The sequence below is a fragment of the Janthinobacterium leeuwenhoeki genome, from assembly GCF_051380795.1.
Lineage (GTDB): Bacteria > Pseudomonadota > Gammaproteobacteria > Burkholderiales > Burkholderiaceae_D > Janthinobacterium.
On the sequence record NZ_JBNYXT010000019.1, the window covers coordinates 1 to 92,672 of the forward strand.

81 protein-coding genes and 4 tRNA genes are annotated in these 92,672 nt (G+C 60.7%); 52 read left to right on the plus strand and 33 right to left on the minus strand.

Annotated elements, in window-relative coordinates; genetic code table 11:
- The 10 genes from ACQ4WS_RS15625 to ACQ4WS_RS15670 form a co-directional block, all read left to right on the plus strand.
- Window positions 1–184, plus strand: a 184-nt coding sequence (locus ACQ4WS_RS15625) for a hypothetical protein (protein ID WP_436477670.1), incomplete at its 5' end; no start/stop codon positions are given.
- A 30-nt stretch (window positions 185–214) separates the two neighbouring features.
- The gene (locus ACQ4WS_RS15630; RefSeq protein ID WP_436477672.1) at window positions 215–1,735 is read left to right on the plus strand and encodes a B12-binding domain-containing radical SAM protein; all 1,521 of its coding nucleotides are present in this window, start codon (window positions 215–217) and stop codon (window positions 1,733–1,735) included.
- Between the two features lie 57 nt (window positions 1,736–1,792).
- Entirely contained in the window at window positions 1,793–2,926 is a 1,134-nt protein-coding gene (locus ACQ4WS_RS15635) for an MlaE family ABC transporter permease (RefSeq protein ID WP_436477674.1), read from the plus strand.
- Window positions 2,926–3,825, plus strand: a complete 900-nt coding sequence (locus ACQ4WS_RS15640) for an ABC transporter ATP-binding protein (protein WP_436477676.1) — start codon at window positions 2,926–2,928, stop codon at window positions 3,823–3,825. The genes ACQ4WS_RS15635 and ACQ4WS_RS15640 overlap by 1 nt, the downstream gene beginning before the upstream one ends.
- Complete coding sequence (locus ACQ4WS_RS15645) at window positions 3,825–4,784, plus strand: MlaD family protein (RefSeq protein ID WP_436477678.1); 960 nt, start codon at window positions 3,825–3,827, stop codon at window positions 4,782–4,784. The genes ACQ4WS_RS15640 and ACQ4WS_RS15645 overlap by 1 nt, the downstream gene beginning before the upstream one ends.
- A 12-nt stretch (window positions 4,785–4,796) precedes the next feature.
- A complete protein-coding gene (locus ACQ4WS_RS15650; protein ID WP_436477679.1) occupies window positions 4,797–5,411 on the plus strand; it encodes an ABC-type transport auxiliary lipoprotein family protein in 615 nt (204 codons plus the stop codon).
- A gap of 10 nt (window positions 5,412–5,421) precedes the next feature.
- Entirely contained in the window at window positions 5,422–6,621 is a 1,200-nt protein-coding gene (locus ACQ4WS_RS15655; protein WP_436477681.1) for a VanZ family protein, read from the plus strand.
- A gap of 40 nt (window positions 6,622–6,661) precedes the next feature.
- Complete coding sequence (locus ACQ4WS_RS15660) at window positions 6,662–6,979, plus strand: (2Fe-2S) ferredoxin domain-containing protein (RefSeq protein WP_436477683.1); 318 nt, start codon at window positions 6,662–6,664, stop codon at window positions 6,977–6,979.
- Window positions 6,980–7,027: 48 nt separating this feature from the next.
- Window positions 7,028–7,681, plus strand: coding sequence for an alpha/beta hydrolase (locus ACQ4WS_RS15665; protein ID WP_035828394.1), 654 nt, complete (start codon window positions 7,028–7,030; stop codon window positions 7,679–7,681).
- Between the two features lie 113 nt (window positions 7,682–7,794).
- Entirely contained in the window at window positions 7,795–8,940 is a 1,146-nt protein-coding gene (locus ACQ4WS_RS15670) for a D-alanyl-D-alanine carboxypeptidase family protein (protein WP_436477685.1), read from the plus strand.
- Window positions 8,941–9,011: 71 nt separating this feature from the next.
- Here ACQ4WS_RS15670 and ACQ4WS_RS15675 read toward each other — a convergent pair whose 3' ends face one another.
- The 3 genes from ACQ4WS_RS15675 to ACQ4WS_RS15685 all read right to left on the minus strand — a co-directional run bounded on the left by ACQ4WS_RS15675 (window position 9,012) and on the right by ACQ4WS_RS15685 (window position 13,009).
- The gene (locus ACQ4WS_RS15675) at window positions 9,012–10,397 is read right to left on the minus strand and encodes a cytochrome c (protein ID WP_436477687.1); all 1,386 of its coding nucleotides are present in this window, start codon (window positions 10,395–10,397) and stop codon (window positions 9,012–9,014) included.
- Window positions 10,398–10,411: 14 nt separating this feature from the next.
- A complete protein-coding gene (locus ACQ4WS_RS15680; RefSeq protein WP_436477689.1) occupies window positions 10,412–12,199 on the minus strand; it encodes a GMC family oxidoreductase in 1,788 nt (595 codons plus the stop codon).
- Between the two features lie 117 nt (window positions 12,200–12,316).
- Complete coding sequence (locus ACQ4WS_RS15685; RefSeq protein WP_436477691.1) at window positions 12,317–13,009, minus strand: gluconate 2-dehydrogenase subunit 3 family protein; 693 nt, start codon at window positions 13,007–13,009, stop codon at window positions 12,317–12,319.
- Between the two features lie 246 nt (window positions 13,010–13,255).
- On the opposite strand from ACQ4WS_RS15685, the gene ACQ4WS_RS15690 reads away from it, so the two are divergent.
- Together ACQ4WS_RS15690 and ACQ4WS_RS15695 are read left to right on the plus strand one after the other, a co-directional pair.
- Window positions 13,256–13,798, plus strand: coding sequence for a TetR/AcrR family transcriptional regulator (locus ACQ4WS_RS15690; protein WP_436477693.1), 543 nt, complete (start codon window positions 13,256–13,258; stop codon window positions 13,796–13,798).
- A 53-nt stretch (window positions 13,799–13,851) separates the two neighbouring features.
- The gene (locus ACQ4WS_RS15695) at window positions 13,852–14,778 is read left to right on the plus strand and encodes an aldo/keto reductase (RefSeq protein WP_436477695.1); all 927 of its coding nucleotides are present in this window, start codon (window positions 13,852–13,854) and stop codon (window positions 14,776–14,778) included.
- 3 nt (window positions 14,779–14,781) lie between these two features.
- Here the strand turns inward: ACQ4WS_RS15695 and pssA are convergent, their stop codons facing one another.
- Window positions 14,782–15,522 carry a CDP-diacylglycerol--serine O-phosphatidyltransferase gene (gene pssA / locus ACQ4WS_RS15700; RefSeq protein ID WP_436477813.1) on the minus strand — a complete coding sequence of 247 codons (741 nt, stop codon included), beginning with the start codon at window positions 15,520–15,522 and terminating at the stop codon, window positions 14,782–14,784.
- Window positions 15,523–15,791: 269 nt separating this feature from the next.
- Between pssA and ACQ4WS_RS15705 the strand changes: the two genes are divergently transcribed.
- Both ACQ4WS_RS15705 and ACQ4WS_RS15710 read left to right on the plus strand, forming a co-directional pair.
- Complete coding sequence (locus ACQ4WS_RS15705; RefSeq protein WP_436477697.1) at window positions 15,792–16,742, plus strand: CAP domain-containing protein; 951 nt, start codon at window positions 15,792–15,794, stop codon at window positions 16,740–16,742.
- Between the two features lie 105 nt (window positions 16,743–16,847).
- A complete protein-coding gene (locus ACQ4WS_RS15710) occupies window positions 16,848–17,483 on the plus strand; it encodes an Hpt domain-containing protein (protein ID WP_436477699.1) in 636 nt (211 codons plus the stop codon).
- A 9-nt stretch (window positions 17,484–17,492) separates the two neighbouring features.
- Here ACQ4WS_RS15710 and ACQ4WS_RS15715 read toward each other — a convergent pair whose 3' ends face one another.
- The 7 genes from ACQ4WS_RS15715 to rpmH form a co-directional block, all read right to left on the minus strand.
- Window positions 17,493–17,693 (minus strand): hypothetical protein, encoded by a 201-nt coding sequence (locus ACQ4WS_RS15715; RefSeq protein ID WP_436477701.1) that lies wholly within the window; start codon window positions 17,691–17,693, stop codon window positions 17,493–17,495.
- A gap of 92 nt (window positions 17,694–17,785) precedes the next feature.
- On the minus strand, window positions 17,786–18,091 hold the full coding sequence (locus ACQ4WS_RS15720; protein ID WP_436477703.1) for a hypothetical protein: 306 nt from the start codon (window positions 18,089–18,091) through the stop codon (window positions 17,786–17,788).
- A gap of 9 nt (window positions 18,092–18,100) precedes the next feature.
- On the minus strand, window positions 18,101–19,480 hold the full coding sequence (mnmE, locus tag ACQ4WS_RS15725; protein ID WP_436477705.1) for a tRNA uridine-5-carboxymethylaminomethyl(34) synthesis GTPase MnmE: 1,380 nt from the start codon (window positions 19,478–19,480) through the stop codon (window positions 18,101–18,103).
- A 187-nt stretch (window positions 19,481–19,667) separates the two neighbouring features.
- The gene (gene yidC, locus ACQ4WS_RS15730; protein WP_436477707.1) at window positions 19,668–21,404 is read right to left on the minus strand and encodes a membrane protein insertase YidC; all 1,737 of its coding nucleotides are present in this window, start codon (window positions 21,402–21,404) and stop codon (window positions 19,668–19,670) included.
- 11 nt (window positions 21,405–21,415) lie between these two features.
- On the minus strand, window positions 21,416–21,676 hold the full coding sequence (gene yidD / locus ACQ4WS_RS15735) for a membrane protein insertion efficiency factor YidD (RefSeq protein WP_101483122.1): 261 nt from the start codon (window positions 21,674–21,676) through the stop codon (window positions 21,416–21,418).
- A complete protein-coding gene (gene rnpA / locus ACQ4WS_RS15740; protein WP_268994054.1) occupies window positions 21,673–22,125 on the minus strand; it encodes a ribonuclease P protein component in 453 nt (150 codons plus the stop codon). The genes yidD and rnpA overlap by 4 nt, the downstream gene beginning before the upstream one ends.
- 8 nt (window positions 22,126–22,133) lie before the next feature.
- Window positions 22,134–22,268 (minus strand): 50S ribosomal protein L34, encoded by a 135-nt coding sequence (gene rpmH / locus ACQ4WS_RS15745; protein ID WP_010401996.1) that lies wholly within the window; start codon window positions 22,266–22,268, stop codon window positions 22,134–22,136.
- 513 nt (window positions 22,269–22,781) lie between these two features.
- Here rpmH and dnaA point away from each other — a divergent pair.
- The 5 genes from dnaA to ACQ4WS_RS15770 all read left to right on the plus strand — a co-directional run bounded on the left by dnaA (window position 22,782) and on the right by ACQ4WS_RS15770 (window position 30,350).
- Window positions 22,782–24,176 (plus strand): chromosomal replication initiator protein DnaA, encoded by a 1,395-nt coding sequence (gene dnaA, locus ACQ4WS_RS15750; RefSeq protein ID WP_034781304.1) that lies wholly within the window; start codon window positions 22,782–22,784, stop codon window positions 24,174–24,176.
- A gap of 149 nt (window positions 24,177–24,325) precedes the next feature.
- Window positions 24,326–25,432: a DNA polymerase III subunit beta gene (gene dnaN, locus ACQ4WS_RS15755; protein WP_071075104.1), complete on the plus strand. Its 1,107-nt coding sequence runs from the start codon at window positions 24,326–24,328 to the stop codon at window positions 25,430–25,432.
- 153 nt (window positions 25,433–25,585) lie between these two features.
- The gene (gene gyrB, locus ACQ4WS_RS15760) at window positions 25,586–28,084 is read left to right on the plus strand and encodes a DNA topoisomerase (ATP-hydrolyzing) subunit B (RefSeq protein WP_436477711.1); all 2,499 of its coding nucleotides are present in this window, start codon (window positions 25,586–25,588) and stop codon (window positions 28,082–28,084) included.
- A gap of 308 nt (window positions 28,085–28,392) precedes the next feature.
- Window positions 28,393–29,694 (plus strand): AAA family ATPase, encoded by a 1,302-nt coding sequence (locus ACQ4WS_RS15765; protein WP_436477713.1) that lies wholly within the window; start codon window positions 28,393–28,395, stop codon window positions 29,692–29,694.
- A gap of 2 nt (window positions 29,695–29,696) precedes the next feature.
- Entirely contained in the window at window positions 29,697–30,350 is a 654-nt protein-coding gene (locus tag ACQ4WS_RS15770) for a hypothetical protein (RefSeq protein ID WP_436477715.1), read from the plus strand.
- Between the two features lie 270 nt (window positions 30,351–30,620).
- Here the strand turns inward: ACQ4WS_RS15770 and ACQ4WS_RS15775 are convergent, their stop codons facing one another.
- Window positions 30,621–31,781 (minus strand): Fic family protein, encoded by a 1,161-nt coding sequence (locus ACQ4WS_RS15775; protein ID WP_436477717.1) that lies wholly within the window; start codon window positions 31,779–31,781, stop codon window positions 30,621–30,623.
- Between the two features lie 453 nt (window positions 31,782–32,234).
- On the opposite strand from ACQ4WS_RS15775, the gene ACQ4WS_RS15780 reads away from it, so the two are divergent.
- A complete protein-coding gene (locus ACQ4WS_RS15780; protein WP_436477719.1) occupies window positions 32,235–33,296 on the plus strand; it encodes a GGDEF domain-containing protein in 1,062 nt (353 codons plus the stop codon).
- Here ACQ4WS_RS15780 and ACQ4WS_RS15785 read toward each other — a convergent pair.
- Window positions 33,293–33,643 carry a hypothetical protein gene (locus ACQ4WS_RS15785; RefSeq protein WP_436477721.1) on the minus strand — a complete coding sequence of 117 codons (351 nt, stop codon included), beginning with the start codon at window positions 33,641–33,643 and terminating at the stop codon, window positions 33,293–33,295. The two genes, ACQ4WS_RS15780 and ACQ4WS_RS15785, sit on opposite strands and share 4 nt — an antisense overlap.
- A gap of 123 nt (window positions 33,644–33,766) precedes the next feature.
- On the opposite strand from ACQ4WS_RS15785, the gene ACQ4WS_RS15790 reads away from it, so the two are divergent.
- Both ACQ4WS_RS15790 and ACQ4WS_RS15795 read left to right on the plus strand, forming a co-directional pair.
- Window positions 33,767–34,771, plus strand: a complete 1,005-nt coding sequence (locus ACQ4WS_RS15790; RefSeq protein ID WP_436477723.1) for a hypothetical protein — start codon at window positions 33,767–33,769, stop codon at window positions 34,769–34,771.
- A 170-nt stretch (window positions 34,772–34,941) separates the two neighbouring features.
- Window positions 34,942–36,093: an AI-2E family transporter gene (locus ACQ4WS_RS15795; RefSeq protein WP_436477725.1), complete on the plus strand. Its 1,152-nt coding sequence runs from the start codon at window positions 34,942–34,944 to the stop codon at window positions 36,091–36,093.
- A gap of 1 nt (window position 36,094) precedes the next feature.
- Here ACQ4WS_RS15795 and ACQ4WS_RS15800 read toward each other — a convergent pair whose 3' ends face one another.
- The 3 genes from ACQ4WS_RS15800 to ACQ4WS_RS15810 form a co-directional block, all read right to left on the minus strand.
- Window positions 36,095–37,813: a methyl-accepting chemotaxis protein gene (locus tag ACQ4WS_RS15800; RefSeq protein WP_436477727.1), complete on the minus strand. Its 1,719-nt coding sequence runs from the start codon at window positions 37,811–37,813 to the stop codon at window positions 36,095–36,097.
- Between the two features lie 424 nt (window positions 37,814–38,237).
- The gene (locus tag ACQ4WS_RS15805; RefSeq protein WP_436477729.1) at window positions 38,238–39,344 is read right to left on the minus strand and encodes a toxin-antitoxin system YwqK family antitoxin; all 1,107 of its coding nucleotides are present in this window, start codon (window positions 39,342–39,344) and stop codon (window positions 38,238–38,240) included.
- A gap of 41 nt (window positions 39,345–39,385) precedes the next feature.
- Entirely contained in the window at window positions 39,386–40,300 is a 915-nt protein-coding gene (locus ACQ4WS_RS15810; protein ID WP_436477731.1) for a DMT family transporter, read from the minus strand.
- A 101-nt stretch (window positions 40,301–40,401) separates the two neighbouring features.
- Here ACQ4WS_RS15810 and ACQ4WS_RS15815 point away from each other — a divergent pair, with 101 nt between their 5' ends.
- From ACQ4WS_RS15815 to ACQ4WS_RS15825, 3 genes are all read left to right on the plus strand, one after another.
- Window positions 40,402–41,190: an AraC family transcriptional regulator gene (locus ACQ4WS_RS15815; protein WP_436477733.1), complete on the plus strand. Its 789-nt coding sequence runs from the start codon at window positions 40,402–40,404 to the stop codon at window positions 41,188–41,190.
- Between the two features lie 116 nt (window positions 41,191–41,306).
- The gene (locus ACQ4WS_RS15820) at window positions 41,307–41,906 is read left to right on the plus strand and encodes a MarC family protein (protein WP_436477735.1); all 600 of its coding nucleotides are present in this window, start codon (window positions 41,307–41,309) and stop codon (window positions 41,904–41,906) included.
- Window positions 41,907–41,936: 30 nt separating this feature from the next.
- Window positions 41,937–42,482, plus strand: a complete 546-nt coding sequence (locus tag ACQ4WS_RS15825) for a DinB family protein (protein WP_436477737.1) — start codon at window positions 41,937–41,939, stop codon at window positions 42,480–42,482.
- A 32-nt stretch (window positions 42,483–42,514) separates the two neighbouring features.
- Here ACQ4WS_RS15825 and ACQ4WS_RS15830 read toward each other — a convergent pair whose 3' ends face one another.
- Window positions 42,515–42,706: a hypothetical protein gene (locus ACQ4WS_RS15830; protein ID WP_436477739.1), complete on the minus strand. Its 192-nt coding sequence runs from the start codon at window positions 42,704–42,706 to the stop codon at window positions 42,515–42,517.
- Between the two features lie 244 nt (window positions 42,707–42,950).
- Here ACQ4WS_RS15830 and ACQ4WS_RS15835 point away from each other — a divergent pair, with 244 nt between their 5' ends.
- Both ACQ4WS_RS15835 and ACQ4WS_RS15840 read left to right on the plus strand, forming a co-directional pair.
- Entirely contained in the window at window positions 42,951–44,663 is a 1,713-nt protein-coding gene (locus ACQ4WS_RS15835; protein WP_436477741.1) for a methyl-accepting chemotaxis protein, read from the plus strand.
- Window positions 44,664–44,837: 174 nt separating this feature from the next.
- Window positions 44,838–48,176, plus strand: coding sequence for a DEAD/DEAH box helicase (locus tag ACQ4WS_RS15840; protein ID WP_436477743.1), 3,339 nt, complete (start codon window positions 44,838–44,840; stop codon window positions 48,174–48,176).
- Window positions 48,177–48,283: 107 nt separating this feature from the next.
- Here the strand turns inward: ACQ4WS_RS15840 and ACQ4WS_RS15845 are convergent, their stop codons facing one another.
- Both ACQ4WS_RS15845 and ACQ4WS_RS15850 read right to left on the minus strand, forming a co-directional pair.
- Window positions 48,284–49,702 (minus strand): heavy metal sensor histidine kinase, encoded by a 1,419-nt coding sequence (locus ACQ4WS_RS15845; protein WP_436477745.1) that lies wholly within the window; start codon window positions 49,700–49,702, stop codon window positions 48,284–48,286.
- Window positions 49,699–50,409 carry a heavy metal response regulator transcription factor gene (locus ACQ4WS_RS15850; protein WP_436477747.1) on the minus strand — a complete coding sequence of 237 codons (711 nt, stop codon included), beginning with the start codon at window positions 50,407–50,409 and terminating at the stop codon, window positions 49,699–49,701. Before ACQ4WS_RS15850 ends, ACQ4WS_RS15845 begins: the two co-directional genes overlap by 4 nt.
- Window positions 50,410–50,546: 137 nt before the next feature.
- Between ACQ4WS_RS15850 and ACQ4WS_RS15855 the strand changes: the two genes are divergently transcribed.
- Both ACQ4WS_RS15855 and uraH read left to right on the plus strand, forming a co-directional pair.
- Complete coding sequence (locus ACQ4WS_RS15855) at window positions 50,547–51,041, plus strand: GlcG/HbpS family heme-binding protein (protein WP_436477749.1); 495 nt, start codon at window positions 50,547–50,549, stop codon at window positions 51,039–51,041.
- Between the two features lie 11 nt (window positions 51,042–51,052).
- Window positions 51,053–51,463, plus strand: coding sequence for a hydroxyisourate hydrolase (uraH, locus tag ACQ4WS_RS15860; RefSeq protein ID WP_436477751.1), 411 nt, complete (start codon window positions 51,053–51,055; stop codon window positions 51,461–51,463).
- 7 nt (window positions 51,464–51,470) lie between these two features.
- On the opposite strand, the gene ACQ4WS_RS15865 is transcribed toward uraH, so the two are convergent.
- On the minus strand, window positions 51,471–52,169 hold the full coding sequence (locus tag ACQ4WS_RS15865) for a glutathione binding-like protein (RefSeq protein ID WP_436477753.1): 699 nt from the start codon (window positions 52,167–52,169) through the stop codon (window positions 51,471–51,473).
- A 179-nt stretch (window positions 52,170–52,348) separates the two neighbouring features.
- On the opposite strand from ACQ4WS_RS15865, the gene ACQ4WS_RS15870 reads away from it, so the two are divergent.
- Entirely contained in the window at window positions 52,349–52,774 is a 426-nt protein-coding gene (locus tag ACQ4WS_RS15870) for a YdgH/BhsA/McbA family protein (RefSeq protein ID WP_436477755.1), read from the plus strand.
- Window positions 52,775–52,778: 4 nt separating this feature from the next.
- Here the strand turns inward: ACQ4WS_RS15870 and ACQ4WS_RS15875 are convergent, their stop codons facing one another.
- Window positions 52,779–54,425 (minus strand): methyl-accepting chemotaxis protein, encoded by a 1,647-nt coding sequence (locus tag ACQ4WS_RS15875; RefSeq protein ID WP_436477757.1) that lies wholly within the window; start codon window positions 54,423–54,425, stop codon window positions 52,779–52,781.
- A 310-nt stretch (window positions 54,426–54,735) separates the two neighbouring features.
- On the opposite strand from ACQ4WS_RS15875, the gene ACQ4WS_RS15880 reads away from it, so the two are divergent.
- Window positions 54,736–55,101 carry a hypothetical protein gene (locus tag ACQ4WS_RS15880; protein ID WP_219312119.1) on the plus strand — a complete coding sequence of 122 codons (366 nt, stop codon included), beginning with the start codon at window positions 54,736–54,738 and terminating at the stop codon, window positions 55,099–55,101.
- Here ACQ4WS_RS15880 and ACQ4WS_RS15885 read toward each other — a convergent pair.
- Window positions 55,095–55,532 (minus strand): hypothetical protein, encoded by a 438-nt coding sequence (locus tag ACQ4WS_RS15885; RefSeq protein ID WP_436477759.1) that lies wholly within the window; start codon window positions 55,530–55,532, stop codon window positions 55,095–55,097. The two genes, ACQ4WS_RS15880 and ACQ4WS_RS15885, sit on opposite strands and share 7 nt — an antisense overlap.
- 191 nt (window positions 55,533–55,723) lie before the next feature.
- On the opposite strand from ACQ4WS_RS15885, the gene ACQ4WS_RS15890 reads away from it, so the two are divergent.
- The gene (locus tag ACQ4WS_RS15890) at window positions 55,724–56,542 is read left to right on the plus strand and encodes an AraC family transcriptional regulator (RefSeq protein WP_436477815.1); all 819 of its coding nucleotides are present in this window, start codon (window positions 55,724–55,726) and stop codon (window positions 56,540–56,542) included.
- 45 nt (window positions 56,543–56,587) lie between these two features.
- Here ACQ4WS_RS15890 and folE read toward each other — a convergent pair whose 3' ends face one another.
- Together folE and nudC are read right to left on the minus strand one after the other, a co-directional pair.
- Window positions 56,588–57,154, minus strand: coding sequence for a GTP cyclohydrolase I FolE (folE, locus tag ACQ4WS_RS15895; protein ID WP_436477761.1), 567 nt, complete (start codon window positions 57,152–57,154; stop codon window positions 56,588–56,590).
- A 74-nt stretch (window positions 57,155–57,228) separates the two neighbouring features.
- On the minus strand, window positions 57,229–58,068 hold the full coding sequence (gene nudC, locus ACQ4WS_RS15900) for an NAD(+) diphosphatase (protein WP_436477763.1): 840 nt from the start codon (window positions 58,066–58,068) through the stop codon (window positions 57,229–57,231).
- A 291-nt stretch (window positions 58,069–58,359) separates the two neighbouring features.
- Here nudC and ACQ4WS_RS15905 point away from each other — a divergent pair, with 291 nt between their 5' ends.
- From ACQ4WS_RS15905 to ACQ4WS_RS15925, 5 genes are all read left to right on the plus strand, one after another.
- Window positions 58,360–60,690 carry a catecholate siderophore receptor Fiu gene (locus ACQ4WS_RS15905; RefSeq protein ID WP_436477765.1) on the plus strand — a complete coding sequence of 777 codons (2,331 nt, stop codon included), beginning with the start codon at window positions 58,360–58,362 and terminating at the stop codon, window positions 60,688–60,690.
- A gap of 382 nt (window positions 60,691–61,072) precedes the next feature.
- The gene (locus ACQ4WS_RS15910) at window positions 61,073–62,386 is read left to right on the plus strand and encodes a dicarboxylate/amino acid:cation symporter (protein WP_436477767.1); all 1,314 of its coding nucleotides are present in this window, start codon (window positions 61,073–61,075) and stop codon (window positions 62,384–62,386) included.
- 108 nt (window positions 62,387–62,494) lie between these two features.
- Window positions 62,495–63,484: a porin gene (locus ACQ4WS_RS15915; RefSeq protein WP_436477769.1), complete on the plus strand. Its 990-nt coding sequence runs from the start codon at window positions 62,495–62,497 to the stop codon at window positions 63,482–63,484.
- A gap of 259 nt (window positions 63,485–63,743) precedes the next feature.
- Window positions 63,744–65,651: a sensor histidine kinase gene (locus tag ACQ4WS_RS15920; protein ID WP_436477771.1), complete on the plus strand. Its 1,908-nt coding sequence runs from the start codon at window positions 63,744–63,746 to the stop codon at window positions 65,649–65,651.
- On the plus strand, window positions 65,644–66,987 hold the full coding sequence (locus ACQ4WS_RS15925) for a sigma-54-dependent transcriptional regulator (protein ID WP_436477772.1): 1,344 nt from the start codon (window positions 65,644–65,646) through the stop codon (window positions 66,985–66,987). The genes ACQ4WS_RS15920 and ACQ4WS_RS15925 overlap by 8 nt, the downstream gene beginning before the upstream one ends.
- Here the strand turns inward: ACQ4WS_RS15925 and ACQ4WS_RS15930 are convergent, their stop codons facing one another.
- Entirely contained in the window at window positions 66,988–67,725 is a 738-nt protein-coding gene (locus tag ACQ4WS_RS15930; protein WP_436477774.1) for a metallophosphoesterase family protein, read from the minus strand.
- A 228-nt stretch (window positions 67,726–67,953) separates the two neighbouring features.
- Between ACQ4WS_RS15930 and ACQ4WS_RS15935 the strand changes: the two genes are divergently transcribed.
- On the plus strand, window positions 67,954–68,802 hold the full coding sequence (locus ACQ4WS_RS15935; protein WP_436477776.1) for a porin family protein: 849 nt from the start codon (window positions 67,954–67,956) through the stop codon (window positions 68,800–68,802).
- Window positions 68,803–68,808: 6 nt separating this feature from the next.
- Here the strand turns inward: ACQ4WS_RS15935 and ACQ4WS_RS15940 are convergent, their stop codons facing one another.
- A complete protein-coding gene (locus ACQ4WS_RS15940) occupies window positions 68,809–69,315 on the minus strand; it encodes a GNAT family N-acetyltransferase (RefSeq protein ID WP_436477778.1) in 507 nt (168 codons plus the stop codon).
- 361 nt (window positions 69,316–69,676) lie between these two features.
- On the opposite strand from ACQ4WS_RS15940, the gene ACQ4WS_RS15945 reads away from it, so the two are divergent.
- The 12 genes from ACQ4WS_RS15945 (at window position 69,677) to ahpF (ending at window position 83,221) form a co-directional block, all read left to right on the plus strand.
- Window positions 69,677–70,210: a hypothetical protein gene (locus ACQ4WS_RS15945; protein ID WP_436477780.1), complete on the plus strand. Its 534-nt coding sequence runs from the start codon at window positions 69,677–69,679 to the stop codon at window positions 70,208–70,210.
- Window positions 70,147–71,028 carry an EamA family transporter gene (locus ACQ4WS_RS15950; protein ID WP_436477782.1) on the plus strand — a complete coding sequence of 294 codons (882 nt, stop codon included), beginning with the start codon at window positions 70,147–70,149 and terminating at the stop codon, window positions 71,026–71,028. Before ACQ4WS_RS15945 ends, ACQ4WS_RS15950 begins: the two co-directional genes overlap by 64 nt.
- 208 nt (window positions 71,029–71,236) lie before the next feature.
- Window positions 71,237–72,196, plus strand: coding sequence for a sugar ABC transporter substrate-binding protein (locus tag ACQ4WS_RS15955; protein WP_436477784.1), 960 nt, complete (start codon window positions 71,237–71,239; stop codon window positions 72,194–72,196).
- 92 nt (window positions 72,197–72,288) lie between these two features.
- On the plus strand, window positions 72,289–73,839 hold the full coding sequence (locus ACQ4WS_RS15960) for a sugar ABC transporter ATP-binding protein (RefSeq protein WP_436477786.1): 1,551 nt from the start codon (window positions 72,289–72,291) through the stop codon (window positions 73,837–73,839).
- 18 nt (window positions 73,840–73,857) lie between these two features.
- Window positions 73,858–74,829 (plus strand): ABC transporter permease, encoded by a 972-nt coding sequence (locus ACQ4WS_RS15965; protein ID WP_436477788.1) that lies wholly within the window; start codon window positions 73,858–73,860, stop codon window positions 74,827–74,829.
- A 21-nt stretch (window positions 74,830–74,850) separates the two neighbouring features.
- Complete coding sequence (locus ACQ4WS_RS15970) at window positions 74,851–75,909, plus strand: LacI family DNA-binding transcriptional regulator (RefSeq protein ID WP_436477790.1); 1,059 nt, start codon at window positions 74,851–74,853, stop codon at window positions 75,907–75,909.
- Window positions 75,906–76,817 (plus strand): ribokinase, encoded by a 912-nt coding sequence (rbsK, locus tag ACQ4WS_RS15975; protein WP_436477792.1) that lies wholly within the window; start codon window positions 75,906–75,908, stop codon window positions 76,815–76,817. The genes ACQ4WS_RS15970 and rbsK overlap by 4 nt, the downstream gene beginning before the upstream one ends.
- 13 nt (window positions 76,818–76,830) lie before the next feature.
- The gene (rbsD, locus tag ACQ4WS_RS15980) at window positions 76,831–77,223 is read left to right on the plus strand and encodes a D-ribose pyranase (RefSeq protein ID WP_436477794.1); all 393 of its coding nucleotides are present in this window, start codon (window positions 76,831–76,833) and stop codon (window positions 77,221–77,223) included.
- 133 nt (window positions 77,224–77,356) lie between these two features.
- The gene (locus ACQ4WS_RS15985; RefSeq protein WP_436477796.1) at window positions 77,357–80,200 is read left to right on the plus strand and encodes an EAL domain-containing protein; all 2,844 of its coding nucleotides are present in this window, start codon (window positions 77,357–77,359) and stop codon (window positions 80,198–80,200) included.
- A 170-nt stretch (window positions 80,201–80,370) separates the two neighbouring features.
- A complete protein-coding gene (locus tag ACQ4WS_RS15990; RefSeq protein ID WP_436477798.1) occupies window positions 80,371–80,775 on the plus strand; it encodes a DUF3597 domain-containing protein in 405 nt (134 codons plus the stop codon).
- A 188-nt stretch (window positions 80,776–80,963) separates the two neighbouring features.
- Complete coding sequence (ahpC, locus tag ACQ4WS_RS15995) at window positions 80,964–81,527, plus strand: alkyl hydroperoxide reductase subunit C (RefSeq protein WP_436477800.1); 564 nt, start codon at window positions 80,964–80,966, stop codon at window positions 81,525–81,527.
- Between the two features lie 98 nt (window positions 81,528–81,625).
- Entirely contained in the window at window positions 81,626–83,221 is a 1,596-nt protein-coding gene (gene ahpF, locus ACQ4WS_RS16000; RefSeq protein WP_436477802.1) for an alkyl hydroperoxide reductase subunit F, read from the plus strand.
- Window positions 83,222–83,287: 66 nt separating this feature from the next.
- Here ahpF and ACQ4WS_RS16005 read toward each other — a convergent pair whose 3' ends face one another.
- The 6 genes from ACQ4WS_RS16005 to ACQ4WS_RS16030 form a co-directional block, all read right to left on the minus strand.
- A complete protein-coding gene (locus tag ACQ4WS_RS16005; RefSeq protein ID WP_436477804.1) occupies window positions 83,288–83,635 on the minus strand; it encodes a CzcE family metal-binding protein in 348 nt (115 codons plus the stop codon).
- 399 nt (window positions 83,636–84,034) lie between these two features.
- Window positions 84,035–84,111: transfer RNA gene (locus ACQ4WS_RS16010), tRNA-Asp, on the minus strand.
- Window positions 84,112–84,168: 57 nt separating this feature from the next.
- Window positions 84,169–84,244: transfer RNA gene (locus ACQ4WS_RS16015), tRNA-Val, on the minus strand.
- A gap of 218 nt (window positions 84,245–84,462) precedes the next feature.
- Window positions 84,463–84,539: transfer RNA gene (locus ACQ4WS_RS16020), tRNA-Asp, on the minus strand.
- 54 nt (window positions 84,540–84,593) lie between these two features.
- Window positions 84,594–84,669, minus strand: a tRNA-Val gene (locus tag ACQ4WS_RS16025).
- A 98-nt stretch (window positions 84,670–84,767) separates the two neighbouring features.
- Window positions 84,768–86,921, minus strand: a complete 2,154-nt coding sequence (locus tag ACQ4WS_RS16030; protein ID WP_436477806.1) for a S9 family peptidase — start codon at window positions 86,919–86,921, stop codon at window positions 84,768–84,770.
- Between the two features lie 142 nt (window positions 86,922–87,063).
- On the opposite strand from ACQ4WS_RS16030, the gene dinB reads away from it, so the two are divergent.
- Together dinB and ACQ4WS_RS16040 are read left to right on the plus strand one after the other, a co-directional pair.
- Window positions 87,064–88,245 carry a DNA polymerase IV gene (gene dinB / locus ACQ4WS_RS16035; RefSeq protein WP_436477808.1) on the plus strand — a complete coding sequence of 394 codons (1,182 nt, stop codon included), beginning with the start codon at window positions 87,064–87,066 and terminating at the stop codon, window positions 88,243–88,245.
- A gap of 116 nt (window positions 88,246–88,361) precedes the next feature.
- Window positions 88,362–89,258 carry a recombination-associated protein RdgC gene (locus ACQ4WS_RS16040; RefSeq protein WP_102120956.1) on the plus strand — a complete coding sequence of 299 codons (897 nt, stop codon included), beginning with the start codon at window positions 88,362–88,364 and terminating at the stop codon, window positions 89,256–89,258.
- Window positions 89,259–89,393: 135 nt separating this feature from the next.
- On the opposite strand, the gene ACQ4WS_RS16045 is transcribed toward ACQ4WS_RS16040, so the two are convergent.
- Window positions 89,394–92,132: a TonB-dependent receptor gene (locus ACQ4WS_RS16045; protein ID WP_436477811.1), complete on the minus strand. Its 2,739-nt coding sequence runs from the start codon at window positions 92,130–92,132 to the stop codon at window positions 89,394–89,396.
- Window positions 92,133–92,672 lie beyond the last annotated feature (540 nt).

The window sequence follows — 92,672 nt, forward strand, 5'->3', positions numbered from 1 at the left end:
AGCTGCGAAGAAGGAAGAGTATGAAGCATTTCACTACATCCGTCAACTCCTTCTTTACTACTCATCGCCGTTTCCGGTGATCCTCAAAGCCGCATTTGACTGCGTCTCATTGGGGAGCCGAACTATAGCCAACTCCAGGCCAGGAAGCAAGCTTTATCCTGAGAAATCATCGTGTGCAGCGTAAAATAGCGGTTTCGCCGTTTCCATCGCCGCCATGACCATCCTGCTCTCCACCCTGAACGCCCGCTACACCCACGCCTCGCTGGGATTGCGCTATTTGCTGGCCAATATGGGGCCGCTGCAGGCGCAGACGCGGCTGCAGGAATTCGTCATCGGCACGAAAACCACGGAACTGGTCGAGCGCATCCTCGTCAACAAGCCGCGCATCATCGGTTTTGGCGTATATATATGGAACGTCGAAGAAACCACGAAACTGGTGGCCATGCTCAAGCGTGTGGCGCCCGAAGTCATCATCGTGCTGGGCGGGCCGGAAGTGTCGCATGAGGCGGGCGAGCAAGAGATCGTCAAGCTGGCCGACTATCTGATCACGGGCTGGGGCGACATCACCTTCCCCAAACTGTGCGGCGAGATCCTCCACGGGCCGAAGCCGCTGATGAAGATCCACGCCGGCGTGCAAGCCCCCCTGGCGGAACTGCAACTGCCCTACTCTCTGTATACAGACGACGATATCCGCCACCGCACGATTTACGTGGAAGCGTCGCGCGGCTGCCCGTTCAAATGCGAATTCTGCCTGTCGGCGCTGGACAAGACGGCCTGGCCCTTCGCCCTGGAGAACTTCCTGGCCGAGATGGAATCTCTGCATGCGCGCGGCGCACGCCTGTTCAAGTTCGTCGACCGCACCTTCAATCTGAACATCAAGACCAGCTTGAAGATCATGCAGTTCTTTCTGGACAAGATCGAAGCCAATCCGGATGATCCCATCTACGCCCACTTCGAGCTGGTGCCCGACCACTTGCCCGATGCCTTGAAAGAAGGCATCAGCAAGTTCCCGCCCGGCGCGCTGCAGTTCGAGATCGGCATCCAGAGTTTCAATCCAGACGTGCAATCGCTGGTCAGCCGCAAGCAGGACAATCAAAAGGCGGCCGACAACATCCGCTGGCTGTGCGAAGAGTCGAACGCCCACTTGCACGTGGACTTGATCGCCGGCTTGCCGGGCGAGGATGAAGCCAGCTTCGCGGCCGGCTTCAACAAGCTGGTGGCCTTGAAACCGCATGAAATTCAGTTCGGCATCTTGAAGCGGCTGCGCGGCACGCCCATCATCCGCCACACGGAAAATTACGGCATGGTGTTCGACCCGCACCCGCCGTACACCATCCTGGCGAACAAGCAGCTCGATTTCATGAGCATGCAGCGCCTGGTGCGCTTTGCCCGCTACTGGGATCTGGTGGCCAACTCGGGCCGCTTCGCCAATACGGTGCAATGGATGCTCGGTGATGCGCCGTTTGAAAACTTCATGGACTTTTCGAACTGGCTGTACGCCCATACGGACGCCACGCACCGCATCGCCATGGAACGCCTGGCCAAGCTGGTGGCGCAATGGCTGCAGACGCGCGGCATGAGCGCGGCCGAGGCCAATGCCCTGCTGGCCAGCGACTATGCGGGCGGCGCGCAGGCAGCCGCACATGCCAAACCAAGCGAAGTGATTACTAGCAACGCCAAGGTGCGCCCGGACGTGGCCCTGCCGCAGCGGCAGGCGCGCCACCTGGCGTCCTGAGGGGCCGGCGATTGAACAGCGGTGGCGGTCTGCGCCATTCTCCCTTAAACTGGCACGATGCCGACTGTACAATTGCCGAAACTGACACTCTCCCAGACCAGCTCCCAACAGGGAGCCCTTGTCACTGCCAGCGGCACTTGGCAGGTGCACGCGCTGGCGCATGACAATGCCATCAAGGCCATCGACGCCCAGCTCAAGCCCTTGCAGGGCGATGCGAAGGTGCAATGGGACCTGTCGGCCATCGACAGCATGGACCATATCGGCGCCCAGCTGTTCTGGAATGCCTGGGGCAAGCAGCGCCCGGCGCAGCTGACCCTGGCGCCATCGCAGGAAGAGTTTTTCCGGCGCATCGAAGAAACGGGCCCTTTGGCAACGCCGTCCTCGCGCGCCAACCGCCTCACGCCCGTGATGAAACTGGGCATGGCCATTTTGCTGTTTTTCGAACATTTGAAGGGGTTTATTGCCCTCGTGGGCCAAGTGACGCAGGATATCGGCCGCTTCGCGCGCCATCCGATGCGCGGGCCATGGCGTGAAATTTCCGCCAATATCTTCCATGCGGGCTTCCAGGCGCTGGGCATTACGGCCCTCGTCGGCTTTTTGATCGGCGTGGTGCTGTCCTATCTGTCAGCGCAGCAGCTGCGCGCCTTTGGCGGCGACATTTACCTGGTCAACCTGCTGGGCATGAGCGTCATCCGTGAATTGGGGCCCTTATTGGCGGCCATCCTCGTGGCTGGCCGCTCGGGTTCGTCCATCACGGCGCAGCTGGGCGTCATGCGCGTCACGGAAGAGCTCGATGCCATGCTGGTGATGGGCATTTCGCACGGTTTCCGCCTGATCATGCCGAAAGTGCTGGCCCTGGCCATTTCCATGCCCCTGCTCGTGATCTGGACGGATACGGCCGCACTGATCGGCGGCATGGTGGCGGCCAAGGTGGAACTGAACTTGTCGGCGCGCTACTTCATCCAGAAGCTGCCGGACGCCGTGCCGCTGGCCAACTACATGATCGGCCTGGGCAAGGGCGTCATCTTCGGCATGCTGATCGCCCTCGTCTCCTGCCACTTCGGCCTGCGCATCAAGGCCAACACGGAAAGCCTGGGGCACGGCACCACCACCGCCGTCGTCACGGCCATCACCGTGGTGATCCTGGCCGACGCCGTGTTCGCCATCGTCTTCAATGGAGTGGGCTACTGATGGCGGACGACACCGATATCGCTTGTGGCACGGGCCAGGACGGCCAGTTCAACCTGCATGGCAGCGCGCCCGTGGTGGACATCACCAAGCTGTGGACCAAGTTCGGCCGCACCGTCGTGCACCAGGACTTGAACCTGGAAATCGAACGTGGCGAAATCCTCTCCATCGTGGGCGGCTCCGGCACGGGCAAGACTGTGCTGCTGCGCCAGATGCTGGGCCTGGAACATCCGGCACGCGGCTGCGTCAAAGTCTTTGGCGAAGATATCAACAAGGCAAGCTCCGAACAGTTGCAACAGTTGCGCAACCACTGGGGCATGCTGTTCCAGCAAGGTGCCCTGTATTCGGCCCTGACCGTGTTCGACAATGTGGCCCAGCCGATGCGCGAATTGCGCGTGCTGCCCGAGGCGCTGGTGCACGACGCGGTATTATTGAAGATGAATATGGTGGGCCTGGGCCCGGAACATGCGCTGAAAATGCCCTCGGACTTGTCAGGCGGCATGATCAAGCGCGTGGCCCTGGCGCGCGCCCTGGCGCTGGAACCGAAGCTGCTGTTCCTCGACGAACCCACGGCGGGCCTGGACCCGGATCTGTCGGAAAGTTTTGTCGCCCTGATCCAGTCGCTGCACCGCGAACTGGGCTTGACGGTGGTGATGGTCACACATGACCTCGACACTTTGTTCGCCCTGTCCACGCGCATCGCCGTGCTGGCGGAAAAACACGTGATCGCCATCGGCCCCACGCGCGAGGTGATCGAAGTCGATCACCCGTTCATCAAGCAATTTTTCCTCGGCGACCGCGGCAAGCGCGCACTGGCCGTCCTGGATGAAAAACAGGCGGCGGCAGGCAAGGCGGCGCAGCCAGGCGACGATGCCGGCACAGACAAGAAAGCGGAGAAGTAATGGAAAACAGATCACATGCCCTGATGACGGGATTTTTTACACTCACCCTACTGGTGGCGGCCATTCTGTTCGGCGTCTGGTTCAACCGCGACCGCGTGGAACGGGTGCCGTACCTGCTCGCCACCACCCTGTCCGTGCCGGGCCTGAACCCGCAGGCGACCGTGCGCTACCGGGGCCTGGAAGTGGGCAAGGTCGACGCCATCGACTTCGACACGCAAAAGGCGGGGCAAATCCTTGTGCACATCAGCGTGGCGCCCGATACCCCCGTTACCAACACCACCTTTGCCAGCCTCGGTTACCAGGGCGTGACGGGCATTGCCTACATCCAACTCGACGATGAACAGGTGGGCTCGACACTGTTGGGCACCAGCAAGGACAAGCCGTCGCTGATTCCCCTGCGCGCGGGCTTGCTCGACCAGCTGGAAAAGCGCGGCAAGCGCATCCTCGACCAGGCCGAACAGATCACCAACAAGGTCAACAACCTGCTCAGCCCCGACAACCAGGCCGCCATGCTGGGCGCCTTCAATGAAGTGGGCAAGGCGGCCAAGGCCTTTGGCGCCATTCCGCAGCAACTGGAGCCGACCCTGACGCAATTGCCGCAGTTGACGGAGCAAACGCGCCAAACCTTGACGGCCGTCAGCACGGCCAGCAAAAATGTGTCGGACTTGACGGCCACGTGGAAAAAGCTGGGCAACGACATCCAGGCGCCCGGCGGCGTGCTCGACAAAGTCAATGGCACGGTCGAGCGGGTCGGCAACTCGGTGGAAACGGTGGCCAATGGCGTGTCGCTGGAAGTCTTGCCGCAAGTAATCGAACTGAGCGGCGAGGCGCGCTCTTCGATGCGCGCCCTGAAAACCACCATGAGCACGCTCAATGAACAGCCGCAGAGCATCTTGTTCGGCGCCCCAGACATCCAGCCCGGCCCGGGCGAGCCCGGTTTTTCGGCACCGGGAAAATAAGGAGAACACCGCATGCCTATCCCTCGCAATTTCAGCGCACTCATCCTGGCCGGCGCCTTCCTGCTGGGCGGCTGCGCCACTCGCGGTCCTGTGCCCACTTTCTATGATTTTGGCCCGGCAGCGCCGCTGGCGGCAGCACCAGCGGCCACGCCAGCCGTGCCCGTGCTGGTGATCGCCGACGCCAACGGCCCCTCCTGGCTGGACAGCCAGCGCATGTATTACCGCTTGCTGTACGCCGATGCACAGCAATCGCAGCCGTACGCCTACAACCGCTGGAACACGCCGCCGCTGCAACTGCTGAGCCAGCGCCTGAAAACCCGCGTGGCGCAGAGCGGCGTGAAAGTGCTGTCGACCACGGACGCGGCCGCCGACATGCCCCTGCTGCGCATCGACGTCGATGATTTTTCGCAAAACTTCGACACGCAGACGCACAGCAGCGGCCATGTGTCGCTGCGCGCCTCGGTCTTTCGCGGCCACCGCCTGATCGACCAGAAAACCTTCAGCCGCAGCGGCCCGGCCGGCAGCGCCGACGCGCAAGGGGGCGCGCAGGCGCTGGCGGCCGCATCGGATGCCATCGCCGCCGACCTGCTGGCCTGGCTGGGCACGCTGAACCTGCCGAAAGAGTGACCGCAGCACGATGACCGCCCCCGCAGCTCCCGCCAGCCCGCCAGCGCCACTGCCACTGCCACTGCCGCCCGTACGCTCGTCGCCCGTGTCGCGCGCGACCCTGCTCGCCTACGTCTTCCTGATCGTCTACGCCAGCTGGTTTCCGTTTACGGGTTGGCACAGCAATGGCTTGTCGCCGCTGACCTTCCTGGAAAACACGCGCATGCCCCGTTACTGGACGGGCTTTGATGTGGGCATCAATGTCGTCGGCTACATCCCGCTGGGCGCCTTGATCGTGTATTCGCTGTTTCCACGCATCACGGGTTTCTTTGCCGTCATCGTTGCCAGCCTGTGCGGCATGTTGATTTCCGGCAGCATGGAAGCCGTGCAAACCTATCTGCCCAGCCGCGTATCGTCGAATCTGGACTTTTATACGAATTCGGCCGGCTGCTTTATCGGTTCCATCATCGGCGCCCTGACGGCGCGCAAACTGCTCGACCATAGCCACCTGTACCGCTTGCGCCAACGCTGGTTTGCCCAGCACGCCAGCCAGGGCCTGGTGCTGGTGGCGCTGTGGCCGCTGGCGCAGATCTATCCGCAAGGCTATCTGTTCGGCCTGGGCCAGCTGCTGCCCATCCTGTCGGACTGGCTGTCGCGCCTGGCGGGCATGGAGATCGACCTGGCCACGTATTTGCGTCCCGACGTGATATTAACTGTCGAGCAATATTGGCTTTCGGAAACCATCATCACGGCTTGCGGCATGACGGGCGCCGTACTTACCTTGCTGTGCCTGCTGCGCCGCGCGGCGCCCCGCACCGTGGTGATGCTGGTCCTGATCGCCGCCGCACTGACCGTGCGCTCGATGGCCAGCGCGCTGCTGTTTTCGCCCGAAAACGCCTTCGTCTGGATCACGCCGGGCGCCCAGGGCGGCTTTTTGATCGGCCTGATCATGCTGGGTGGCCTGGCCTTCGCCCCGCACGTGGCGCAGCGCCGCATCGCGACCGCCACCTTGCTGTTGAGCCTGGTGATGGTGAATACGACGCCGATCAACCCGTATTTCATGTCGACCTTGCAAGGCTGGGTACAAGGCAAGTTCCTCAACTTCAACGGCGCGGCGCAATTCCTCGCCTTGCTGTGGCCGTTCATGGCCCTGTGGTTCCTGTGCCTGCCCTCGCACCGCCTGAACCGGCAGGAGGACGTGCAGCGCCAGCGTCGCGAAGACCACCCATAAGCGTTATCATGACGCATTGATGAATCAGCAGGAGCATAGTATGAGCGACGCACCGTATTTTGAACGCCACGTTTTTTTCTGCATGAATAAACGTGAAGACGGCCGCAACAGTTGCGGCGACCATGGCGCGGAAGCGGCGCAAAAGCATTGCAAGCGCCGCATCAAGGAACTCGACATGAATGGCGCGGGCAAGATCCGCATCAACCAGGCCGGCTGCATGGATCGCTGCGAAGAAGGCCCGCTGCTAGTCATCTACCCGGAAGCGACCTGGTACACCTATGTCGACAGCAGCGATATCGATGAAATCATCGATACCCACCTGGTGGGCGGCAAGATCGTCGAACGCCTGAAAATCTAAGCCCCATCTTTAATCCTAATTTAAGCCTACGCCACCAGTATGAGCATCATGAACAGAAATTCGGAAAAATTTACCCTCGCCGGCCATGCAGGCAGCATGGAAGGCTTGCTCGATTTCCCGGCAGACACCCCGCGCGGCATCGCCCTCGTTGCCCATCCGCACCCGCTGTATGGTGGCACAATGGATAACAAGGTCACGCAAACCCTGGCGCGCGCGTTTGTCGCCCTCGGTTACGTGGTGGCGCGCATCAACTTCCGCGGCGTGGGCGCCTCGGAAGGCGTGCATGACCATGGCGCGGGCGAGACGGATGACATGCAATTGCTGTACGAACACATGCGCGGCCTGTATCCGGGCTTGCCTGTGGCCTTGTCCGGTTTCTCGTTCGGCACCTTCGTGCAATCGAAACTGCAGGAACGCCTGGCCGCCGCCGGCACGCCCGTCGAGCGCCTGGCGCTGATCGGCAGCGCGGCCGGCAAGTGGGCCATGGCCGATATTCCCGCCGATACCATTTTGATCCACGGCGAACTGGACGACACGATTCCCCTGTCCGCCGTCTTCGACTGGGCCCGTCCACAAGACATTCCCGTGATCGTGATCCCCGGCGCCGATCACTTTTTCCACCGCAAGCTCAATCACATCAAGAACCTCGTGATTGCCCTGTGGCATGGTGACAAACCCGCAATCGCAGCAGATGATCATTGAAGTGTGGGCTTACTAGCGTCTCCACGGCTATAATTGATCCGTTTTTTCCACGCGGCCATGCAAGCAGCAACAACATGGCCCTCAGCCTTCATCTTTTTCGCAGACCAGCCTCCATGAAAAAACTTTTAGCGGCACTGGCCTCCAGTGTATTTTTCTTTTCCGCCGCCTACGCCCAGAGCGTTCCAGCCCCAACCATCGCCGCCAAGTCCTGGCTGTTGCTTGACGCCACCAGTGGCCAGATCATTGCTTCGCAAGATCCGGACGCGCGCATCGAGCCGGCATCGCTGACCAAGATCATGACGGCTTACCTGACGTTTGCCGCCATCCGCGAAAAGAAACTGGCGCTGGACCAAAAAGTGAATGTCTCCGTGCGCGCCTGGAAAGTCGATTCGAGCAGCTCGAAGATGTTCATCGACCCGGCTACCCCTGTATCGATCGACGACTTGCTGCATGGCCTGATGATTCAATCGGGCAACGACGCCGCCGTGGCGCTGGCTGAAGCCGTTGCCGGCGATGAAGGCACTTTCGTCGTGCTGATGAACCGCGAAGCGCAACGCATGGGCATGAAAAACACGCGTTTTGCCAATCCGCATGGTTTGCCTAGCCCGGATAACTATTCCACTGCGCAAGACTTGTCCGTGCTGGCCAAGCGCGTGATCGCCGATTACCCGGAATTCTACAAAATCGATTCCGTAAAAAGCTTTACCTATAACAAGATCACCCAGCCTAACCGCAACCGTCTTCTGTGGCTGGACCCAACCGTCGATGGCATGAAGACGGGCCATACGGAAGCGGCCGGCTATTGCATGATCGCGTCGGCCCGCCGTCCTGGTGGCACCGGCGAGCGCCGTCTGATCTCCGTCATGCTGGGCACCACGTCCGACCAGGCCCGTACGCAGGAAAGCCAGAAGCTGCTGAACTGGGGCTTCCAGAACTTCGATACAGTCAAGCTGTACTCGAAAGGCCAGGCCGTGGCCACGCCGGAAGTGTGGAAAGGCTCGAAAGGCACCGTGAAAATCGGTTTCGCCCGCGATGTGCTCGTCACCGTACCAAAAGGCACGGCTGCCAAGATGAAACCGGTGCTGGAACGCAAGGACCCGCTGGTCGCGCCATTGGCTGAAAACGCCCCTGTCGGCAAGCTGAAAATGATGGTTGACGACAAAGTCCTGCTGGAACTGCCGGTCGTGGCGCTGGAAACCATCAACCAGGCCACGATCTTCGGCCGCGCCTGGGATTCGATGCGCCTGTGGATGAAATAAGTAATTAGCGTTCCCCATAAAAAATGCCCGCAGATGCTGCGGGCATTTTTTTTGTCTTGCGCTACGTCAAATTACTTCAGCGGCGCATCCTTCAGGTGCGGCTGGCGCGCCACGGGCGGGAAGGTACCATGGCGGCCTGCCGCAAACGTCGCTTCCGTCTGCGACGCTTGCACCGGCACGGCCACTTTGCGCACCTTGGCCACCTGCGCTGCCGTCACCGGTGTGCCGCGGTTGCCCCAGCTGGTCTGAATGAAGGTCACCACTTGCGCAGTCTGCTCATCATTGAAGATGTCGGCATACGGCGCCATCGTCAGCGCCGACGGTGCCGTGCGCGTGGCCGGCACGGCGCCGCCCGACAGCACGATGTTGATGGCCGAGGTGGGATCGTTCGTCTGCAGCACGGCATTGCCGGCCAGCGCAGGGAAGGCCTTGTCGTAGCCCTTGCCGTCGGAACGGTGGCAACCGGCGCAACGGTCCAGGTACAACTGCGCGCCTTTCGAGTTGACGATACCGCTGAACAACTGCTTGCCCAGCTTGTCATCGGCCACGAAGGCGGGCGTGGCCGGATTCGATGGCGGCAGGGATTTCAGGTATTTCGCCATCGCTGCGAGGTCGCCATCCGTCATATGCTGCATGGAATGGGCCACCACGTCGTTCATGGCGCCGAACGAGGCCGTATGGCTGTTGCGGCCCGTCTTCAGGAATTCGGCGATCTCCGCCGCGCTCCAGCGCGCCAGGCCACCGCCATGTTCATTGCGCAAGGAGGGCACGGACCAGCCGTCGATCACGCCGCCACCCGCCAGGAAGGTGGTATTACCCGCGTCCGTCAGCGATTTTTCCTGCATGCCAACGCCGCGTGCCGTGTGGCAGGCGCCGCAGTGGCCCAGGCCCTGCACCAGGTAGGCGCCGCGCAGCAATTGCGCGTCGCCCGTGGCCGGCGCCTTGTAGGGCTGCGGCGTGGGGGCAAAGACCCAGCGCCAGATGGTCAGGGGGAAACGCATCGACAAGGGCCATGGAATATCGGCCGCCTTGTTCGGCGTCGGATCCGCCTTCACGCCATGCATGAAGTAAGCGTACAGGGCTTGCATGTCTGCCTCGCTCAGGCGCGAGTACGACGGGTAGGGCATGGCCGGATACACGGTGTAACCATGTTTCGTCACGCCGGTGCGCATCAGCTTGTCAAAATCGGCAAAGCTCCAGTCGCCAATGCCGGCCTTCTTGTCGGGCGTGATATTGGTGGAATACACCTTGCCGATCGGCGTTTCCATGCCCAGGCCGCCCGCAAATGGCTGGCCTTTGGTACCGGCCGTATGGCAGGCGATGCAGTCGCCGGCACGGGCCAGGTATTCGCCCTGGCGTATCAGCTGGGCGTTCGGGGTGGTGGTGGCAGACAGGGCGGCGCCGGAGGCGAGCGCCAGCAGCAGCGCGCCCACTGTATGGGTGAATGTGTTGTTCATCTTCTTGTTCTTTATCAAGCGACCAGGGGACGGGGATCTTTCAGGTATTGCTCGCGGATGGCCTTGGCCGACCAGTAGGTCAGCGCGCAGGCGAGACCCGTCGGGTTGTAGCCGATGCCGACCGGGAACACGCTGGAACCGACGGCAAACACGTTGTGCACATCCCAGCTTTGCAGGTAGCGGTTGACGACGCTGGTCTTGCGGTCCGCGCCCATGGCCGTGCCGCCCGCCCAGTGGGTGGTCTGGTAGTTGCGCAGATCGAGGTGGTCGCCCACGTTCTTGACGGATACCTTGATCGCTTCCGGGTTCATGGCTTCGGCCACCTTCATCATCTTGTCCGTGACGAAACGGCTCATCTTGATGTCGTTTTCCTTCCAGTCGAAGGTAAAGCGCAGCAATTGCTGGCCATACTTGTCCGTGTAGGTCGGATCCAGGTCGACATAGCAGTCGCGGTAAGTCATGTTGGCGCCGTGGCAGTCAAACGAGACCGTGTTCAGATAGCTCTTCTTGACGGCCTTCTTCCAGGCCGAGCCCCAGGCGGGCGTGCCGTCCGGCGTGGCGATGCCCGAGATCGGCTTGGACCCGGCCGGGTTGCACCAGGCGGGCGAACCACCGACAAAGCCCAGCGGGCCATGGTCGAAATTGTCGCCATTCCAGTCATCGAGCGCGACACCGGTGCCGCCGGCGCCGATGAAGGGGTTGGTGTTCGTGTCTTCCTTGAAGAAGGTCTGGATGGTGGACATCATCTGGTAGGCGATATTGCGCCCCACCACACCTTCATTGCTGACGGGGTCGTACGGCTTGCCGATGCCAGAGAGCAAAAACAGATGCGCGTTGTTATAGGCAAAGGCGCTGGCGATGACCAGGTCGGCCGGTTGCTCGACGGCCTTGCCGTCCGCATTGATATAGGTCACACCCGTTGCGCGTTTCTTGCTGCCGTCGAGATTGATGCGCACGACGTTGCAATTGGCGCGCAATTCAAAATTCGCCACCATGCGCAGGGCCGGCATGATGTTGACGTTGGGCGAGGCCTTCGAATAGTTGTAGCAGGCGTAGCCGGAACAGAAACCGCAGAAGTTGCACGGACCCATCTGGCAGCCATACGGGTTCGTGTACGGCCCGGACGCGTTCGACGAGGCGTTGACAAACGGGTGGTAGCCGACGGCCTTGGCCGCGCGGCGGAACAGCTCGGCCGTGTACGGCACTTTTTGCGGCGCCAGCGCGTAATTGTCGGAGCGGTCGCCCTCGAACACATTGCCGTCGCCGACGACGATGCCGTTGACTTTATACGCCTGGCCCGAGGTACCGAAGACTTTCTCGACGAAATCGAAGTGCGGCTCCAGCTCGGCGTAGGTCACGCCAAAGTCCTGGATCGTCATGCCTTCGGGAATGAATTTCTTGCCGTAGCGGCGTTCGTAGTGGCTGCGGATTTGCAGCTCTTCCGGCAGGACGCGCCAGTGCATGCCCGACCAGTGCAGACCTGCGCCGCCCACGCCCGTACCGGGTTTGAAGGCGCCGATCTGGCGATACGGCACGGCCACGCCCGTGATGCTGTGGCGGAAGGTGAACGTGCTCTTCGACATGTCCTGGAACAGCTTGCTGCGCTGGATGTACGTCAGCTCGTCGAGGGTCTTCGGATAGGCGCCGTCGGGATAGGTGTCGCGGTACTCGCCACGTTCCAGCGCGACCACGTTCAGGCCCGCCTCCGTCATTTCCTTGGCCATGATGGCGCCGGTCCAGCCGAAGCCGACAATCACGGCATCGACAGGCTTCATTTTTACATCTGGTTTGATATCACTCATGATGGTTTTTCTTTTTCTTTGATCTGGTACTGATAACTGAAAAGGTTCAGGGCAAGGCGCATTGCCGCAGGCAGTACGCTAGTACGACCAGGCAGTGCAACGCCGCCATGGACTTTTTCAGGCGATGGAGACCGGCGGCAGCGGGTATTTCTTGCCATACTGTTCGACCCAATCCATGTAATCGGCGCGCGCGCCAGGGAAACCCACCATCTTCCAGGCCAGCATGTCCTTGTTGCCACCATGCACGGGGTCACAAAAGTAGCCTTCGCGCGTGTTTTGCAGCAGCTGGTTGAAGAAGATTTTCGACGGCACTGCGCCGATGTCCAGGGTCCCCTTTTGCAATTGCGTGATGACGGCGTCGCGCTCGGCCGCATTCAGTTGCACGAAAGGCTTGCCGGACTGCTTGTTGACGGCCGCATTGACGCCGGCCAGGGCGCTCTGGTACAGCTCGCGCGGCGCCATGTGGAACTGGTAGCCGAACTGCTCGATCGATGGCACGAATGGCCCCTGCATGTACCACAGCGCGCCATACGCGTACGGCGTGTTCATCTGCGCGTCGATGAATTCATGCGCGCCGGACTCCAGCGCGCCCGGACCTTCGCCATCGGCGGGGATCAGGCGATCGACCAGTGCCGTCAGGGTGGCCCATTCGGTGGCGTCGAAAAAGCGCGGTTTGTAGGCAGGCTGGTCTTTGGAGACGGCCATGGCCAGGCCGCCGCCGGCGCCGGCCAGCAAGGCCACGGCAGGCGCGGCGCCGACGGCCTTGCGCAGGAAGTGTCGCCGCTGGGGCGAAATCCCGATGATTTTCATAGGTTTTCCTCAGGCGGCACGGGCCGCCACAGTGATGGATGTGGGAGTCAGAAAGAAAATGCGGGCACGCGCCGCGGAGATGGCAGATTTCACGTAGAGAAGACTGGGGTATCGCGGCGCATCCGCCTGTCGCTTAATTGAGCAGGATGATTGACAAGCAGTCGCTTTGCATTTACGGTGCGCATCGTACCATAATTAAAAAAAACATTCCGAGACAGGCTCAAAGTGATCAAAAAAGAGGCAGTAGTGCGTGGCCGCCCGCGCAAGGCGGGCGTGGAAGACGCGGTATTGGAAGCGATCGTCATGCTGGTGCGCCAGCATGGACTCGACGCGGTGACGATACAGATGGTGGCCGACGTGGCTGGCGTGGGGCGCCAGACGATCTACCGGCGCTGGCCGCGGCGCGAAGACATGCTGCTCGATGCGCTCGTCAAACGCACGGCGGAAAAGCTGCAGCGCGCGCTCGACATGCCGGACGGCCAGGAAATCGAGGCGATCTGCGCGCGCATCTTCGACAACCTGAACGCCGATGGCCGCTTCACCTGCGATTTATTAGTGCTGATCCACAATGATGCGGCCGCGCAGCTGCGCTTTCGCGAGCAGATCGTCGCACCGTGGATCACCCTGGTGGTGCAGCGCCTGGTCAACATCGGCGTGCGCGCCGACCTCGACCTGCGCCTGTTCGCCTTCATGCTGCAATCGGCGCTGGTGTACCAGATGCAACTGGGCGGCCAGCTCGACCTTGCCCTGCAAGAACGTTGCTGCCGCTTTATCCGCAGCATGCTGTAGCACTGGATATAATCGTGGCGTCACCTTCTTCGCCACCATCAGAAAGCCAGCCCATGAGCCATGTATTTCCCGCCAGCCTGCAAGCGCCGCGCAGCCGTTTGAGCAGCAACGGTCCCGAACTGTCGCGCATCGTCGCCGGCATGTGGCGCATCGGTGAGTGGAATATGTCGGCGCAGCAACGCCTGGCCTTCATCGAGCAATGCCTGGCGCTGGGCGTGTCGAGTTTCGACCATGCCGATATCTATGGCGATTACAGCGCCGAGGGCCTGTTCGGCGAAGCGCTGGCCCTGCAGCCGGGCTTGCGCGACAAGATGGAGCTGGTCAGCAAGTGCGGCATCAAGCTGCTCTCGCCGCACCGTCCCGGCCATGCCATCCAGCACTACGACACGAGCGCGGCGCACATCAGCAGTTCCGTGGAACACACCTTGCGCCAGTTGCACACGGACCGCCTGGACTTGCTGCTGATCCACCGTCCCGATCCGCTGATGGATTTCGACGAGATCGCCGGCGCGTTTACCCAGTTACAACAGGCGGGCAAGGTGCTGCACTTTGGCGTATCGAATTTCAGCCGCCACCAGTTCGAGTGCCTGCACCGGCGCTTCCCGCTGGTGACGAACCAGGTGGAATTTTCGCCGCTGCACGTGGCGCCCCTGTTCGACGAAACCTTCGACGGCTTGCAAGACGTGGGGGTGGCGCCGATGATCTGGTCGCCGCTGGCAGGCGGCCGCCTGTTCCAGGGCGGCGATGCGAATGTGGAGAACTTGCGCAATGTCATCAAGCAGATCGCCGACCAGCTGCAGCGTCCGTTTGCCAGCGTGGTGTTTGCCTGGATCATGCAACTGCCGTGCCGTCCGCTGCCGCTGACGGGCTCGGGCCGCATCGAGGCGGTCGGCGTGGCCGTCGAAGGTACGCAGTTTACGCTCAGCCGCAGCGACTGGTTCGCCATCCTGCGTGCCGCACGCGGGCACGAGGTCGCCTAAAATTTAGTCTATTTCATCCGGATCGTTGAACACTTGCGGCAGCGCAATACCGCGCCAGCCCAGATACCACGCCAGGTTCAGCGCCAGGGTGGCGGCGATGTAGACGGCGAAGAACAGCGCGAAGAAGCTGGTCTTCAGCCACACCAGCAAGGCGATGGCCACGATGAGCACCAGCAGCGCGGCCAGGCTTTTCTTTTGCTTGGAGCTGGGGAAACGCAAGGTCGACACCATCAGGCTGCCCACGCCCACCAGCAGCAGCATCAGCAGATAGCTATGAAGCATGGAATCGATGGGCGCCGGCCACGCCACCACCACGGCCGCCACGCAAGCGGCCCCGGCCGTGATCGGCATGCCGACAAAATACAGGGGATCCGTGCGCCCCACGTTCACATTGAAGCGCGCCAGGCGCATGGCGCCGCACGCAACAAAGAAGAAGCTGGCCATGCCGCCAAAGCGCAGCAGCAGCGGATCGTGCACGCCCATCTGCACAAAGCCGTAGCAGTACAACAGGACGGCCGGGGCGCAGCCGAAATTCATCACGTCGGCGATGGAATCGAGCTGCACGCCAAACTGCGAACTGGTGTTCGTCAGGCGCGCCACATAACCGTCGAGCGCATCGAACACGCCGGCGAGCACCAGCAAGGCCGCGGCCAGGCGGTAGGCATCCGCGTCGCCGACAGTCGCGTTATCGACGGAAATGACGATGCTGGCAAAACCGCAGGCTATCGAAAGCAAAGTCACCATGCTGGGCAAGGCGTACTTGGCGCGCTGCAGGCGCGACTTGGGCAATGTGTTCAAATTTGTGGGCAATCAAAGTAGCGGGAATGAGGCAAAGCAGCGGCAAACGCTGCACTATGCTCATTCTACCCTGCGCAGCTGCGGCACCGTCCGCGCACGAGCGCGCGACATATCTTTTCATGGATGCTCTACGGCATATAAAAATACCTTAGAATCGTTTCACAGGGCAGCACGCTGGCACCCACCGCTGTCCGCCTACCTATACAGGAGTCGACTTGATTGCCTCGTCACTGCGTTGGAAATACTGGATACCCGCCCTGGTGAGCGCAGCACTGCTGAGTGCCTGTGGTGGCGGCGATAGCGGCGACAAGACGTCGCTGAGCACCTCGACCCCGGCCGGGCAGCTGACACAGGAGCCGGGCGCTCCCGTCCTCAGCAACAATATTGCCACCGATGGCTTCAACTGGTTCAACTACCGGCGCGGCCAGATCGGCCTGTCGCCACTGGTGCGCAATGGCTTGATCGACAGCGCGGCCCTGGGCCATTCCAATTATCTGAATCTCAACAATACGGTGGCGCACGAACAAGTGCAGGGCAAGCCCGGCTTTACCGGCGTCAAACTGGGCGACCGCCTGGCCAAGGCCGGCTACGTCGTCACGTCGCTGCAGGGCGAAGTCATCGCCGGCGCCAGCAACACATCCGGCTTTTACCTGGCCGAGGAGCTGGTCACGGCCATTTATCACCGCTTCGTCATTTTCGAGCCGCTCTTCAAGGAAGGTGGCGCGGGCGCGGCCGTCAGCGGCGCCGGTTATGCGTATTTCACGACCGACCTGGCCGGCAACCGCAGCTATGGCCCCGGGCTGGCGGCGGGACAGATCGTCACCTATCCATTCGGCGGGCAGCAGAAGGTGGCCGTCAGTTTTTCCAGCGATAACGAATCGCCCGATCCCGTGCCGAACCAGGACGTGGTCGGCTACCCGATCAGCGTGCATGCCAACTACGGCACCACCGTCAGCGTGACGACGTTCAGCGTGCGCCAGCGCGGTGCTGGCGCCGACCTGGCAGTGCGCCTGCTCACCAGCGGCAACGATGTGCATACGCCGGTCTCGGCCGCGTCCATCATCCCGCTGGCGCCCTTGAACGCGAACACCAGCTATGACGTGAGTTTCATCGGCAAAGTCAGTGGCGCGGACGTCACGCACAGCTGGTCATTCACGACGCGCTAGCCATGTCGCTGGCTGCCAAGCGGGCGCAGCGTCGGGCATGACTGGATGTAGAATGGCTTTTCCTGCTTTACGGCAATTGACAAGTTTTGGGGCGCTTTGCACAGCATGCTGACACCACACGCCACTTGCGATGATGATGCCGCCGTTACGGCATCCGACATGGTCCGTATTCTCGATGTCGAGAACGGACTGGGCCGCATCATGGGCGACCGCATCCTCTACCTGAAAATCCTGCGCCGCTTCCTGCATGACCACGGCACCACGCCGTGCCAGATCCGCACCGAATTCGACACGGGCAATTACGCTTCCGCGCGCCTGAAGGCGCATACCCTGAAAGGCGCCGCCGGCATGATCGGTGCGCACCACGTGCATGGCCTGGCGACAACCCTGGAGTCGGCATTGCGCGCGCAAGCGCCCGACCTGGCCCGGCAGATGCTGCAGCTGGAACTGGCGCAGGATCAATTGCTCGGCGCCGTCAGCAGCATGCTGGGCACGCCAGAAGCGGCCCATACGGCGGCGCAGGACGTGGCGCCCGATCCGGCCGCACCCGCCATCCAGCTGCTACTGGCGCGCTTGGCCAGCCACCTGCGCGAAGGCGACGGCGCGGCCATCGACATCCTGGAAAACTCAGCCAGCCTGCTGGCAGCCAGCCTGGGCGTCAACGTCTACCAGGAAGTGGCAGCCGCCGCGCACGAGTTCGATTTCGACGGCGCGCTGGCGGCGCTGCTGCGGCGGCGCTAATTACCGAACTCAAGGTTGGTATTGCGCCTCTTCCGCGTATGCCATGCCGCAACTCTTGCCGCAAAAGCGGCGCACGGCATCGAGCGGCTTGTCGCAATACCAGCACGCGCCTTTTGGCGGCAAGGTGGCGATCAATTCCGGCATGGCGGGCAGTCGTCGCGCCACTACCTCATCCTCGCATTCCACGACATCCGGCTGTTTGCTGTCCATGGCGCTTCCTTTCCTAGCGGCACTTCAAGGCCGCTCAGCAAGATTACGTCAGCGCAGTTTGGACTTCATGATAATTCTCAACGGGGCAGATGCTAGCTAGACTTTCGGAAACTGCGCACCGCATCATTGGCATTGTCGGCAATGACTTTTTGCAGCGCCGGCTGCCCCGCATACTTGGTGGACAGCCGCTGCCACTGCCGCTGTGCCTGGCCGCAGGAGCTGGCCACGGCTTGCGTGATCTCGCGCTGCCGCGTCTTGTCGTTGTCATCCCACTCGCCTGCGAAATGCTCGCACATCCGGGCGTTCTCGACAAACCGTGCCACGTCCTTCGGCAATTTTTCTTGCGCACCAGACAGCAGGGGCAGACAACTGAACAGCAGAACAAGCAGCAGCTTCATCCAACCTCCTTACTTGCCGATACAGAAACGGCTGAAAATCACGCCCAGCAGATCGTCGGGTGAAAACTCGCCCGTGATGCTCGACAGCTGCACCTGCGCCAGGCGCAGTTCTTCGGCGAACAGGTCCAGCGACTGGTCGTCCTGCGCCGCGTGTTCGGCGGCGATGCCCAGGTGCTTGCCGGCCGATTTCAAGGCGATCAGATGGCGTTCGCGCGCCAGGTACAGCGATTCGCCCGTCTGCTGCCAGCCGGCAATGCGCAAGAGCTCGCCGCGCAGCAAATCAATGCCGATGTGCTCGTGCGCCGACAGATACACGTGGGTGGCGTCCGGCAGGTTGTCAACGCTGGGTTTGTGGCCCGACAGGTCGATCTTGTTCCACACGCGCACCACGGGCACGCCTTCGGGGAAGGCGGCGACGATGGTTTCATCGGCCAGGGTGGGGCCATGGTCGGCATCCAACAGGTGCAGGATCACGTCGGCCTTGCCGATTTCGCCCCAGGTGCGTTCGATGCCGATGCGCTCGACGGCGTCGATGCTGTCGCCCGCGCTGCGGATGCCGGCCGTGTCGATGATGTTGAGCGGAATGCCCTCGATCTGGATGGTTTCGCTGACCTTGTCGCGCGTGGTGCCGGCAATCGGCGTGACGATCGCCACGTCGGCGCCCGCCAGCGCGTTCAACAGCGACGATTTACCGACGTTGGGCTGGCCGGCCAGCACGACATTGAGGCCTTCGCGCAGCAGCGCACCCTGCGCCGCCTGCGCAAACACTTTATTTAACGCTTCGATGACGGCTTTCAATTGGCCGCGCGCGTTCGATTTTTCCAGGAAATCGATTTCCTCTTCCGGGAAGTCCAGGGTCGCCTCGACCAGCATGCGCAGTCCCGTCACCTGCTCCACCAGCGCGTGGATGGTGTTCGAAAACGCGCCCGACAGCGATTGCGAGGCGGACTTGGCCGCCGCTTCCGTGGACGCGTCGATCAGGTCGGCCACGGCTTCGGCTTGCGCCAGGTCAAGCTTGTCATTCAAAAACGCACGGCGCGTGAATTCGCCCGGTTCGGCCAGGCGCAAGCCGCTGTCACGGCCCGCTTCCAGCACGCGCGCCAGCAGCAGCTGCAGCACCACGGGGCCGCCATGGCCCTGCAATTCCAGCACGTCTTCGCCCGTGTACGAATGCGGGCCCTTGAAGTGGATGGCGATGCCCTGGTCGATGATGGCGCCATCGCTTTCCGTGAAGGGCAGATAGGTGGCGTGGCGCGGTTTCAGCTGCTGCGCGCCGAACAGGGCGAGCATCAAAGGGGCGAGATTTTTGCCGGAGGCGCGCACCACGCCGATGCCGCCGCGCCCGGGAGCGGTGGCGATGGCGGCGATAGGGGAAGAGTCGAGTTTCATGGGGATATTGTAGATTATTCGGGAAAGGCTGCAGGAGCCGCGATATTTTCAACGACAAACCGAGTGCACATGAAGGGGGAGGTCAGTGGAAAGCCGGTAAAACCCACTTTTTTTTGACATCGTACCCATTGGGTACGATGTCAAAAAAAAGCCCGCGCGAGGCGGGCTTTCTGGTCGCTGGCCGGAATTACTTGGCTGCGACCGCGTATTTCTTGGTGATCACCCATTGCTGGCCGATCGACAGGACGTTGTTGACGACCCAGTAGAGTACCAAGCCCGACGGGAAGAAGAAGAACATCACCGAGAATGCCAGTGGCATGAACAGCATCATCTTCGCTTGCATCGGATCGGCCGGGGCCGGGTTCAGCTTGGTCGTGATGTACATCGAGATCGCGTACAGCACGGGCAGGATGCACCAAGGGTCATGCTGGGCCAGGTCGGTGATCCAGCCGATCCATGGCGCGCCGCGGATTTCCACGGACGCGTTCAGCACCCAGTACAGGGCGATAAAGACGGGCATCTGGATCAGGATCGGCAGGCAGCCGCCCAGCGGATTGATCTTTTCTGTCTTGTACAGCTCCATCGTGGCCTGGTTCATCTTTTGCGGATCGCCTTTGTAGCGTTCGCGGATGGCTTGCATCTTCGGCGTGACCAGTTTCATCTTCGCCATGCTGCGATAGCCGGCAGCCGACAGCGGGAAGAACAGCAGCTTGATCAGGATCGTGAAGGCGATGATGGTCCAGCCCCAGTTGCCCAGCACGCTGTGGATCTGTTCCATGACCCAGAACATCGGCTTGGCGATGATGGTCAGCCAGCCGTAATCCTTGACCAGTTCCAGGCCAGGCGAGACGTTTTCCAGCAGGTGCGCGATTTGCGGACCCGAGTACAGCTTGCTGTCCATGCTGGCCGAAGCGCCTGGCGCCAGGGTAGGCAGGGGCAGCACGTTGCCAATGGCGTACAGGTTGGGGCCGACCTTCTTCGTGAAGATGTCGCGCTTGGCGTTCTCAGGCGGAACGAAAGCGGACACGAAGAAGTGTTGCGAAATCGCAAACCAGCCGCCAGTCGCCGTGGCCGGATACAGGCCCTTCATGGCATTGTCGTTGCCCTTCTTCTCATCTTCCACCGCCGCTTTTTCGATTTTCTCGAACGTCAGCTTCTGGTACTTGTCCTGTGGCGTGTACAGGGTCGGACCGGTGAAGCTGCTGTTGAAGAAGGAATCGCCAACCGGCTTGTTGCCGTCATGCGTCAGTTGCAGATACAGCTGCGGCGTGACAGGTGCCGCGCCCACGTTGGACACGTCGTGGCGCACGTCGATGACGTAGTCACCGCGCTTGAAGGTAAACGTCTTGGTCAGCTTGACGCCGCCTTCGACCGCTTCCATCACCAGTTGAATCTGCTTGCCATCGGCCAGGGTGCGTACGCCAGGCTGCACGGTGAAACCGCTCGCATGGGTAGGGAAAGGACCGCCGACCAGGCCCGATTGCGCCAGGTAGGTATGGTTCGCGCCTTCGTCGAACAGCACTTCGTTTTGCTTGCCGTCATCGGGCTGGCACCATTTGAACAGGCCGAAGCAGCCGCCAAACCAGCCCGGATTGCCCGCGCCCTTGAATTTCAGCAATTCCAGACGCTTGACCTGGCCGCCCAGGGTGTCGATATCGACCTTGATGACGTCGGTGGTGATGGTAATCACTTCGCGCTTGAACGCGGCGGGATCGACAGCCTCACCCGGCAGGGAAGGCACGCCTGCCGCTGCCGAGGCAGCCAGGGCATCCGTCTTGGCAGGGGTCGCAGGCGCCTTGGCGGTTTGTTCCGTGTTCGCGGAGAACATCGACGGCTTGCCGTTCGAGATCATCCATTCGTTCCAGAGAATTACCAGCGAGACGGAAAACACGATCCACAGGATGGTACGTTTATTGATATCCATTAGGGTATTTGTCAGGAGTGGTTGCAACCGCAAGCGGTCGTTGAAGATTGTTTGCAATCGGCCGGCGGCACCGGGTCGACGCCCCCATCATTCCAGGGGTGGCAACGGCACAGGCGCTTGGCAGCCAGCAGGCTGCCCTTGGCCGTACCGTGCACGCGCAGCGCTTCCATCGCGTAATGCGAACAACTTGGATAGAAACGGCAATTCTGTCCCAGCATGGGGCTGATCAGCAACTGATAAGCACGCAGCAGGAACAGCAGCAGGGTTTTCATGGCGCGGATGGTGGTGGCGCAGCAACAGAACGGGCCTGGGCGGCGATTTGCGCCGCGAACAGGCGGCTCAATTCCTCACGCAGCTCAGCTTTGAGCTGGCTCGTGGTGGCCGGGCCATCCTTGCTGTTGACGGCGCGCGACAAACGCACCACGCAGTCGACCGGCGGCATCGCGCTGTTGCGAAACAGCTCGCGCGTGACGCGCTTGATCGTGTTGCGGGTCGCCGCGCGCGGCGCGAAACGCTTCGCCACAACGACGCCCAGCCGCGCATGCGGCAATTGATTGTGTCGGGTGTACAGCACAAAATGCGCTGTTTTTTGCGAAGGGCGCAAACGAAAAACGGATGAAAATTCATCCGTTTTAACGATACGCCGAAAGCGCGCGAAGTCGTGTGAACCTTCGCGTTGATTGCCGACTGGAGTACAGCTAGCCACGCGATCAGCTGTCAACGACAAGCCTAGACGGCCAGACGTTTGCGGCCCTTTGCGCGACGTGCGTTGAGCACATCACGGCCACCACGGGTAGCCATACGAGCGCGGAAGCCGTGCGTACGCTTGCGGCGAACGACGGAAGGTTGGTAAGTACGTTTCATGTTGGTCTCGCTAAAAACAAAAAAAATGCAAAATCGGGTCTGACGTCCCGTCAGTTTTTGGTGCCAATGACAATCGCGCACTTATGCCAAGGCACAAGCTGGCCAATCTCATCGCCCGCTTAATCCACGCTTAGTCCATATTGTCGTTCCAAATGAATAAACACGGAATACGGGCGGGGAACCCTGAATTATTCAGCATATGCCCCCCTCTTGTCAAGGATTGCCGTGATCGCCCGGAATTTTTCGCGCCGGACCCCAGTTGCCGGCAAGGCCACGCCACAGGCCGCGCCAGCCCTGCCTGTGACGGGATAACCGGGGGATAAGTCGCCTCTTATGCACACGGCGCCCCACCCCGCCACAGAAAAATAAGCGTCGCGCCTGTGGATAACTTTGTCAGTCGGGAGTAGAATAGCGCGTTACGTGTGGCGAGCCCTCGCGCGACGCCGGCCTTGCAACACGGTGAACGCAGGGCAGAATCGATACGCCCTCCCACACCTTTTCACATAGACATACATGGATAATTTCTGGCAGGCCTGTTCCGCGCAGTTGGAACTGGAGCTGACACCGCAACAATTCAGTGCGTGGATCAAACCGCTTATCCCTCTCGATTACGAAGAGGGCAAGCTGCGCATTGCTGCGCCCAATCGCTTCAAGCTCGATTGGGTCAAGACCCAGTTCGCCAGCCGCATCACTGCGCTGGCCATACAGTACTTCGAAGCGCCCACGGAAGTGCAGTTCGTGCTCGACCCGCGCCTGGCCCTGCCGAAGAAACCCGTCACCGCCAGCACCCCGGCCAGCGATCCGAATGGCGGCGCGCCCAGCGCGCGCGCCGCGGAACCGCAGCCCAGCGTGCCGGAACTGAGCATCGGCGCGGCCCCGCGCCGCGAGCAGAGCCGCATCAACACCGACCTGACCTTCGACAGCTTCGTGACCGGCAAGGCCAACCAATTGGCGCGCGCCGCCGCCATCCAGGTGGCGAACAATCCGGGCGTGTCATATAACCCGCTGTTCTTCTACGGCGGCGTCGGCCTGGGTAAAACCCACTTGATCCACGCCATCGGCAACCAGGTGATGGCCGACAATCCGGGGGCGAAGATACGCTACATCCACGCAGAACAGTACGTTCGCGACGTAGTGACCGCTTACCAGCGCAAGGGTTTCGACGATTTCAAGCATTACTATCACTCGCTCGATATGCTGCTGATCGATGATATCCAGTTCTTTGGCGGCAAGAGCCGCACGCAGGAAGAGTTTTTCTATGCCTTTGAGGCATTAATTGCTGCGAAGAAACAGATCATCATCACCTCGGATACGTATCCGAAGGAAATCACGGGCATGGACGACCGCCTGATCTCGCGCTTCGACTCGGGCCTGACGGTGGCCATCGAACCGCCGGAACTGGAAATGCGCGTGGCGATTCTGCTGAAAAAAGCCAAGCAGGAAGGCGTGACCTTCTCCGACGACGTGGCCTTCTTTGTCGCCAAGCACTTGCGCTCGAACGTGCGCGAACTGGAAGGCGCGCTGCGCAAGATCCTGGCGTACTCGCGTTTCCATGGCAAGGACATCACGATTGATATCGTCAAGGAAGCCCTGAAGGACTTGCTGTCGGTGCAGAACCGTCAGATTTCCGTGGAAAACATCCAGAAAACGGTGGCCGACTTCTTCAATATCAAGGTTGCCGACATGTATTCGAAGCGCCGGCCCGCGAATATCGCCCGGCCGCGCCAGATCGCCATGTACCTGGCCAAGGAATTGACACAGAAGAGCCTGCCGGAAATCGGCGAGCTGTTCGGCGGCCGCGACCACACCACGGTGCTGCATGCCGTGCGCAAGATCGCGCTGGACCGCACCAAGAACCCGGAATGCAACCACGAATTGCATGTGCTGGAGCAAACGTTGAAGGGCTAAGCACCATTTGGCAAGACTGGCTCAAAACGTGCTTTACCCTTATTATCTGGGAGGGCACCGCAGCCGGTCTGTCGGGGCTTCCTATGGCAACAATTGTTAAATTAATACGTTAAACGTCGTACTGTTCAACCTATACATTGAGGATAAATATGCAATTGGTCAAAACCACCCGAGATACCCTTCTCCGGCCACTGCAGATCGTGAGCGGTATTGTCGAGCGTCGGCACACTATGCCGATTCTGGCCAATATCCTCATCCGCAAAGACGGTGAAAATGTCTCCTTCCTGTCGACCGACACCGAAGTGCAGATCACCACGCACGCGCAAATCGGTTCCGGCGCGGACGTCACCGGCACCACCGTGGCCGCGCGCAAGCTGCTCGACATCCTGCGCGCCCTGCCCGAATCGGGCGACGTCACGATGACCCTGCTGAACAAACGCCTGACCGTGCAAACGGGCAAGTCACGCTTCGCCCTGCAAACCCTGGCGGCGGAAGAGTTTCCGACCGTGCAACAGGCGGAAAGCTACAACGCGTCCGTCACCCTGCCGCAGAAAACGCTGAAGCACCTGTTCAACATGGTGCATTTCTCGATGGCGCAGCAAGACATCCGCTATTACCTGAACGGCTTGCTGCTGGTTCTGGATGGCAATAATGTCATCGCCGTGGCCACCGATGGCCACCGCCTGGCGTTTTGCCAGGTGGCCACCGAGCAGACGTTTGCGCGCCAGGAAGTGATTATTCCACGCAAGACCATCATCGAACTGCAGCGTCTGCTGGAAGAGAACGATGAGCCGGTGCAACTGGACATCGCCGCCAACCAGGTGAAACTGACCTTTGCCGACATCGAGCTGATCTCGAAGCTGGTGGAAGGCAAGTTCCCCGACTACACGCGCGTGATTCCAAAAGGCTACAAAAACGACTTCACCATCGGCCGCGATGAACTGCTGCGCTCGCTGCAACGTGCCGCTATCATGACCAGCGACAAGTTCAAGGGCGTGCGCTGCATCATCACCCCGGGCAGCATGAAGATCAGCTCGACCAATGCGGATCAGGAAGAAGCCGTCGAAGAGCTGGAAATCGACTACGGCGGCGACTCCGTCGACATCGGCTTCAACGTGACGTATCTGCTGGACGTGCTGAACAACCTGAAATGCGAATACGTCAACATCGCGCTGGGCGACTCGAACTCGTCCGCACTGATCTCCATCCCGGACAATGCCGACTTCAAGTATGTCGTCATGCCGATGCGGATCTAAAGACCACAGCAGTGACGTAGGTCGGATTAGCGCAGCGTAATCCGACATGCTGAATCGCCGTCTGTCGGGTTACGCCGTTCCGGCTAACCCGACCTACGGTCATCAGCCAGCAGCCCCGAATCAATCAGCAATCGTTATTTGAGAAAGCAGTCCATGTCCGAGAATCCACAAGACACCCCGATCCAGGCCAAAACGGAAGAATACGGCGCCTCCTCCATCCAGATCCTGGAAGGCCTGGAAGCCGTACGCAAACGCCCGGGCATGTACATTGGCGACACCTCGGACGGCACCGGCTTGCACCATCTGGTATTCGAAGTGCTGGACAACTCGATCGATGAATCGCTGGCCGGCCACTGCACGGAAATCCACGTCACCATCCACAGCGACAATTCGATCTCGATCACCGACAATGGCCGCGGCGTGCCGACCGGCCTGAAAATGGACGACAAGCACGATCCGAAGCGTTCGGCGGCGGAAATCGTCATGACCGAGCTGCACGCAGGCGGCAAGTTCGACCAGAACTCGTATAAAGTCTCGGGCGGCTTGCACGGCGTGGGCGTGTCTTGCGTCAATGGCCTGTCGAAATTGCTGAAACTGACCATCCGCCGCGATGGCAAAGTGCATCATATGGAATTCGTGCGCGGCGTGCCGCAAGACCGCCAGATCGTCATGGTGGGCGACATCGCCACCTCGCCGATCAAGGTCATCGGCGACACCGACAAGCGCGGCACCGACGTGCATTTCTGGGCCGACGAAGAGATTTTCACGCACGTGGAATTCCACTACGAAATCCTGGCCAAGCGCATCCGCGAACTGTCCTTCCTGAACAATGGCGTCAACATCAAGTTGTCCGACCAGCGCACGGGCAAGGAAGAAATCTTCGCCTTCGAAGGCGGCACGCGCGGCTTCGTCGAATACATCAACAAGGCCAAGTCGGTCTTGCACCCGACCATTTTCCAGGCCACGGGTGAGCGCATGTCGGACCAGGGCACGAACATCTCGGTCGACGTGTCGATGCAGTGGAACGATGCCTACAATGAACAGGTGCTGTGCTTCACGAATAACATCCCTCAACGCGATGGCGGTACCCACCTGACGGGCTTGCGCGCAGCCATGACGCGCGTGATCAACAAATACATCGATGAACACGAGTTCGCCAAGAAGGCGAAAGTGGAAATCAGCGGCGACGACATGCGCGAAGGCCTGACCTGCGTCCTGTCGGTAAAAGTGCCGGAACCGAAATTCTCGTCGCAGACGAAAGACAAGCTGGTGTCGAGCGAAGTACGCGGCCCCGTCGAAGAGATCGTCGCCAAGACCCTGGCCGACTACTTGCAAGAAAAACCGAACGACGCCAAGATCATTTGCGGCAAGATCGTCGAAGCGGCACGCGCCCGCGAAGCGGCACGCAAGGCCCGCGATTTGACGCGCCGCAAAGGCATCATGGACGGCCTGGGCCTGTCGGCCAAGCTGGCCGACTGCCAGGAAAAAGACCCCGCCCTGTGCGAACTGTACATCGTCGAGGGTGACTCGGCAGGTGGCTCGGCAAAACAGGGACGCGACCGCAAGTTCCAGGCGATTCTGCCGCTGCGCGGTAAAGTCTTGAACGTGGAAAAAGCCCGCTTCGAGAAAATGCTGTCGTCGGAGCAGATCACCACCCTGATCGCCACGCTCGGCACCTCGATCGGACCGGACGAATTCAACGTCGAAAAACTGCGCTACCACCGCATCATCATCATGACCGATGCGGACGTCGACGGCGCCCACATCCGTACCCTGCTGCTGACGCTGTTCTACCGTCAGATGCCGCAACTGGTCGAGCGCGGCCACATCTACATCGCGCAACCGCCGCTGTACAAGGTGAAAGCCGGCCGCGACGAGCGCTATCTGAAAGATGACGCCGAGGAAGCGAGCTACATGATGACCGTGGCGCTGAACACGGCCGTGCTGGTGCCGCGCACAGGCGCGGAAGGCATTTCCGGCGAGACCCTGACGGAACTGGTGCGCAAGTTCAACCTGTCGAACACCATCATGACGCGTCTGACGCGCGTCATCGACCGCGCCGCCCTGACGGCCATCATGACGGGCGTGCAGCTGGACCTGTCGACGCTGGACCTGGCGGAAACCTCCGCCCTGGCCCTGCAGACAGCCATCAACGACAGCGCGGTCAAAGTGCATGTGCGTTCCGATGACTTGTCGGAAAAACACATGCTGCGCATCGAACGCATGCACCACGGCAACGTCAAAGTCAGCGCCATCGACGCCGACTTCGTGCAAGGCCCGGACTACGCCGTACTGAGCAGCGGCGCCGCCACCTTCGAAGGCCTGATCGGCGAAGGCGCGTTTGTCCGCCGCGGCGAAGGCGAGCGCATGAAGGAAATCGCCGTGGTCGACTTCCATCAGGCCATGCAATGGCTGCGCGACGAAGCCGAGCGCACCGTCTCGAAACAGCGCTACAAAGGTCTGGGCGAAATGAACCCGGACCAGCTGTGGGAAACGACGATGGACCCAACCGTACGCCGCCTGCTGAAGGTACAGATCGAAGACGCCATTGCGGCGGATCAGATCTTCACGACGCTGATGGGCGATGATGTGGAACCACGCAGGGCGTTCATCGAAAACAATGCGCTGCGGGCGGGGAATATTGACGTGTAATTTTTCAATGAAATATCGTAGAAGTAATCATAACTGACATAACTCACACACAAATGGCCAACCATAGTTAATGCGCCTGAACTACCAATCTTTTGCTCGCTGAACTTAAATCCTGTCCCCAAACGGGACAGGAGGCACTAACTGCGGTGCCCGGTCGAACTAATTACCAACTCCTTCTCTTTTTCATCACAGCATACAATTATTATGTTCGGCCGAGAAGTAACTATTTTTTCATATTGACAATGTTGAAATTACATTATCAAGAGGAATTATCAATAAAATTCCTCCACCTTTTACACGAGGAAATCATGATTAATGAAATTAATATCGAAAATTACAAATCGATAGATAAGATAAGAATTGAACTCGGACGATTTAATGTCTTCATTGGAGAGAACGGTGCTGGAAAAAGCAATATTTTAGAAGCTATTGCGCTTACTGGGGCAGCAGCAGCTGACAAGCTTGACAACGAATTCCTTGTATCAAGGGGAATTCGGGTGACTAAAGCAGAACATATGCGGAGTGCATTTCTAGATGCAAGCTTATCAGAAAATATTCAAACTTCAGTAAAATCAAGAAGCAATGAAATAATATCTTATAAACTATCAAACGATAATGCCCCATATTCAAAATGGAATGTAGAGAGAACATACAATTCTGAAATAAAATTAGATTTTTCCGATTTCATTGAAACAATAAAACATTTCACTAACGAAGCAGAAAAATCCGATGCCAAAAGCAAAGCAAAAACAGAAAACATATTGAAAAACCTTGCCTCGGCATTATCAACTGCGCTAATTAAAGACGAAAAAAAGAAAGAAGTAATTAGCGTCCCCCCGAACAAAAAAAGAAAAATTGAATTAGATATTAAGCTAAACAATGAGAATGAAGATGACGGCGATCTCATAAAATATCTTCAATCCTCAACGATAAAAAAATCAATTTTATTAAAAAAACTAAGCTCCTTTGTAATTTACTCCCCGGAAAACTCTGCACTTAGAATATTTCAACGAGAGGGTCAAATTGAGCCACTGGGCATAAATGGAGAAGGCATATTGAAGTTAATGTCCATTTATGCAAAGGAAGAAAATTCAGAAATTCTTGAAGAAATAAAAAAATCATTGAATGTTTTGGGCTGGTTCGAAGATCTAAAATTTGTTGAAATTCCAGGATCTGGTCAATTGGAAATAAAAGACCGCTATATCGAGAATGTTAATCGATACTTTGATCACACTAGCGCGAATGAAGGTTTTTTCTTTTTACTTTTCTATTTTTTACTTTTTCACAGCAAACTAACCCCAGATTTTTTTGCGATAGACAATATAGATGCTTCATTAAACCCAAAACTTTGTGAAAAGTTAATTATTCAACTTGTTAAAATTTCACAAAAAAATCAAAAACAGATTATTCTCACTACGCACAACCCTTCAATTCTTGATGGAATGAACTTAGATGATGATGAACAGCGCCTCTTTGTTATATCAAGATCACGAAGTGGAGCGACAAAAATAAAGCGTGTATTCAAACCTGAAAATTCCGAAAATAATATAGTCCGGCTTTCCGAGTTATTTTCTAGAGGCATTCTTGGTGGACTTCCTAAAGGATTCTAACAATGAGTAGTTTTGCATTAATTACCGAAGGTGAAACTGATCAAGCAGTGTTAGACAATATTCTTGCAGGCCATTATAATTTTGATATAGAAGTGAATATTATTCAACCACGAAAAGATGCGACTGATCAATATCGCTATAAAAATGAAAATTTTGGTGGGTGGGAACAGGTTCTAGAATATTGTAACTCCCTCTCACTAAGCGATGTTTTTTTACAAAATGAGTGGCTAGTAATTCAGGTCGATACCGATGCATGTAATCATCCATCTTTTGGCGTTGATTTGACAAAAAATGGTGTAGCAAGGGAAGTAGAGGATATAATAGAAGATGTAAGAAAAAAAATAATAAGCAAAATTCACTCGGAAACGTTTCAAAATTTCAGCCACCGAATTTTTTTTGCAATAGCGATTCACTCGACAGAATGCTGGCTACTTCCACTGTACATTGACAACAAGAAATCTGCCTCGAAAATTTTAGGTTGCGAAAATCACCTAAAAATTGCGTTAAAAAAGAAAAATCTTGAATTTGCAAAAGAAGCGAAGTTATATAGCAAGATTTCAAAACCTTACTTAAAAAATATAAATCTATTGGCAGGAAGAAAAATATCAAAAAGCCTTGATATTTTCTTACATTCACTACCAACAATAGAAGGGTAGTTTTTCGGAGCACATCTAGATTCTTCTTGTATTTTATCTTCACACCTCTCCACCTGGGAATTGCAGCAATTTATATGAATTTCTATAAATATGAGAAAAACAAGGAGACGGGGTCACAAGGAGACGCACAGGAGACGGGTCAGGTCCGCCATTACGACACGATCTCAGCCATGCCGATATCCAAACCTCTGCGCACTCTCAGCGCCAATGTATCGTCGTGCAGCACGTCGCAGAGGTTCCAGAGTTTCTGGACAATATCGTTGTTGTTCATTAGCTTGTTCCCTGATTCAAAATATTGATGTAAGCACCGTAGGCATACACGCGGTTGCGTTTTTGGCCCGTCACTTCCTGCACCATGCCCAGCGTACCTGCCATGGCATCGAGCGCCTTGCCCACCGTCGCGGCGGTCAAGCCGGTGGTCTTGCTCAGGGCGGCAATATTCAAGATGGGGTGCGCAAACAGCGCATCGAGGATTTGCCTGGCCGACCCGGCCAAGCGACCCAGTTCCGCCAGCCGTGCCTTGTCTTGCGCCAGCAACTGCGTCAACGCCTGGGCCGTGCTAACGGCCTGATTGGCGGTGGCGGCGATGGCATCGGCAAAGAACAGCAGCCATGCTTCCCAGTTGCCGCTGATGCGTACCTGTTGCAGCAAGCTGTAGTAGGTTTCACGATGCTGTTTGAAAAACACGGAAAGATACAGCAGCGGTTCCTGCAGGATACGGGCGTCAACCAGTATCAGCGGTATCAGCATGCGGCCGAGGCGGCCATTGCCATCCAGGAAGGGATGGATGGTTTCAAATTGCACATGCGATAGTGCCGCCTTGATGATGGCGGCAGTCGGCTGCGGCACGTCGTTGATGAAGTTTTCCAGTGCCGCCCAGCAGTCGGCCAGCTGGTTGGCGGGCGGCGGCACAAACGTTGCCTCATCGGCGCGATGGCCACCGATCCACACCTGATTGCGGCGAAATTCACCAGGGCTGCGCTGCACGCCCCTACCCGACGTCATCAGCACTTGATGCACTTCCGTCAGCAATCGAAAACTGATGGGCTGCCCTTGCCGTATCCGTTCCACGCCTAGCGACATTGCCTTGACGTAGCACGAGACCTCTTGCACATCATCGAGCGGCACGCCAGGCTGCCCTTCTATCTCATACAGCATCAGGTCGCTGAGCGACGATTGCGTGCCTTCAATTTGCGAAGACATGACGGCTTCCTTGCGCACGTAACTGTACAGAAACAGCCGTGCGTCGGGCAAGAGCGTGCTGATGGCATCGAGTCGTCCCAGTGCGATCAAGGCTTCGTCCAGGCGGCTTTGCAGCTTGCCGTTCAAGTCCAGTGCAGGCGTGGGTGGCAGTGGCAAGGGCACAAAGGCCTGGCACGCCACACCACCGGCAATGGTCGATGTGTAGGTCCCCGTGAGTCCACGTTGCATAGGTTCGCTGAAGTTAAAATGAATGGAGGCGTTATTTTAACTTAAAGGAAAAAATGAAATAGCAAAATCCTTATTTTATGTTGGCGCTGTCAAGCCGCCTTCGGCCACAACACTTCGCCAAAGGGTTTGCAACACTGGTTCCAACTTGCCATCCAACATCGCGTAAAGACGCCGACGATGCTGGCGGCGATATACTGATTGGTCTTGCTGCGCCAAGCAGTTTGCAGCATGGCCTCGGTATAGCTGTGTTGATCGAGCAATAAGCACACTACCTTCATACTGTGGCGGCAGCAGGACAGTGATCCGCGTTTTTCCGCTTCCGTATGCCCATTTACCCCAAGAAACCATTACACTCGTTCCCAAGCGCAACTAATTTTGTACGCGCGCCAAGCCGCCTGCCGTTGCCGGGAGGCGTCCCTGCCGCAAGGCGTGTTATCTGCCTGGACAAATGCAATGTTCACTTCGCACAGCCTGTATCCTGCCTTCTATTACCTGTTCTTTTCAGGAGAACGGGAGCAGCAGCAGCGCTTTTTCAAGGAACTGCATTTCATTTCGATAGCGATCCTGACGTTTGGCCTGGCTTGCTGGCTGGTCACGTTCAGCCTGACCTTGTCGCGCGCTTCGCTCGATCATGCGCAGGCGGCGTTGGGCGTGACGGGCATGGTGGTCGGGCTGGTGCTGACCAAGTATGCGAAGTCGCTGCAGGCGATTATCGCCAGCGGCACCATCAGCGTGCTGTGCATCGCTTTCAGCTTTCGTGTGCTGATACTGGGCACGGAAGATCCCGCTTTCTGGGTATTGCCGCTGGGGGTGATGATCACCCTGACGACGGCGCCCATCTTCAGCGGCATTGCGTATTACCTGGGCGTGTCGCTGTGCGTGTGGGCCATCCTGGGGCTGGGGCAGTTTCCCGTGCATGCGGGCCAGGCTGACCAGCATTGGCCGGTGCTGGCCGTTACCATCAGCGTGATCATCGGCCTGGCGCTGAATATCTATTTTCTCGTCTTGCGCATCCATAACTATCGAGCCCAGCGCGAACTGGCGACGATGGCCTACAAGGATGGCTTGACTGGGCTCAACAATCGCCGCATGTTTACGCAAAGCGCCCGCATCCTGCAGCGTACGGCGCACACGCCCGCGTATTTTCTGATGATCGACATCGACGACTTCAAGCAAATCAACGACGTGTACGGCCATGACGTGGGCGACGAGGTGCTGAAAAAGATCGCCGAGGTGATCGCGGGGCTGTCGGGCGAGCACCTGTGCGGCCGCCTGGGTGGCGAGGAGTTTGCCGTGATTTACCTGGGCGAAAAGAACGCGGCCTGCGCCTTTGCCGCGCAGCTGGTCGACAGCGTCGAAGCGGCTTTCGTGCCGGAACGCAAGGTGTCCGTCAGCATCGGCATCGCCGAACTGATCAAGGAAGCGGACTTGTCGCACAGCTACCGGCGTGCCGATGAGTCGCTGTACCAGGCCAAGAAAAGCGGCAAGAACCGCTACGTGCTCAACGCCGCCTAGGCATTGCCGTTGGGCGCTGCATCGAGCAGCGCCAGCAAGGCTTGTGGCGAAAACTTCCAGGGATCGCGCTGCTCCGGGTCCACCTCATCCCAGCTGTCCTGGGCACCGATCTTGAGGATGGTTAAGAGAATATCCTTGCTTTCAAAGAAGGCCAGCATGCGGCGAATCAAACGGCTCACCTTGGCATGGTCTTCCTGGTACAAAGAACAGGTATAGAAGCAGCCCTTCTCTCCCATGCGCAATTTCCTGGCCGCGCCGACACGCGAGCACAGCACGTACTTGTGCAGGAACTCGGTCACGACCTCATCGTCGACGGGAATACTGCAGGAAATGGTGATCTGGGCCATGGCAAGACGGACAGTGATTCAATAGCCAAGCTTGGCAGAATGCGTTTCATTCCTGAAATGCTAAGATCGCGGCGCGCGCATGCCGGCAAGCCGACCGGCATGGCGTCTCGACAAGGATTGCCATTGAACACCCCAGGAAACATCACTCTGCGCATGCTGTCGCTGTGCGCCACCCTGTGCCTGCCGCTTTCCAGCATGGCACAAGCCATTTCTGCCGAAGATGCCGCCACCGTGCCCGTCTCCGTGCCATCGCCGCCGCTCAGCCTGAACGAGCATCCACAAATCCGCGCTGACGTCTTCAGGCTGCTGGGTTATGCGCGTGGCGACTATACGCAGGGCGACACCCTGATCGCGCTCCAGGTACTCGACAGCATGCGTTCGCTGCATGACATCCAGCGCACCATGCTGCCCGACGGACGCTCGGTGCTGGCCTCCATCAACCCCAGCGAACACGGTGCGCAGCGCGCCGCCATGCTGTTCGACCCGCAACGCAAGCTGTTGGCGCTGGCCCTTGTCAACGGCCATTGCCAGGCCGCCATTGGCGATGCCGCACCGGCCTGCCTGCCGTCCACGCATGCCGTGCTGACCTTGTTCCTGCCACCGGACGCGGAGGACGAGATGGCCGCGCCGCTGCTGGTCTGGGCGCGGCAACTGCCGCCCATGCTGGCGCAGGCTGCGCCGAAGCAGCGGCAAAGCATTGCTGTAGTGGAATACATCACCACCCGCCCCGACCAGCCCGGCTGGGAGCAGCGCGACGTGCCACCCGGCTTTCCCCCCAGCTTGCTGCATCTGCTGTTGCCGAACGCGGAACTCAACAGCAGCGCCAGCGGTGGCAAACTCATCGCGCCGGCAGGCCTGGCCGGTTTGCCCATGCGCACGCCCACGGAAGCGGCCGAGGCCGGCGACGAGCCCATGCCCGATGCCAGCATCACCCTGCGCAGCTATGCCGACTTCCACTGGGTGCTCAACACCTACGCCAAACTGGCCAAGGGCGCGCAAGTGAAGGGGCATGACGACAAGGTGGTGTTCACGGGCAGCGATACGAGCGGCCGCTACACGGTGACCTTGCGCGAACAGGGCAAGAAAGACAGCGTCTTCATCACCGTGGCCAGCTGGCGCGAAAAATAGGCAGGCGGGGATGCCGACCAGGGAAAAACGTTGCCATTACGCATAAGAGCATGGCATTTTGGCATTTTGCGGTATGATTTCCGGCCGTGCGGCCCGGCCCGGTCCCTGCCTTGCCCACCGTGCCCTTCAAGCCTGCCACGCTTGCGTCGCATCCTGCCCTAAGGAGTCATATGTTCGGTTTTAACTTGCGCGTCGCCAAGATGGTGTGGACGGCTTTCATCATCGCCTTCCTGCTCTTTCTTACCTACAAGGTGTCGTCGACCCTGATCGTGGTGGTCTTTGCCATTTTCTTCAGCTACCTCGTGTATCCGCTGATCGGACTGCTGGAGCGGTATGGGCCGAAGCGTCTGCCGCGCACGGCCAGTATCGGCATCGTCTTCCTGGTGGTGATCTTGCTGGTAGCGGTGCTGGGCTCGATCTTCGGGGCACGCATCGAGGAAGAGGCGATCAAGCTCAGCGATCAGTTGCCGACCTTGCTCAAGGGGAATAATTTTGCCGAGCGCATTCCGTTGCCGGAATTCATGGAACCCTTGCGCGCGCGCCTGCTGTCGTTCATGCAGACGCAGCTGAGCAGTGGTACGGGACAAGCCATGCCGCTGGCGAAGGAACTGGGCTTGACCGTCATGCATGCGGCCAGCAACCTGATCTATCTGGTGCTGGTGCCCGTGCTGAGCTTTTTGCTGATCAAGGAAGGGCCGGACATGCGCGACGGCTTGCTGTCCCTGCTGAACCGCCCGAACAAGAAACTCTGGGGCGCCATCATCGATGACCTCGACATCTTGCTGTCGCGCTATGTGCGCGCCTTGTTGCTGTTGTCGATCGCCACTTTTGTGTCCTACAGCATCGCCTTTTCCCTGATGGGCGTGCCGTACAGCCTGCTGCTGGCCGGCGCGGCCGCCTTGCTGGAATTCATTCCGTTTGCCGGCCCGCTGGCGGCCGCCGTCATCGCCGTGGTCGTGGCCGGTTTCAGCGGCTTCGAGCACGTGTTCTGGCTGATCGGCTTTATTGCCGCCTACCGTTTATTCCAGGATTACGTGGTCAATCCGTACCTGATGAGCGAAGGCGTGGAAGTGAGCCCGCTGATGGTGATCGTCGGCTTGCTCGCTGGTGACCAGTTGGGTGGCGTGGTCGGCATCTTCCTGTCCGTGCCCGTGATGGCGGCCATCAAGATCGTCTTCGTGCGCGCGCGGGCAGCCTTGCAGGCGCGCCATGATGCGCATGAGAAAGCGGAACAGGCGGCAGAGGAAGCGCGCGCCCAGGCCCTGTCCGAGGCGGCGATGCTGCAGGAACAGGGCAGCAAAGCCACCCTGCCAGCGCAGTAACTTAGAACTCTTCCCACTCGCCGCTATTGTCGGCGGCCGGCTTGGCTGGACGCGGCTTGGCGGCGGCAACCGATGCCGGCGCCAGGCGCAGGACCGGGCGTTTCAAGGCCGTGCTGGTGGCGGCCACGACAGGCTTGCGCAAGGCAGGCTTGGCGGGGGCCGGGCCGCTGTGGGCGGCGTCGAGCTTGAAAATGCTGACCATTTCGGCCAGCGCCGCCGCCTGCTCCTGCATAGCTTCCGAAGCGGCCGCCGCTTCTTCCACCAATGCCGCATTCTGTTGCGTCACGGTATCCATTTCCGCCACGGCTTGATTGATCTGGCCAATGCCCAGTTCCTGCTCGCGGCCGGCGGCGCTGATTTCGCCCATGATGTCCGTCACGCGGCGGATGCTGGACACGATTTCGTCCATCGTCGTGCCCGTCTGGCTGACCAGCGCGCTGCCGGCGCCCACGTTCTGCACCGACGCTTCGATGAGCACCTTGATATCCTTGGCGGCGCTGGCCGAGCGGTGCGCCAGGTTGCGTACTTCCGTGGCGACGACGGCAAAGCCACGGCCCTGCTCGCCGGCTCGCGCCGCTTCCACGGCCGCGTTCAGGGCCAGGATGTTGGTCTGGAAAGCGATGCCATCGATGACGCCGATGATGTCGGCAATCTTTTTCGACGATTCGCTGATGCTGCCCATGGTATCGACTACTTGCGCCACCAGCGCACCGCCCTTGACGGCCACATCCGACGCGGACACGGCCAGCTGGTTCGCCTGGCGCGCATTGTCGGAATTCTGCTTGACGGTCGAGGTCAGTTCTTCCAGCGAAGATGCCGTTTCTTCCAGGCTCGACGCTTGCTGCTCCGTGCGGCTCGATAAATCCAGGTTGCCCGAGGCGATTTCATTGCTGGCCGTGGCGATGGCGCCGCTGCCGTCGCGCACGCCGCGCACGGTGGTCGACAGGCGTTCCTGCATTTTCTGCAAGCCCGTCAGCAAGGCGCCCATCTCGTCGTTGCGCGTGATGACGATGTCATTGGCCAGGTTGCCGTCGGAAATGGCGCCGAAATGGCGCAGGGCCTGGTCCAGCGGGTTAAAGATGGCGCGCAGCAGGAAGATGCTGGAAATAATGGTCAGCAAGGCGCCGACGATCATGCCGCCGATGGCCATGGCCACCTGGCTGCGGTAGCTGGACTGGCTTTCCGCATACATCGCGGCGGCCGAAGTGGCCTGGTATTGCGTCAATGTTTCGGCTGCCTGGTCCAGGGTGCGGTACAGCGGCGTCAGCCCCGTCATCATCAACCCGTCCGCTTGCGCGATGTTGCCGTCACGCAAAGCCTTGCTCATGACCAGCAAACCGTTGCTGATGTATTCGCTGCGCTTCTTGTCCATGTCGTCGGACAGGCGCTTTTCGTCCGCGCCTTGCGGCAAGGCCAGGTACACCTTCCAGGACTTGTTGGAAGCTTCCATGAATTGTTCGGCACGCGCCAGGGTCTCCTTGGTATTGGCCGCGTCGGGGTGCACCATCACGCGGTCCATCGTGAAACGGGCGCGACCCAGCAGAATCTGCGACTCGCCGATGACTTGCGTCGATGCCAGCTGATTGCTGTAGACCTCGTTGATGTTGCTGTTAGCCGATTTCAGGCTGATGATACTCATGACGCCCAGCACGGCGATCAACAAGCCCAGCACACTCATGGTGGCGATCAGGCGCATTTTTATTGTTATATTCGACAGCATGCAGTTTCCTTGGTAGGGGCGTAACCATGCCTGCGCTCACCAAACGGATAGCAGCAAGCGCCAGATAGGCGGGTCACGTGAATTGTTCAGGACAGATCGATACGGCGTGTGTGGCGGCAGGGGGGAAGGCGGCCCGCGCATATCGTCAAGAGTGCAATACAGGGCAACGAGGTTGAGGTTTGCTGTACTTTTAATTTCCTGACTGCAAGATACAGGGAAAGATTACCAGTAGCAACATCCAGCATGGATTTTCACGCTTTGTAACAAGCGGATGATGTTTTTTGCGCAGAACTGGCATTCCGCTGTCGTGTGCGGTCGCGCCGGAATGACAGTTATGTTAATAGACGGTTTCTCTGATGAGCTGGCCATCGGGCTTGCCATCGAGCATGGTCAGCACTTGCCAGCCGCCATCCGGCGTCGCCTTTCACGGCTCCTGTTTCACGTCATCGACGTACAGACCGCCACCACCAGGCTCGACCCACTGACCCTGCTTCTTGCCATTGACATAATTGCCCTGCCATTGCACCACGCCACCGACGCGGCGCTCGCTGGGCCCATTCAAGCGGTCTTTCACGAAATGGTCGTAACCGGTGAAGCTGTGCATGTCCGCTGCGCGCCATTCGGCCACGCCCGGGCTCACTTCCCAGCGGCCCGTGCGCTGGCCCTTGAACATCTGCCCCGTGGTCGTTTCATCACCGCTGGCATACGTCCACGGCCCTTCAGCCTTGTCGTCGACAAAGGCGCCAGACGAGCGGATGGTATTCGGCTCCTCAAAGTGCCACTGCCCAGTGCGCTTGCCCTGCGCATACTGGCCGCGGGCGAATACGCTGCCCACGCAGCAATTCACGTCGTATTCGATGAATGGCCCATCCTGGCTGGCGGCAAAGCGCTGCGGCTGCGTTTCCCAGGTGATCCACTTGACGTGGTAGCTGGGTGCGCGGCCCCCTTCCCAGCCCTTGCCCAACAGATACGTGACGGTCAGATAATGACCATCCTTTTCCTGGAAGGTTTTTTTATAGGCAAACGCCGGGGCGTCGGCAGGTTTGGCTGGCAGTAACTCGCCATCGATATTGAAATAGCCGGCCAGGGTGCCGTGCGCATGCTCGATGGCGTCGAACTCGGCCACGCCCGTGGGCGCGTAAGCGATGCTGTAATCGATCAGCTGCAAACGGGCCAGCGCCGCGCGCACTCCCGCTTCATCCATGACCCTGGCGCCGCGCACGATGGCGTCCAGCGCAGGCTGCAAGGTCGCCACCTTGAACATCTTGCCGCCGCTGCGCTCGTAGCGGTAAGCATGCAAGCCAAAGAGCTTATCGCCGCTGCGGCTGAGTACCAGGGTGGTCTCGCCTTCGCTGTCGAGGTCAAGCTGGAACACGGCCTCGATGCTGGCCTGGCCATACTGGTCCAGGGGCATGCGCTTGTCGCTGCCGTCATTGCACTGGCAGTAGTAGCCGTTGACTTCGCCATTTTCCCGCAGGAAGGCCAGCACCAGCAGCGCCGCCATCGTGCTCATCCAAAATGTTTGCCGCATGACCACTCCACTGCCTGAAAACCGCCATTATGCATGGCCGTTCAGGCAAGACCGGACACGCCAGGACGCTGGCGCCACAGGGGCCGCTGCACCGTCTGCGCCAGCAGCACGCCCAGCAGCGAAATGCCGCCGCCGATCAGGTGATAAATATGCATGCTTTCGTGCAGCCAGACGATGGCCAGCAAGGCCGTCAGCAAGGGCAGCAGGTTGACGTAAATGCTGCAGCGGTTCGGCCCCAGCAGTTTCACGCCTTCGATCCACAGGTAGGACAGCACGATGGACGAGCCGATGCCCGCATAGCCGATCAGGGGCAAGGTGGTGGCGTCCAGCCGGGCGCTGCCGGGTGGCAGCAGCAGGAACAGCGGCAGCATGCACACCAGGGCTGCCAGCGCCTGGCAATAAATGGCTTGCCAGGCGGGAATGGATAAACGCCAGCGGCGCAGCAGCACGCCGTACAAAGCGAAGATCAGGCAGGCCAGCAGCATCAGCGCATCGCCCGCATGCACGCCTTGATGCAGCAAGGCCAGCACGTCGCCGCGCCCCACCAGGTACAGCAAGCCTCCAAACGACAGCACGCCGCCGGCCGCCATGCCGACCGTCAATCGTTCGCCCAGCAGCAACACGCTGAGCAGGGCCGTCATCAATGGCGCCAGCGCCGTGACGATGGCCATATTCGTCGCCGTCGTCGATTCGGCGGCGCGGTAGGACAAGCTCTGGAACAGCGCCATCGACATCACGCCGCACAGCGCCAGCTGCCACCACTGGCGGCGGATGGCGGCGCGGTTGCGCCACAGGGGACGGGCGATAAACGGCGTCATCACCAGCAAGACCAGCACCAGGCGGTAAAAGGTGATGGCCGTGGGGGCGATGCTGGACGCGGCCAGTTTCGAGACGACGACGTTACCGGCCCACAGCAACATGGCCAGGAAGGGATACAGATAGGCGCGCACAGGCATGCGAGGCTCCATAAAACATTGCGGGTATTCATCTTGCCGCAGGCGCGCCGCGCCTTCTCGCGCTAATATGTCTGTACCTATCGCAAAACTGACCCACTTTCATGGATTGCACCTCCCCCGCCTTTCAGGAATTGCTGCCCGTCACGGCGCGCGCCATGGCGCTGGCCGTCGACTATGCGCATGGCCACGTGATTTCCGTGCACCGCCACACGCATGCACAATTGCTGTACGCCATCGAGGGCGTGATGACCATCGAGGCCCAAGGCGGGCGCTGGGTGGTGCCGCCCACGCGCGGCGTGTGGCTGCAACCCGGCATTGCGCATCAGGTGCGCATGAGTGGCGCCGTGAAAATGCGCACCGTCTTCATCGACTGTGCCAGCTCACCGCTGCTGCCGCGCCACAGCTGCGTGCTCGATATCAGCCCCCTGCTGCGGCAACTGATCGTGGCGGCCGTCGACATCGCGCCTGATTTCACGGAAGGCAGCCGCGACTGGCATCTGCTGCAATTGCTGTTGCACGAGCTCGACAGCCTGCCTGTGCTGCCCCTGTATCTGCCACTACCTTCTGACGCGCGCCTGCGCGGCATCTGTGCGCGGCTGATGGCGCAACCGGGCGAACAGCAGACGGTGGCCCACTGGGCGCAGGAACTGGCGATTACCGAGCGCAGCCTGCACCGCTTGTTCCAGAAACAGACGGGCATGCGCTTTGGCCAGTGGCGCCAGCAGGCGCGCTTGCTGCGGGCGCTGGAACAATTGGCGCACGGCAGCAAGGTTATCGACGTGGCCATGGAGAATGGCTACACCAGCCAAAGTGCGTTTACGGCCATGTTCAGGAAACATTTCGGCACCACGCCCACCGCGTTTTACCAGGCACAAGTCATCGCGGCATAAAAAAAATGCTGCTATGCATCAATAATCATGGGCGATAGCCGCCGCTCTTGTTATCATCGCAAGCCTTATCGCAGCGCGCCCATCCTGGCAGCGGTGTTGACCTCAATCACATCACCATGACACAGAATTTCTTCCAGACTTTTATCCTGCTCTTGCTCGTCACCGATCCGTTCGGCAACGTTTCCCTGTTCGTCAATGCCCTGAAACGGGTGCCCATCGAGCGGCGCTGGAAAGTCGTGGTGCGCGAATGCATGATCGCCTTCGGCATCTTGCTGCTGTTTATGTTCTTCGGCCGCCATTTCCTGAACGCCTTGCAATTGTCGGAAGTGGCCCTGCGCATCGGCGGCGGCGTGATCCTGTTCCTGATCGCCATGCGCATGGTGTTTCCGCAGCCCAACGCGGGCAATAGCGACCACGAGATGGCCGGCGAACCGTTCATCGTGCCGCTGGCCATCCCCGCGCTGGCCGGCCCGTCGGCCCTGGCGACCGTGCTGCTGTTTTCCTCGCATGAAATGAATGAAGTCATCGCCCACGTGGCGGGGCTGACGGCCGTGGCTGTCGTCTGGCTGGCCGTCTTCCTGTGCGCCGAACGCTTGCAGCGGGCTCTCGGTCCAAGAGTCATGACGGCGTTCGAGCGCCTGATGGGCTTGATCCTGACGGCGATGGCCATTGAAATGTTGCTCGCTGGCATACGCGCGTTCCTGAAGTCCGTTTAAACTCATTATTCATCCACTGGAGGAGTCCCCATGCGCCGTTGCGCCCACCTTTGCCTGATGGCCGATTACAACCAGTGGATGAATGCCAAAGTCTACGCGGCGGCGGCCAGCCTGCCGCCCGGCGAGCTGCAGCGCGAGCGGGGCGCCTTTTTCGGCTCCCTGCTGGCCACCCTGAACCACGTGATGGTGGGCGACACCCTGTGGCTGCAGCGCTATGCAAAGCACCCGGCCGGCTTTCCCCTGCTCGACCCCATCCGCGCCATCACGCCACCCGCTTCGCTCACGCACCCGCTGTTCGCGGCCGAGGATTTTGCCGCCATGCACGCGCACCGGCTGTGGCTGGACCAGCTCATCGTCGACTGGACCGCCTCCATCACGGAAGCCGACCTCGACCATTTGCTCGACTACCGCAACAGCAAGGGGCCGAACCGGCGCGAGTTTTTCAGCCTGCTCATGCATTTCTTCAATCACCAGACGCATCACCGGGGCCAGGCCAGCACCCTGCTGTCGCAAGCGGGCGTGGATATCGGCGACACGGATTTACTGTTTCGCATCCCCAACCATATTGCCGACTGAGTACGGGCGGTACAACCACGCCTTGAGCAAGATCAAGGCCAGCGCCCCCTGCATGCCATCGCGCCCACCGTCACGCCCAGGTTGATGGCGGCGATGTACACGCCGATGGCGAACGCGGGCGCCTCGCGCGCTTCGCTGCTGCACCACACTTGCGTGACGATCAGTCCGCTCGTATGCGCAGCACCCCAGAAGAGGGCTACGACGCCGACACTGCGCGCCTTCATCGATTTCCTGGCCACCCATGTATTTCCGGAACACTGAGCCCGCATCCAGCGCCGCGCTCGTTGTTTCCACACGACAACTTATTTAATTTGCCAACATTTTTAAAACTTTTCACGGACTTGATACAAGTTTTTGTATTGCAGTGTGGAATTTTGAGGAACAATTACAGCCTGGTTGCTGCTACGTATAAACCCGTAGACCTGGCCTGTCGACGTTTTCCCTCACTTCCGCAATACGAAAGCAATCATGTCACTCACACAATTCAAAATCGGCACCCGGCTCGGGATCGGGTTTGCTGTCGTCCTCGGCCTGCTGGTAGCCGTCTTGCTCGTCGGCCTGTATTCCATGGGGCAATTGAGCGCGCGCACGCACGACATCGTGGCCGACAAGAACGTCAAGATGGCGGCCGCCAATACCATGAGCGACAACGTGCGCAACATTACCCTGGCGATCACCAGCGTGGTAGTGGCGCCGACGGAAGCTCTGGTGCAGGCGGAACTGGCAAAGATCGGCGAAGCGCGCAAGAAATATGGCGCCGCCAAGGAAACCTTGCAAAAGAAAATCTCGACGGACAAGGAAACGGCGCTGATGGCCGAACTGGACGCGGCCCTGAAATCGGGCGCACCGCTGAACAACAAAGTCATCGAGCTGCGCAATGCGGGCCAGACGGAAGAAGCGATCGCCTTTTTGACGCAGCAGGCGGCACCCGGCCTGAAGCGCGTGCTGGGCGCGCTCGACAGCCTGCTCGCCTATGAAGCGCAGCAGGCGGCGCAGGCGGCGACGGACGCCGAAACGCTGAGCGCCAGCGCGCGCGCCTCCATGCTTGCCCTGGGCAGCGTGGCCGTGCTGCTGGGCGCTTTTGTTGCCTGGATCATCACGCGCTCGATCACCCAGCCCATCAATGCGGCAGTGGCCGTGGCCGAAACCGTGGCGTCCGGCGACTTGTCGTCGCACATCGTCGTCAATTCCAGCGATGAAACGGGCCGCCTGCTGGGCGCCCTGAAAGCCATGAACGACAGTTTATTGGGCGTGGTGGCGCAAGTGCGCCACGGCACGGAGGCGATCTCCACGGCATCGAGTGAAATTGCCGCCGGCAACCTCGACCTGTCGTCACGCACGGAAGAGCAAGCCAGCTCGCTGGAAGAGACGGCATCGGCCATGGAAGAGCTGACGTCCACTGTGAAGCAGAACGCGGACAACGCACGCCAGGCCAACCAGCTGGCGAAAAGCGCGTCGGAAGTGGCCGTGCGCGGTGGCAGCATCGTCTCGCAAGTGGTCGACACCATGGGCACCATCAATGCCTCGTCGAAGAAAATCGTCGACATCATCGGCGTCATCGACGGCATCGCCTTCCAGACCAATATCCTGGCCTTGAACGCGGCCGTGGAAGCGGCGCGCGCGGGCGAACAGGGCCGTGGCTTCGCCGTGGTAGCAACAGAGGTGCGCAACTTGGCGCACCGTTCAGCCTCGGCCGCCAAGGAAATCAAGGAACTCATCGCCGCGTCCGTCGCCAACGTGGACACGGGTTCGCGCCTCGTCAATGAAGCGGGCCAGACCATGGGTGACATCGTCGACAGCATCGTGCGCGTGACCGACATCATGGGCGAAATCACTTCCGCCACGCACGAGCAGACCATCGGCATCGAGCAAATCAATATGGCCATTGCGCAGATGGATGAAGTGACGCAACAAAACGCGGCCCTGGTGGAAGAAGCGGCGGCCGCTTCGCAAAGCATGCAGGAGCAGGCGGGCGAACTGGCGCACGTGGTGGGTTTCTTTAAAACCGGCAACCATGTCGCCAGCGCACCCAAGCTGACGCCTGTGCGGGCAGCACCAGCAGCGGCAGCGGCAAAAATCGCGCCCCCCGCAGCCCGGCCGGCGCCAGCGCGCAAGGCCGTCGCGGCCGCGCCGGCACACCGCAGCAATGCGGCTGCCGAGAGCGAATGGGTAGAGTTTTAAGCAATAGCAACGTCCTCCCCACGGGAAAGCCAGGCAGGAAGTTGCTGCCTGGCTTTTTTTCGTCCGCAATCGCCACTTTTTTTGCAGCAAAGCCCGCGCAATAGGCAAAAGTGCAAAACGTGCACCGCGCATACGCTTTACAATCCTCGCTCGCTTTACAAAATATTGGTCATCATGAATCAGGCAGAACAGCAGCGCCTCCTGGCTATCCTGGAGTATTGGCACAAGATCGAATTCTTTATCCCGTTTGACCTGAATCAAATCACGGACGTTGAAGACCCGTCCACCGTGCGCCTCCTGCAGCGCGAACAGCTGGCGCAATTGCCGCTGCAGTTCGCCACGCAATGGCAAGTACCGTCCGACCGCGAGATCGACGGCTTTTCGCTGTTCCTCGGCGTGTTCGACAAGGCCGAAATCAACAAGCTTTGTCCGCCGGCCAATGGCCCGGAAAACATGGCCGAAGCCGAAAAAACAGAACTGCTGGGACGCTCGTGCTTTGCACGCCTGAACCTCAATGCGCTGGGCGAGCCGCAGTTCGATCCCGTGTCCGTGTCGACCTTGCCGTGGGCGCTGGGCCGCGCCCGCACGCCGGACTGGTCGGGCCTGAGCCTGGACGCCTTCAGCGACAGCCAGCTGGCGCTGCAGGACAGCTTGCGCAACTTTGCCGCTGCCCGCGTACCGCAGCAAGTGACGGATGAGGCCGGCAATGTCTCATCTCCCCTGTCGGGCATGGAAATCGCGGCCCTGGCCGACCTGCTGCGCGACTGGGCCGGCTTCCATCCGTCCGCCGGCCAGCCGCTGGCCGTGCTGGAATTGCGCACCCGCAAGAAACGCGCCGCCGTGGCGGAAGGCGACCTGGCTGAGGCCAGCCAGAACCGCAGCCTGGACTTCGGCGACGCGGTGGAACCATCGATCGATATCCTCAACAGTTTTTACCTGGACGACCTGGAACAGATCATCCGCGCCTTGCGCGGCGGCAAGCTACCCGCGACGGTCGCCGCCTATCTGACGCCGCTGGCACAGGATGAGCGCATCGACCTGTATAGCCCGGCCGGACGCCAGGCGCTGGCCGCCATGCTCAATCCGGGCAATATGAACCGGGGACACTGGCTGGAAGACGCCAGCTACGCCATGAGCCTGATGCAGCAGTTCGCCATCCACGGCGCGCGCACGGGCTTGAGCGAGCGGGGCATCTTTTCCGTCAACGGCCCGCCCGGCACAGGCAAGACGACCTTGTTGCGCGAATTGTTCGCCGACAACATCGTGCGCCGCGCCAGCGTGCTGTCCTGCCTGGACCGCGCCGGCGACGCCTTCATCGGCAAGGTGGCCGTGGCCTTCGAAGGCGTGCGCGACCCGATCACCATCGCGCGCCTGCGTCCGGAATTGACGGGCTTTGAAATGGTCGTCGCTTCGTCGAACAATGCAGCGGTGGAAAACATTTCCGGCGACCTCCCAAAACCCAAGCAGTTGGGCAAGGAATGGGCGCGCACGCGTTACTTTGAAAGCGTGGCGCGCCGGGTCGTGGCCGACGGCAATGGCGCCAACCGCGCCCTGAATGAGACGGAAGCGCCATGGGGCTTGATGTCCTGTGCGCTGGGCAATAGCGCCAACCGCCGCCGCTTCGTCAGCAATTTTTATGACGATGACTGGGATAAAACCACGGTGCGCAAGACGCCAAACGCGCAAAATATCCGCCAGTGGCTGGCCAGCTACCAGGGCGTGAGCTTCGCCCAGGCGGCGCGCGAGTTTCGCGAGACGGAACACGTGGTGGAAAAAACCCTGGCCGAGCACGCCCAGTACGCGGCCCTGTGGCAAGCCGTGGGCACTTGCACGGAAGAAGATTTCATCCAGGCCAGCCAGCAAGCGCTGATTGCTGCCGAGCAAGAGATGGATGCGGCGAATGGCGCTCTGTCCGGCGCGCTGGCGCAGCAAGACACCCTGCTCGCCAGCAAGAAGGAATTGCTGGAAGAAGAACGCCTGGTGGCGCTGACGCAGCCGGGCTTCTTTGCCCGTTTATTCCGCACCGCTCCGGCGCGCGCCTACAAGGAGGCCGTCATCGCCAATGCCGAGGCGCAGCGCCAGGCCGCGCGCGACGTGTCCGCCATCAAGCTGCTGCTGAAGGGCGAACTGGAGCCGCGCTGCGAGCGGGCCCGCAACAGCTTGCACATCGCCCTGCGCACGGCGCAGTCGCGCCAGCGCGAATGGGATGACAGCACGGAACTGCTGCGCCGCGCGCGCATGCGTTTCCCCACCATCATCGCCCCCGCGACCCTGGACGAGCTGGATGGCGACGCGCTGCAGATAGCCGGCCTGTGGCATGAACCGGCGCTGGCGCGCCTGCGCTCGCGCCTGTTCGCCAAAGCCCTGGCCCTGCATGAAGCGTGGCTGGCGGAAGTAGCAAAAAAAGGCGGTCCCGGCTTTGGCGGCAACTTGCTGGCCGTCTCCAAATTGCTGAAAAACAAGCGCGCCTATGACCAGTCGCATATCGCCATGGTCTGGCACAGCCTGTTCATGGTGGTGCCTGTCGTGTCGACCACGTTTGCCTCGTTCGCGCGCCAGTTCCAGGGCATGGGCCCCGAATCGCTGGGCTGGCTGTTCATCGATGAGGCGGGCCAGGCCGTGCCGCAAGCGGCGCTGGGCAGCCTGTGGCGTGCCAAGCGCGCCATCGTCGTGGGCGACCCACTGCAGATCGAACCCGTATTCACAGTGCCGGGCCGCCTGGTGCACACCTTGTCCGCCCTGTCGCCGCACACGCAGGATGGCAGTTATGCGCCAACGTCGGTTTCCGTGCAGACCCTGGCCGACAAGGCCAACCGCTATGGCGCGGTCGTCGGCGCCGGCAGCGCACAGCCGCTGTGGATCGGCAGCCCCTTGCGCGTGCACCGTCGCTGCGTGGAACCGATGTTTTCGCTGGCCAACAACATCGCCTATGAAGACAAGATGGTCTACGGGCTAGCTGAACGCACGCCGCCGGCCGGCGCGCGTGGCCTCACGCGGGGCCCCAGCCGCTGGATCGACGCCGTCGGCCCCGTCAGCTACAAGCAGGTGGTGCCCGTGCAACTCGATTTCGTGCTGGAAGTGCTGCTGAAACTGTACCGCCGCGACGGCAAGCTACCCGACATGTATGTGATCACGCCGTTCAAGGCCGTGCGCAACGAATTGCGCTCGCGCATCATGGACCTGGACTGGGACCGCCGCCTCGGCTACGGCAAGGCGCCGACGGCGCGCGAATTGCGTCAGTGGAGCAGCCAGATGGTGGGCACCGTGCACACCTTCCAGGGCAAGGAACAAAGCGTGGTGATGCTGGTCCTCGGCGCCGACGACAGCACGGCAGGCGCCGCGCAATGGGCGGCCAGTACGCCGAACCTGCTCAACGTGGCACTCACGCGCGCGCAGCATCATGTGTACATCGTCGGCAACCCGCTGCTGTGGGGCCAGTTGCCGCACTTTGCGCCAGCGTGCACGCAATTGCCGCATACGGGCATGCATGAGTTCCTTGTCGAAATGGGCTAAACGGGGAAGGTCAGCGGCGTAGGTCGGATTAGGTCCGCAGGACCGTAATCCGACACCGCCAACGCCAACGCCAACAATATTGTCGGATTACGCGTGGCTTTGCCCCGCTAATCCGACCTACGCTCCTGGAGCGGAAACATCAACGTAAACGTCGTGGCGGCCGCATCCGACGCGACCGTCGCGCTGCCGCCATGCAATTGCATGATGGCCGTGACGATGGCCAAACCCAGGCCGGTAGAGGCCGCCGAATCGCTGCGGGCCGGGTCGGCGCGATAGAAGCGCTCGAACAGGTGCGGCAAGTGGCGCGCGGGGATGGCGGAACCCAGGTTGCTCACGCTCAATTCCACGCCCACGTTTGTCGCATGCGAGCGCAATAAAATCGTGCTGCCCGGCGCCGCATGGCGGATTGCGTTCGACAGCAAGTTGCCCAGCGCGCGGCGCAGCAGTTGCGGTTCGGCCGTCACATTGCCGCTGCCGTGGCAGGCCAGCGCCAGCTCGCGCTCTTCGGCCAGGCCTTCAAAAAAATCGGCCAGGCGCAAGAATTCGTCCTGCACGGGCAAGGATTGCTTAATCAGAATCATCTCATCCTGCTGCGCCCGCGCCAGGAACAGCATGCTGTCGATCATGCGCGACAGCCGTTCCAGCTCTTCCACATTCGACGACACCAGCTGTTCATATTCGTGCGCGCTGCGCGGACGGGCCAGCATGACCTGGCTTTGCCCCAGCAGATTGGTGACGGGCGTGCGGAATTCATGCGCCAGGTCGGCGGAAAACTGCGACAGCCGCGCATAGCCTTCCTGCAGCCGTGCCAGCATGGCATTCAAGGCCTGGATCAGGGGCAGCAGTTCGCTCGGCGCACCGCGCGCCTCCAGTTGCTGGCCCAGTTTGCCCGGCCGCACCAGGGCCGCATGGGCGGCGATATTGCGCAGCGGCCGCAGTCCCCGCAGCAGCATCACGCTCGACAGCAGCGCCGCCACCAGCGCGCTGACGGCGACGGACACGACGATCTGCCAGCGGTAAGCCGCAAACATGGCCGTGCGGTCACCGTAGACCCTGGCGACGGCAATATCGGCCATCTGCGCCGGCTCGCCGATGCGCGCGCTGGCCGCCACCACCCTGGCCGGGTAGCCGTCGCGGCTGGTCCAGCTGACGATGGCGCTGTCCGTGACGGGTGCATCGACGGCCACGGGAACAGCATGCGCCACCGTCTCGCCATGCGGATTGACATCGATCAAACGCGTGCCATCGGCGCGCACGATGCGCACCAGGGAATTTTCTTGCCCGCTCATGGTGTCGCGGAAATACTGGGGCCGTTCGCGGATGATGTCCAGGGTGCCCGCATTACCCAGCAACTGCTGGATCTGGCGCAATTTGCCCAGCAACAAAATATCGTCGCGGCGCTCGATTTCCGCCACGAACGAGCGGTACAGATGCATGCCCAGCCCGGCCGACACGAGCGCCACGATCAGCACGAAGACGAGCGTGACGCGCAGGGTCAGCGAGCGGCGTAGTTGCGCCAGTTTCACGCGGCGCCGCCGTTGTCAGGCACCGTGGGCGCGCGCAATTCACAGACATAGCCCATGCCGCGCAAGGTGTGGATCAGCTTGGGTTCGAACGGGTCGTCGAGCTTGCTGCGCAGGCGGCGGATGGCCGCGTCGATGACGTTGGTGTCGCTCTCGAAATTGATGTCCCACACTTGCGAAGCGATGATGGAGCGCGACAAGACCTCGCCCTGGCGCCGCGCCAATAAATGCAGCAAGCCGAATTCCTTCGCCGTCAGGATGATGCGCCGGCCTTGCCGGCTGACCTTGCGTTTCATCACGTCGATTTCCATGTCGCCGATGCGGATGACGTCGTCTTCGCGCGGCGGCCCGCGCCGCAGCAAAGTGCGGATGCGCGCCACCAGTTCGGCAAAGGCGAACGGTTTCACCAGATAATCGTCGGCGCCCAGTTCCAGCCCTTTCACGCGGTCCTGCACCTCGTCGCGCGCCGTGAGGAAAATCACGGGCACATCCGCACCGCCCTCTTGCAGGCGCAGCGCGCGCAAGACTTGCCAGCCATCCATGATGGGCAGCATGACGTCGAGCACGATGAGATCGGGCGCTTGTGTACTGGCCATGTGCAGGCCGTCGCGGCCATTGCGCGCCAGACTCACCGTGAAGCCAGACTCGGCAAGGCCGCGCAGCAAATAGTCGCCCGTCTTCGGTTCGTCTTCGATGACCAGGATGCGCATGGCAGCTTTCTTGAGGAAATATCGGTCATTTTACGCCGCACGCAAGCCACTGGGGATGATAAAAATGTCATGCGGCGATCATCTTCTTGTAGGGCAACACTGGCCATACTGGCGTCACTTGATACCCTGGACACCACATGAAAACCCTTCTTTTCGGCAGTACCCTGCTGTGCCTGCTGGCCAGTCCCGTCCACGCCCAGTTGCGCAACGTCAATGATTTGTCGCTGGCAGCGGCCAACACCCTGGCCAACGCGGCCATGGCCGCTTGCCAGGCGCAAGGGCGGCATATCGTCGTCACTGTGCTCGACCGTGGCGGAAATATTGTCGCCGTGCAGCGCGCCGATGGCGTCGGTCCCCACAACACGGATGCCAGCCGGCGCAAGGCGTATACGGCCCTGTCCACCAAAAGCGATACCTATGCCCTGGCCATGGCCGCGAACGCCAATCCCGATATGCGCAACCTGAGCACCGTGCCGGAGCTGTTGCTGCTCGGTGGCGGCCTGCCGTTGATGGCCAAGGGACAAGTGGTCGGCGCCATCGGCGTGGCTGGCGGCGGTGGCGCCCTGCCAGACCGCGCCTGTGCCCGGGCTGCCCTGGCCGCCATCCCTGAACTCGATTCCCCCACACTTTGAAAGAAACGACGATGACCTACCTGAAAAAAACCGCTGCCGCCCTGGCCTTCGCCAGCCTGTCCAGCATGGCCCTGGCCGCCGCCAATCCCTTGAGCGTGCACATCCTCGACTTGCAGAGCGGCCAGCCGACGGCCGGCGTGACGGTGACGCTGGAGCAAAAGAAAGGTGAAGGCTGGCAACAGTTGGCCAGCGCCGTGACGAATGCGCAGGGGCGCATCACGGCCATGTATCCGGAGCAGATGCCCATGCAGGCAGGCGACTACCGCATCGTGTTTAAAACAGGCGAGCACTATGCGCGCCTGAAACAGGAAACATTCTTCCCGGAAATCCCCGTGCAATTCCACGTGGAAAAGACTGACCAGCACTATCACATTCCCTTGCTGCTCAGCCCTTTCGGTTTTTCCACGTATCGGGGTAATTGACCGTTGCTCAGGCTACCGTCTTCGCCGTCTGGCCGAACAGCACGCTTTTCGCGTCGCCGCTGACGGTAGGCTGCACATTGATTTCGGCCGCGCGGGCATACGCGCGCACGGTGGCGGGACGGGCGGCAATGGCAGCGAACCAGCGCGCCAGGTGCGGGAAATCTTCCAGCGTCTGGCGCTGGCGTGCGTGCGGCACGATCCACGGGTAGATCGCCATGTCGGCGATGGAATACGTGTCGCCGGCAACGAATGCACGCTCGGCCAGGCGCTTGTTCAGCACGCCATACAGGCGGTTCGTTTCATTCACGTAGCGCGTGATGGCGTAGTCGATGGGTTCGGGCGCGTATTGCACGAAATGGTGGTTTTGCCCCGCCATCGGGCCAAGGCCGCCCATTTGCCAGAACAGCCACTGCATGACTTCGGCGCGGCCGCGCACATCATCCGGCAGGAATTGCCCGCTTTTCTCGGCCAGGTATTGCAAAATCGCGCCCGACTCGAACAGGGACAAGGGTGCGCCGCCATCTTCCGGCGCCTGGTCGACGATGGCGGGGATGCGGTTATTCGGCGCGATGGCGAGAAATTCGGGCTTGAACTGCTCGCCCTTGCCGATATGCACGGGAATGATGTTGTAGGGGATGCCCGCTTCTTCCAGGAACATCGTCACTTTGTGCCCGTTGGGCGTGGTCCAGTAATACAGGTCGATCATCGTGCTCTTTCCAGGTAGATGAGTAGGGCAGGCGGCCTCCGCATCACTATTGTCGCGCCGCAACTGATATGCATGGATATAATGCCACGTAAGCGGAAAACAAGACGGCGCGCAAGATAAGGCTGGCGCCCTCAAGCAGGCATCCCGACATTCCAGAGCACCAACCAAGAAAGCCGACCATGCGCAAACTCCTGATCGTCATGCTGTCCGTCCTGCTGTCAGGCTGTGTCCAGGACTTCGCCATCTATATGTTCGATGGGCAAGACCATTCCCTGACCGTGCGCCGCCAGCAAGCTTATTTTTGGCAAGATACGGTGGAAGTGCAGCTGATGGCGAGCAATCTGCCGCAATGCCAGCGCCTGCATACCCTGTCGACGGATGCGCCAGCCGACATCACCGTCGAGCTGTTTGCGGCCGGCGATGGCGTGTGGAATATCCGCATGGGCAAGCAGCTGTGGCAGGCGGAAACAAATACCTGCAATGCGCTGACGGAAATGGAAAACGACCCGAAAGCCGACCTGGGCCAGCCGGTCGGGCAATTCGTGGTCGTCGATGACAAGCTGGAATTCGAACCGGCGCCGCAGGCAGCGGCGCCAGCCCAATAAAATCCTAGCGCGCCGCCAGGCTGCGCAGCGGTTTTTTCGCCACGGCGCGTGGCGCGCCAGCAGAACTTGCCGCCATGCGCGGCGACGTCCCCGGTTCCTGCGCCGACAGTTTGAAGCGTGCCACCAGTTGCGCCAGCACGGCCGCCTGGTCCTGCATGCTCGACGCTGCCGCCGCCGCCTCTTCCACCAGTGCCGCATTTTGCTGCGTCACGCTATCCATTTCCGTGATCGCCTGGTTGACGTGGCCGATACCCGTGCTTTGCTCGTGCGAGGCGGCCGTGATGTCGGCCATGATGTCGGTCACGCGCGAGACGGAAGCCACCACCTGATCCATGGTCGTGCCCGCCTGTGCGACGAGCGTGCTGCCGGCCGCGATACTGTCGACGGAGGCGCCGATGAGTTCCTTGATTTCCTTCGCTGCGCCAGCGGATCGCTGGGCCAGATTGCGCACCTCACTGGCCACCACGGCAAAGCCGCGTCCCTGTTCACCGGCACGCGCCGCTTCCACGGCGGCGTTCAAGGCCAGGATATTCGTCTGGAAGGCGATGCCGTCGATGACGCCGATGATGTCGACGATCTTGCGCGACGAGGCGTTGATGGTGTCCATGGTGCCGATCACTTGCGCCACCACGGCGCCGCCCTGGCGGGCCACGGCGGAAGCGGACTGCGCCAGTTCATTCGCCTGCACGGCATTGCCCGCGTTTTGTGTAACGGTCGAGGTCAATTCCTCCATCGAGGCCGCCGTTTCTTCCAGCGAACTGGCTTGCATTTCGGTGCGTGCCGACAAGTCCATATTGCCGCTGGCAATCTCGCTCGATGCCGTGGCAATCGTCTCGGCGCTGTGGCGGATTTCGCTGATCGCATCGACCAGGTTGGCCTGCATGGTTTTCATCGCATACAGCACGCTATGGCGGTCGTTGGCATGCGTGCGCACGGCGCCGCTCAGATCGTTATTCGCGATCTGAGCGGCCACGTCGGCCGCATACTCGGGATCGCCGCCCAGCGCATGGCGCAGGCTGCGGTTGATCGCCACGACGACGGCCGCCAGCAGGCCGCACACCAGCACCAGCACGCCCAGCGAGGTCAGCAGTGACTGGCGGAAGGCCGCGTCGATATCGTCCATGTACACACCTACCACGATAGTCCAGCTCCATGGCTTGTAAGCCACCACGCGGCTCATCTTCGGCTCGGGGTTTTTCTGGCCGGGACGGGGGAAATAATAGTGGACGAAACCTTTGCCCGCATCGCTCTTGCCGACGGCAACGATGTCGCGGTACAGATAGGTGCCGTTGGCATCCTTGAAATCCGACATGTTTTTGCCGTTGGTTTGCGGCGCGGCGGGATTCATCACGACGACAGCATCGAGGTTGATGATGGACAAATACCCGGTCTCGCCGAAACGCATGCTCTTGATGACGGCCGTGGCCTGCTTCTGCGCCTCTTCCTGCGTCAAGGCGCCGCTGGCGGCCAGGTCGCCGAACATCTTGACGGCGCCCAGGCCGAGGTCGGCGGCATTGCTCAGGTCGGCGCTGCGCTCTTCGATGCGGATCTTGCGCACTTCCAGGGCGTTATAGACAAAAATAACGGTGATGCATAACAGGCTGCAAATCAGCGGGATCCATAACTTTTGCTGGAACGTCAATTTCTTCATGCTGTGTCTCCAACTATCTATATGCGCTAATGGGGCGTGGCCCGCTTCCAGCTCGGCTGGCCAGAATGCGGCGGCGACGGTGCTCTGGCGGCACCGTTCAGACGTCTCCAGCATACGCTCGAACGAGCGATATTTACAATGCCGGTAGGCAATGTTTTTTGCCCGGTGTTGTTAATGCGTTGCGACAATTGAGGAGAATTGATGTTGCATTGCAGTAAAAAAGCATGCAGATAGGCAGTGGCAAGGCAGGCGGGGGTGGCGTGCCTGTGTCAAAATGCACGCCAGATCGATTGAATCACGAAAGCACAGCATGACCAAGAATGAAGCCATGAAACGCATCAATGACCGCCTGGGCAAACCCACCCTGACGGACAAGAACACGCATTTTTCCAGCGTCGCCAGTTATGGCACGGACGAAGGCTGGTGGCTGAAGATTCCCTTCCTGACGTTCAAGCAGGAATTGCACTTCATCCTCAACAATGAGAAAACGAAAAGCTTCCAGCACCTGAAAATCGGCGCCAACCAGATTCTCAGCCCCGGCATGAAGTTCCGCAGCACGGGCGGCGCGGCCGACGCCTTCATGTCGGCCTCGGCGCCGAAACGCCTGGTCGACTTGCTCGACGGCGGTAGCAAATACAACTTCACCAAGCACTTCGTCAACGACTACCGCTACTGATGCATAGCCGTGCTGCCATCGCCTGGCGGCAGTCGCGGCGGCAGCCAGGCCCTGAGCAAATGCTGCGCGATGTCGAGCGCGTCGTCGCGGCTGGTGCCGAAATGCAGGGGATAACCCCAGAACTGGCCGAACATGACAGCAAAAGCCTTGCCGGCCAGGCGCTTGGCCGCGCTCGGTTCGACCAGTACCATGCCCTGGATATACGCGCGCAAGGCGGCCTTGTTCCGCTTCATCCACAGCACGGCGCGCTTGCGCTCTTCCTGCGGATGCTCATGTCCGTCCTCGTCCAGGCCTTCTTCGCTGAGAATGACAAACGCCTGCTGGCGCGCCAGCAGTGCCTCGAACTGGGCGAACAGGGCATCGTCGGGGCTGCTGTCGGCGCTGTCGCGGCGCATCCAGACGAGGGGGAAATCGGTGATATCGAGTTGCATGGGAGACTCCTTCGGGGGTTGCCGTTCCTCCTGGCCTTCATCAGTACACTGGCGGCGGCGGTTGCCGTTGAAGCGGGGCTGCGGATGCCCATACGATAGCGTTGGCGGCATCGCGCGTCATTGCATAAAATGGCCACAATATTATTCAATCCAGCCAAAGTCTTCCCATGCCCCATCCCCTCTTGCCCAACATGCTGACGGCCCGCCTGGGTCTGGATGATGAGGCCTCCATTCTCGATTTTGACGTTGATGGCGTGCTGCGTCCCTTGCTGGCCGTGGGCCTGACCAGCGTGCCCGAGGATGCCGAGCAGGTGCCGCACCAGCACCGCAAGGGGCAGTTGCTGTATGCCACGCGTGGCGTGATTCATTGCGAAGTGGAAAGCGGCGTGTGGATCGTGCCGCCCCAGTGCGCCGTGTGGATACCGGGCGGTCTGATGCACGCCGCACAGGGCGTGGGCGAGGCGGAATGTTATTGCCTGTTTGTCGAGCCGGCCATGGCGCCGGCTTTGCCGGCCGTCTGCTGCACCGTGAGCGTCTCGCCCCTGCTGCGCGAACTGATCGCCAAGGCAGCCAGCTTTCCCACCCTGACCGCGCTGCATGGCGCGCAGGAGCGCCTGGTGCTCACCCTGCTCGATGAACTGGCGGCCGCCCCCGTGGAAGACTTGCATCTGCCGATGCCGCGCGATGCGCGCCTGCGCCGCCTGGCTGCCCTGCTGCTGGCGCAGCCAGCCGATAAAAACACCCTGGCCGAATGGGCCAGCCGCATCGGCATGAGCGAGCGCAGCATGACGCGGCTATCATTGGAGGAAATGGGCATGAGCGTGGGCCGCTGGCGCCGGCAATTGCACGTTATCGTGGCCCTGCAGCGCCTGGCGGTGGGGCACAGCGTGAAAGCGGTGGCGCTGGAACTGGGCTATGAAAATACCAGTGGTTTTGTCACCATGTTCCGCAAGGCCGTGGGCAAGCCACCGGCGCGCTACCTGGCGGAACGGGAATCCGGAAGAACATGAAAAAAGGCGGCATATGCCGCCTTCGTCATGCATCGTCGCCGAAAATCAGCTTTCGCGCGCCAGCGCCAGAAACTCTGTGCGCAACGCCAGGTTCGGCTGCATCTCGCCCAGCATGGCCGAGGTGATGGTTTCTTCGCCCGGCGTACGGATGCCACGGCTTTCCATGCACAGGTGGCGGCAGCGTACGACCACGCCCACCGATTTCGGTTCCAGCACTTCCATCAGGGCATTGGCGATCTGCATCGTCATGCGTTCCTGCACTTGCAAGCGCTTGGAGAAGCAATCGACGAGGCGCGTCAGTTTCGACAGGCCGACGATCTTGCCGTTGGGCACGTAGCCGATGGTAGCCTTGCCGAAGAACGGCGCCAGATGGTGTTCGCAATGGCTGTAGACGGGGATGCCGCGCACGACGATCAACTCGTTGTACTGTTCTGCGCCATCTTCAAAGGCTTTCAGCAAATCCACCGGATTCTGGCCATAGCCCGACGTCCAGTGCTTCCACGCCTTGGCCACGCGCGCCGGCGTTTCCAGCAAGCCGGGACGCTGCGGATCTTCACCAAAGCTGCTGATCAGCCGGCGCCAGTCGTTTTCGGAGAATTCTTCTTGAGACATGCTAAACCACCCTAAAATTTTCAATTGCCGCCAGTATATAGAAAATGCGGCAAGCTGCCCGGGCAGTCCCCGCTTTACGACACTGCCGGCGGACGGTGGGCGCCGACCAGCAGCGCCGAAATCGACACGCTCGAACTCGCTTCCGGCCACGCATCGCCGGGGCCGAACCAGCGCGCCTCGGCGATCTCGTTCTCGTCGAGGCGGATTTCGCCATCGAGGTAATCGGCCGTAAACGCGATCATCAGCGAATGGGGAAACGGCCAGGACTGGCTCATGAAGTACTGCAAGTTATGCACGCGCAAGCCCACCTCTTCCATCACTTCGCGGTGCACGGCTTCCTCGATCGATTCGCCCGCTTCCAGGAAACCGGCAAGCGGACTGAAGCGCTGCGATGGCGAGTGCTTGTGCATCGCCAGCAGCACCTGCTCGCCCTTGCGGATGAGTACCATCATGGCGGGCGAAATGCGCGGATATGCGAGCATGCCGCAGGCGGCGCAGCTGAAGCAGCGTTCGCCCCGCGTGCGCTGCATGGGCGTGGCGCACACGCCGCAATGGCGGTGCGTGCGCGCCCACTCGGCCAGTTGCACGGCGCGGCTGGCCAGGCCCAGGAAGGCATCGTCGACGGCATTAAAGAGCGAGCGCATGCCGTGCCAGGCCAGGGGGCTATCGGCGGGCAGCAGCTCGTCCTCCGCCCAGACGGTCTGGCAATAACGGCCCTGCCACAGGCCCACGGGCTGGGCCCGGCTCAGATCGATATCGAGCGCCGCCGCCTCGGCGGCAGTGGGCAGGGTCAGCTCGGGCATACGCAACAATAAACGCCCGCGATGAAAGACAAACGTCAGCGTTTGCTCGGCCGCGGGGGCCGGTTCGGGCGCATCGATCAGGGGGACAAAGGCATCGGGAGTCTGCAACATACTGGGCGGAAGTAGTAAAGGTTGCTCATCATACTCCCGCTGCCAGGCACCTGCGCGCATAGCAGCGGCTGGGCCGCAAAGCAAGCATTCATGGGCCATGACAGTGTTTTTTTTGCGGTAGGCCGAATCCGTTGCGTAAACGATACTGATAACGATTCTCATTTACGAAATAGCGCCCATTAATTACAATACCGCCTCCCGTCTCCATCGCCAGCCACTTGCCCGCGTGCCCAAGCACAGCGGTGCAGAGCCAGCCAGGAACCACTACCCTGACCTTATCGAGAGAGCAAGATGGCAATCAAGAGCCGCAAACACGCCCCAACCCGTTTCAACCAGCACATCGGTGCCGCCCTGGCCGTGATGCTGCTGCCCGTCGCCGCCCAGGCGGCCGACCCGGCCGGCCAAAGCGCCCCGGCATCGCAGCAAATGCTGAACGAAGTCAAGGTCGTGGGTTCCAAGGAAAACGACTTCAAGGCGGAAAAAGCCTCGTCGCCGAAATACACGGAAGAACTGGTCAATACGCCGCAAACCATCGTCGTGATCAAGAAGGAATTGATCGAGCAGCAAGGTGCGCTGACCCTGACGGACGCGCTGCGCAACACGCCTGGCGTCGGTACTTTCTTCCTCGGTGAGAACGGCAACACGAACACGGGCGACGCCGTCTACATGCGTGGTTTCGATTCGTCCGGCAGCATCTATGTCGATGGCGTGCGCGACGTGGGCTCCATCTCGCGCGACGTCTTCAACATCGAACAGATCGATGTGCTGAAGGGCCCGGCGGGCACGGACAGCGGCCGCGGTTCGCCGACCGGCTCGATCAATCTGGTCAGCAAGACGGCGACCATGGAAAACAAATTCAATTCCCTGCTGACGGCCGGCAGTGGCAAGCAGAAACGCGCCACGGCCGACTGGAACCGCATCCTCGACAGCGATACCGGCACGGCAATGCGCCTGAATCTGATGACGCAAGACAGCGGCAACGCGGCGCGCGATGAAGTCACCAACAAACGCTGGGCTTTCGCGCCCACCGTCACCTTCGGTATCGGCAAACCAACGCGCGTCACGGCCAGCTACCTGCACGTAGATCAAAACAACGTACCCGACGGCCTCGTGCCGACCATCGGCTTGCCAGGCTACTCGACGCCGGACGTCGCCGCGAAGGACAAACCGGCCGTACGCACCTTCCTGAACAGCGCAGCGCGGGTCGATCCAAAGAATTTCTACGGTTCCACTGCGGACTACGACAAGATCAAGGCCGACATGGGCACCTTGCGCATCGACCATGATTTCTTGCCCAACGTGCAAATCCAGAACACCACGCGCTACGGCAAGACCAAGCAGGACTACCTGCTGACGGCCTTCATGGGCAACACCGCCAACCTGCAGACGCCGAACGCCAACGATCCGTCGAGCTGGACCCTGGCGCGCTCGCTGCCCACCGTGAAGGACCAGGAAAACACGATTTTGACCAACCAGACCGTGGTCAGCGCACAATTCGACACGGGCGTGCTGAAGCACTCCGTGGTGGCCGGCGCCGAGTTCACCAGCGAAAAGCAGACCAACTACGGCTATGTCGCCGCCAGCCTGGGTACCTTGCCGGCAGCGAACTTGTACAATCCGAACCCGCGTGACACCGTCACCGGCCGCAATCCCGTGCGCAGCGGCGCCTTCACCCAAGGTGAAGTCAACACGCAAAGCCTGTATCTCTTCGACACCGTCAAGTTCGGCGACAAGTGGATCTTCAACGGCGGCGTGCGCTTGGACCATTTCAACTCCACGTATGACGCCGTCACCCTGCAAACGGCTGTGGCGCAGGGCCAGGTGCAAAAACTGCCCGTCGGTACGCCGATTCCGGTGCATATCACCTTGAACGACACCTTTGCCAACGGCAAGATCTCGGCCATGTACAAGCCGACGACGGACAGCAGCGTGTATGCCTTGCTGGCCACGTCGAAAGCGCCGCCAGGCACCAATTTTGTGCTGAGCACCGGCGCCAGCAGCGCACAAAATCCGAACTATGACCCGCAGGAAACCATCACCAAGGAAATCGGCACCAAGTGGGACTTTCTGAAACAAAAACTGTCGTTGTCAGCCGCCGTCTACCAGACCACCGTGAAAAATGAAGTGGAGCAAGATCCTGTCGATCTGCAGTACTACCAGACCGGCAAGAAGCGCGTGGAAGGCATCGAAATCGGGGTGGTGGGTGAAGTCATGCCTAACTGGCTGGTCAGCGCCGGCTACACGCGCATGAATACCAAGGTCGAGTCGGGCAAGGGCGTCACGGCCAGCGGCGACAGAAGCCTCACCTACACGCCGAAACAGGCGTTCACCAGCTGGACCTCGTACACCCTGCCGTTTGGCCTGAAGATCGGCGGCGGCGCGCGTTACGTGGGTGAAATGCTGCGCGGTATCGATGGCGCCGTCGGCACGCCGGCACGCGTGGATGCCTACTGGGTCTTCGACGCCATGGCAACCTATACCGTCAACAAAAACCTCGATCTGCAGTTGAACGCCTACAACCTGGCCGACAAGACCTACGTGGCAGCCATCAACAAGTCCGGCTTCCGCTATACCCCAGGCCAGCCCCGTTCGTTCAGCCTGACGGCGAATATCAAGTTCTAAAATCGAGAACATGCTTTGCGTCACATCAAGCCCCTCTTCGGAGGGGCTTTTTTATTGTCCTGATAATCTTGCTTTTTTAGCGTAGCGCCACCCTGCCGCGACTAGCGTATGAAAAGTCATACAGCGATGCGCTTGCGCGTCCAATATTTCGCGCAAGCGTGCCAAGTTGCGACATCCTGACAACAAAAAAGCGACGTTAAATCAACAACTTAAGAAGTTATATAGCAAATTCCAATTTCAGGCATATCCTTTGCTATGTACAGGTTTTGCTGCAAATAATCGCTGGCACGCAAGGGCTTGTTTTTGAGAAATATTGACTCCAAGCTTGAGTTGCTCGCTATCAATAATCCGCTCACAGCGGCGTTTCACCGGAGGAGTCAAAATGAAAAAGAAACGGCCATTAACCCTGTACATCCTGATTGCCATGATCCTCGGCATTGCCGTCGGCTATGGATGCAACACCGCCTTCCCTGATGCCAAGCTCAGCGCTCAGATCGCTGGCAATATTTCCATCGTCACCGACGTCTTCCTGCGCCTGATCAAGATGATCATTGCGCTGCTGGTGTTCTCCACCCTGACGGTCGGTATCGCCCACATGGGCGACGGCAAGACGGCGGGCCGCATCGGCCTGAAAGCCATGTGCTGGTTCGTGGTTGCCTCGCTGGTCTCGCTGGCGCTGGGCATGGTGCTGTCGAACCTGATGCAGCTGGGAACCAACCTCGGTTTGCCATTGCCAGACGTACACGCTTCGACGAATTTGAAAACGGCTGCCTTCACCTTGAAAGATTTCTTCACGCACCTGGTGCCGAAATCGCCGATCGAGGCCATGGCCAACAATGAAATCCTGCAAGTGCTGGTGTTCTCGATCTTCTTCGGCGGCGCACTGGCCGGCCTGGGCGAATCGGGCAAGACCCTGACGGCCGTCGTCGACCAGCTGGCGCAAGTCATGCTGCGCATCACCGGCACCATCATGAACCTGGCCCCGCTGGCCGTATTCGCTGCCATGGCCTCTGTCATCACCACCCACGGCCTGGGCGTGCTCGTCACGTTTGCCAAGTTCATGGGCGGCTTCTACGTAGGCCTGCTGTGCCTGTGGGCCCTGCTGATCGGCGCCGGCTTCCTCGTCATCGGCCCGCGCATCTTCAAACTGGTCGGCCTGATCCGCGAACCGTTCCTGCTGGCATTCTCGACGGCCAGCTCGGAAGCAGCCTATCCAAAACTGCTGACGGCGCTCGACCAGTTCGGCGTGGACCGCAAGATTTCCAGCTTTGTGTTGCCAATGGGCTACTCCTTCAATCTCGATGGCTCGATGATGTACTGCACCTTTGCCGTGCTGTTCATCGCCCAAGCCTATGGTATCGACCTGTCGCTCGGCACGCAGATCACCATGCTGCTGCTGCTGATGCTGACCTCGAAGGGCATGGCCGGCGTACCGCGCGCCTCGCTGGTGGTGATTGCCGCTACCCTGAACCAGTTCAATATTCCGGAAGCGGGCTTGCTGTTGCTGATGGGCGTCGACCAATTCCTCGACATGGGCCGTTCGGCTACCAACGCGGTCGGCAATGCCGTCGCCACGGCCGTCGTCGCCAAATGGGAAGGTGGCCTGGCCACCGAGGAAGAAGCAGCCGCGGCCAACGCGGCCAGCCAGAACACGGAAAGCCATTGGGGCGAAGCTGACCACGCTAGCAAAGCCTGATAGCGCCATGGCCCGCCACAAGCGGGCCATTTATTTGTTGTCGATGTTGAGTAACAAGCAGTCAGGTAGTGCGATCAGTAGTCATTCCAACCTATTAGAGAGATTTTCATGAAAAAAGTCCTGTTTACCCTGCTGGCCCTTGGCGCAGCTTCCGGCGGCGCATTGGCTCAATCCAGTGTGACCATGTATGGCGTGGCTGACGCCGGCCTGGTGTTCGACAAGGATGCGTCTGGAGACCGCCTGAACCGCGTCGCTTCCGGCGTTGCCTCGGGCTCGCGCATCGGCTTCAAGGGCAAGGAAGACCTGGGTGGTGGCCTGGCCGCCACCTTCGTGCTGGAAAGCGGTTTCAATATCGACACCGGTACCTCGGGCCAGGGCGGCCGCTTGTTTGGCCGCCAGGCGTACGTCGGCCTGACCGGCAGCGCCGGCGCCCTCACCCTGGGCCGCCAATATTCGCCGTACTACCTGGCCCTGCGCGACGTGGCCGATCCGTTTGTCATCGGCCTGGCCGGCACGGCGTCGAACATCATGGCGACGAATTACCGCGTCGATAACATGGTGCAATACAGCACGCCGACCTGGAGCAAGCTGTCGGCCGAGCTGGCGTATGGCTTTGGCGAAGTAGCCGGCGACAATGCGAAAAACCGCAGCATGGGCGGCGCCGTGCATTACATCGACGGCCCGCTGAACGTGACCCTGACGCACCACCGCATGGAAGATTTGCAGGCGAAGCAAACGCGCAACACCCTGCTGGCCACGCGCTATGACTTTGGCGTGCTGCAAGGCAACTTCGGCTATGCCGACAACCGCGCCCGGGACAACAGCAAGAGCAATGACATCCTGGTTGGCTTCAGCGCCCCGTTCGGCGCCACCAAGCTGGTCGCGTCGTACATCCGCCACAACGACAAGAGCAGCGCAAACCGTGATGCCCAGCAGTGGGCCATCGGCGCGTTCTACGCCCTGTCCAAGCGCAGCGACCTGTACACCGGTTACGGCCACATCAGCAACAAGAACGGCGCCACCTTCGTCGTCGGCAATGCCACCGACGATGGCACCGGCACCAGCGGTTTCAACTTAGGTATGCGCCACACTTTCTGAGGACGTCGGCCAAAATCTACTGCGCGGCGCGCTTTGCGGCCGGCGATGCTCACCGGCTCGGCGCCCCCGTACTCAAGTACGGTTGCGCTTCTCGGCCACAAATCACTGCCGCTCGCTACGATTTTGTCGGACGTCGTGATGTTCGTGAAATATGCGTCAAGCACGCTGCTGGCCGCCGGATTACTTTCCGGCGGCTTTTTTTATATTGAGATCATCAAGATGCGATACTGTGGGTTCTTGCAAGTTGGCAGCTGATTTTATGCATAGCAGTAATAAACCCTCTCTTTCCTGGCGCCAGCGCCTGGCGCAACGGTCGGGCCGCGAAACGCTGGCCTGGGGCGTGGTGCTGGCCGCCTGCCTGGCCACCGTCTGGCTCGTGTATTTCTGGACCGAACGCATCGCCATCGGCAAGCTGCAGGCCAGCGGCGCGCAGCGCCTCGAGGTGTATGTCAGCAGTCTTGAAAATGCGCTGGAGAAATACGACTTCCTGCCCAAGACCCTGGAGCTGAACCGCGACGTGATCCGGCTGCTGCAGCACCCGGAAGACCCGGTGCTGGTCGATACGGTCAACCATTACCTGGAGCAGATGAATGCCCAGGCGAAATCCTCGACCATTTTCATCAGCAACCTCGACGGCAACACGCGGGCCGCCAGCAACTGGCAGCAGCCCGACAGCTTTATTGGCGACAATATCTCGTTCCGCCCCTACGCCCAGGACGCGCTGCGGGGCACGCCGGGTCGCTTCTATGGCGTGGGCACAACGCGGCTCGAACCCGGTTACTTCTTTGCCCATGGCATCTACCAGAATGGCCACATGCTGGGCCTGGCAACGGTGAAGGTGAACCTGGAAACCCTGGAAAAACGCTGGGTGCAGGGCGCCGACAAGGTCATGCTGGCCGATGAGCACGGCGTGATCTTCCTCAGCTCCATGGCAGACTGGAAATACAAGACCCTGGCGCCGCTGTCGCCGGCGATCGTCGAAGAACTCAACCGCACACGCCAGTATTATTCGAAACAGCTGGCAGCCATCCCCTTCGTCTCCGACCGCCAACTGGGCAATGGCGCCCGCGTGATCAGCGTGCGCGAGCAAGAACATGCCGACACGCCACCGAAGATCAGCTCCAGCGTCATGACGCAGATCAAGCTCAAGTCGCCGCAAGGCTGGACTTTTATTTACCTGTCCGACCTGGCGCAGGCCAAGGCCAGCGCGCGCGCGGCGGCCGCTTTCTCCTGCGTGCTGCTGGGCTTTTTCATGTTGCTATTCTTTTATCTTCGCCAGCGCCGCGCAGCCGTGGCGCAAAAATTGCGCGCCCGCGAAGATCTGCAGCATGCCTACGACAACCTGGAAGCCATGGTCGAGGAACGCACCTCGGAACTCAATGCCATGACGCAAAGCCTGAGCCAGGAAATCGAGGTGCGCAGCAAGGCCGAACAAAAACTCCACATCACGCAAAACGAACTGTTTCAAGCCGGTAAGATGGCCGTGCTGGGCCAAATGTCGGCCAGCATCACGCATGAACTCAACCAGCCGCTGACGGCGCTGCGCACCATGTCGGACAATGCCGTCATCCTGCTGGAACGGGGTCGGCTCGACGATGCGCGGCGCAATCTGGCGAAGATCTCGCAAATTGCAGCCAGGATGGGGACCATTACGGGTCAATTGAAGATTTTTGCGCGCAAGTCGACGACCAGCCTGACCTCCGTGTCGATCCCCACGGCGATCAGCAATGCCCTGTTCCTGGTCGAACGCCGCCTGCAGGTGGAAAATGTGCGTTTCACCCTGCAATTGCCGCCCGAAGACATCTTCGCCATGTGCGAAAGCAACCGCCTGGAGCAAGTGCTGGTGAACCTGTACGCGAATGCGCTCGACGCCATGAATGGCAGCGACGTGCGCAGCCTGCGCGTGTCCGTCGCATGCACGCCGGAGCACGTGCTGATCCATGTGGCCGACACGGGGCCGGGCTTGTCGACAGAAGTGTACGAACACCTGTTCGAACCGTTCTTCACAACCAAGCCGCAGGGACTGGGACTGGGCCTGGGGCTGGCCATTTCCGAACAGATCACGCGCCAGTTCGGCGGCGTGCTGCGCGCCGAAAATGCCCCCGGCGGCGGCGCCATCTTCACCATCGAACTACAGATTGCAACGCAGGAGGAAAAACATGTTTGACGGCTTGAAGGTCTTGCTGGTCGAAGACGACCCTACCGTACGCGAGGGCAGCGAGCAGGCGCTGCAGCTGGCCGGCCTGGACGTGCTGGCGTTTCACTCGGCCGAGCTGGCCTATAAACTGCTGACGCCGGATTTTCCCGGCATCGTGGTCAGCGACGTGCGCCTGCCCGGCATGAGCGGCCTGGAATTGCTGCAAGCGATCAAGACGCTCGATGCCAACCTGCCCGTGATCCTCGTCACGGGCCACGGCGACATCACGATGGCCGTGCACGCCATGCGCACGGGCGCCTACGATTTCATCGAAAAGCCGTATTCGTCCGAGCAACTGGTCGACGTCATCCTGCGCGCGCTGGAAACGCGGCGCCTGACCCTGGAAGTGCACAGCCTGCGCCGCCAGCTCGAAGACGGCGGTGGCATCGAAGCGCGTTTATTGGGCAATTCCGTGGCGATGCGCGACATACGGCGTTTGATACTCGACGTTGCCGACGAACCGGCGGATGTGCTGATCTATGGCGATACGGGCACGGGCAAGGAAATGGTGGCCCGCTGCCTGCACGACTTCAGCCACCGCCGCAAGCACAACTTCGTCGCCGTCAACTGCGGCGCGATTCCCGAAAGCATATTTGAGAGCGAAGTCTTCGGCCACGAACCGGGCGCATTCACGGGTGCGGCCAAGCGGCAGGTGGGCAAGATCGAGCACGCGGATCAGGGCACTTTTTTCCTTGATGAAATCGAATCGTTGCCCCTGTCGCTGCAAGTCAAATTGCTGCGCGTGCTGCAGGAACGCTATATCGAGCGCCTGGGCTCGAACGTGCCCACGCCCGTCGACGTGCGCGTCATCGCGGCGGCCAAGCTGGACCTGGAAGACTTGTCGCAGCAACAGAAGTTCCGCAGCGACCTGTACTACCGCCTGAATCTGATCGTGCTGCATCTGCCGCCGCTGCGCGAACGGCGCGAGGATATTCCCATCCTGTTCGAGCACTTCGTGCTGGCCGCCGCCGCCCGCTACAACCGCGCCGCGCCCGTGGTCTCGAGCGCGCAGATGCGCAACCTGATGGCCCATTCCTGGCCCGGCAATGTGCGCGAACTGCGCAATATCGCCGACCGCTTCGTGCTGGGTATCGCCGGTGGCGCCTCAAGCCTGCTGGCGGCCGGACTGGCCAGTCCCCTGTCGCTGGCGGAGCAGGTCAACGGCTTTGAACGCGCGCTGATCGAACAGGAACTACGCGCCTATTCCGGCAACGTCAGCGAAGTGAGCGCCGTACTCGGTTTGCCGAAACAGACCCTGTATCACAAGATGCAGAAGTACAACCTGGTGGCCGAAGAATTCCGCTAATCAGCCTACCCGGCCCGTGCGCAGCGGCATGACCCAGTCGGGCCGGCCGTTCGCCAGCGCCAGCCGGGCCGCCTTTTCCCAGTCATATTCCACCGCGTGCCACTGCGCCGTCCAGGCGCCATCAGCCCCCTGTTCGGCGATGGCATAGCGCGCATGCGGCGTGCCGTTTTCCATCACGTGCGGATAACCATGCTCGTCGCCGTAGGCCTGCAAGCCCACGCTGCCCGGGTTGACGATCAGCCGGCCATCGGCCAGGCGCACCTGGCGCGGCATGTGCGTGTGGCCGCACAGGATCAAGGCCGCGTCGGCCGCGCCGGCCCGCGCGGCCACTTCCTGCGGCGTGGCCGCGCGGCTGCCTTGCGGCGTGACGCTGTCGAGAAAATACACGAGGTCGCTGCCGGGCGTGCCATGCACGAGCAGCACGTCCTGCCCCAGGCGCAAGGTGGCGGGCAGCGCCGCGATCCAGTCGAGTTGCTCCGGTGACAGTTGCGCGCGCGCATAGGCATCCGAGACGCCCATGCGGGCCGGGTCGCCCAGCAACTGGCGCTCGTGGTTGCCGCGGATGGTGGGCAAGTCGAGCGCCATCAGGCGCGCCGCCGTGGCGCGCGGCTGCAGATGGCCCGAAACGATATCGCCCAGGTTGACGGTGACGTCGACGTTACGCCGGGCGATGTCGGCCAGCACGGCGTCAAGCGCATCCAGGTTGCCGTGGATATCGGAAATGGCGGCGATTTTCATGCGATGTCTCCTCTTCGTGCGTACCATTCTGCCCGCGTCAAGCGATACAGGCAATGCCGGTGTGCGTACCAACTCTTACAACCAGCTCTTACACACAGTAGGACAAATCCGACGGTAATTTGCGCCGTGCGGCTACGTAATCCAAAAGTAACAATTGCTACCATTTCCTCATTGCACTGTTGCCCAAAGCATCGCGACAGTTTTCACTTTATTTTGAGGAGTTGCCCCATGTATGCCATGTCCGTGTCCACCCGCCTGTCCCCACCACGCCCGCACCACCTCGCCTTGCGCGGTGCCATGATGCTGGGTGTGCTGGGCATAGCCACGGCGGCCGCCACGGCGCGGGCCGAGCCATCGCCGGCGCTGGACCGTGCCAGCATCTCGGTGGGGGCGTTTTCCGCCGATCCGCGCATCAATATCGGCGCCGACACGCAGTTTGGCCGCATCGATGCGCCCGAGTCGAATCCCAGCCACACCACCATTCCGCGCATCAAGGCCGAATTGCTGATCGGCGACCACCATGGCCTGGCATTCGACTACTACCGCTATGACAAATCCTACACTCCGACGCTCAGCGGCCAGACCACCATCAATGGCCAGCCCGTGACAGGCACGGCCAGCGCAGATGCCGACCTGAAACTGGACCTGGCCAAGATGTCCTACCGGTGGTGGCTGGGCAGCGGCAACGACACCTTCGGCATCGGCCTGGGCGCGGCCTACTACAATGCCAACCTGAGCGGCACGGCCACCGGCGTCGTCAATAACCAGAAGGCCACGGCGCGCGATTCCATCGGCGAGCACGCGTTCGCGCCGCTGCTGGAAGTGGGCTGGCGCCACGCCTTCACGCCGGACTTGCGCATGTATGCGGAAGCGTCGGGCATCAAGAAAAATGGCGGTCGCATCAACGGCCACATCTACGGCGGCAATATCGGCGTGGAATGGTTTCCGTTCAAGAATATCGGCTTCGTCGCCGATTACGGCATCTCGAAAATCAAGCTGCACCGCGACAGCGAACGCGATGCCGACCTGAACATCCGCCTGACGGGACCGTCGGCATATGTGAAAGTGCGCTTCTAAACGCGCTCAAGCCGCTGGTTTCAGCAAGGTCAGCAGGAACTGCGGCAAGTCCGGATCGTCGTACGCCTCGACACTGGCAAACGGCAGGCGCGCAAACGCTTGCCGCCAGAACGCGCAGGCAGCGGTATCGGCGCGGAACGTCGCCACCAGCCACGTCTGCGCGCTGTCCAGCAGCACCCTGCGCACCACTTCCAGCGCCAGGCCCCGGCGCCGGTATTTCTTCAGAATGAAAAAGTCGCTGAACTCCTGCACCGCCAGCTCACCCGCCATGCCGGGCTCCGTGATGAAAAAACCGGCCAGCTCACCATCTACCTCGATCCAGCTGGCCGTATGGCCTGCTGCATGCACATACGACGCCAGCCCCGCATCGCACACATCATAGCGGCCATCGGCCAGCAGCGCCTCGCCGCTCCAGGACGAATTATCGTAACAATACAGCTGGAACAGCTGCGCCAATGCGCCCTCTTCGCCCGGGGCAATGGCGCGCAAAGTCATGTTCTGTAATACCGGCATAGTCCCGTCTTTCCGCCAACTGGCGTCACTGAGTTGGCGAGTCTAGCACCACATCACGCATCTGTCCCTCCTGTCTTTCAGCCCTGCATTTCCACTGTTGCTCGCAAAAAGATAACTTTTCCCCGATTGCCTATATGTTATTACCTTTAAGTGATAGCCGGAGAACGCGCTACTTCACGTCCGCCGAAGCGAACGCGGGCCTGCCGCCGTTCGCCGGCTTCCTGCTGGCCAAGCGCTTGCTGTGGCCGAGTATCACGGTGCTGCTGTTCCTCGCCACCGTCCTCCTGGTCAAGCCCCAGCGCACGGGGGTGGGCAAGAACCTGTATCGCACTGCCGTCTACCCGCATGGCAACAGATCGGTGTGTGGCAACGCATCCATGACGCCATGCTGCAGCATTTGCGGCAATACGACCAGATTCAGTGGAAACGCGCCAGTGTCGACTCGGCCAGCAGTTTCAGTCGCGCCATCAACGCCCATCTGACCGCCGACGAGGCGGCGTGGTTCGCCAAGTCGGCGGATCGCGCGCTGATCCTGCAACGCTTGCCGGACGGCGACCTGGAAGTGCGACTGCCGCTGGCGCTGGTCGACAAACAGTGGCAAGTCATTGACGAGGCGCAGATGAGCCAGGCAGCCATGAGCGGTGTGATAGGCAAAGCGCCGGCCGTGCAGGGCGCGGGCATGCTGGACAAGCTGAAGAGCGCTTTCCGCTTTGGCGGCCGCCCGTCGGGTCTTTTTTTCGCCGCCATGCAAGCAGAGGAGGCAGGCATTTATCTTGACATCAAGATAGTTTGCGACCACACTCCACTTTATCTTAATGTCGAGATAGTTTTATGGCCTCTTCTTTTACCCGCCCCGCCTGGGGCGATATTCTGCTCACGGCGCTGGCGCCCCTGATCTGGGGTTCCACGTATATCGTCACGTCCGAACTGCTGCCGCCGGACCGGCCTTTCACGGCGGCCCTGATCCGCGTGCTGCCAGCCGGCCTGCTGTTGCTGCTCCTGATGCGGCGCCTGCCCGCGCGGCGCGAGTGGATACGCGTGCTGATCCTGTCGGCACTGAATATCGGCGTGTTCCAGGCGCTGCTGTTCGTGGCTGCCTACCGCTTGCCGGGCGGCTTGGCGGCCGTGGTGGGCGCCATCCAGCCGCTCTTGGTGATGGGCCTGGCCTGGGGCGTGGAAGGGCGCCGTCCGGCCCGCCTGGCACTGCTGGCCAGCGTGCTGGGAGTGGCCGGCATGGGTGTCTTGCTGTTGTCGCCGCGCACGGTGTGGGAACCCATCGGTATCGCCGCCGCGCTGGGCGGCACGGCGTGCATGGCGGCCGGCACCTATCTGACGCGGCGCTGGAAGCCGGACTTGCCCGTGCTGGCGCTGACGGGCTGGCAATTGCTGCTCGGCGGCCTGATGCTGGCGCCCGTCGCCTGGCTGGCCGATGCGCCCTTGCCTGCCTTGTCGCTGCCGCAAGTCTTCGCCTACGCCTACCTGTGCCTGGCCGGCGCCCTGCTGGCGTATGCGCTATGGTTCCGCGGCATCGCCAGGCTGTCTCCCGTGGCCGTCTCCTCGCTGGGCTTGCTCAGTCCCCTGATGGCCGTCGTGCTGGGCTGGGCCTTGCTGGGACAAGCCATGACGGGCTGGTCGATGCTGGGCTTGCTGCTGGTGCTGGCCAGCGTGCTGGCCGTGCAGTGGGCCAGTGCCCGTCCCGCAACAAAGTCCTGACTTCCGCGCATTTCTCTCCGGCAGGCTGAGCGTATCAGCCTGCCTATTTCCCTCCGGGCGCTGCCTTTTTGCTGCACCGCACATACAGTTTTGCTTGCACTGATGTGTGGCATTGAGGCACTATTCGCTTCGCGCAAACGTTTGCGCGCAACGAATTTCCTAAAAAGCATGCAGTACACGTGCTTGACCAACAACTTTGGAGACGCCCATGACATCCCGTATTCGCCTGAAAATGATTGCCGCCGCTGTCCTCGTGTGTGCCTTGCCCGCCGTGCCGGCGATGGCGCAGACGCCAGCCAAACCGAAGGTGGCGCTGGTGATGAAGTCGCTCGCCAATGAATTTTTCCTGACCATGGAAAATGGCGCCAAGGCGCATCAGAAGGCCAATGCTGCCAAGTACGACTTGCTGTCGAACGGCATCAAGGATGAAACGGATACGTCGAGCCAGATCAAGCTGGTCGAGCAAATGATCGTTTCGCGCGTCAATGCGCTGGTGATCGCCCCGGCCGACTCGAAAGCGCTGGTGCCAGTACTGAAAAAAGCCATCGACGCGGGCATCATCGTCGTCAATATCGATAACAAGCTCGACGCGGGCGCCCTGAAAGAGAAGGGTATTTCCGTGCCATTCGTCGGCCCGGACAACCGCAAGGGCGCCAAGGTGGTCGGCGACTTCCTGGCCCAGCAGATCAAGAAGGGCGATCCGGTCGGCATCATCGAAGGCGTCTCCACCACCTACAACGCGCAGCAGCGCACCCTGGGTTTCCAGGACGCCATGAACGCGGCCGGCGCCAAGGTTGTCAGCGTGCAATCGGGTCAGTGGGAAATCGCCCCCGCCAACACGGTGGCGGCCGCCATGCTGAACGCCAATCCGAATATCAAGGCTTTGCTGTGCGGTAACGACAACATGGCCATCGGCGCCATTTCCGCCATCAAGGCGGCCGGCAAGACGGGCAAAGTGCTGGTCGTCGGTTACGACAACATCAACGCCATCAAGCCGATGCTGGCCGATGGCCGCGTGCTGGCTACCGCCGACCAGTTCGGTTCGCAGCAAGCCGTGTTCGGCATCGAAACCGTGCTGAAAGCCCTGGCGCAGAAGAAGAAACAGGCCGAGCTTGGTGGCGTCATCGAAACCAAGGTCGAACTGGTCGCCAAGGGCGCCAAGTCCTGATCGCCTGATCGTTTGATCCCGCCGGGGCCGGCGCCCGCTTGCTCATCGAGCAGGCAGCGCCGGCCCCGCCGCCACTACCGCGGAGTTTTATCATGCCCACCGACATTTCACCGGCGCCAGCCGCCATTCCCCTGTTAACGCTCGATAACATCGGCAAGTCCTATGTCGGCCCCGTCCTCGGTGGCGTGGGCTTGCGCTTCGCCCCTGGCCAGGTGCTGGCGCTGACGGGAGAGAACGGCGCGGGCAAGAGCACGCTGTCGAAGATCATCTGCGGCCTGGAGCAAGCCACCACGGGCACGATGCTGCTCGACGGCAAGCCTTACCAGCCCGCCTCGCGCGGCGCCGCCGAGGCGCTGGGCATCCGCATGGTGATGCAGGAACTCAATCTGATTCCCACTTTGTCGATCGCGGAAAACCTGTATTTGAAAAATTTGCCGCAGCGCTTAGGCTTCATCGACCGTACGCGCCTCGAACGCGATGCGCGCGAACAAATGGAAAAAGTGGGCTTGGGCGGCCTCGACCCGTGGACTTTGGTCGGCGAACTGGGCATCGGCCACCAGCAAATGATCGAGATCGCGCGCAACCTGATCGGCGCTTGCCGTTTGCTGGTGTTAGATGAACCGACAGCCATGCTGACGCACCGCGAAGTGGAGTTGCTGTTCCTGCAAATTGAACGCCTGAAAGCCGAAGGCGTGTGCATCATCTATATTTCCCACCGCCTGGAAGAACTCAAGCGCGTGGCCGACCGCATCGCCGTGCTGCGCGATGGGCAACTGGTGTGCGACGACGACATCGCGGGCCACTCCGCCGCCGACCTGGTCAGCCTGATGGTAGGCCGTTCGGCCGACGATGCCATCGACTTGAGCGGCCGCACGTTAGGTGCGCCGCTGCTGCGCGTGCGGGGCCTGGCGCGCGGCAAGGTGGTCAACCCGACCTCGTTCGACTTGCGCGCCGGCGAAATCCTCGGCATCGCCGGCCTGATCGGCTCGGGCCGCACGGAATTGCTGCGTTTGATCTTCGGCGCCGACCGCGCCGATGCCGGTGACGTTTTCCTCGGTGACAGCACCACGCCCGCCGCCTTGACCTCGCCGCAGGCAGCAGTGAAAGCGGGCATCGCCATGATCACGGAAGACCGCAAGGGCCAGGGCTTGTTGTTGCGCCAGTCCATCGCCGTCAACACGACCCTGGCGTCGCTCGATACCGTCAGTGGCGCAGGCTGGCTCAACGACGCGGCCGAAGCGTCTGTGGCCGACGATTACATTCAACGCCTGGGCATCCGTTCGCGCAACAGCGCGCAAACGGTGGCGGAGCTCTCTGGCGGCAACCAGCAAAAGGTAGTAATCGCCCGCTGGCTGTACCGCGACTGTCCCGTGATGCTGTTCGACGAGCCCACGCGCGGCATCGATATCGGCGCCAAGTTTGATATTTACCAGGTGCTGGCTGAACAGGCGCGCCAGGGCAAGGGCCTCGTGATTGTGTCCAGCGACTTGCGCGAACTGATGCTGATCTGCGACCGCATCGCCGTGATGAGCGCCGGCAGCATCGTCGACACCTTCGAGCGCGGCGCCTGGAGCCAGGACGCGCTGCTGTCGGCCGCCTTCTCCGGCTATTTGACCCCCACTTCCACTCCAGCTGCGGCCTGATCCGCCGGAAAGATTCCCATGACCACTCATTCCTCTCCTTCGTATCTGCAGCGCAGCCTGGCCGACCTGAAAAACTATGCGGGCCTGATCGGCGCCCTGGTCGCCATGTGCGTGCTGTTCTCGTTTGCCAGCGAGAACTTCTTTACCCTGGCGACCTTGAGTACCCTGTCGAACAATATCCCGACGCTCGTCGTGATGGCTGTCGGCATGACCTTTGTGCTGATCATTGGCGGCATCGATTTGTCCGTCGGTTCCGTGATGGCGCTGGCCGCTTCCGTGCTGTCGCTGGCCGTCGTGCACTGGGGCTGGCCCGTGTGGAGCGCGGCCCTGCTGGGCATGTTCGTCGCCGCCCTGTGCGGCGCCACCACGGGATTGATTTCCGTCGGCTGGCGCATTCCCTCGTTCATCGTCTCCCTGGGCGTGCTGGAAATGGCACGCGGCATGGCATATCAGGTGACCAATTCGCGCACGGAATACATCGGCAGCGCCGTGGACGGCATCAGCTCGCCGATCGCCTTTGGCCTGTCGCCCGCCTTCATCGCCTCGATCGCCATCGTTGTCATCGGCCACCTGGTGCTCACGCGCACGGTGCTGGGCCGCCACTGGATCGGCATCGGCACGAATGAAGAAGCCGTGCGGCTGTCCGGCATCAACACAAAACCGTCGAAAGTGCTGGTGTTTGCCTTGATGGGCTTTCTCGCCGGCGTGGGCGCGCTGTTCCAGGTGTCGCGCCTGGAAGCGGCCGACCCGAACGGCGGCGTGGGCATGGAATTGCAAGTGATCGCCGCCGTCGTGATCGGCGGCACCAGCCTGATGGGCGGGCGCGGTTCCGTCATCAGCACGTTTATTGGCGTGCTGATCATTTCCGTGCTGGAAGCGGGCCTGGCGCAAGTGGGCGTGTCGGAACCCGTGAAACGCATCGTCACGGGGCTGGTGATTGTCGCCGCCGTGGTGCTCGACACCTACCGCCGCCGCGGCGAACGCGCATAATCACAGGAGAAAGCGCGTCCCATGGCAACCATCAAGCAAGTGGCGCAGGCGGCGGGGGTGTCGTTTACCACCGTCTCGCACGTCCTCAACAATACGCGCCCCGTCAGCGACGCGGCGCGCCGCGCCGTGCTGGCGGCAGCGGAGCAATTGCATTACGTGCCCAGCGCGCTGGCGCGTTCCCTGCGCAGCCGCAGCACGGGCACCATCGGCCTGATCATTCCCAATAATACGAACCCGTATTTTTCGGAAGTGGCGCGCGGCATCGAGGACAGCTGCTACGCGGCCGGCTACAGCGTGATTTTGTGCAATTCCGATGACGACCCCGTCAAGCAGCGCGATTACCTGAACGTGCTGCTGACCAAGCGCTGCGACGGCCTGATTCTGTCTGCGCTGGCCGACAGCGACGGCGAATTGCTGCGCAAGATGAAGGTGCCGGCCGTGCTGCTCGACCGCGCGCCCAGCGACCTGTCCATCGATGCCGTGGCGGTCGACAACCGCGCCGGCGGCGTGCTGGCCGCGCGCCACCTGCTGGGGCTGGGACGCCGGCGCCTCGCTTGCATCGCCGGTCCCCGCGAAGTGAGCATTTCCAACGACCGCATAGCCGGCGCGCGCAGCGCCATGGCGGACGCGGGCGTAGTTCTGGCCGATACGCTGTGCCGGCATAGCGATTTCACGAGCGCGGGCGGCTATGCGGCCGCGCTGGACTTGCTGGCGCTGCCGAAAGGCCAGCGCCCGGACGCCCTGTTCTGCTGCAACGACTTGATGGCCTTTGGCGCCCTGCGCGCCGCCGCCGAGCGGGGCATTGCCGTGCCCGTGGACCTGGCTGTCGTCGGCTTCGATGATATCGACCTGGCCAGCTTCGTGCATCCGGCCTTGAGCAGCGTGGCGCAAAATACGCGCGAGCTGGGGCATATCACGGCTGCCTGCCTGCTGGCACGCATCGCCGACCCCGCCTTGCCGCGCCAGCAGCGCAGCATCGCGCCTGAACTGCATGTGCGCGGCTCCAGCGTGGCCGCCACTGCCACTTCTTCCGCACCTACTTCTTCACCTGCAACTGAACTGATGGGAATGACATCATGATCGTGGTTATCGGCAGCATCAATATGGACCTGGTCTTGCGCGTGCCGCGCATGCCCCTCCCCGGCGAAACCCTGACGGGTGGCGCTTTTCGAACCATTCCTGGCGGCAAGGGCGCCAACCAGGCCGTGGCCTGCGCGCGCCTCAGCGGCAAGGTTGAGGCCGGTGGCCAGCAAGTGGCCATGGTCGCTTGCGTGGGCGATGACGCGTTCGGCGCGACCCTGCGCGCGGCGTTAGTGGGCGACGGCATCATCGATAGCCACATCACCACCTTGCCCGGCGTGGCGTCCGGCATCGCTTCCATCCTGGTCGATGACAATGGCCAGAACAGCATCGTGATCGCCGGCGGCGCCAACGATTTATTAAGCCCCGCGCACATTGACGCGGCAAAAGAGCTGATCGAACAGGCCGATATCGTCGTGCTGCAGCTGGAAACGCCGATGGCCACCGTCGTGCACGCGATCAAGCTGGCCCGTTCGCTGGGCAAGACCGTGGTGCTGAACCCGGCGCCGGCGGCCAGCCTGCCGGAAGGCGTGCTGGAACTGGTCGACTACCTGATTCCGAATGAAATCGAAGCGGCCATGCTGGCCGGCGTCAGCCCGGAAGGTGCGGATGCCAAGGCGCTGGCGGCCGCCCTGCAAAAGCTGGGCAGCGACAACGTCATCATCACCCTCGGCTCCAAGGGCGTGCATGCGGCTCTGTATGGCGGCGATACCACGTTCCCGGCCGAAGTGGTGCAAGCCGTCGACACGACGGCCGCCGGCGACACGTTTATTGGCGGCTTTGTGGCGGGCCTGGCGTCCGGCATGGACGAGGCCGAAGCGATCAGCCAAGGCCAGCGCGCGGCCGCCTGGAGCGTCACCAAGCACGGCGCGCAAACCTCGATCCCCTACTTGCACGAGCTGTTCTAACGACACCACGCCCATGAAAAAATCACCTTTGCTTAATATTGCACTGTCGCAACTGATCGCATCGCTCGGCCATGGCGACATGCTCGTCATCGGCGACGCGGGCTTGCCATCGCAGCCGGGCGTGCCCCTGATCGACCTGGCCCTGACGCGCGGCATCCCCGGCTTCATCGATACCGTGAACACCGTGCTGAGCGAAATGCAGGTCGAGTATCACTTGCTGGCCAGCGAGTTGCCGCAGCACAACCCGGCCATGGCGGCGCAGGTGACGGCCCTGGCCTTGCCCGATGCACGCCAGGTGACGCACGAGGAGTTCAAGCAGCTGTCCAAGAGCGCGCGCGCCATCGTGCGCACGGGGGAATGCAGTCCGTATGCCAACGTCATTCTGGTGGCCGGCGTCGTTTTCTAGCGCAAACAAACGCGAAATTGTCTGCCAAAAACATCAACGCTATTGTCCTCACTGAAATAATTATCCATCGGCAAAAGGGGCGGCTACAATAGCCGTACCCTGCCAGCTCGGCAGCTTCCTGTGGTGTTCCGCCATGCCGATGAAAGCCCCCGACGCTTTCCGCTTTGTCTTGCCGCCCGCCGGCAGGCTTGTGCACGGCTGGCGCGGCTTTTTCTTCCTGCTGCTGTGCCTGGCCACGCCCGCCCGGGCGCTGGAAGCCGTCTCCCTGCACCTCAATTTCACGCATCAATTCCAGTTCGCCGGCTATTACGCGGCCATCGAGCAAGGCTATTACCGTGAGGCGGGGCTGGAGGTCACGCTGGTCGAAGGCAGCGGCGGGCCGCGTGCCGAGGAGGCAGTGCTGACGGGGCAAGCCCAGTATGGCGTGGGCAACAGCACCTTGTTGCTCAGCCGGCTGGCGGGCAAGCCCGTGGTGGTGCTGGCCGTCGTGTTCCAGCATTCGCCCAGCGTGCTGCTGATGCGCCAGCAGGGCGGCGCGCCCGACGTGCGCAAGCTGGTGGGGGCGCCCGTGATGATAGGCGCGGCCAACGATGTGGCGGCCGCATCTGATGAAGTGTCGCTGTTCCTGGGGAAAATGGGCGTCGCGCCGCAGCAGATGCGCCACTTGCGGCCCAGCTACCGTATCGACGATTTGATCGATGGCAAGGTCGATGCGATTGCCGCGTATTCCACCAACGAACCGGATTATCTGGACCGGGCGGGCTTTCCCTATTACCAGTTTACGCCGCGCACGGCTGGCATCGATTTCTACGGCGACAACCTGTTTACCAGCGAGCACGAACTACGCCGCCATCCCGAGCGTGTCCAAGCGTTCCGCGCGGCCAGCCTGCGCGGCTGGCAATACGCGATGACGCACCGCGAGGAAATGGCGCGCGTGATTCTTGCCAAGTACAGCCAGCGCCACGACCGCGCGCACCTGCTGTACGAGGCGCAGCAGATGGAATTGCTGCTGCAGCCCGTGCTGGTGGAACTTGGCTACATGAATCCCCAGCGCTGGCAGCACATCGCCGAGACGTATGCCAGCATGGGCGTGCTGCCACGCAATGCCACGGACAGCCGCGCCTACCAGGGTTTTTTGTACCGCCCCGTGCCAGGCGCCGACCTGGATTGGCTGTACCTGTCGCTGGGCCTGGCGGGCAGCCTGCTGGCCGTGTCGGCCGGCTTTCACTTCAACAACCTGGCGCGCGAGCGCCGCCGCACGGAGGACACCATCCGCCAGGGAGAATTGCGCTTTCGCACCATGTTCGAGCAAGCGCCCATGGGCATCGCCCTGATCGATACCGTGAGCGGACAGTTTCTCGACATCAATCCACGCTACCTGGCCATCAGCGGGCGCAGCCTGGAACACATGAAGCAAACGAGCTGGATGGAAATCAGCCATCCCGACGATGTGGCCGGCGAGCAAGAGCAGGTGGCGCAGCTGCTGGCACGCAGTCTGCACGGCTTTCGCCACGCCAAGCGCATCGTGCGTCCCGATGGCGGCGTGGTGTGGGTCGATGCGTCGGTGACGGCCATCGCCACGGCGCGCCATGGCGGCCCGCACCACCTGTGCATGCTGGAAGACGTGACGGACAAGCGGCAAACGGAAGCGCTGATCTGGCAACAAGCCAATTTCGATACCCTGACGCAATTGCCGAACCGGCGCATGTTCCACGAGCGTTTGCGTCAGGCGCTGGCCCAGGGGCGGCGCGATGCGAGCCGCGTGGCCATCCTGTTCATCGACCTCGACCATTTCAAGGAAGTCAACGATACCCTGGGCCACCACCAGGGCGATATCTTGCTGATCGAAGCGGCGCGGCGCATCCGCGTGGGCGTGCGCGAGACGGACACGGTGGCGCGCCTGGGCGGCGATGAATTCACGGTGATCCTGTCCGACCTCGATGATCTGCAGCAAGTCGACCGCATCGCGCGGCAGATACTCGACGGCTTGCTGGCACCTTTCCTGCTGGGGCAGGAGCAGGCCTTCGTCTCGGCCTCGATCGGTATCACCCTGTATCCGGACGACGCGGGCACGATCGAGGATTTGCTCAAGCAGGCGGACCAGGCCATGTATGTCTCGAAAGGGACGGGGCGCAACCGCTACAGCTACTTTACGCCCGCCATGCAGGTGGCGGCCGTCAACCGCATGCGCCTGGGAGCGGACTTGCGCGCGGCCCTGCGCGAACAGCAGATGCAGCTGTATTACCAGCCCATCGTCGAGCTGCATAGCGGAAAACTTGCCAAGGCGGAAGCCTTGCTGCGCTGGCAGCATCCGCAACGGGGTGTGGTATGCCCGCCGGATTTCCTGGCGCTGGCTGAAAGCAGCGGCCTGATCGTGGAGATCGGCGACTGGGTGCTGCGCACGGCGGCCGCGCAACTGCTGCGCTGGCGCGCGCAAGGCCACACCATCGGCTTGCCGGGGCTGCAACTGTGCCTGAACCAGTCGCCGCTGGAGCTGCAGCGCGAAGTGGAGGCGCCCGGCACCTGGTTGCGCCAGCTGATGGTGCTCGAGGTGCCGGCCTCGGCCATCGTGCTCGACCTGCGCGAAGATGTACTTTTACCTGGCGGCAATAGCATGGCGCCGCGCCTGCAGCACTTGCGCGAAGCGGGCTTGCAGATCGCCCTCGACGACTTCGGCAGCGGCCAGGCCTCGCTGACGCAGCTGCAGCAGTGCGGCATCGATTACCTGAAGCTCGACGGCGTGCTGGTGCGCAAGCTGGCGCCCGGCGCCAGCGAACTGGTGCTGTGCGAAGCCATCGTCACCATGGCCCACAAGCTGGGCTTGCAGGTCATCGCCGAAGGCGTGGAGACCGAAGAGCAGCGCGCGCGGCTGCTGGAGATCGGCTGCGATTTTGCGCAAGGCGAGCTGTTTGCGCCGCCGCTGGCCATCGAAGCGTTCGATGCGCTGTTGCGCGCCCGGCGGCCCTTGCACCCTTGAAACAGGTGTGCCCTGCCACCAGATCTGACGCAAGCCTGCGGGACAGGGCTCCCGGCTTGAACGGGCTTATACTCGACAGGCTGGCGCCTGCGCCCGGCTTTGCTGTCACCGGTACTTACACCGGGTGCGCAGGCAATTCTTCTTCCATTCACTCAACTCGAGGTGACCTCATGGGCATTTTCAGCAATATCTACAATAAGATCTTCCACCATTCGTCCGATGCCGCTCCGGCCGCCACGCCGGCCGCCGCCACGACCGCACCTGCCGCCGCACCGGCGGGCGCACCTGCACCTGCGGCACCAGCGGCTGCCGTGCCCGTGGTGGACGTGGAAGTGGTGCTGGTCGACCTGGCCAGCAAGAACGCGGAAAAACTCAATTGGCGCACGTCCATCGTCGACCTGATGAAACTGCTTCAACTCGACAGTAGCCTGGCTTCGCGCAAGGAACTGGCGCAAGAGCTGCACTTCACGGGCGACACCAATGACTCGGCCAGCATGAACATCTGGCTGCACCGCCAGGTGATGATCAAGCTGGCGGAAAACGGGGGAAAAGTTCCAGACTCGCTTAAAAACTAAACACCAGGCGGCGACAGGGGTATCGACTGTCACCGCTATCCAATCCTGTGGGAACTGCCTATCATGGAGTTCCCATAGCGTCACGATAGCTAAAATCAATTGAAACTATTGTGACAATCAATTTTGCTTATGGATTAAAACCCCTTACACTAGAGTCTTACTGATTCACCACACGAGAGGAAATGACTATGTCGCTCATTAATACCCAAGTTAAACCATTCAAGGCAACCGCATTCCACAATGGCAAATTCGTCGACCTGACGGAAGCGTCGCTGAAAGGCAAGTGGTCGGTATTCGTGTTCTACCCAGCCGACTTCACCTTCGTTTGCCCAACCGAACTGGAAGATCTGGCCGATCATCACGATCAATTCCAGAAGCTGGGCGTCGATGTCTACGGCATCTCGACCGATTCGCACTTCGCGCACAAAGCATGGCACGACACCTCGGACGCGATCAAGAAAGTGCAATACGCACTGATCGGCGACCCAACCGGTACCCTGTCGCGCAATTTCGAAGTCATGATCGAAGAAGAAGGCATGGCACTGCGCGGTACCTTCGTCATCAACCCGGACGGCTTCATCAAAGTGCTGGAAGTGCATGACAACGGCATCGGCCGTGACGCATCGGAACTGTTGCGCAAAGTTAAGGCAGCTCAATACGTTGCCGCTCACCCAGGCGAAGTTTGCCCAGCCAAATGGACGGAAGGCGCAGCAACCCTGACCCCATCGCTGGACCTGGTTGGCAAGATCTAAGTCTCGATGCAGCACGTAGCAAACAAGTAGTTACCGCGATGCCGGACCGGGCGTCCGGCCCGGCATTCGCCTAAATATTTGTAAAGGAAGAAAAAATCATGTTAGATGCAACCCTCAAAATCCAACTGAAATCCTACCTGGAAAAAGTGGTGTATCCGCTTGAGTTGGTCGCTTCTCTCGATGACAGCGCAAAAGCCCGCGAGATGAAGGAATTGCTCCAGGAGATAGTCCTGTTGAGCGACAAGATCACGCTGGTCGAGCGCCTTGACGCTGGCGTACGGGTCCCGTCATTCAGCATCAACCGTGCAGGCTCCGACATCGGCGTGCGTTTCGCCGGTGTGCCGCTGGGCCACGAATTTACCTCGCTGGTGCTGGCGCTGCTGCAAGTGGGCGGCCACACCATCAAGTTCGACGAGGCCGTGATCGAGCAGATCCGCAACCTCGACGGCGATTACGAGTTTGAAACGTTTATTTCGCTTTCCTGCCATAACTGCCCGGAAGTGGTGCAGGCATTGAATGCCATGGCCGTGATCAATCCGCGCATCAAAGTCACCACCATCGATGGCGGCGTGTTCCCGAAAGAAGTCGAAGCGCGCCAGATCATGGCTGTGCCGATGATGTTCCTGAATGGCCAGCACTTTGGCCAGGGCCGCACGAATGTCGAGGAAATCCTCGCCAAGCTCGACACCAACGCCGGCGCACGCCAGGCGGAAGCTTTGAGCAAGAAAGACGTCTTTGACGTACTCATCGTCGGCGGCGGCCCTGCCGGCGCGGCAGCGGCCATCTACGCGGCCCGCAAAGGCATCAAGACGGGCGTGCTGGCCGAGCGTTTCGGCGGCCAGACCCTCGACACCATGGCCATCGAGAATTTTATTTCCGTCAAGGAAACGGATGGTCCGAAGTTTGCCATGGCGCTGGAACAGCACGTCAAGACCTATGACGTCGACATCATGAACACCCAGCGCGCCAGCAAGCTGACGCCAGGCAAGCTGATCGAGATTGAAACGGCGAATGGCGCCATCTTGAAAGCCAAGACCGTCATCCTGGCCACCGGCGCCCGCTGGCGCGAAATCAACGTGCCGGGCGAGAAGGAATACCGCAACCACGGTGTCGCCTACTGCCCGCACTGCGATGGTCCCTTGTTCAAGGGCAAGCGCGTGGCCGTGATCGGTGGCGGCAACTCGGGCGTGGAAGCGGCAATCGACCTGGCCGGCCTGGTGAAACACGTGACCCTGATCGAGTTCGGCGCGGAACTGCGCGCCGATGCGGTGCTGCAACGCAAGCTGCACAGCCTGCCTAACGTGAGCGTGATCACCTCGGCGCAAACCACCGAGATCCACGGCGACGGCAAGATCGTCAATGGCCTGAGCTACACGGATCGGGTCAGCGGCGAATCGAAAAAGGTCGAGCTGGAAGGCGTCTTCGTGCAAATCGGCCTGGTGCCGAACACGGAGTGGCTGAAAGGCACACTAGCGCTGTCGCGCCACGGCGAAATCGAAGTGGACGCCCGCGGCCAGACCTCGATCCCCGGCGTGTTTGCGGCCGGCGACGTCACCACGGTGCCGTACAAGCAGATCATCATCGCCACCGGCGAAGGCGCCAAGGCAGCCCTGTCCGCCTTTGACCACCTGATCCGCTCGGATGACGAGGAAGTGGTCGAAGAGTCCGCAGCCAAGGAAGCGCTGACGGCGTAAGCTGTCCTGCCGTAAAAAAACCGGAACGCCGCAAGGTGGTTCCGGTTTTTTTATGGGCGCAGGAAATCAGCTGCCCGCGTACAGGGGATTGCCGGCCACATACACCTGCACGCCATCGACGGGCATGTCCTTCGGCGCGATGTCGCTCAGGGCGAAGACGGTCCTGTTGCTGAAAGTTTGCACGTGCCACGTAAAACGCTGGCCGGCGCGTGCGATGGTGACGGTTTCGCCGCGCGTGACGTTGATGTGGCGGGTGTCGGGCTGCAGCTCGATGCTGCGCTGCGCGGCGGCGTGCGGGGCGCTGCTGCCATAGTCGGCGGCCGTGCCCGTGGGGCCGGCCGCGATGGCCGAGGCGGCGAAGGCGGCGAAGGCGGCGCACAACATCGCCAGGGCGCTGCGGTGGGTGTTCAACATATTAATCTCCAAGAATAAGCCTGGCGCACTGAATAAGCGCGCCGTTTTATGGTGGTGGTGGCACCGGGATCACCGGATTTTGCAACACGGCATCGTAAGCTGTCCTTGGTCGATCTGCAAAGCTGTATTTCCTGTCTATATTTCCACCGTGGCCGCCAGCGGCACGTCCGGCGCCAGGCAAGGATGGACAGGACGACGAGGACGACACGCCCGCGCGCCGTGAGGCTGAGCAAGCCCGGCAAGGCAGGAGCGGCAGAGTCAGGAGGCGGGCTGATTCTAACAGCCGGGGTCAGCCCCCCGGATAAGTTAGCTCTGAAGTTGACGTTGGTGGTGTTGAGAATCTGACCCCACAATGGGAAAAGCCCTTCGGTTCAGAGAACCAAAGGGCTTTTCTTTTATTGGCGGAGCGGACGGGACTCGAACCCGCGACCCCCGACGTGACAGGCCGGTATTCTAACCAACTGAACTACCACTCCAAGCTCGTATGATCTGTGTTGCTGATCCATGAAGCACTGGATAATTTTCTGTATTGGTGGTGGGTGCTGAGAGGCTCGAACTCCCGACCTACGCCTTGTAAGGGCGCCGCTCTACCAACTGAGCTAAGCACCCGCATACCCAGAAAACTATCCCGACGTTTGTCACCACGTCTGGAAGAGGCACTATTATAGGGGGCGCTTTCCCACTTGTGCAACTATTCTTGAGGGTTAACAGCAGTTTTTTTGCTGAAAAACGCAAAAATGTTCGGAGAGAGGGAGGACTGGCGCTTTTTCTGCTTCTGAAATGGGAAAAGCCCTTCGGTTCAGAGAACCAAAGGGCTTTTCTTTTATTGGCGGAGCGGACGGGACTCGAACCCGCGACCCCCGACGTGACAGGCCGGTATTCTAACCAACTGAACTACCACTCCAAGCTCGTATGATCTGTATTGCTGATCCATGAAGCACTGGACAGTTTTCTGATTTGGTGGGTGCTGAGAGGCTCGAACTCCCGACCTACGCCTTGTAAGGGCGCCGCTCTACCAACTGAGCTAAGCACCCGTTGCTTGTCTCAGAAAACCATCCCGACGTTTGTCACCACGTCTGGAAGAGGCGCTATTATAGGACGGGCGAAATCCTTCTGCAAGCGCTTTTTTCCATTATTCCGTGATATTCCACTGGGACAGCATCCACGCCATATTGAATGCGTTCTCGGCGATGGCGTTATAGCGGCCCGACGCGCCGCCGTGGCCGGCGCCCATATTCGTTTTCAGCAACAAGGGATTGCTGTCCGTTTTATGCGCGCGCAGCTTGGCCACATATTTCGCCGGTTCCCAGTACATGACCTGGCTGTCGTTCAGGCCCGTCGTCACCAGCATGGCTGGATAATTCTTGCGTGCAATGTTGTCGTAGGGCGAGTAGCTGAGCATGTAATCGTAGGCCGCCTTCTGGTTCGGGTCGCCCCATTCCAGGTATTCACCCGTCGTCAAGGGCAGACTGGCGTCCATCATGGTGTTCATTACGTCGACAAACGGCACGGCCGCATGCACGGCGTGGAACAGATCGGGGCGCATGTTGACGACGGCGCCCATCAGCAAGCCGCCCGCGCTGCCACCCTGGATGATCAGGCGGTTCGGGCTGGTCCATTTTTCGCGCACCAGGTAGTCGGCGCTGTCGATGAAGTCATTGAAGGTGTTTTTCTTCTTCATCAGCATGCCGTCCTCATGCCAGGCTTCGCCCATGTCGGTGCCGCCGCGGATATGCGCCTGCGCATAGATGACGCCACGGTCCAGCAGGCTGATGCGGCTGATGGCAAAACTGGCTTCCGTGGAAATGCCATACGAGCCGTACGAATACAGCAGCAGCGGCGCGGAACCGTCGAGCTTGACGCCTTTCCTGTAGACGACCCACAGCGGCACTTGCACGCCATCGCGCGCCTTCACCCACAGGCGCTGCGTGGTGTAGCGGCTGCCGTCAAAGCCGCCGACGATTTCCTGCTGCTTCAGCACCGTGCGCTTGCCGTCTTGCATGTTGACGTCGATGACGGTGGGCGGCGTGACGGGCGACTGGTAGGACATGCGAAATTGCGTGGCGGAAAATTCCGGCGTGCCGGCCGCCGTGGCAAGGTAGACGGGGTCGTCGAACTGCACCGTCTTCCAATTCTTTTGCGCAAAATCAAAGATGCGCGCGCGGTTCAGGGCGCGCGCCTTTTCCATCACCACCAGGTAGCCCTGGAAGACGTCGATGGACTGGATCACGGCATCCTTGTTGTGCGGCACGACGCTCTTCCAGTGTTTCGGCTGCGGCGCAGACAATGGCGCGCTGACGACGCGGAAATTCTTCGCCTCCTTGTTGGTGAGAATATACAGCTGGCCGTCGCGGTGCTCGATGCCGTAGCGGTGACCCTTTTCGCGTTTCAGCACGGACTGGAAACTGCCTTGCGGCTTGCTCGTTGGCAGCAGCAGCACTTCGCTGGTATCCGTGCTGCGCGCGGTGAGCACAAAGTAGCGCTGGTCGCGCGTGCGGCTCACGCCGATGGCGAACTGTTCCACCGGCTCGTGGTAGACCTGCTGCGGCGTGCCGCCCAGGGCCAGACGGAACAATCGGTCCGCGCGCTTGGTGGTGGCGTCTTCTTGCGTCAGCATCAGGGTGGCATTGTCCGCCGCCCAGGCCAGGGACGTGACACGCGGCATGCTATCGCCCAACAACTTGCCCGTCTTCAAATCCTTGACGTGCAGTTCGTACTGGCGGAAACCCGTCGTGTCGGTGGTGTAGGCCAGCAGCTGTTCATTCGGGCTGATGGCAAACGCGCGCACGGCAAAAAATTTGTGGCCTTCGGCCAATTGATTCTGGTCCAGCAGGATTTCCTCAGCCGCCTGCGCATCATAGGCGCCACCCGCGCCGACTGGGCGGCGGCAGTGGATAGCGTATTGCTTGCCCGCTTCCGTGCGCGTGTAATAGTAGAAATTGCCCTGGCGCGCAGGCACGGACAAGTCCACTTCCTGCATGCGTCCCTTGACTTCCGCAGTCACCTTGTCGGCCAGCGGCTGGATCGGGGCCGTGACGGCGGCTGTGTAGGCGTTTTCCGCATTCAGGTAATCAATGACGGCAGGATCGGTTTTCTTTTGCAGCCAGCGGTAGTCGTCCGTGACGACCGTGCCGTGGCGCGTTTCTTGCCAGGCCGTCTTGGCGGCGACAGGTGCGGTGGCAGTGGCGGCGGCCAGCGCGGATGGCGCCAGCGTGGACAGCAGCAGGGCCGGCAGGATGGATGACCAGACGGACCGGCGGCGCGCAGCGTGATGGGTGATGGACAAGGCGACTCCTTTGAATAGTTGTGTCAGGATTGTAATCTTGTCATTGAGAAAAGCAACTGCGGTGCGCGTGCGTTTCAACTTGCATCCATGGGCATTTCCAGCGATACTGTATATAACTACAGTATCTTGCCGCGAGGTGTCCTTGACCGCATCTGCCTCCCCACTTCCCGAGCCACCCGCCCGCCGCTGGATAGCCCACCTGGACATGGACGCCTTCTTCGCCTCCGTGGAACTGTTGAAATATCCGGAGTTGCGCGGCGAAGCCGTCGTCATCGGCGGCGGGCGCTTGCAGCAACCGGTGCTACAGATTGACGGCACGCGGCAGTTTGCGCGCATGCGCGATTACGTGGGGCGCGGCGTCGTCACCACCTCGACGTATGCGGCGCGTAAGTTTGGCGTGTTTTCCGCCATGGGCATCATGAAGGCGGCCAAGCTGGCGCCCGACAGTATTTTGTTGCCAGCCGATTTCGAGGCTTACCGCGAGTATTCGGCCCGCTTCAAGCAAGCCGTGGCCCAGTTGTGCCCCATCATCCAGAACGTGGGCATCGATGAAATCTATGTCGACCTGACCGAATACGGCGAGCAGGCGCCGGCCATGGCGGCGCGCCTGAAGGCGGCCGTGTTCGAGGCGACGGGCCTGTCGTGCTCGATCGGCCTGGCACCGAACAAATTGCTGGCGAAAATCTGTTCTGACCTGGAAAAACCCGACGGGCTCACCATGTTGTCGCCCGAGGATATCGAAACGCGCGTGTGGTCCTTGCCGGCGAAAAAGATCAACGGCATCGGCCCGAAGGCGACGGCCAAGCTGGAAGCGCTGGGCATTATTACCATCGGCGAGCTGGCCAGGGCCGACATGGCCATGCTGCGCACGCAGTTTGGCGACCTGTACACGGGCTGGCTGCGCCAGGCGGCGCTGGGCCTCGATGATCGCCCCGTGCAGACGAGCCGGGAAACCAAGTCCGTCAGCCGCGAAACGACGTTCGAGCGCGACTTGCAGGTGGTGCGCGACCGCGCCACCCTGTCGGAAAAGCTGGAAAGCCTGTGCACGCGCGTGGCGGGCGACCTGGATAAACAGTCGCTGGCGGGGCGCACGGTGGGCATCAAGCTGCGCTTCGAGGATTTCAGCACCGTCACGCGCGACATTACCTTGCCCAGCGCCACGGCGGACGCGGCCGCCATCCTGCGCGCCAGCCGCGATTGCTTGCGGCGCGTGCCATTTGAAAAGAAAATCCGCCTGCTGGGCGTGCGCATCTCGACCCTGTGCGACCCGGCCATCGTGACGCGCCAGGTTCCCGCCCAGGCCGAGTTGTTCCCGGCCCTGTAGCAACGTTTCCTGTAAGACACATACCGCGCCAGACCGCGCTTTTGACGGCATTTTCATGTCGAAAGTGTAGAATGGCGTTCCCCTGGCACTACTGAAACAAACGGAAGACAAAAACTATGTGGTTCAAGAATCTTCAGATTTACCGCCTGCCCGCACCATGGGCCTATACGCCAGAACAACTGGAAGAGGCCTTGTCCTCGAACAAATTTACGCCGGCGACCAGCATGGATCTGATGCGCCAGGGCTGGGATACGCCACGCCCGAACGGCGGCCTGGTCCATGTGGTCAACAAGCAGATGCTGATCTTGCTGGGCACGGAAAAGAAACTGTTGCCAGCGACCGTCATCAACCAGGTGGCCAAGGCCCGCGCTGCCGAGATGGAAGAAGCGCAAGGCTTTGCCCCTGGCAAGAAAGCCATGAAAGAATTGAAGGAGCGCGTGGCCGACGAGTTGCTGCCGCGCGCCTTCAGCATCCGCAGCAACGTCTGGACGTGGATCGACCCCGTCAATGGCTGGCTGGTGGTCGATGCCGCCAGCCCGGCAAAGGCCGATGAAGTCATCAAGCTGCTGTTGAAAGCAGTCGACAAACTGCCGCTGGAAAGCCTGCGCGTGCAGCGCTCGCCGGTGGCGGTGATGACGGAATGGCTGCAGGCCGACGACGCGCCGGCCGGCTTTACGGTCGACATGGATACGGAATTGCGGGCAACGGGCGAAAGCAAGGCCACCGTGCGCTACGTGCGCCACACCCTGGAAGCGGACGACGTGCGCCGCCACATCGCGGCCGGCAAGCAATGCACGCGCCTGGCCATGACGTGGAACGACAAGATTTCCTTCGTGCTAACCGAATCCCTGGCCATCAAGAGCGTCAAGCCGCTGGACGTGATCAAGGAAACGGAATCGAGCACGAAGAACGACGACGAGCGTTTCGATGGCGACGTGATGCTGATGACGGGCGAGCTCGCCAAGCTGATGGCCGACGTGGTGGAAGCACTGGGTGGCGAAGCGACTGCATAAAAGCAGTTATACAGGTACGGAAAAGGAGCTGCGGCTCCTTTTTTTCGTCTGTGCATGGTGCCAGGCGCGGCATTAAAAAAAGGGCCTTGCAGTTGCAAGGCCCTTCGCCATTCAGTTCAGATTGACAGAGTCAACTTAGAACTTGATTTGGCCCGTGATGTAGAACGAACGCATCATTGGATCGGCGTAGCGTGGGTCGAAGCCAACCTGGTGGCCCGACGACGTGCGCAGGGACAGCGGTGGTGCGCGGTCAAACAGGTTTTTGATACCAGCGCGGATCGACTTCTTGCTGTCGAACACATAACGACCTTGCCAGTCGATGGTGGTGTACGAAGGCACGGCCAGGCGGATTTTTTCCAGTTTCCGGGTCGCTGCGTCCATTACCTCGGCCGAAGCGTCGGTATAGCCGTTACGGTAGCTGATGATGACGCTGTTGGTCAGCTTGCCCGATTCCAGGCTCAGGTTCAGCTTGGCCAGGTTACGGAACGTGACTGCATCGGTGATACCGAAGTAGTTCATGTTGGTTGTCCACTGGTCCTTGGTACCTGGCACGGTGTAGTCGGCCTTGAGCATATGGGTGCCGCTCAGGTTCGCCGTGAAGTTGCCGAAGTCAAAGCGCTTGCGTGCCGTCATGTCCCAGTCGATACCGCGGTTATGCGTTTGGCCGATGTTCAGCGACAGCGACTTGAATGCATAGTAGGTATTGCCGGTCGATGGTTCGGTGTAGGTGCCGAACAGGTCGCGGTACAGGCTTGGGTTGTTGAAGGCCTGGGATTCGCTCACTGCCGAAACCGCATCGGTGATCTTCACATCCCACAGGTCGGCACCGAACGAGAATGCCGAGCTTGGCTCAATACGGAAACCGACGGTGTACTGTTTCGATTTTTCCGGTTTCAGGTTTTCGTTACCACCAGCCAATTGGTTGTACTGGGTTGCTGGCGGACGGCACATGGCATCGCCTGGGAACGGGCAGTTCCATGGTTTTGCGGTGAAGCCGTTGTTGACCAGGGGCTGGCCGATGTCCAGCATGCTTGGCGCCTTGAAGCCCGTGCCGTAGGAGCCGCGTACCAGCAATTGCTGGATTGGCTGCCAGCGTGCCGTCACTTTATAGGTGTTGGCGCTTTGGTCTTTACCGATGGACTTGTTGACGACACCGTTGTCGATCTTCGTCACGGTATCGTAACGGCCGGCCAGGCTCACTTCGATCGTTTTGGTGATTGGTGCCAGCAATTCGGCAAATACACCATAAGTCTCGCGGGTCAGGTCGTAACGTGGCGACGTGTTGAAGTTGTAGATCGTGCTGGTGCTGGCGCCGGCGCTTGGCGATTGCTCGTAGTTGTATTCACGATAGTCGCCACCGATACCGATGTTAGCCTTGCCGCCTGGCAGTGAGAACAGTTCACGCGAACCGTGTGCGTCGATGCCGCGCATGGTGGTCGATGCCGTACGGATCGAACCGTTGAATTGGGAGCTATTGATCAGCTTTTGCAGTTCTGGCGATGCGCTGCCGGCTGGCAGGAACGGGTTGAACTGAGGATTTCGCTGCATCGCGACGAAGTCGGCGTTCTTGGCGTAACCGCCAACATAGCGCTCGTCGATCGCGTTTTGCGACCAGGTCAGGGCCGATTCCACGTTCCACTCGCCCACTTCGCCTTCTACGCCAACCACAAAGTGCTTGGTGTCGGTGATGGTGTTGCTGGCGCGGGTGCCCCAGTCGACCATGCGGTAGTTGGCGGTGACGGTCTTGACGTCCGCTTGCTGCGCTGGCGTCAGGCTAGGCTTGACGTAGGTGTTGTACAGGGCGCTATCTTTGGCGATCGTGATCGGCACCGGGTTGGCGGCGATACGCGCGGTCAGGTCGTAGCGCGACAGGGCAACTTCGGCAAACGCATTCAGGTTTTCCGTCAGTTTGTAGGTGCCGCGTGTGAACAGGCTGTCGCGTTTCGATTCTGGAACGATTTCAACCGTCGAGCCGCCGTCGAAGCCGCAAGCCTGGTTATTGTTTGCCATGACGTAGTTGCTTGGCGCGCAACCACCTTTGTTTGCTGCCAGGTATGGGCTGAACGTGACTGGCAGCGTGTTCTTGTCCTTGAACGCGACCGTGGCGTTGGCCGGTGCCGTCGAGGAGCTGGTGCGGTCGTAGATGTAGTTCTTGCCGCCGTAGCTGACAGGAATGTACGACGAACGGGCGAACTTGCGGTCCGTTGCCTTCAGTTTCGACTGCTCGTCGTGGCGGTACGATACCAGCACGTTGAAGCGGTCTTCGTCCAGATCGCCGAAGCCATAGGTGACGTTGGTGTTCCAGGCGTTGCCGCCTTTATCTTCCGGGCCGCCGTAGGTGGCTTCCAGGGTGCCGCCTTGGACGTTTTTCTTCAGGATGAAGTTGATGACGCCGGCAATGGCGTCCGAGCCGTACAGGGCCGAAGCGCCGTCGGTCAGGATCTCGACGCGTTCAACCGCGCTCATCGGAATGGCGTTCAGGTTGACGGAGGTGCCCGAGCCTTGTGGCGCGATACGGCGGCCGTTCAGCAGGACCAAGGTGTAACTTTCACCGATGTCATGGATCGACGCGCTGGTGCGGCCACCCGAGTTGGAACCGGCGGCAACGGCGCCGATGGTGAAGCCTTGCATTGCTGGCAGGCTTTGCACCAGATCAGCAACGGTGGTGGCGCCGGTACGGGCGATCGCTTCTTGCGTCAGGCGCTGCACTGGCAGTGCACCTTCGACGGCGATACGCTTGATACTCGAACCGGTAATTTCAACTTTTTGAATTGCTTCGTCCGCCATTGATTGGCCAGAGAACAAGACGCTACCTGCCAGGACGGTCAGGGCCAGGCGTACGCTGCGCACGCCAATTTTTTCTTTAAATGCCATTGTAACAATTACTCCGTAGTAGTTTTAATAACGACAAGCAGTACACGAGCACGTATCAAGCCATCGGATAGAGGGCTAGCGGTGCTCATGTACGGTAGGCGGAACCACGTCGGTGGGAGGTGGAAGACTACTTAGCGCAATATTGTTATAAATGCACTTATGACTTGTCGAGGCAAACATTATGTCGTCTCAGCAAGAAAAAATGCACCTCAACCGTGTCGGATTTGGCAATAAATTATAGATACAGAAGAATATTTAATTTAAATGTTAAATTGCAGTCTTATATTTATTAATATCGTCGTTTTTAAAAATGATCAATGGCGTTTTTTTACAACATAAAATTATTGTATTGGCAATTGAATGTTTTACCTGCAATAATTCGAGGAAAACTGTTGCTTTGCAGAATTTGCGAAAGGTAAAAAAAATCGAGTAGGGGGCTGAGTTACCTCAGCCGCCCTCTCACACCACCGTACGTGCGGTTCCGCATACGGCGGTTCATTTCACAAGCTGGAAGCGCTGCTGGGTGTCCAGCAGCGAAAC

Coding starts and splice junctions, on each gene's coding strand:
- ACQ4WS_RS15785 (WP_436477721.1), bottom strand. CDS start 33,643: ATGGCCCAGATCACCATTTCCTGCAGTATTCCCGTCGACGATGAGGTC.
- dnaA (WP_034781304.1), top strand. CDS start 22,782: ATGGATAATTTCTGGCAGGCCTGTTCCGCGCAGTTGGAACTGGAGCTG.
- ACQ4WS_RS15645 (WP_436477678.1), top strand. CDS start 3,825: ATGGAAAACAGATCACATGCCCTGATGACGGGATTTTTTACACTCACC.
- ahpC (WP_436477800.1), top strand. CDS start 80,964: ATGTCGCTCATTAATACCCAAGTTAAACCATTCAAGGCAACCGCATTC.
- ACQ4WS_RS15990 (WP_436477798.1), top strand. CDS start 80,371: ATGGGCATTTTCAGCAATATCTACAATAAGATCTTCCACCATTCGTCC.
- ACQ4WS_RS15880 (WP_219312119.1), top strand. CDS start 54,736: ATGACCAAGAATGAAGCCATGAAACGCATCAATGACCGCCTGGGCAAA.
- ACQ4WS_RS15795 (WP_436477725.1), top strand. CDS start 34,942: ATGTTCGGTTTTAACTTGCGCGTCGCCAAGATGGTGTGGACGGCTTTC.
- gyrB (WP_436477711.1), top strand. CDS start 25,586: ATGTCCGAGAATCCACAAGACACCCCGATCCAGGCCAAAACGGAAGAA.
- ACQ4WS_RS15930 (WP_436477774.1), bottom strand. CDS start 67,725: ATGAAAATCGCCGCCATTTCCGATATCCACGGCAACCTGGATGCGCTT.
- ACQ4WS_RS15820 (WP_436477735.1), top strand. CDS start 41,307: ATGACACAGAATTTCTTCCAGACTTTTATCCTGCTCTTGCTCGTCACC.
- ACQ4WS_RS15680 (WP_436477689.1), bottom strand. CDS start 12,199: ATGAGTGATATCAAACCAGATGTAAAAATGAAGCCTGTCGATGCCGTG.
- yidC (WP_436477707.1), bottom strand. CDS start 21,404: ATGGATATCAATAAACGTACCATCCTGTGGATCGTGTTTTCCGTCTCG.
- ACQ4WS_RS15985 (WP_436477796.1), top strand. CDS start 77,357: ATGCCGATGAAAGCCCCCGACGCTTTCCGCTTTGTCTTGCCGCCCGCC.
- dnaN (WP_071075104.1), top strand. CDS start 24,326: ATGCAATTGGTCAAAACCACCCGAGATACCCTTCTCCGGCCACTGCAG.
- ACQ4WS_RS15720 (WP_436477703.1), bottom strand. CDS start 18,091: ATGAAGCTGCTGCTTGTTCTGCTGTTCAGTTGTCTGCCCCTGCTGTCT.
- ACQ4WS_RS15630 (WP_436477672.1), top strand. CDS start 215: ATGACCATCCTGCTCTCCACCCTGAACGCCCGCTACACCCACGCCTCG.
- ACQ4WS_RS15775 (WP_436477717.1), bottom strand. CDS start 31,781: ATGCAACGTGGACTCACGGGGACCTACACATCGACCATTGCCGGTGGT.
- ACQ4WS_RS15920 (WP_436477771.1), top strand. CDS start 63,744: ATGCATAGCAGTAATAAACCCTCTCTTTCCTGGCGCCAGCGCCTGGCG.
- ACQ4WS_RS15875 (WP_436477757.1), bottom strand. CDS start 54,425: ATGAAGAAATTGACGTTCCAGCAAAAGTTATGGATCCCGCTGATTTGC.
- pssA (WP_436477813.1), bottom strand. CDS start 15,522: ATGGTGACTTTGCTTTCGATAGCCTGCGGTTTTGCCAGCATCGTCATT.
- ACQ4WS_RS15890 (WP_436477815.1), top strand. CDS start 55,724: ATGCTGACGGCCCGCCTGGGTCTGGATGATGAGGCCTCCATTCTCGAT.
- rbsD (WP_436477794.1), top strand. CDS start 76,831: ATGAAAAAATCACCTTTGCTTAATATTGCACTGTCGCAACTGATCGCA.
- ACQ4WS_RS15640 (WP_436477676.1), top strand. CDS start 2,926: ATGGCGGACGACACCGATATCGCTTGTGGCACGGGCCAGGACGGCCAG.
- ACQ4WS_RS15635 (WP_436477674.1), top strand. CDS start 1,793: ATGCCGACTGTACAATTGCCGAAACTGACACTCTCCCAGACCAGCTCC.
- uraH (WP_436477751.1), top strand. CDS start 51,053: ATGACCTACCTGAAAAAAACCGCTGCCGCCCTGGCCTTCGCCAGCCTG.
- ACQ4WS_RS15855 (WP_436477749.1), top strand. CDS start 50,547: ATGAAAACCCTTCTTTTCGGCAGTACCCTGCTGTGCCTGCTGGCCAGT.
- ACQ4WS_RS15710 (WP_436477699.1), top strand. CDS start 16,848: ATGCTGACACCACACGCCACTTGCGATGATGATGCCGCCGTTACGGCA.
- ACQ4WS_RS15885 (WP_436477759.1), bottom strand. CDS start 55,532: ATGCAACTCGATATCACCGATTTCCCCCTCGTCTGGATGCGCCGCGAC.
- ACQ4WS_RS16005 (WP_436477804.1), bottom strand. CDS start 83,635: ATGTTGAACACCCACCGCAGCGCCCTGGCGATGTTGTGCGCCGCCTTC.
- ACQ4WS_RS15805 (WP_436477729.1), bottom strand. CDS start 39,344: ATGCGGCAAACATTTTGGATGAGCACGATGGCGGCGCTGCTGGTGCTG.
- ACQ4WS_RS15970 (WP_436477790.1), top strand. CDS start 74,851: ATGGCAACCATCAAGCAAGTGGCGCAGGCGGCGGGGGTGTCGTTTACC.
- ACQ4WS_RS15810 (WP_436477731.1), bottom strand. CDS start 40,300: ATGCCTGTGCGCGCCTATCTGTATCCCTTCCTGGCCATGTTGCTGTGG.
- ACQ4WS_RS15935 (WP_436477776.1), top strand. CDS start 67,954: ATGTATGCCATGTCCGTGTCCACCCGCCTGTCCCCACCACGCCCGCAC.
- ACQ4WS_RS15650 (WP_436477679.1), top strand. CDS start 4,797: ATGCCTATCCCTCGCAATTTCAGCGCACTCATCCTGGCCGGCGCCTTC.
- ACQ4WS_RS15965 (WP_436477788.1), top strand. CDS start 73,858: ATGACCACTCATTCCTCTCCTTCGTATCTGCAGCGCAGCCTGGCCGAC.
- yidD (WP_101483122.1), bottom strand. CDS start 21,676: ATGAAAACCCTGCTGCTGTTCCTGCTGCGTGCTTATCAGTTGCTGATC.
- ACQ4WS_RS15770 (WP_436477715.1), top strand. CDS start 29,697: ATGAGTAGTTTTGCATTAATTACCGAAGGTGAAACTGATCAAGCAGTG.
- ACQ4WS_RS15825 (WP_436477737.1), top strand. CDS start 41,937: ATGCGCCGTTGCGCCCACCTTTGCCTGATGGCCGATTACAACCAGTGG.
- ACQ4WS_RS15685 (WP_436477691.1), bottom strand. CDS start 13,009: ATGAAAATCATCGGGATTTCGCCCCAGCGGCGACACTTCCTGCGCAAG.
- ACQ4WS_RS15835 (WP_436477741.1), top strand. CDS start 42,951: ATGTCACTCACACAATTCAAAATCGGCACCCGGCTCGGGATCGGGTTT.
- ACQ4WS_RS16045 (WP_436477811.1), bottom strand. CDS start 92,132: ATGGCATTTAAAGAAAAAATTGGCGTGCGCAGCGTACGCCTGGCCCTG.
- ACQ4WS_RS15960 (WP_436477786.1), top strand. CDS start 72,289: ATGCCCACCGACATTTCACCGGCGCCAGCCGCCATTCCCCTGTTAACG.
- ACQ4WS_RS15955 (WP_436477784.1), top strand. CDS start 71,237: ATGACATCCCGTATTCGCCTGAAAATGATTGCCGCCGCTGTCCTCGTG.
- rbsK (WP_436477792.1), top strand. CDS start 75,906: ATGATCGTGGTTATCGGCAGCATCAATATGGACCTGGTCTTGCGCGTG.
- ACQ4WS_RS15660 (WP_436477683.1), top strand. CDS start 6,662: ATGAGCGACGCACCGTATTTTGAACGCCACGTTTTTTTCTGCATGAAT.
- ACQ4WS_RS15910 (WP_436477767.1), top strand. CDS start 61,073: ATGAAAAAGAAACGGCCATTAACCCTGTACATCCTGATTGCCATGATC.
- ACQ4WS_RS15800 (WP_436477727.1), bottom strand. CDS start 37,813: ATGCTGTCGAATATAACAATAAAAATGCGCCTGATCGCCACCATGAGT.
- ACQ4WS_RS15670 (WP_436477685.1), top strand. CDS start 7,795: ATGAAAAAACTTTTAGCGGCACTGGCCTCCAGTGTATTTTTCTTTTCC.
- ACQ4WS_RS15905 (WP_436477765.1), top strand. CDS start 58,360: ATGGCAATCAAGAGCCGCAAACACGCCCCAACCCGTTTCAACCAGCAC.
- ACQ4WS_RS15665 (WP_035828394.1), top strand. CDS start 7,028: ATGAACAGAAATTCGGAAAAATTTACCCTCGCCGGCCATGCAGGCAGC.
- ACQ4WS_RS16040 (WP_102120956.1), top strand. CDS start 88,362: ATGTGGTTCAAGAATCTTCAGATTTACCGCCTGCCCGCACCATGGGCC.
- ACQ4WS_RS15850 (WP_436477747.1), bottom strand. CDS start 50,409: ATGCGCATCCTGGTCATCGAAGACGAACCGAAGACGGGCGACTATTTG.
- ACQ4WS_RS15715 (WP_436477701.1), bottom strand. CDS start 17,693: ATGGACAGCAAACAGCCGGATGTCGTGGAATGCGAGGATGAGGTAGTG.
- folE (WP_436477761.1), bottom strand. CDS start 57,154: ATGTCTCAAGAAGAATTCTCCGAAAACGACTGGCGCCGGCTGATCAGC.
- ACQ4WS_RS15925 (WP_436477772.1), top strand. CDS start 65,644: ATGTTTGACGGCTTGAAGGTCTTGCTGGTCGAAGACGACCCTACCGTA.
- ahpF (WP_436477802.1), top strand. CDS start 81,626: ATGTTAGATGCAACCCTCAAAATCCAACTGAAATCCTACCTGGAAAAA.
- nudC (WP_436477763.1), bottom strand. CDS start 58,068: ATGTTGCAGACTCCCGATGCCTTTGTCCCCCTGATCGATGCGCCCGAA.
- ACQ4WS_RS15865 (WP_436477753.1), bottom strand. CDS start 52,169: ATGATCGACCTGTATTACTGGACCACGCCCAACGGGCACAAAGTGACG.
- ACQ4WS_RS15915 (WP_436477769.1), top strand. CDS start 62,495: ATGAAAAAAGTCCTGTTTACCCTGCTGGCCCTTGGCGCAGCTTCCGGC.
- ACQ4WS_RS15950 (WP_436477782.1), top strand. CDS start 70,147: ATGGCCTCTTCTTTTACCCGCCCCGCCTGGGGCGATATTCTGCTCACG.
- ACQ4WS_RS15870 (WP_436477755.1), top strand. CDS start 52,349: ATGCGCAAACTCCTGATCGTCATGCTGTCCGTCCTGCTGTCAGGCTGT.
- ACQ4WS_RS15655 (WP_436477681.1), top strand. CDS start 5,422: ATGACCGCCCCCGCAGCTCCCGCCAGCCCGCCAGCGCCACTGCCACTG.
- ACQ4WS_RS15940 (WP_436477778.1), bottom strand. CDS start 69,315: ATGCCGGTATTACAGAACATGACTTTGCGCGCCATTGCCCCGGGCGAA.
- ACQ4WS_RS15765 (WP_436477713.1), top strand. CDS start 28,393: ATGATTAATGAAATTAATATCGAAAATTACAAATCGATAGATAAGATA.
- ACQ4WS_RS15815 (WP_436477733.1), top strand. CDS start 40,402: ATGGATTGCACCTCCCCCGCCTTTCAGGAATTGCTGCCCGTCACGGCG.
- ACQ4WS_RS15830 (WP_436477739.1), bottom strand. CDS start 42,706: ATGAAGGCGCGCAGTGTCGGCGTCGTAGCCCTCTTCTGGGGTGCTGCG.
- ACQ4WS_RS15780 (WP_436477719.1), top strand. CDS start 32,235: ATGTTCACTTCGCACAGCCTGTATCCTGCCTTCTATTACCTGTTCTTT.
- ACQ4WS_RS15675 (WP_436477687.1), bottom strand. CDS start 10,397: ATGAACAACACATTCACCCATACAGTGGGCGCGCTGCTGCTGGCGCTC.
- rpmH (WP_010401996.1), bottom strand. CDS start 22,268: ATGAAACGTACTTACCAACCTTCCGTCGTTCGCCGCAAGCGTACGCAC.
- ACQ4WS_RS15695 (WP_436477695.1), top strand. CDS start 13,852: ATGAGCCATGTATTTCCCGCCAGCCTGCAAGCGCCGCGCAGCCGTTTG.
- ACQ4WS_RS15840 (WP_436477743.1), top strand. CDS start 44,838: ATGAATCAGGCAGAACAGCAGCGCCTCCTGGCTATCCTGGAGTATTGG.
- mnmE (WP_436477705.1), bottom strand. CDS start 19,480: ATGAAACTCGACTCTTCCCCTATCGCCGCCATCGCCACCGCTCCCGGG.